The following is a 114295-nucleotide window of genomic DNA, read 5'->3' as shown; positions in this document are numbered from 1 at the left end:
AACGCTGCGGCCAGCCGCCATTCTCCAGCTGGCTCTCCAGAACAAAGTTGATCGCCTTGTCGAGACCGGGGCGGAACTTCGCGTCGCCCTTGGCCACGAAGATTCGGGTCAGGAAGCGGATCGCCTCGCCCGTGCCGCCATCATCGAAGGTGGCGTTGCCCCATGGGTGCTGAAATTCCTCCAGCCGCCACGCATTCTTGCCGATCGTGTCGTACCAGCGCTGAGTCGATTCAGCCCCGCCGAAATCGATGAAATAATGCCAGCCGCCCTTGGGCAACTGCCCGTCGATCAGCGCGCCCGCCGCCAGCGCCGCCGCCTCGTAATAGCTCTCGTCGCCGGTCGCATGCCATGCGTCGAGGTACAAATGCCCCATCGTCGCCGTCCCCGGCGGCTGCACCCACACCATCGACTTGTGCGCCTCAAGCTCGCCCCACACGCGCGAACGATCGGGGAGGTAGCTCCACAGATAGCCGCCGCGATAGGCGATTTTGTCGACCATGAACTTCGTCGCGCGCTTCATCGTGTCGAGGATCTGCGTGCGATCCGCAGTCTTCGCGCAGGCCTGAAGCGGGAGCGCGGCCATCGCGGCGGAGGCGGCGAGGAAGGTGCGGCGTGCAATCATTTTACAGGAACCTTTTCAAGCGGATAGCTGATGATGAGCACCAGCGGCGCACGGCCGGTCTGGCGAATGCCGACGCGCGCGCCGGTATAGAGATAGGCGGTCATGCCGGCCTTCAGCGGCGCGACGGCTCCATCGGATTCGACCACGCCCGTGCCGGACATGACCGAATAAACCTCGTCGTGATCGATCGGATGGACGCCGATCGCTGCCCCGCGATGCAGCGCGCGTTTGCGATACTCCATCATCCGTCCCGGCACCCCGTCGGTGATGCGCCACGCGGTGCTCATGCCGATCTTCCCGTGCGGCGGCGGCTCTTCGACGCGCTTGGTGGCCTCATCGACCACGACCATCGGGCGTGCGCCCTGCCCGATCGCCCAGTCGATCCCGCCCATCACATGCCCGACGATGCGCGGATCGGACCACGCTTCGACGGTGTGGCCCAGGCCGGTGTAGAAAACCCGCCCACCCTCGAACGCATGCGCCCAGGCCAGCGGTCGTGGGTTTGCGCCCTTCTCGCCGATCGAAGCCGGGTCGAGCATCACCAGCGGCCGCAGTCGCGGGTCGAGATCGTCGTACCAATACCATTCGTCGATCAACTCGAACGTCGCGGGCAGATCGCGGATCGACGGGTGATCGAGCGCCGCGCGCGTCACCCGCCCCTTCGGCGTTCCCGCCGGATGCCGCGCGAACCGCGCCCCGATCATCCGGCCATACCAGTCCCAGCCGTAATGCGAATCCGCTGCGCCATGCACGCCGACGATCCCGCCGCCGCCGCGCACAAAGGCTTGCAGCGACTCGCGGCGTTTTCCGATCAGCCATTCGCTCGCCGGCTCTTTCGGCTTCGTCGTCGTGCTGACCAGCACGATTGCCGCGAACCCGCGAAGCTGCGTGACATCGTCGAACAGCGCCGGATCCTCGCTGGCTCGAACCGCATACCCCTTCGCCTGTGCCGCCCGCGTGATCGCCGCGATCGCCGGTTCGATCGATTCGTGACGAAAGCCGGTGGTGTGGCTGAAGATCAAGAGGGTGGGCGGCGGTGGCGCGGCGGCCGCCAGCAACCACATCCCCAGCGCCAGCAGAATCAGCCGCATCCGTCTCCCTCCCTCGCCGTTTCGCTCTCGGTCGCATGCTACAATCGCGGTGCAATCCGGATGTTACCGCTACAGACGCCTTCTTGACACGGACGCGATAACCGAACAATGTCCTTATGACACCGGTTTCTCAAGAGCAAACTTGACGGTGGACGACCGCGATAACGCGGCGGAAACGGGAGGATGACGCTGATTTCGCTGCGAATCGCAGCTTCGGCACCCCTCCCAACGATAATTTCGTCGGTCGCCACAGGGCGGCGGGCGTCAAATAGCCACCGGTGTCATGGGCACCGATTGAGAGGGGAAGTTTCAATGCGAGTCAGTCTCCGCCGCGCCGGCGTCCGGTTCCTTGCAGCCACATCGGTGTTTGTTATCGCTACCGCTGCCCAGGCGCAGGAAGCGCCCGCCGAGCCGGCACCCGAAGAGGAAGCCGAGGAGATCGTCGTCTCCGGCTTCCGCGCCTCGCTCGACGCCGCGCTGAACGTCAAGCGCCAGTCGGTTGCCGCGGTCGACGCCATCGTCGCCGAGGACATCGCCAAATTCCCCGACCAGAACCTCGCCGAATCGCTTCAGCGCATCCCCGGCATCGCCATTCAGCGCGACGGCGGCGAGGGGCGCTCGATCACCGTGCGCGGTCTCAGCTCGCAATTCACCCGCGTCCGCGTCAACGGGCTGGAGACGATCACGACATCGCATGACGGTGCCGCATCGAACCGCGATCGCTCGTTCGATTTCAACGTGTTCGCGTCGGAGCTGTTCAATTCTATCGTCGTGCACAAGACCGCCTCGGCGGAGCTGGACGAAGGTTCGCTTGGCGCGGTCGTCGATCTGAACACCGGCAATCCGCTGTCGGGCAAGGAAGGCTTCACCTTCGTCGCCGCCGGACAGGCCAGCTATAACGACCTGTCGGAAACCTGGGGACCACGCGTCGCCGGGCTGATCGGATGGAAGTCGCCCGATGGCACGCTCGGCGTCTCGATCTCCGCCGCTTACCAGAAGAGCAAGACCAACGAGATCGGCAACAACACCGTTCGCTGGGCGCAGGCGCGCTTCGATTCGGTAAACGGCACGCCCTGCTTCACGACCACGGCGGTTAGCGGCATCGGCTCCCCCAATGCGGGCGGCGTCTACACCCCGGGCCGCGTCGCCGCATGCGACGCGGCGGCGCTGTCCTTTCATCCGCGCATCCCGCGCTATGGCGAAATCACGCATTCGCGCGAGCGCCTGGGCCTGACCGGCACGATCCAGTGGTCGCCAAGCGAGGCGACCAAGGTGTCGATCGACGGCCTCTATTCCAAGTTCAAGGCCGACCGGCGCGAGAAATGGGGCGAAGTCCTGCTGCGGTCGAACGAGCGTTCGATCGACGTGGTCAATCCGACCTATGACAGCAACGGCAACATGATTACCGCGACGCTCAACGACGCCTGGGTCCGCACCGAGCATTTCCTGAAAAAGACCGACACCGAATTCTATCAGATCGGCGGCAGCTGGGATCAGGATATCGGCGACAGCTTCCGCTTCACGCTGTTGGGCGGCTATTCCAAGTCCGACGCGCAGGTGCCGGTCGAGACGACCGTCGTGTTCGACGACCGCGATGCCCAGGGTTACAGCTACAATTATACCGACATGACTCGCCCGGTGCTGACCTTCGGCACCAGCGTAACCAACCCCGCCAATTTCCAGCTGGCCGAAATCCGCGACCGCCCATCGGCTGTCGTCAACCAGTTCAAAACCGCGCAACTGCGCACCGAATGGGATGTGGTCGAGGGGTTCACGGTCAAGGCCGGCGGTGTCTGGCGGAAGTATAATTTCGACGCGACCGCCTTCACCCGCGACACCGCGGTGTGCGGCAATGGCGGCGCCGATCTGGTGCTGGGGACGATCACCTGCTCGCCCACCTCGCTGTTCGGTCCGACTGCGGTCTATGGCTTCCCGGTGACGTCGGCGCTGTCGGAAGTGTTCACGCTACGCGGATCGAACGCGCCCGCTGGCACGACGACATCGTGGCTGATCCCGAACCTGGACGCGACGACTGCCTTTACCAACCTATATGGCCGCACCGCACGGATCGACGCCGGTAACAACCGTGGCGTGACCGAAGAAACCAAGGGCGGCTATCTGCAATTCGATGCCAAGGGCAATGCGCTGGGCATCGACTATGCGCTGAATGCGGGCATCCGCTATGTCCGCACCGACCAGACGTCCTATGGCATCAGCAGCGGCGTGGTCGCCACGGTGAAGCGCGATTATGAGGACTGGCTGCCATCGGTGAACCTGGCGCTCTATCCAACCGAGAGCATCATCGTTCGCGGCGCAGTTGCCAAGGTGATGACCCGACCTTCGCTGGGCAACCTTACCCCCGGCGGTTCGGCGGACGGCTTCAACTATCGCATCACCAGCGGTAACCCGTTCCTCGACCCGTTCCGCGCGACCAGCTTCGATCTGGCGGTGGAATGGTATTTCGCGCCGCAGTCGATCTTCTCGGTCGCGCTGTTCAAAAAGGACGTGTCGAGCTTCCCGGTCGGCATCACGCGGACGGGCACCTTCACGGAGACCGGCCTGCCGGTGTCGGTGCTGTCGCCGTCGTCGCCCGCTGCGCTGAACCCGGCGTCGCTGTCGCAGCCGATCTGGACGATCGCCACCACCGGCAATGGTGCGGGCGCATCGCTGAAGGGTGCGGAAATCGCGATCCAGGCGCCCTTCAAGTTCCTGCCCGGTTTCCTGTCCAACTTTGGCGGGATCGTGAACGCCACCTTCGTCGATTCGACCGCGAGCTACACGCAACAGGGTCCGGCGACGGTGCCCGGCGGCGCACTGCCCAGCGTGGTGCGCGAGAACACGCTTTATGGCCTGTCGAAGCGTCAGTACAACGCGACCCTCTATTACGAGGACAGCAAGTTCAGCGCCCGCGCTTCGGTCAGCTATCGCGGGCCGTTCACCGACGCCGGTTCGGCGACCGGCAATATTTTCGAGGGCTATTCGGCGATCACCAATGTCGATGCTTCGGTCCGTTACAAGCTGACCGACTATCTCGAAGTCTCGGTCGAAGGCACCAATTTGACCGACGCCTATCGTGAGCGCTGGAACGATATCGACGAGCTGCGCAACTACGAGAATAACCACTTTGGCCGCACCATCCTGGTGGGTGCGCGGATCAAGATGTGACCGAGAGGGGGGGCATGGCGGACCGGGGTGGGGCACCGCTCCACCCGGGCCGCCGTGCTTTTCTAACCGCTGCGGGCGGCGGGGCGATAATCGCCTCCGCCGCTTTTGGCCAGACTGCCGCGCCGATGACCGGAAAACCGGGGCCGGCGGGGCTTCCCGACCCCGTAGAGACGATCGACCTGTGGCCAAAGGGCGCACCGGGCATGCCCGCCAATCCGCCAATCGAGACCGTCAACGAACGCAGCACCGACCGCGACCTCACCGACCGTGCCGTGTTCGGCATTACCCGCCCGCGCCTCGTCGTGTTCCGCCCGCTGCGTCCCAATGGCGCGGCGGTGCTCATCGCGCCCGGCGGCGGCTATCGCTGGGTGGTGGTGGACAAGGAGGGGTATGAAATGGGCCGCTGGCTGGCGGCGCGCGGTTTCACCGTATTCGTGCTCTTCTACCGCCTGCCCGGCGAAGGCTGGGCCGCCGGTCCCAATGTGGCGCTCAGCGACGCGCAGCGCGCCATGCGCCTGATCCGCCACCGCGCCCGCGATTACGGCATCGATCCGCAGCGGGTTGCCGCAATGGGCTTTTCGGCAGGCGGCCATCTCTGCGCCGATCTGCTCACCCGCTTCGACACGCGCACCTATGACGCCGTCGATGCCGCAGATCGCCAGCCCGCGCGCCCCACCGCCGCCGCGCCGATCTATCCCGTCATCAGCATGACCGCGCCGCATGCTCATCCCGGCTCCCGCGAATTGCTGATCGGCAAAAATGCGGCCGCCGATCTCGAACGCGCGCATTCGCCGAATTTCAATGTGCCAACCAATGCCCCGCCAACCTTCATCGTCCATGCCGAGGACGACGAAACCGTGCCGGTCGAAAACGCCCTGCTGTTGCGCGCCGCGATGCGGGCAAAGGGCATCCCGGTTGAAACGCACCTGTTCACGCATGGCGGTCACGGCTTCGGTCTGCGCAAGACGCTCGGCAAGCCGGTCGCGGTCTGGCCGGATTTGTTCACAAGCTGGGCCACCGGCCTCCTCGTCTAGGAATTTTCGATGCAGTTGACCCGCCGCAACCTGATGGGAACTGCGCTCGCTGGCAGCGGCACCCTGCTGATTCCCGGCGTAGAGGCCTCGCCCGCCGCCGCCCCTGCCCCCGACTGGAAACGCGGCTTCGACAATCAGCGCATTCCCGATCTGGGCGACGGGCGCTTTCTCAACCCGTTGATGGCCGGTGACCATCCCGATCCGACGATCCTGAAGGACGGGGCCGACTATTACATGACCTTCTCGACCTTCGATTCCTATCCGGGTCTGGTCATCTGGCACTCGCGCGACCTGATCAACTGGCGTCCCGTCGGCGCGGCGCTGACGAAGAATATCGGGTCGGTGTGGGCGCCCGAATTGTGCAAGCACAAGGGGCGCTTCTATCTCTACATCCCGACCAAGGGGCCGAACACCAGCTGGGTGATCTGGGCCGACAAGATCGAGGGACCGTGGAGCGAGCCGGTCGACCTCAACCTGCCAAACCATATCGACCCCGGCCATGCGGTGGGTGAGGACGGTTCACGCTGGCTGTTCCTGTCGGGCGGCGACCGCGTGCGCCTGTCCGACGACGGCCTCAGCTGCGTTTCGGAGCCGGAGCATGTCTACGATCCGTGGCGCTATCCCGCCGACTGGGTTGTCGAGGGCTTTGCGCCTGAAGGCCCCAAAATCACCCGCCACAATGGCTGGTTCTACATGGTTACCGCCGTTGGCGGCACGGCGGGTCCGCCGACCGGCCACATGGTCATCGCCGCGCGCTCGAAATCCATCAACGGTCCGTGGGAGAATTGCCCGAACAACCCGCTGGTCCGCACCACCTCACTAAGCGAGAAATGGTGGTCGCGCGGGCATGCGACATTGGTCGAGGGACCGGGCGGCGACTGGTGGAGCGTCTATCACGGGTTCGAGAACGGATACTGGACGCTGGGCCGTCAGGCACTGCTCGATCCCGTAGAGTGGACCGACGATGGCTGGTTCCGCATGAAGGGCGGCGACCTGTCGCAACCCATCGCCAAGCCCAAGGGCGGCGTGGCGACAGGCCCGCACGGCATGGCGCTGTCGGACGACTTCAAGACGCTGGCGATCGGCACCAAATGGAATTTCTTCAAGCCTGCCCCCGACGAACGCGGCCGCGCGCGCATCGACAAGGGCTCGCTGGTGCTGAAGGCACGCGGTGCCGCCCCCTCGACCTCTTCCCCGTTGCTGCTGATCGCCGGTGACCCGGCCTATAGATTCGAATGCGACATCCAAATCGCGCCCGGCGGGGTCGCAGGCCTAATCCTGTTCTACGACGAGAAACTCTATTGCGGCCTCGGCTTCGACGGCGAGCGTTTCGTCACCCACCAATATGGCATCGAGCGTGCCCGCCCGGCCAACCCGCACGGCCGAAAAATGCGGATGCGCGTCACCAACAACCGCCACATCGTGACGTATGACACCAGCGGCGACGGCGGAAAAACGTGGAAGCGTTTCGACCGCGGCATGGAGGTCTCGGGCTATCACCATAATGTCCGTGGCGGCTTCCTGATGCTCCGCCCCGGCCTCTATTCGGCGGGCCTGGGCGAGGCGCGATTCAGCAACTTCACGTTCGCGGCGCTCCCCTAAGCACGATAGCGCAGCGCATCCACGACCAAGGCGAATGCCGCCGAAGGCTGACGACGGCTGGGATAATAAAGATGATAGCCGTCAAACGGCGGCAACCAGTCCGCCATTACCCGCACCAGCCGCCCGTCCGCCAGCTGCGCCGCGACCCGATCCTCCATCACACACGCCAGCCCCAGCCCGGCAGTGGCGGCGCGCACGATCAGCGACATGCTGTTGAACGCCAGCTGCCCCATCACCCGCACCCGCTGCTCGCGCCCGTCTTTTTCCAGCTCCCATGCATAAAAGGCACCGCTGGAAAAGCGCAGGTTGATGCAGTTGTGACCGGTCAGATCGCGCGGCTCATGCGGCATGGGATAGCGCTCGAAATAATCGGGCGATCCCACCATCGCCATGCGCAGATCCGGCCCGATCCGCACCGCGATCATGTCCTGCTCCAATGCCTCGCCCAGCCGCACGCCCGCATCGTAGCGGTCGGCAACGATGTCGCGGAAACCGGAATCGAGCGACAGTTCGACATGGATGTCGGAGCGCGCCGAGGGTCAGAATGTCACTTGGCTCGAACCGGTCCCCGCCGAGCAGTATCGCACGACACAAGCGGTAAAATAATGCAAGACGGCACGGAATCGCTCGACAGGGGTTACATGAATAACAGCCGCGCGCGAACGCAGGCTTCAAGGGGATCGTACGCATGAAAATCGACGAGGAATTCAGCGTGAGCCGACGTGGCATCCTGATGGGCGGCGGTGCATCGGTCGCCATCGCCAGCGTGCCCGCAGTCGAAGCGCGCACCCCGCCAGCGCAGCCCGCGCCCTCCACGACGAGCGTCACGATGACTGTCAACGGTCGCAAACAGGCGGTGGAGGTCGATACCCGCACTACCCTGCTCGACCTGCTGCGCGAAAACCTGAAGCTCACCGGCACCAAAAAGGGTTGCGATCACGGCCAGTGCGGTGCCTGCACGGTTATCGTCAATGGCCGCCGGATCAATAGCTGCCTCAGCCTCGCGGTGATGCACGACGGCGACAAGGTCACCACGATCGAGGGTCTCGGCACCCCCGACAAGCTCCACCCGATGCAGGCCGCGTTCGTCAAACATGACGGATACCAGTGCGGATACTGCACCCCCGGCCAGATCTGCTCCGCCGTGGCAGTGCTCGACGAGATCAAGGCCGGCATCCCCAGCCACGCCAGCGCCGACATCAACGCCCGCCCACGCGCGACGAACGACGAACTGCGCGAGCGGATGAGCGGCAATATCTGCCGTTGCGGTGCCTATCCCAACATCATCGACGCGATGACCGAAATTGCGGGGAAACGCGCATGAAACCCTTCACCTACGAACGCGCGACTTCGCCTGCCGAGGCAGCCGCTGCCGCATCGCGGACTCAGGGCGCGAAGTTCATCGCGGGCGGGACCAATCTGCTCGACCTGATGAAGCTTCAGATCGAAGCCCCGACGCATTTGATCGACGTCAACGGCATCGGCCTCGACACGATCGAGAAAACGGAAGCCGGCGGCTTGCGCATTGGCGCGTTCGTGCGCAACACCGACCTCGCCGCCGACAAGCGCGTGCGCAAGGATTACGGAGTGCTCTCTCGCGCAATCCTCGCGGGCGCATCGGGCCAGTTGCGCAACAAGGCGACGACGGCGGGCAATCTGCTTCAGCGCACCCGCTGCCCCTATTTTTACGATACCAACCAGTCATGCAACAAGCGCAAGCCCGGCAGCGGTTGCGCAGCGGTCGGCGGTTACAGCCGTCAGCTCGGCGTGATCGGCACCAGCGACGCGTGTATCGCCACCTATCCCGGCGACATGGCGGTAGCGATGCGCGCGCTGGATGCGACGGTCGAAACGGTCAAGCCCGATGGGACCGCCCGCGCCATTCCGCTCGCCAGCTTCCATGTGCTGCCCGGCGACACCCCGCACATCGAGACCGCGCTGGAACCCGGCGAACTCATCACCGCCGTCACCTTGCCCGCCCCGCTCGGCGGCTCGCAATTCTACCACAAGGTCCGCGACCGCGCGTCCTACGCCTTCGCGCTCGTCTCGGTCGCTGCGATCATCCAGCGCGACGGCACCGGTCGTGTCGCGGTCGGCGGCATCGCTCCCAAACCGTGGCGCGTGGAGGCCGCAGAGGCATCGCTCCCGAACGGATCGAAAGCCACCGCATCCGTCCTCCTCGCAGGCGCGAAACCCACCGCCGACAATGCATTCAAGCTGACACTGGTCGAGCGCACGCTCGGTGCCGTGCTCGCGCAAGCGAAAGGCTGAGGCCCATGAAATTCGACACCCCCGCCGGCACCAACCCGATCGACCAGCTCAAAGTCGTCGGCAAGCCCACCGACCGCATCGACGGCCCTGCCAAGACCAGCGGCACCGCCACATACGCCTATGAGCAGCAAGCCGCCCCCAACGCCGCCTATGGCCATGTCATCGGGTCAGCGATCGCCAAGGGTCGGATCACGTCGATCAATCTCAACGAAGCCAAAGCCGCACCCGGCGTCCTTGCCATCGTCACCGCCGCCAATGCGGGCACGCTGGGCAAGGGCAATTTCAACACCGCCAAATTGCTCGGCGGCCCGGAAATCGAGCATTATCATCAGGCGATCGCCCTCATCGTCGCCGAAACGTTCGAGCAGGCCCGCGCCGCCGCCGCGCTCGTCCGCATTGAATATGCCCGCGAAAAGGGCCGCTTCGACCTCCACGCCGAGAAGGATAACGCCCAGCCGACCAAGGAACAGGCCGACATCAAACTCGGCAATTTCACGGGCGCATTCGATGCCGCCCCGGTCAAGCTCGACGCCACCTATCACACCCCCGATCATGCGCATGCGATGATGGAACCGCATGCCAGCATCGCGGCGTGGGACGGGGGCAAGCTGACGCTGTGGACCTCGAACCAGATGATCGCCTGGAGCAAGGGCGACATGGCGAAAACGCTCGGCATTCCGAAGGAAAACATACGCCTGATCTCGCCCTATATCGGTGGCGGTTTCGGCGGAAAGCTGTGGATCCGCGCCGACGCCGTTCTCGCCGCGCTCGGTGCCAAGGCCGCCGGTCGCCCGGTCAAGGTCGCGCTCACACGCCCGCTGATGTTCAACAACACGCCGCACCGCCCAGCGACGCTTCAGCGCATTCGCATCGGCGCGAACACCGATGGCAAGATCACCGCGATGGGCCATGAAAACTGGTCCGGCGATCTGCCCGCCGGCGGAATCGAGAATGGGACGGCGCAGTCGCGCTTCCTCTACGCCGGTGAGAACCGCATGATCCAGGCGCGCCTCGCCGTGCTCGACCTGCCCGAAGGCAACGCCATGCGCGCACCCGGCGAAGCGCCCGGCATGATGGCACTCGAAATCGCGATGGACGAAATGGCGGAGAAACTGGGCATGGACCCGGTCGAATTCCGCATCGTCAACGACACCCAAGTCGTCCCCGGCGAAAAACCGATCCCCTTTTCGCAACGTCAGCTGATCGAATGCATGCGACAGGGCGCGGCGAGATTCGGCTGGAGCAAACGCTCCGCCACTCCCGCCAGCGTCCGCGACGGCCAGTGGCTTATCGGCCTCGGCATGGCGGCGGGCTATCGCGATGCCCCGACGCTGAAGTCCGCCGCCCGCGTCCGTCTGGCCGCCAATGGCCGGGTCACGGTCGAAACTGACATGACCGATATCGGCACCGGCAGCTACACGATCATCGCGCAGACCGCGGCCGAAACGATGGGCGTGCCGCTGGCGCAGGTGGACGTGAGACTGGGCGATTCCGACTTTCCGGTGTCCGCCGGTTCGGGCGGTCAGTTCGGCGCGGCCAGTTCCACCTCCGGCGTCTATGCCGCCTGCATGAAGCTACGCGAAACGGTGGCGCAGAAGCTCGGCCTCGATCCCGCCACCGCGACCTTCACCGGGGGTCGCGTCCGTGCCGGTCGCAAGACCATCCCGCTGGGCAATGCCGCCAAGGACGGCGAGATCGTCGCGGAGGACGCGATCGAGTTCGGCGACCTCGGCAAGAAGTATAAGCAAGCGACTTTCGCCGGGCATTTCGTCGAGGCGGCGGTCCACAGCTACACCGGCGAAATCCGCATCCGCCGCATGCTCGCGGTGTGTGCTGCTGGCCGCATCATCAACCCGAAAGCGGCACGCAGCCAGGTGATCGGCGCGATGACGATGGCGGCGGGCGCGGCGCTGATGGAGGAACTGGCGATTGACAAGCGCTTCGGCTTCTTCGTCAACCACGACCTCGCCGGCTACGAAGTCCCGGTCCATGCCGACATCCCGTATCAGGAATGCATTTTTCTTGACGAAACCGACCCGCTGGCGTCCCCGATGAAGGCCAAGGGCGTCGGCGAGCTCGGGATTTGCGGCGTCTCAGCGGCGGTCGCCAACGCGGTGTACAACGCCACCGGTGTGCGCGTCCGAAACTATCCGATCACGCTCGACAAGTTCATCGATCGCTTGCCCGCAGTGGCTTAAAGAATGATGGCATCACATTGAAATTCTCGTCACCCCGGGCTTGACCCGGGGTCCCGCTTCTTCGAGCGGTCGCCATCAGCGGGACCCCGGGTCAGGCCAGGGGTGATGGTATCTGATTCAAGCTGGAGTCATCACGCTATCAAATCCCGAAAGGAAGGCGGCGACGTTGCGCCCCAGATCGCCAACGGCATAGCCGCCTTCCATCACGATTAGCACCGGCAGGTCGCGCGCCGCGATCACCCGCCCCATTTCCGCAAAATCCGGCGTGTCGAGTGTGAAGCCGGAGATCGGATCGTCCACGAACGTATCCGCGCCGAACGACACCACCAGCAGCTTCGCGCCCCATGCCGCGACGGCATCCAGTGCAGTACCCAGCGCCGGACGATACTCGCCCCATCCGGTCCCGCGCGGCAGCGGCAGGTTCAGCGTCGCACCCTCCCCCGTACCCTCGCCGTACTCGTCTGCATGACCCCAGTAAAAGGGATAATCGGTTCGCGGATCGGCATGGATCGACGCGAAAAACACATCCGAACGCTCGTAGAAAATGTCCTGCGTGCCGTTCCCATGATGGTAATCGACATCCAGAATGGCGACCGGCCCCAGCCCGCTTTCCGTCGCCCGCCGCGCAGCAATCGCCGCGTTATTGAGGTAGCAATAACCCCCCATATAATCGCGTCCGGCATGATGCCCCGGCGGGCGACATAGTGCAAAGGCGTGGCGGGCACCCCCCGCCACCGCCTCTAGCGCCGTCAGCGCACCCTGCGCGCCCCAATAGGCCGCATCCCATGTCCCCGCCGCAATCGGCGTCGCCGCATCCATGCTATAGGCCCCGATCCGCGCGTCGATCCGGCTCAGGTCAAGCGGTCGCCGCCGCACGACCGGAAAGGTGTAACCGAGCGCATCCCCAGCCCGCCCCGCCGCCTGCCACTCGCCCCACGCGCTTTGCAGGAACGCCAGATACCCGGCATCATGCACCGCCGCGATCGGCCCCATCCCGAAATCGCGCGCCGCCTCGCCCCCACCCAGCGCATCGACGATCTGGCGCGCACGATCCGGCGTCTCGGCATAGGGTGCCCACTCGCCATTATGCAGTTCACGCACCGGCGCGTGGAGCAACTGACGGGGATCGAAAAATCGCTTCATCGGCGTGGCGCTCATCTGCGGGAGGGACAGAGGTGTCGGATCATCAGGAGACTGGTGGAGCTGAGGGGAATCGAACTCCTGACCTCTGCAGTGCGATTGCAGCGCTCTCCCATCTGAGCTACAGCCCCGCTCCACGCCCGGCCCCATTTCTGGCGGTGCCGAACCGCGTGTTTTTAGCTTCACGCCTGGGCCGATGCAACGCCGATCGGCGCACAGGCAAAATCCGTAACTAGCCCGAATGAAAGACGCGACCGCCGCCTTATGACTTCGACCGATGCGACCTTGGAGGAACTCGGCTGGACTTCGTTCTTCAGCGAGCAGGTCTCGGATGAAGAATTGCAGCGATGCCATCCCGTCCGCGTGATGGCCGTCCATCGCGGCCAGATCGCGGTCACCGGCGCGGGCGTCCAGCATTCGATCACACCCTATATTCAGGGTGCTTCGCCCTCCGACGATCACCCGACGGTCGGCGACTGGCTGCTGGTCGATACCGCCACGCTGCTGCCGATGCGTGTGCTTCAGCGGATGAACCTGTTCAAACGGCGTGCGCCGGGCGATCCGCGCAAGGAACAGATGATCGCCGCCAATATCGACACGCTGTTCATCGTCGCATCGTGCAATCAGGATTTCAGCGTCGCGCGACTGGAGCGCTATCTGGTGCTGGCGCGCGAAGTGGGCGTGAACCCGGTCGTTGTTCTGACCAAGACCGACCTGACCGATAATCCGGCGGAATTCGCGGATGCGGCACGCGCGATCGAGCCCGGATTGCAGGTCGAAACCATCAACGGCCGCGACCCCACCAGTGCAGCGCACCTTTCCGTCTATTGCGGCATCGGCAAAACCGTTGCGCTGCTGGGTTCGTCCGGCGTCGGCAAATCGACGCTGGTCAACACGTTGCGCGGGTCGGACAGCATCCTCACACAAGCAATCCGCGCAAACGACGATACCGGGCGCCACACGACCACCGCGCGCGAAATGCACCGGCTCGCGCAGGGCGGCTGGCTGCTCGACACCCCCGGCATGCGCGAGCTGCAATTGTCAGACGCGGCGGCGGGCATATCGGAAGTGTTCGACGACTTCATTCTGGCAGCGGCGGATTGCCGTTTCTCGAATTGTGCGCATGGCAGCGAGCCGGGTTGCGCGGTTCAGGCTGCGATCACCGATGGCACGCTGACGCAGGAGCGGTTCGATCGCTGGAGCAAATTGGCGGCGGCGGACGTCGTGGCCCCGGTCTATCCGAAGCGCCGCCGGTAAATCAGCGCTGCTTCTTGGCCGTCGTCGCGGTGAAATCCGGATCCTTCTTGGCCACCCAATCCACGAATTTACGCACATTGGGGTTCGCCAACAGGCCCTTCACATCCATCCCGTAACGCTCCAGTTCGGAATTGGTAAAGTTGGCGATCAACGTCTGCTGGCAAATCGGGTGCATCGGCACGACGTCCCGCCCGCCCCGGCTCTTGGGAACGGGATGGTGCCACACCGTCGTCTTGCCCACGGGTCGGCCGCAAAGCCAACAGAACACCTCCGGTGGCGCAGCCTCCTCCTGCTGCAAATGCCCATAGGGATCGTTTCTCGAAGATTTGCGAGCCATGCTTCGCCGGATAACCGAACTTGCGATGCCCGCCTATAGCGATGCAGTCGTCGCCAACACCTCAATCGCCTCGGCCTTGCCGCCAAAGTCCACCATCTCCCCCGGCTCCGCGCCGATCAGCGCTGCCGCCAGCGGGGCCTGAAACGCGATGCGATCTGCTGCCGGGTCGGCTTCGTCATTGCCGACGATATCGATCTGCCGCTCGCGCCCGTTGAAGCGGAAGCGCACGCGCGATCCGATTGCGACGGTCTCGTCGTCCGGCGGAGAAATGATCTCGGCGGTCGTCTGGCGCGTGTGCCAATAGCGCAGGTCGCGTGCAACGACCTCGCGCGCATCCCCCTCCGCACCCGCCAGCGCCGCCTCCAGCTCGACCACGCGCGCGTCGATCAGCGCCTTGCCGCGCGCGGTGACGAGGTTCGGCCCCGGCACCATCGGGATCTCGAACTTCGGCTCCTTATGCTCCTCGTCGCTCTCGCGGCGGAATGCGACGCTCATGGCCTCACAGCGCCCCGCTGAACGTGTCGCACGACGTCGGATCGCCAGACTCCAGCCCGCGCCGGAGCCACTGTTGCCGCTGGGCTGAAGTGCCGTGCGTAAAGCTTTCCGGCACCACCGTCCCCTGCGCCTGCTTCTGCAGGGTATCGTCGCCGATCGCGTTCGCGGCGCGCATTCCTTCCTCGATATCGCCAGCCTCCAGCCGGTCCTTGTTCCGCGCCGCCCACACGCCGGCGTAGCAATCGGCCTGCAACTCGACCCGCACCGACATCGCGTTGCCCTCGGCCTGACTCATCCGCGACTGCGCCGCGCGGACCTTTTCCATCGTGCCGCTGATATTCTGGATATGATGGCCGACTTCATGCGCGATCACGTAATTCTGCGCGAAATCGCCTGCGGCACCGAACCGGCTGCTCAATTCCTGAAAGAAGCCGGTGTCGAGATAGATGCCGCGATCCGACGGGCAATAAAACGGCCCCGCCGCCGACGATGCGGACCCGCAGCCCGATTGCACGCCGCCCTGATAGAAACTCAGCACCGGTGGCGGATAGTTGGGGATCAACGCGGTCCAGGTCTTCTCGGTGCTGGTCATCACGCGGCATGCCTGCAATTCCTCGGGCGTGTCGCACGCCTTGCTTTGCGTCACCGCCGACCCCCCACTCGTCGGCGCACTGCCGCCGGTCAGCAATCCGCCACCACCGCCCACGGTCATAAACAGCGCCACGCCGATCCCGATCAGCGCGATCGTGCCACAGCCCATCTTGCTGCCCAACAGCATCGGCAACAGCCCCAGCAGGATGTTACCGCCCCCGCCCAAGCCACCGCCCCCGCCGCCCGAGCCAAGGTCGCGGACATTATCGCTGGGATCCAGATCGTCGAGCCGCATGGCGGGCACCCCTTTTCATTGTCTTGTCGTGACAATGCCCCAACCGTCAAAGCGTTGCACCCAAGAATCCGCATTGCCCTTGGCGCTGCGCTGCACCACATGGTTGGCATGGCCGAAGCAGACCCGCACCCGCGCCAACGCCCGCTCCCGCTCCCCGGCTGTGTCGCGCTGGTCCTTCAGGGCGGCGGTGCGCTCGGCAGCTATCAGGCGGGCGTGATCGAGGCGCTGGCGGAGGCGGATATCGCCCCCGACTGGGTCGCCGGCATCTCGATCGGCGCGATCAACGCCGCGATCGTCGCCGGCAACCCGCCCGAACAACGCGTCGAGAAACTCAACAGCTTCTGGGAAACCCTCACCAGCGGCCTGCCCAGCTTCCCCATCTTCCCGCAGGACCAGATCCGCGAGGCAGTCCACGAATGGTCCGCCGCGATGGTGCTGGCCCAGGGCGTCCCCGGTTTCTTCAGACCGCGCATGTTCCCGCCCTATATGGCGACCCCCGGCACGCCCGAGGCGCTGAGCTTCTACGACAGCAGCCAGCTTGCCGAGACACTGGACTCGGTGATCGACTGGGATCTGCTCAACACCGGCCCGGTTCGCCTGTCGGTCGGCGCAGTCGAGATCGAGAGCGGCAATTTCCGCTATTTCGATACGAAGCAGGAGCGCATCGACGCGCGTCACATCATGGCCTCGGGCGCGCTGCCGCCCGGCCTGCCCCCGGTCGAGATCGACGGCAAATTCTACTGGGACGGCGGCCTCGTCTCGAACACGCCACTCACGCATGTGCTAGACCACCAGACGCATGCGATGCTGGTGTTTCAGGTCGACCTTTTCTCCTCCACCGCCGCCTTGCCGCGCACGATCACCGATGTGCTGGCGCGCGAAAAGGAAATCCGCTTCTCCAGCCGCACCCGCCAGGTTTCGACCGAACGGATGAAGTTGCGGCAGGAGCGTGAGGCGATCCGCAAATTGCTCGCCAAGCTGCCCCCCGAATTCGCCGACGATCCCGATGTCGCCGCGCTCAAGCAAGCAGCGGACGAACAGCCGGTCAGCCTCGTCCACCTGATCTATCGCGCCAATGCGTGGGAAGGCGGCAGCCGCGACTTTGAATTTTCCGCGCGCACCATGCACGAACATTGGGACGCGGGCCGCACGGCGGTGCAGGAGACGATGGCCAACGCGCGTCTCGTCGCCAATAACGTCATTGACGGGCGGACACGCGCATTCGATCTGACAAAATCGCAAACTTCGGCGCGAACTTAGGAGTCGACATGTTCCTCACCGGCAAATCCGTCATCGTCACCGGATCCACCTCCGGCATCGGCCTCGCCATCGCCAAGGCTTTTGCCGCCGAGGGCTCAAGCGTGATGATAAACGGCTTTGGCGAGGCGCAAGCGATCGAGCAGGAACGCGCCGCGCTCGAAGTAACCAGCGGTGCCAGGGCGCTCTACGACGGTGCCGACATGTCGAAGCCCGAAGCCATCACCGCAATGGTCGAACGCTGCCACGCCGAACTCGGCGGTCCCGACATCATCGTCAACAATGCCGGCATCCAGCATGTCGCCCCGATCGAGGATTTCCCGCCGGAAAAATGGGACGCGATCATCGCCATCAACCTGTCCAGCGCCTGGCACATGATGCGCGCCGCCGTGCCCCATATGAAGGCGGCGAAATGGGGACGCATCATCAACACCGCCTCCGCCCACAGCCTCGTCGCCAGCCCCGGCAAATCGGCCTATGTCGCCGCTAAGCACGGCATTGCCGGCCTGACCAAGACGATCGCGCTGGAAACCGCGACCGATGGCGTCACCGTCAATTGCATTTCCCCCGGCTATGTCTGGACGCCTTTGGTCGAGAACCAGATTCCCGATACGATGAAGGCGCGGAACATGACCCGCGAGCAGGTGATGAACGACGTCCTGCTCGCCGCGCAGCCCACCAAGAAATTCGTTCAGCCGGAACAGGTTGCCGCGCTGGCCGTATTCCTGTGCAGGGAGGAAGCAAGTGCGATCACCGGCGCGAACTATGCCATGGATGGCGGCTGGACGGCGGCCTGATATGCGCATCCCGGCAATTCTCACGCTCGCTTTGGTGCTCGCCGCTTGCTCGAAGGACGGTGAGCTCGAACTCGTGCCGACCGCGCCCGAAACCCGGTGGCGCATGATTACCACCGAACAGGACCGCGATCGCCTGCGCAACTGGCGCAAGGTGTGGACCGCGGCCTTGCCGGAAGCACGCGCTGCCGATGGCGCTGCGATCACTGCAGGTGGGGCATTGTTCGAGCCGGATCAGGCGATGACCCGCGCCATGCCACCGGCGGGCGACTATAAATGCCGCATATTCAAACTGGGCGGTCAGCGCCCCGAGCAACGCGATTTTTCCGTCCTTCCAACCGTCGCCTGCCGCATCGGCCGCGTGGATGAGATGCCGACCTTCGCCGTTTTCGAGGGGGCACAACGACCGTCGGGCAAACTCTACGCCGAATCCGATGCCCGCGTGATCTTCCTCGGCGCGCTGGAATTGGGGGATGAGACCACCCCGCTCGGCTATGGCAAGGACGCGAAGCGCGACATGGCGGGTTATGTCGAGCGGGTCGGCGTCAACCGCTGGCGGCTGGTGCTGCCGACACCCGCATTCGAATCGCAGCTCGACGTGATCGAGCTGGTCCCCGGCTGAGGCGACAATTGGTCATTGCACGGTGGCAGCGGCTGGTTAGGCTGGCCACCATGAAGCATCTCCTCATCGCCGCCGCGAGCACGCTCGCTTTTGCCCTTCCTGCGCATGCCGAACCGGTCCGCGATGCGACCGCGAAGGAAATGCCGTCGCTGATGGCGCTCTACCGCGACCTGCACGCCAGTCCCGAAGTCAGCCTGATGGAGGTCAGGACCGCTGCCAAGCTCGCGGCCGAGGCGCGCAAGGCGGGCTTTACCGTGACCGAGAAGGTCGGCGGCACCGGCGTCGTCGCAGTGTTGAAGAATGGCGAAGGCCCCACGATCCTGATCCGCGCCGACATGGACGGCCTGCCGGTCACCGAGGAAACCGGCCTGCCCTTCGCGTCGAAGGTTCGCGGCAAGACGCCCGAGGGGGTCGAAACCGGCATCATGCACGCCTGCGCGCACGACACGCACATGACCGCCTGGGTCGGCACGCTGCGCAATCTCGCCGCGATGAAGAGCCAGTGGAAGGGCACCGTCGTGATGATCGCACAGCCCGCCGAGGAAAGCAGCGCGGGCGCGCTAGCGATGCTGAAGGACGGACTCTATGAGCGTTTCGGCAAGCCTTCGCACGCGATCGCCTTCCACAACAGCGCCGCCTTGCCCGCCGGCATGATCGGCATCCGCTCCGGCCCGACCTTCGCCAGCGTCGATTCGGTCGACATCGTGGTCAAGGGCATCGGCGGCCACGGTGCTTATCCCGCGACCACGAAAGACCCGATCGTGCTCGGCAGCCGCATCGTCTCCGCGCTGCAAACCCTTGTCAGTCGTGAAGTCGATCCGCTCGACTCCGCCGTCGTCACCGTCGGCAGTTTTCAGGGCGGCACGCGCCACAACATCATCCCCGAACAGGCGCTGCTGCTGCTCACCGTGCGCAGCTACACGCCCGAAGTGCGCAAGCTGCTGCTCGACGGCATCGCACGCATTGCGAGGGGTGAGGCGATTGCGGCGGGCGTGCCGGAAGACCGGATGCCGCTGGTGACCGTGCGCGAACCCTTCACCCCCGCCGCGATCAGCACCGATGCCTTTGCCGGACAGCTGAAGACCCTGTTCACCGCACGTTTCGGGGCGGACCGCGTACAGGACATCGCACCGACCATGGCGGGTGAAGATTTCGGCCGCTACCACATCGCCGATCCGTCAATCCAAAGCGTGATCTACTGGGTCGGCGGCGTACCGAAGGACAAATGGGACGCGGCGCAAGCGGCAGGCGGCAAGGGCCTGCCTTCGCTTCACAGCTCGAAATGGGCACCCGATGCCGAAGCGGTGATCGCCACTGCGGCAGAGGCAATGACGGCTGCCGCGCTGGACGTGCTCAAACGCTAAGGTCTACCGCCCGATACCCGTCAACATCGGCGTCGCGGCCAGATATGCCGCCGCCGGTTTGTCGATCACCGCCACCTTGCCCGCGTTCAACGCGGCGATCGAACGGGTGAAGGATCGCGGCTTCTTGATAAGCTTCTTGTCCTCGACCACGCTCAGCCCCGATCGCCGCATCGCTTCCGCGACGAAATGCACGCAATTGCGGCGGTTCACATTATAGCTATTGTTGCCCTTCGTGCCCCATTCGTGCGCCAGCCGCAGCACGGCGTCATATTGCGCATCGCTGATCGGGGTTGCGAAATGCGCCAGGCTGCGCGCGACATAGGTCTTGCTGGTGTAATCGATCCTGCCGCCGACACTGCCCAGCAGCATCGCTGGCGTGATCGTCTTGGCGGTGAAGCCATAGCTGACAAGTACCGGCTTGCCGCCGCGATCGGGGGTACCGTGGATCGTGAAGAAGGCATGCGGGAAATCGCCGCCATTCTCATAGGACCAGAAGGTGATGGTGACTCGCGCCTGCGCCGGAACGGCGGCAAGCGCGATGAACAGGAATGCGGCGAAGCGGGCGATCCGGGAAAGCATGAGGCCTCCTACCGGACCGCCCGCCGCCTCGGCAAGCGTCAGTCTGTATTGGCGTCCTGCTGCGCCTTCTCCGCCAGTTTGCGCTCTTCCGCTTCGTCATAGCCCGAAGATGGCGGCGCCTCGTGCGAATGCACCGGCTGAGTCGTCGCGGGCGGATCGGACGCATCCATTGATTCGTCCAGCGCGCGGTCGAGCCGCGCCTGCTTGCTCTCCGGATTTTTCTCCAGCCGCTCCTCGATCGAGCTGTCGGTGCCGGCGTCGCCGCGCTTATGGTTATTGTCACTCATCGTATAAACTCCCGGTGTCTCGCGGGTTCAACGCGTGGCCCGAACACGCGTTCCTTACGAATCCGCAACGAAAAAGGCCCGACCATCGCTGGCCGGGCCTTCCCGTGTCCGAAGACCCTGAACGGGTCGGCAACCGCGCGTCAGTCGCGCGACGTGCCCATGATGCTCAGGATGAACTGGAACATGTTGATGAAGTCCAGATACAGCGTCAGCGCGCTCATGATGACGGCCTTGCCCATCATGTCGGTGCCAGCGACATACTGGTACATGCTCTTGATCCGCTGCGTGTCATACGCCGTCAGACCGGCGAAGATCAGCACGCCGGCAATGCTGATAATCAGCCCCAACGGCCCGGAATTCACGAACAGGTTGATGATGCTGGCGGCGATGATGCCGACCAGACCAACGATCAGAAAGCTGCCGAAACCCGACAGGTCCTTCTTGGTCGTGTAGCCATAGAGGCTGAGGCCGGCAAAACCCGACGCGGCAGCGAAGAACGCCGTTGCGACCGAAGTGCCGGTATAGCGCAGCAACAGCGTTGACAGCGACAGGCCCATCAACACGGTGAACGACCAGAACAGAATCTGGAGCGTGCCGGTCGACATTTTGTTCTGCCCGAAGCTCATCGCCAGCACGATCGCCAGCGGCGACAGAATGATCGCCCAGACCAGCGGGCCACCGTTCGAGAACACCGATGCCGCGACCGAGGTATCGCCACCCCAGCTGAACATCAGCGCGACGATGCCGCTGAGCAGAACGCCCGACGCCATATAATTATAGACCGAAAGCATGTAGGACCGCAGCCCCGCATCATACGCGGCGGCATCGCGCGTACCTGCGGCCGCCGCATACGGTGCGCCGGTCGTGTGGGGATCAGACCAATTAGCCATCTCAAACTCCTTTGCCCGGCAAATCCTGCCGGATGAGACCGAATATCATCGTTCGGGACGCGATTTTCAAGGAAAACCGGCATCGCACCGTCTGACATAAACAGTTAAGGAGCATATTCGGGACGCGCCGTGCGGCGCTTGTCACCGCTCCGGCCCGCTCCCCCACCCGGCCTCCCACAGCGTATTATCGAATGGGTGGCCGGGTGGGGGAGCGGGCCGGAGCAGTTTTATCACAAAATCGAGGGGGTTTGCATGCACCGCCTGTTCGTTGCCCTGCGCCCGCCGCAGGCGATTCGCCAGACGCTTCTCGGCCTGATGCAGGGCGTGTCCGGCGCGCGCTGGCAGGACGACGATCAGTTCCACGTCACGCTGCGCTTCATCGGCGAGGTCGATACGCCGGTGGCCGAGGATGTGGCGGTAATGCTGGGCTCGATCCGCCATCCCCCGCTCGACCTGCATCTCGACGGGTGCGGCATGTTCGACACGCGCGGGCGGCCCAATGCGATCTGGGCGGGCGTCGCCCCGCGCGACTCGCTCGCCGCGTTGCATCGCAAGGTCGATCAGGCGATCGTCCGCTGCGGCCTCGCGCCCGAAAGCCGTGCCTTCTTGCCGCACATCACGCTTGCGCGTCTTCCGGGTTCGAGCGGTTCGTTGGACGGCTTTCTGTCCGCCCATGCCGGATTGTCGAGCGACAATTTTCGCGTCGAGCATATGACGCTCTACGAAAGCCGCCTCGCACATGGCGGGGCGCAGTACGAGCCGATCGCGCGTTATCCGCTGACCGGCTCGTAACGCAGGATCAGCCTTCGGCGAAGACACCGCACGCGACGCGGTCGCCGCTGTCGCCCGACGGATCTGTTTTCTGGTCGTCCGCCTTGGCGTGAACGACGAATGCCGAGCCGTCGGTGTCGAGCAATTGCGCCATTGTGCCCGACTTCAGTGCAAAGGTCAGCGTACCGGTGCCGTCGTCGGCGACGGTCAAATTGGGCATGTCACCGGCATGCGCGCCATCGGGGCTCTCCAGACCATGCTTGGTTGAGCCGGGATTCCAGTGGCCGCCGGCGCTGGTGAAGGCCGGGGCCTCGCACTTGCCGGTCATATGCACATGCACACCATGCTGGCCGGGGGTCATGCCGGTCACCGACACCGCGACGCTCAGGCCGGTCGCCGTCACCGTCGCAATCGCGCTGCCTGCTGCCGTGCCGTCGGCCGTCTGCAACGATGCGGTCGCAGCTTCGGCTGCCATCGCGCCATTCTCCATCGGCATGGCTTCATTCTCGATCGGCATCGCCTCGTTCGCCGGGTCCGCCACATTGGCGATCGGCGTGGTCGTGCCGCCACATGCGGTGGTCGCCAGCGCCAGCGCAACAATTGCGCCATAACGGAATCGGGTCATGCCAGGTCTCCTGTGTGATCTCGACACGCCAATGAGCGAGGCGTGCAACGGTTCCCTATCGCGTGGCGGACGACACGTCACGCACGCGGATGGGCATTGCGATAGACGTCGAGCAGGTGCGACGCATCGACCGCCGTATAAATTTGCGTCGAACTCAGGCTGGCATGCCCCAGCAATTCCTGAAGCGCGCGCAAATCCGCGCCCCGCCCCAGCAGATGCGTCGCAAAACTGTGGCGCAAAGCATGCGGCGTCGTCCGCTCCGGCAGCCCCAGTCGCACCCGCGCCACCCGCACCGATCGCCGGATGATGGCGGGCGACAGCGGCCCGCCGCGTGCACCCCGGAACAGCGCCTCGCCCGTTGCCGTGCCATAGGGGCATAGCCGCACATAATCCTCAACCGCCGCCCGCACTTGCGGCAGCAACGGCACGATCCGAACCTTGTCGCGCTTCCCCGTCACCCGGATCGTCTCGCCCAGCGGCAGTACCGCGCCGGTCAGCGCCATCGCCTCCCCGATGCGCAGCCCCGCACCATAAAGCAGCAACAGCACCGCCAGGTCGCGCGCGCCGATCCACGGCTCGCTCGCATCCTCCGCCACCTCCTCGGCCAGCGCGACTGCCTCGTCCGGCGCAATCGGGCGTGGCACCCCCCGCTTTACGCGCGGCCCGCGCAACCGGGGAATGTCGGCCTCATCCCCGCCCGCGAATTTCAGGAACGCCCGCACCGCCGACAGTTCGCGTGCTGCCGAGATATTCTGCAACCCGTCGCCGCGACGATGCGCCAGAAACGCCCGCAGATCCGCTGCGCTTACCCGGCCCAGCGCCGCACGGGTGACGCTCTCACCCCAATGCCCACCCAGAAACGCCACCAGCCGAACCGCCGCACCCTGATACGCCCGAATTGTATGCGCCGACCGCCGCCGGTCCCGCGCCAGATGCTCGGCAAACAACAAAGGTAACGGGCGTTCATCCATCACCCGACCCTATCGCCAGGTTCAATCGCACGCAAAATCCATCTAAAGGCACAAAATGAGCGACACCGAATCCGCCGGCATCCGCATCGCCTTTCACCACAGCCAGGGCACCGGCCCCACCATCCTGTTCCTCCCCGGCTATGCCAGCGACATGAGCGGGAGCAAGGCGCTGGCGATCGAGGATTGGGCGCGCGCGAACGGTCGCGCCTTTCTGCGCTTCGACTATGCGGGCTGCGGCCAGAGCGAAGGCGCGTTCGAGGATCAGACGCTGACCAGCTGGCGCGACGACGCCCTGTTGCTGATCGATGAGCTGATTCAGGGGCCGGTGATACTGGTCGGATCGTCGATGGGCGGCTGGATCATGCTGCTGGTCGCCAAGGCCCGACCCGACCGCATCGCCGGACTCGTCGGCATCGCCGCCGCGCCCGACTTCACCGATTGGGGCTTCACTCAGCCGCAAAAGATGACGCTGTTGACCGAGGGGCGGCTTGAGCAGCCCTCGGCCTATGCCCCCGAACCCACCGTCACCACCCGCGCCTTCTGGACCTCGGGCGAGGCTAACCGGTTGATGCATGGGTCCATCGATCTGGACATGCCGACCCGCCTGATCCACGGCCAGCGCGACCCCGACGTGCCGTGGGCGCGCAGCATGACGCTCGCCGGGCTGCTTCGTTCAGATGATGTGCAGACGATCCTCGTCAAGGACGGCGACCACCGCCTGTCGCGCCCGCAGGACATCGCCCTGATTTTGCGCACCCTTGAGGACCTCGTCGCCCGCTCATGATCCTGTTCCTGCTTGCCCAGACCGCCGCCCCGGTTGCCGGACCGCCCTCCCCTGACCTGCAACGCTGGGAAGATTGCGTAGAGCTTGGCATCGGCGATCCGGTGCGCGGCATCGCCGAGGCCGAACGCTGGAAGCTGGCGGGCGGACGCTTCCTCGCCCAGCAATGTCTCGGCATGGCCTATGCCAGCCAGCGCCGCTGGATCAGCGCTGCCACCGCGTTCGAGACGGCGGCGCGGGAGGCGGAGGTCGCCCGCGACGTGCGCGGCTCGAAATACTGGGCGCAGGCGGGCAATGCCTGGCTCGCCGCCGCCGATCCGGTCAAGGCGCGCGCCGCGCTCGACGCCGCGCTGGCCACCGGCGCGCTGACCGGGCTTGAGTTGGGCGAAGCACATCTCGACCGCGCCCGCGCGCTGGTCGCCGCGGGCGATCTGGGCGGTGCGCGCGCCGATCTCGATCAGGCGGTGCTGAAGGCCGCGACCGATCCGATGACCTGGCTGCTCTCCGCCACGCTGGCGCGCAAGACCGGCGACTTGCCGCTCGCGCAGCGCCATATCCGCGAGGCGCTGACCCGCGCCGCCGACGACGCCTCGGTCCAGCTGGAAGCGGGCAACATCTTCGCCCTCGCCCGCGACGAACCGGCCGCAAAAACCGCATGGGAAAAGGCTGCCCAACTCGCCCCCGCCACCGAACAGGGCATTGCCGCGCGCGCCGCGCTCAAACAGTTCGCCGCGCCGGAATAACGCCCCGGGGGAATAGACTCTCACGCTTCGCCCCCTATCTTTGAGGGCATGAAATATCTCCACACCATGATCCGCGTCGCCGACCCCGACGCCACCGTCCGCTTCTTCGAGCTTTTGGGGCTAAAAGAGATGCGGCGAATGGAGAGCGAGAAAGGCCGCTTCACGCTGATCTTCCTCGCCGCGCCCGAGGATGTCGCGCAGGGCGACCGCGCCAGCGCGGAAGTCGAACTGACCTATAACTGGCCCGCCGAGGACGGCAGCGCACCGGAAGACTATACCGGCGGCCGCAATTTCGGCCACCTCGCCTATCGCGTCGACAATATCTACGACACCTGCCAGCGGCTGATGGACGCGGGCATCACGATCAACCGCCCCCCGCGCGACGGCCATATGGCATTCGTGCGCAGCCCGGACGGCATCTCGGTCGAACTGTTGCAGGACGGCCATCTCGACCCCGCCGAACCCTGGGCATCGATGCCGAACACGGGCATCTGGTAAGATCATGGGTGCGATCCGGTCGGAGTGGGAAATCCAGGATTTCCTGCGCATGACCGGCGCGCGGCTCCCGATCATTCAGGCGCCGATGGCGGGTGCTGGCGGCGTCGCATTGGCGGCGGCGGTAATCCGGGCGGGCGGGATCGGCTCATTGCCCTGTGCGATGCTGACACCCGACGAGGTCCGGGCACAAATCGCCGAAGTTCGTGCGCAGGCCACGGGGCCGATCAACCTCAACTTCTTTTGCCACCAACCCGCCCCACCCCCCGACGAGCGCGCCTGGCATGCGCTTCTCCGCCCCTTTTACGAAGCCGAAGGTGTTGGTCCGCCGACCGTGCCACCGCCGCTGCGCATGCCGTTCGACGCCGCGATGTGTGCGGTTGTGGAAGAGGTCCGCCCGGAGATCGTCAGCTTCCATTTCGGCATGCCCGAACCCGCGCTGCTGGCGCGCGTGCGCAAGGCGGGCGCGGTGATCTTCGGCAACGCCACCACGGTCGCTGAGGCCAAATGGCTATTTTACGAGAGCGATGTCGACGCGATCATTGCGCAGGGATTCGAGGCCGGCGGTCATGCCGGCTATTTCCTCAACGGCTACCGGCCTGTCGGCACGATGGCGCTGCTCAGCCGGATCGTGCAGGAAATCGGCAATCCCTGCCTGTTTTCGGTCATCGCGGCGGGCGGGATCGGCGATCCGGACGCGATCGCAGGCGCCTTCGCCATGCGCGCATCGGCGGTGCAGCTCGGCAGCTTCTATTTGCGCACCGATGAAGCGACCATTTCCGCCGCACATCGCGCTGCGCTGGACGGCGAAACCGTCGTCACCAACCTCTTCTCCGGCGGTCTCGCGCGCGGCGTCCGCAATCGCCTGATTGACGCCATCGGACCCGTCCATCCCGACGCGCCGCCCTTTCCCTATGCGTCCGCCGCCCTCGCTGAACTCAGGCGAATTGCGGAAGCGGACGGTCGCGGCGATTATTCGCCTCTATGGGCGGGGCAAGGTGCGTCCGTTAGCGGCCACATGCCCTATCACTTGCCCACGGGTGCCGAAGCGCTGACCGAATGGCTGGCGCGCGAGGCCTTCATGCGGCTAGAGTTGGGCGGATGATCGAAGTTCTCCGCATCCCCGCGCTCAGCGACAATTACATCTGGCTCGCGCATGACGACGTCTCGGGCGAGACAATCGTGGTCGATCCCGCCGAGGCCGCGCCGGTGCTGGCGGCGGCGGAGGCGCGTGGCTGGCGGATTTCGGCGATCTGGAACACCCACTGGCACCCCGATCACACCGGCGGCAACGCGGCGATCAAGCAAGCCACCGGCTGCACCGTGATCGCGCCCGCCGCCGAAGCTGCAAAGATCCCGACCGCCGACCGGCTGGTGGCGGAGGGCGACCATGTTATGCTCGGCGTGCACGAAGCAATTGTGATCGAGGTGCCCGCCCACACCGCCGGACATATCGCCTATTACATCGCCGATTCCGACATCGCCTTCGTCGGCGACACGCTGTTCGCAATGGGCTGCGGGCGGCTGTTCGAGGGGACGGCAGCGCAGATGTTTGCCAATATGCAACGGCTGGCCGCGCTTCCGGGCGACACGGCCGTCTATTGCGCGCACGAATATACCCAGTCGAACGGCCGCTATGCGCTGGTCGCGGAGCCGGACAACGAAGCGCTCGCCGAACGCATGGCTGAGGTCGACCGGATGCGCGCGCAGGGCCTGCCCACCGTCCCCACAACCATCGCGCTCGAACGCGCCACCAACCCGTTCATGCGTGCCGAGAGCATCGAGCAACTCGCCGAGCGCCGCACGGCCAAGGACAATTTTCGCGGTTAGCGCTGCTTCCAGGTCACGACGCGCCATAGATACGCGACCACGATCACCACCGTGCCCGCAATCGCGACCGGCCCGACATAATCCTGCAACTGCTCGAACCGCGACCCCAGCAGCAGTCCGGCATAGGCCAGCACCGCGTTCCAGATCGCGCTCCCGGCAAAGGTCGCCAACAGGAAACGCGGCAACCCCATCTTCGCCATGCCCGCCGGCAGCGAGATCATCGTGCGAAACGTCGGCAGAAAGCGGAACACGAACACCACCCAGCCGCCATGCCGATTGAAGAAACGCTGAAGCTTCTCGACATCCTCCCAGCACAAGGTCAGCCAGCGCCCATGCCGGTCGACGAACGGCTTCAGCCGCTCGGTACCAATCCAGCGCCCGACCCCGTACCAGAACAGATTACCCACCGTCGTTCCGGCGGTCCCGACAATCAGCAATGGCACCATCGCCATATCGCCCCGCGCGACCGCCATGCCGCCGAAACCCATGATGACTTCCGACGGGATCGGCGGAAACACATTCTCGATCACCATCAGCAAAAATATGCCGATGTAACCGCCCCATGCGATGAGATTCAGGATGAATTCGGTCACGTGAAGCTCGCAAACGCACGGCGATGCCGATAGGATGCCCGGCTATGGAGTTGTTTTATCAGCCCGAAGTGCAGCGTGTCCAACGCATCCCCTCCGTCGAGGCGCTGCTCGAAGAGGTGTGCAGCGTTACCGGCATGGGCTTCGCCGCAATCGCGCATGTCACAAGCGAACGCTGGGTGGCATGCCAGGTACTCGACCGAGTCGAGTTCGGCCTCAATCCCGGCGACGAACTCGATATCAAGACCACGATCTGCGACGGTATCCGGGAGAGCGGACGCAGCGTGTTCATCGATCAGGTGTCGCTCGACACGGAATGGCGCCGACATCCTATTCCTGCTCTCTACGGCTTTGAGAGCTATGTCTCGGTTCCCATCGTTCTCCCCGACGGGAATTTCTTTGGCACCCTCTGCGCGATCGACCCGGTCGCAACCACAGTCCGGCTGGCCGACGTGATGGTGCAGGTCGAGGCGATGGCACAAACCATTGCGCACGAACTCGGCCGCCAATCCGGGCGCAGTGTCGAAGGTCAAGATCAGGCCTAGCGCGCCGCGACGCGTGCTTCGATCGCGTCCCAGATCATCGCGCTCGTATCCGTCCCGTTGAACCGGTCGATCGCAACGATGCCGGTCGGCGACGTCACATTGATCTCGGTCAGCCACTCACCGCCGATCACGTCGATCCCGACGAAGATCAGCCCGCGACGTTTAAGCTCCGGCCCCAGCGCCTCACAGATTTCCTGCTCCTTCGCCGTCAGTTCGGTCTTCGCCGCCGTGCCGCCAACCGCCAGGTTCGACCGGATTTCGCCCTCCCCCGGCACGCGGTTGACCGCGCCCGCGACCACGCCGTCGACCAGCACGATACGCTTGTCGCCCTTCGCCACGTCGGGCAGGAACGCCTGCACCATATGCGGTTCGCGGTAAGCCGTGTTGAACACCTCGATCAGCGACGACAGATTGGCGCCGTCGCTGTCGATCTTGAAGATCGCCTTGCCGCCATTGCCGTGCAGCGGCTTGACCACGATCGCGCCATGCTTGGCCAGAAACGCCCGCGCTTCATCGACGCTGCGGGTAATCAGCGTCGGCGGCATGAACCGGGCGAAGTCGAGCACCCACACCTTCTCGGGCGCATTGCGCACGCTTGCGGGATCGTTGACCACCAATGTCCTGTCCGCGATCCGCTCGAGCAGATGCGTGGCGGTGATATAGCCCAGGTCGAACGGCGGGTCCTGCCGCATCAGCACGACGTCCGCTTCGTCGCCCAGATCGAGGCTGACCGGGTCGCCAAAGCTGAAATGATCCTTCTCGATCCGCCGCACCGTCACCGGATAAGCCTTCGCCCACACCCGGCCATCGGCATAATTCAAATCTTCGGCGGCATAATGGAACAGCCGATGCCCGCGCGCCTGCGCCGACAGCATCAGCGCAAAGGTCGAATCGCCCGCGATATTGATCGAATCGAGCGGGTCCATCTGGACGGCGATATTAAGGGGCAAGCGATCCTCCTGTGATGGGCGGCAGGTAGGGACGCCGGCACCGAATGTCACCCGATCCAGGCGTTCTCAATGTGCCGGGGCCGCACGCCAGGGGCGAGCAACAGCACGTCCACCCGGATATCCTCCCCATTCGTCGCATATTTAGGCATTAACAATTCCGCCGCCGCTGCTACCCGCGCCAGCCGCCGCTCATCGATCGCAAAGTCCAATTCGGCCTCGGTCCGCCGCGCCTTCACCTCGACGAACGCAATCAGCTTGCCGCGCTTCGCCACCAGATCGACCTCGCCCGCCGCCGTGCGCACCCGCCGGTCAAGGATGCGCCACCCGCGTAACCGGAGATACCAGGCAGCCCGAGTCTCGCCATCGCGGCCCGATTGCTCGGCAGCGCGGCGGTCAGAGGAATTTCGGCCGCGATTCAAGGACTGGCCTGTCCGAGAAGGCCGATCGCGAAAAAGACGCCAGCATAGATAAATCCGGCTACTCGCAGCGATACGCCGTATCCCTTGCGCAGAAGAAGCCAGCAGAAAACGGGAGGAAAGGTCAGCATTCCTAGAAGCAGCAACGGACTGAGCCGGCGAGGCTTGCCCCCTATTTCACTCATCCTTCATCGCCATCGCCCGCGCGTATAGTTCTCGACGATCCAGCCCCAGCTTCTTGGCCACCTCCCCCGCCGCCTTTGACGCAGGGAGCCGGGTCAGCGCCTCGGCCAGCGCGGCGTCGCCATCCTCCGCCGTCGCAGCCGGTGCCTCCCCCGGCGGGGCGACGACGATAACGATTTCCCCGCGCGGCGGCGCGTCGGCATAGCGCGCGGCGAGTTCGCTCAGCGACCCCGTCACGCATTCCTCGAATTTCTTGGTGATCTCCCGCGCCACTGCCGCCTCGCGGTCCCCCAGCCCCTCGGCCAGCGCCGTCAACGCCGCCGACAGACGCGGCCCGCTCTCATAGAACAGCAACGTCGCCCGAATCGCGGCAACTTCGGCAATCGTCTCTGCCCGCGCCTGCTGCTTCGACGGCAAAAAACCCATGAACAAAAACCGGTCGGTCGGCAGCCCTGCCAGCGTCAGCGCGGCAATCCCCGCGCACGGCCCCGGAATCGTCACCACCAGATGCCCCGCCGCCCGCGCATCGCGCACCAGCTTGAACCCCGGATCGGAGATCAGCGGCGTTCCGGCGTCTGACACCAACGCCACCGCCTCCCGCCCCATCCGCGCCACCAGACCGGGCCGAACACCCTCCGCATTGTGATCGTGATACGGCGTCATCGGGCGTTTCGCCCCCAGATGGCGAAACAGTCCGGCTGTCACACGGCTGTCCTCAACCGCAACCACATCGGCGTTCAGGAGTATTTCAGCGGCGCGCGGAGACAGATCGCCAAGATTGCCGATTGGGGTGGCGACGATATAGAGGCCGGGCGCGAGAATAGAATCCATTGGGGACACGTCATGGCAGAGGCAGCACTGAAACCGCAACGACGCATTGGCGTCCTGCTTCGCGGGATGGTGATCGCGGGCGCACTGGCGATCTCCGCCTGCGTGCGTCCGTCCGGCCCGCCGCCGGAGCCGGTTCGTCCCGGCCCCGCCGCCCCGACTCGCCCCGGACCCGCCATCCCGGTTCGCCCCGGCCTGCCCGAAGAAGATACTGCACGGCACCGCGTCGCGCTGCTCGTCCCACTGTCGGGCAGCAATGCCGGGGTGGGCCGCAGCCTAGCCAACGCCACGCAGCTGGCGATCCTGGATACCAAGGCGGAGGGTGTCCGCATCACCACTTATGACACCGCCACCGGTGCCGCCGCCGCTGCCCAGCGCGCCGTGGCCGATGGCAACAAGCTGATTCTCGGGCCGTTGCTGGCCGAAGATGCGCGCGCCGTCGCCCCGATCGCGCGCCGTGCGGGCGTGCCGGTGCTCAGCTTCTCCAACGACACCGGGGTGGCCGGCAACGGCACCTATATCATGGGCTATTCCCCGGCCCAGTCGATCGAGCGCGTCGTCGATTATGCCCGGCGAAGCGGAATTACCGAATTTGCCGGCCTGATGCCCAGCGGCCTTTACGGCGAGCGTGCGTCGACTGCATTCCTCCGCGCGGTCGAGGGGGCCGGGGGCCGGGTCATCTCACTCGAGAATTACAGCCGCGCTCCGGGCGCGCTCAATCAGGCGATTGCGAAAATCGGGCGCTCGCCATTTCAGGCGGTGCTGATCGCCGACAGCGCCAGTGGCGCGGTGACCGCGATTCCCGGCATCCGTCGGGTCAATCCCACGGCGCGGGTGCTTGGGCCGGAGCTGTGGAACAGCGATTCGGGCGTGGGCGGGCTGACCGCGCTCAACGGCGCATGGTTCGCCAGCGTGTCCGACACCCGTTACCGCACCTATGCCGGCAAATATCGCGCACGCTTCAGCGCAGCGCCTTATCGACTGTCGGCACTCGGCTATGATGCCGTTCTGCTGACTGTGCGCATCGCGCGCGACTGGCGGCCCGGCGATGCGTTCCCGACCGCGCGGCTGACCGATCGTATCGGGTTCGGTGGCCTTGACGGCTTGTTCCGTTTCGACCGTGACGGCGTCGCGGAACGTGCGCTGGAGGTGCAGGAGATTCGCGGCGGCACGACCGTGACGGTCTCGCCCGCGCCTGCCGGGTTTGGCGGACGCTAGGTCCGCACGACCTCGCGCAAAATTGCCTCCAGCACCGGCATGCCTGCCGCAGTAACGCGCAGGCGATCGGGGGTGCGCGCAATCAGTCCGTGCGACTCCAGCCGCGCGATGGCCGCATCGTCCAGATTACGTGCGTCGATCCCGGCAAGGCCGATCCCCTCCGCCAGCCGCAGGCCCATCACCAGTCGTTCGGTCACGCGTTCGGACGCCGTCAGCGCGTTCTCCTCCTGCGTGCCGTGACCGTTGCGGTCCACCGCCCCGATCCAGTTCTCCGGCTTCTTATGGCGAACCGTGGCAAAGCCGCCCCGTCGCCCGTGCGCGCCGGGACCGATCCCGGCATAATCGGTATAGCGCCAGTAAGTGAGGTTATGGCGACTCTCCGCGCCGGCACGCGCATGATTCGACACCTCGTATAGCGGCAACCCTGCCGCCCCGGTCAGCGCCTGCGTCACATCCCAAAGATCTGCGGCGCTATCGTCGTCGGGAATCGTCAGCGCCCCCTTCGCCGCCAGCGTGGCAAAGCGCGTGCCCGGCTCGATCGTCAGTTGATAGAGCGAAAGATGCTCGGTCCCGAACGTCAACGCGCGCGCCAGTTCCGCCTGCCACGCCGCGACGCTCTGGCCGGGCCGGGCATAAATCAGGTCGAAGCTCACCCGCCCAAAATGCCGCTGCGCCGTGGCCAGCGCTGCCAGCCCCTCATCCACCCCGTGCGCACGACCGAGAAACACCAGCGCATCGTCATGCAACGCCTGTAGCCCCAGCGACACCCGGTTGACGCCCGCTGCCGCCAGATCCGCAAATCGCGCCGCCTCGACCGAGGACGGGTTCGCCTCCAGCGTAATCTCCAGCCCGTCCACCGGCGTCCACGCCGCCGTCGCCGCGTCGATCACCGCCGCCACCGTCTCCGGCGGCATCAGCGATGGCGTGCCGCCACCAAAAAAGATCGACCCCAGCCGCCGCCCCGGCAGCAACGCCACCTCATGCGCCAGATCGGCGAGCAGCGCCTTGCGCCACGCCGCCTGATCCACCACCTCGCGGACATGGCTGTTGAAATCGCAATAGGGGCATTTGGACACGCAGAACGGCCAGTGGACGTAGAGCGCGAGCGGATCGGAACGGTTCATCTTGTCCGCGCTATGGGCGTGTTCGGGACATTTCGGAAGATGGACCGAAAAATGCTGTTGCTACCCCTCCTCCTGCTCGCCGCCTGCTCCCCGCAGCAGGAAGCGCCCCCACCGGAACGATTTGTCGAGCAACGCCCGTTCGAGGGTGACGCGGCGCGCGGGGCCGAGCGTATGCAAACCGCGATGATGACGATGCACAACACTGCGCGAGCGTCCGCACGCGTCCCCGAACTCATCTGGGACGACGCCCTGGCCCGCGATGCCGAGGGTTATGCGAAGGAGCTGGCCCGACGGGGCAAGTTCGAGCATTCAAAACAACCGCGCGGCAATCCGCCCCAAGGCGAGAATCTGTGGACCGGCACGCGCGGCGCCTATCGCTATGACGAGATGGCGCAACACTGGATCGACGAGCGGCGGCATTTCGTGAACGCCGCGATCCCGAACGTCAGCCGGACGGGAAAATTCGCCGATGTCGGCCACTATACCCAGATCGTGTGGCGGGGCACGACGCGCGTCGGCTGTGGCTTTGCCAGCAACAAACGCGACGATTATCTGGTGTGCCGCTATCTGGCGGCCGGGAATGTGTGGGGGCAGAAGGCACTTTAACGCATCAGACCCGCAGCCCGCAGCGCATCCTCGATCACTTTGCCGACCCCGGCCGCATTGCTATTGGCGGGTTCCGGCTCGATCCTTTTCAGCGGGACGGCCTTCGCGCGCGGCGGCGTTGGCGGCGCGGCATCGATGATTTGCGAAGAGGCATTGTCGAGCAAACCCCAGAACGCCGCGATATGCCGCGTCGATGAGATCCCCGTCTCCAGCATATGCGGCCCGCTTTGCCCGCAGGCCTGCTCGCCCGTGGCGGCCAGCGGCGTGCCATGACCCATGCCGGTCACCCGATAATCCTCGATCACGGGTCGTCCGTCGGCATCGTTCCACACGCGATGCGGAAAGCCGTCCACCTTATCTGTCCGGTCAGGATCGGGTGCGATGCCATGCGTCGCCAGCCATTGTTGCAGGATGGCGTCCGCATTCGATTGCGCGACGACGTGATCGGCGGTGCCATGCCAGATCGAGACTGTCGGCCATGGCCCACGATGCGAAGATGCCGCCGTGATCGCGGTAGCCAGCGATGCCGAACTGGGCTCGCCACGACCCCGCATCCGCTCCAGCGCCTGTGGCACGCCGGCGGCCGATCCGAATGGCAGACCGGCAATGATCGCCCCACCGCTAAACAGGTCCGGATAGGTTGCCAGCATCGTCGATGCCATCGCTCCGCCCGCCGACAGGCCGGTGACATAGATGCGCGACCGATCGACGCCGTGACGCTTGGCGACCTCGTCGATCATCTGAACGATCGAAAGCGGTTCGCCCATGTCGCGGCGGCTGTCCCCCGGCTCAAACCAGTTGAAGCACAGGTTGGAATTGTTCGCGCGGCGCTGTTCGGGAAACAGCACGATAAAACCATGTCGGTCGGCCAGCTGCGACCAGCCCGACCCCAGGTCGTAGCCCGCCGCATTCTGCGTGCAGCCATGCAGTACGACGACCAGCGGCGCGGACGCCGCCGCCCCCTCCGGCACATGGTAATATGCCCCCAGTGCGCCCGGGTTGGAGCCGAAATCGACCAGTTCGGTTAGCCGGGTAGCGGTGGAACCCGACGCATGCATCGGCTGCGCGCGCAGCTTTGCCAAACGTGCGATGGTTTCGGAAAGGGGTTGCATAAGGCGCTCCTGCAGCCGGTGAGCCGAGATGGCCGAACAGCTTTAGAACGCATCATATCATCACGAGTTGCTGCGGTGCAGCATTAATTCTCGCAGTGGTGAATGAAATTGCCCGTTTGCCTCATATAAACTCGGCGGGCCATCGCCATGCTGTAACGTCAGAACACCGCCGCAACCAATTGTCCGAACGCGTCCGCGCGGTGACTCATCGCATGCTTGGCCTCGGGGTCCATTTCGCCGAAGGTCTGTTCATGCCCGTTCGGCAGGAACATCGCATCATAGCCAAAACCGTTGCTCCCACGCGGCGGCCAAACGAGCGTCCCGTCGACGCGCCCCTCGAACCACTCGACATGCCCGTCCGGCCACGCCAGCGCGAGCGCGCACACGAAATGCGCATCGCGCGACGCATCCGGCCCGGTATCGGCGATCGCCTTCTCGACCAGCTCCATCGCCACGCCGAAGTCCTTCGACGGCCCGGCCCAGCGTGCGGAGAAAATGCCGGGATCGCCCTTCAGCGCCTCGACGCACAGCCCGCTGTCGTCGGCGAGCGCGGGCAGGCCGGACAGGTCCGCCGCTTGCAATGCCTTCAATTCGGCATTGGCGACGAAGGTGGTGCCGGTTTCCTCCGGCTCCGGCAGGTCGAGCGACGCCGCGCTGACCGGCTCAATCCCGAACGGCGCGAGCAGCGCCTTGATCTCGCGGACCTTGCCCTCATTATGGCTGGCAATAACCAACTTGCCCGGTTGCAGCTTGCGGATCGCCTGCGGATCGCGGCCCTCCCCGCTCACCGCCCGGTCGCCTTCAACTGCGCTGCGAAAATGTCGTTGCAACCGATGCGGGCGAGGCGGAGCAGACGGAGCAGCCCTTCCTCGTCATAGGTCGCACCCTCGGCGGTCGCCTGAACCTCGGCAATCTTGCCATCGCCGAGCAGCACAAAATTGGCGTCGGCATCGGCGTCGCTATCCTCGGGATAATCGAGGTCGAGCACCGGAATGCCCTTGTAGATGCCGCAGCTGATGCCCGCGACCTGCTGCTGGATCGGGTCGGCGGTCAGCTGGCCCGACGCCATCAGCTTGTCCACGGCGAGGCGCAACGCCACCCACGCCCCGCTGATCGACGCGGTGCGGGTGCCGCCATCCGCCTGGAGCACGTCGCAATCGAGCGTGATCTGGCGCTCGCCCAGCAGTTTCAAATCGGTCACCGCGCGCAGCGACCGTCCGATCAGCCGTTGAATTTCCTGCGTGCGGCCGGACTGCTTGCCCTTCGCCGCCTCACGCGAGCCGCGCGTATGCGTCGCGCGGGGAAGCATGCCGTACTCGGCAGTGACCCAGCCCTCGCCCTTGCCGCGCATCCACGGCGGAATACGGTCCTCGATGCTCGCGGTCACCAGCACCTTGGTATCGCCAAAGCCGATCAGGACGGAGCCTTCGGCATGAACGGTGAAATTAGGCTGGATCGTGATTTCACGCATCTGGTCGGGGGCGCGGCCGCTTGGGCGCATAGGGAATCTCCTTGGGTCTGGCGGCAGCACCTAGACGGCACGAGCGGAACGCGCCAGTCTCTGCGGCGGTCTGTGTCAAATGGCCGGTGGAGCGTGACGATGAAGCGGTTGGGATTGGTCGTATTGCTAGGACTGGCGCTGTCGGCATGCGCACGCACCCCGCGACCCGCCGACCCAACGCCACCACTCGCACCGCAGCCCGAGAAAATCTTCTACGCCGCCTTTGCCTGCAAGGGCCCCTGCCCGGTGTTCAAGGTCGAGCTGCGCGGCGATCAATCCGGCCTGTTCACCGGCACCGCGCATACCCGCTTCACCGGCACCGCGAACTTCCCGGTCACGCCCGCACAACTGGCGGCGTTCAAGGCGGCACTCGCGCCCTATCGGCCAAAGGGTGAGCGGCGGATCGAACCCGGCACAGCCGAATGCGCCCGCGCCGCAACCGACATGCCCGGTGTCGAAGTGCGCTGGGGCGAGGGCAGCAAGGCCGACCGCCTCTATCTCTATTTCGGCTGCGACCGCGAAACGCACCGCGCGATGGCCGATGCGCTCGGCAACGCCCCCGACCTGTTGCCGCTGAGCATGCTGCTGGGCGAGCGCCCTTGAGGCGCGCGTGCGGCACGCTACATGGGTCGGTGTGACCACACCCCCCATCCATGAGCTGACGGACCGCGCGCGCGACATTTTCCGCATCGTCGTCGATTCGTATCTGGAGGCGGGTCAGCCCGTGGGGTCACGCACCATTTCGCGCGTCTCCCCGCTCAACCTCTCCCCCGCGTCGATTCGCAACGTGATGCAGGATCTGGAGGAGTTCGGACTGCTCGCCTCCCCGCACACCAGCGCGGGGCGCGTGCCGACCGAGCAAGGCTTGCGCCTGTTCGTCGACGGGATGATGCAGGCGGCTGCCCCCTCCGCCGAGGAACGCGCCGCGATCACCGCACGCGCCGATGCCGGGGGACCGGTCGAGGATGCACTGGCCAACACCACCGCCGCGCTCTCCGGCCTGTCCGCCTGCGCAGGCCTGGTGCTGGTTCCAAAGGCGGAGCGCGTGCTGCGGCAATTCGGCTTCGTGCCGCTCGGCGACAATCGCGCGCTGGCGGTGCTGGTCGGTGCCGACGGGTCGGTCGAGAATCGTGTCGTCACCCTGCCCGCAGCCATGCCCCCCGCCGCACTGGAGCAGGCGGCGAACTATCTGACCGCAACGCTGGGCGGCCTTACGCTGAGCGAAGCCCGCGCCAAGATCGAACGCGAATTGCGCAGCGAACGCGCCGCGCTCGACACCGCGGCGCGCGCGCTGGTCGAGCAGGGGCTGGCGATCTGGTCGCAGGATGGCGACGACCGCCCCGTGCTGATCGTGCGCGGCCAGGCGCGATTGCTCGACAGCGCCGCCGCCGACGATCTCGACCGCGTCAGCCAGCTGCTCGACGAGCTGGAGGGCAAGGAGGAAATCGCCCGCCTCCTCGACAGCGCGCGCGAGGGGGAGGCGACGCGCATTTTCATCGGCAGCGAGAACAAGCTGTTCGCCCTGTCCGGATCGTCGGTGATCGCAAAGCCGGTTCGTGCCTTGGACGGTCGCGTGGTCGGCGTGGTCGGCGTGATCGGGCCGACAAGGTTGAACTATGCGCGCGTCGTGCCCATGGTGGATTTCACGGCGGCAACGCTCGCCAGACTCCTCACCTGAAGTGTAGAAAACAGGACTTATGACCGAAGACGAAAAGACCGTAGCGCCCGAGGATCTCCGTCAGGAAACCGCGGACGAAGCCCCCGAAGTCGCCGAGCATGACCGCGTCGCCGAGCTTGAGGCCGAACTGGCCGAATCGCGCTCCGCCACGCTCTATGCCCGGGCCGAGGCGCAAAACCTGCTGCGCCGCGCGCAGAAAGAGGCCGAGGATGCGCGCACCTATGCCGCCACCGGTTTTGCCCGCGACATCCTCTCGGTCGCCGACAACCTCGCGCGCGCGCTCGCTGCGATCCCCGAGGATTTGCGCGAGGACGAAAAGTGGAAGGGGCTGGTCGTCGGTCTCGAAGCCACCGGCCGCGAACTGGACAGCGTGTTCGGCCGTCACGGCATCTCGAAGATCGTGGCACTTGGCGAAACCCTCGACCCCAACCGCCATCAGGCGATGATGGAAATGCCATCCGCCGAAGCCGAGCCGGGCACGATCGTGCAGGAAATCCAGTCGGGTTACATGATCAAGGATCGGCTGCTGCGTCCCGCACTGGTCGGCGTGGCGAAGAAGGCGGATTGATCATCAAATCCTCCCCCCGCAAGGGGGGGTGGCAGCCGTAGGCTGACGGAGGGGGCGGATGCCAGACCATCGGCGGCTGGGGTTCCCCCCCTCCGTCGCTTCGCGCCACCTCCCTCTGGCGGGGAAGGATTGAACTATGGCGCACCGCCCCCGCTTCCCCTATCTGCGCTCCCATGTCCGCGCGCTTTGACTCCGTCCCTCACCGTCGCGCGATCGTCGATCGGCGGGCGCTGGCCGATGAGCTTGCTGCGCTCGACGCGCCGGACACGATGCGGCTGCGACAGGCGGCGGCACTGCGGCTCAAAGCGGCGCTCGAAGTGGGTCGCGCGGAAATTGCCCGGCGGCTGATCGAACACCCTGCCAAGGGCCATGAAAGCGCGGCGAGCGGTGCGTTCCTGATGGACCAACTGCTGCGCGTGCTGTGGGATTTCACGCTGGCGCGGCTCTATCCCAACAGCAACCCCAGCACGTCGGAGCGCATGGTGCTGCTCGCGGTCGGCGGCTACGGGCGCGGCGAAATGGCGCCGTACAGCGATGTCGATATTGGCTTCATCACCCCGTGGAAGCAGACCAGCTGGAGCGAGCAGGTCATCGAATCGATGCTCTATTCGCTATGGGACATGGGGCTGAAGGTCGGCCACTCATCGCGCTCGCTCGACGAAATGGTGCGGGAGGCGAAAGCGGATGTGACCAGCCGCACCGCGCTGCTCGAAGCGCGCTATGTATGGGGCGACACCGCTTTGTATGACGAGGCGGCGGCGCGTTTCCGCAACGAAGTGCAGAAGGACAGCGCCCGCACCTTCATCGCACAGAAGCTGGACGAACGGAACGAGCGGCACCGCAAAATGGGCGACAGCCGTTATGTCGTCGAACCCAATATCAAGGAGGGCAAGGGCGGGCTGCGCGACCTCCACACGCTCTTCTGGATCGGCAAGTACACCTACAATGTGACTGAGCCGGGCGAACTGGTCGGCGCGGGATTGCTGACGAAACTGGAGTATCGCCAGTTCCGGCGGGCGGAGAATTTCCTGTGGGCGGTGCGCTGTCACCTGCACAATCTCGCGGGACGCGGTGAGGACCGGCTGACCTTCGACTTCCAGCGCGAAATCGCCGAGCGCATGCGCTATGCCGACCGGCCCGGCAAGTCGAAGGTAGAGCGCTTCATGCACTTCTACTTTCTGCAGGCGAAGATGGTCGGCGATTTGACCGGCGTGTTCCTGGCGCATCTGGACGAGAAATTCGCGGCACGCGGCAGCCGCTTCGGCCTGCCCCGCATCCGCCGCTCGCCCGCCAAGCTGAAGGGCTTCGTGCTCGATCGCGGACGCCTTGCGCTGCCACGCGACGACTTTTTCGCCGAGGAGCCGGTGCGGCTGGTCGAGTTGTTCGCGCTGGCCGATTTGCACGGGCTAGAGGTGCATCCACTGGCGATGCGCACCGCCGCGCGCGATGCGAAACTGATCGCCGACAAGCGTAACGATCCCCGCGCCAACGCCCTGTTCATGGACGTGCTGACCTCGCCGCGCGATCCCGAAACCGTGCTGCGCTGGATGAACGAGGCGGGCGTATTCGGCCAGTTCGTGCCCGATTTCGGCCGCGTCGTCGCGCAGATGCAGTTCGATATGTACCACCACTTCACCGTCGATGAGCACACCATTCGCGCGGTCGGTCTGCTGGCCAGCATCGAGAAGGGCGACAAGCGCGACGATCATCCGCTGGCGACTGGCATCCTCGACCAGATCGCATCGCGCCGCGCGCTGTACGTCTCGGTACTGCTGCACGACATCGCCAAGGGGCGCGGCGGCGATCACTCGGTATTGGGCGCGGAGATTGCGATCAAACTGTGTCCCCGGCTCGGGCTGAGCGCGGCGGAGACAGAGACCGTCGCGTGGCTGGTGCGCTGGCACCTGCTCATGTCGGCCACCGCGTTCAAGCGCGACCTGTCCGACTTCAAAACGATCCTGGATTTTGCTGATGTCGTGCAATCGCCGCAACGGCTGATGATGCTGCTCGTCTTGACCATCGTCGATATCCGCGCGGTCGGCCCCGGCGTGTGGAATGGGTGGAAGCGGCAGTTGCTCACCAATTTGTACGACAGTGCGGAAGAAGTGCTGCGGCTCGGCCACAAGCAAAAGGGCCGCAACGAACGCATCGCAATCAAGCAGGAAGTACTGACGGCAGCGGTCGGTGCCGGGAATGCCGGTGCGGTCGCAGATTTCATGCGCCGCATGCCCGATGCCTATTGGGTGGCCGAGCCCGAGGATGTGATCGAACGCAATGCACGGCTGATCGCTCGAGTCGGCGATGCCAATCTGTCGGTCGAAGCGACGGTCTATCCCGATCGCGGCGCGACCCTGGTCACCGTCTATGCTTCGGATCACGCCGGACTGTTCTATCGCATCGCAGGCGCGATCCACGCGGCGGGCGGCAACATCATCGACGCGCGCATCCACACCACGCGTGACGGCATGGCGATCGACAATTTCCTCGTTCAGGACCCGCTGGGCCGCCCGTTCGACGATTCAGGCCAGCTTGCGCGGATCGAGGTCGGAATCGCCGACGCGTTGGCCAATCGCGCCAAGCTGACCGAGCGGTTGGCGGCTAAGCCGCTGCCCCGACTGCGCGCCGATGCCTTCAACATCGAACCGGCGGTGCTGATCGACAACAAGGCGTCGAACCGCTTCACCGTGATCGAAGTCAACGCGCGCGACCGCCCGGCGCTGCTTCACCACCTCGCCTATGCGCTGTTCCAGTCGAAGGTGACGATCCATTCAGCGCACGTCGCCACCTATGGCGAGCGTGCGGTCGATACATTCTATGTGACCGATCTGACCGGCGACAAGATCAACGCCGTGCTGCGGCTGAAATCGCTGGAACGGCGCATGCTGGATGCGGCGATCGGACATGGCGAGTTCTCGAACGCGGCGTGACCTGATAAACCCGGCCTGACCGGTGGGAGAGAATCACATGGGCGTGCTGGGCATGGGCGGGCTGTTTTTCCGGGCGAAGGACCCGGATGCGCTGAACAGCTGGTATCGCGAGCATCTGGGCATAGGCGGTGGTTGCGCCGCCGAGGATTCGCCCGAACCACCCAATGAATGGGTGTGGCAAACGCTGGGCGGACCGATGGTGTTCGCGCCGTTCAAGGCCGACACCGACTATTTCGCCGCCGACAAGCAGTTCATGCTCAACTTCCGCGTGCGCGATCTCGACGGGTTGCTGGAACAGCTCAACGCGGCGGGCATCGCCATCATCACCAAGGATGAATGGGATTCGCCCGAAGTCGGCAAATTCGCCCGTATCCACGATCCCGAAGGCAACGCCATCGAGTTATGGGAGCCGCCGACGGGGTGAACTCCAACGCCGTCACCCCAGCGAAAGCTGGGGTTTCAAGCCGCACACCGAACGCTTGTGGCACGAGACCCCAGCTTTCGCTGGGGTGACGGCAACAACTTACTTCGGCGACAGCACCATCAGCATCTGACGGCCCTCCATCCGGGGATAGCTCTCCACCTTCGCATCCTCCAGGCAATCGTCCTGCACACGCTTCAACAGCGCCATGCCCAACTGCCCGTGGCTCAACTCACGACCGCGAAAACGCAAAGTAATCTTTACCTTGTCACCCTCACCGATGAACTTGTGGACCGCCTTCATCTTGGTCTCATAGTCATGGTCGTCGATGTTCGGACGCATCTTGATCTCCTTGATCTCCTGCGTCTTCTGCGACTTGCGGGCGAGGTTCGCCTTTTTCTGCGCCTCGTATTTGAACTTGCCGACATCGAGATATTTGGCGACCGGCGGATCGGCGTTGGGCGACACTTCGACCAAGTCGAGGCCCAGCCCCTGTGCCTGCTCGATCGCCTCTCGCGTCAGCATCACGCCCAGATTCTCACCCTCGTGATCGATCACGCGGACTTTGGGCGAGACAATGAATTCGTTGAAGCGCGGACCCGAAAGGGTCGGTGGCGCGAAGCCGCGCCGGGACATGGGAGGACGGATGGATGCTTCTCCTGTGGCAGTTATAACGATTTACGATAGCGCAAGAACGCACGGCGGGACACCCCTGCCGCGCGCACTAGACGAAATAGCCACACGCTGTGGCGCGCGGGTTACGACACCATATCGGGTGCAAGTGCCTCGGACGCAAGCCAGACGATCGCTTCATCGAGACTCATCACCTTCTGACCCTCGCCGCCAAGCGAGCGAACCGCGACCGTCCCCTCCTCCGCCTCACGCTTGCCGACCACCAGCAGATGCGGAACCTTGGCCAGCGAATGCTCACGCACCTTGTAGTTGATCTTCTCGTTGCGCAGATCGCTCTCGACGCGGATTCCCGCCGCTTTTAACCGCGCCACTGCATCCTTCGCATAATCGTCGGCATCCGACACGATCGTCGCCACCACCGCCTGAACCGGGGCAAGCCACACCGGCAGCTTGCCCGCGAAATGCTCGATCAGGATGCCGATGAATCGCTCATACGACCCGAAGATCGCACGATGCAGCATCACCGGCCGATGCCGCTCGCCATCCTCGCCGACATAGCTCGCGTCGAGTCGGTCCGGCAGCACCCGGTCGGACTGGATCGTCCCGACCTGCCACGTCCGCCCGATCGCATCGGTCAGGTGCCATTCCAGCTTCGGCGCATAAAACGCCCCCTCGCCCGGCAATTCTTCCCAGCCATAGTCGGGCGTATTCAGCCCCGCCGCCGCCACCGCATTGCGCAGCTCGGTCTCGGCCATGTCCCACATTTCCTCGGTCCCGAAGCGCTTCTCGGGCCGCAACGCCAGCTTGATCGAGTAGGTAAACCCGAAATCCTTATAGACCCGGTCGGCAAGCGCACAAAATGCCTTCACCTCCTCGACGATCTGGTCCTCGCGGCAGAAGATATGCGCATCGTCCTGCGTGAACTGCCGCACGCGCATCAAGCCATGCAGCGCGCCATGCGGCTCGTTGCGGTGGCAACAGCCATTCTCATAAAACCGCAGCGGCAGGTCACGATATGACTTGATCCCCTGACGAAAGATCAACACGTGCGCCGGGCAGTTCATCGGCTTCAGCGCCATCCACTCGGCATCGTCCGACACGATCGGGCCTTCGTCGGCGACGTTCGGCACTTCGTCGGGGATCACGAACATATTCTCGCGATATTTGCCCCAATGGCCTGACTGTTCCCACTGGCGCGCGTCCATCACCTGCGGCGTCTTGACCTCGCGATAGCCGGCTTCGTCGATCGCGCGACGCATATACGCCTCCAGCTCGCGCCAGATCAGATAGCCCTTGGGGTGCCAGAACACCGACCCGTGCGCCTCGGCCTGCAAATGGAACAAGTCCATCTCAGCGCCCAGCTTGCGATGGTCGCGCTTGCCCGCTTCCTCCAGCTTGAGCAGATGCGCGTCGAGCTGCTTCTTGTTCAGCCAGCCGGTGCCGTACACGCGGCTCAGCATCGCGTTATTCTGGTCGCCGCGCCAATAGGCCCCCGACACCCTCGTAAGCTTGAACGCAGCCGGATCGAGCTTGCCGGTCGACGCCATGTGCGGCCCCCGGCACATGTCCAGCCACGCGTCCGAGCCACTGCCCGCGCGATAGACCGTCAGTTCCTCACCCTCGGGCAGTTCCGCCGCCCATTCCGCCTTGAACGTCTCACCCTGTTGCTGCCAGCGCGCGATCAGATCGGCGCGGCTCCACACTTCGCGGATCAGCGGCTGGTCCGCCGCGATGATCCGGCGCATCTCCGCCTCGATCGCGGGCAGGTCATCCTCGGTGAACGCCCGGTCCCTGGGGGCGAAGTCGTAATAAAAGCCATCATCGGTCGACGGCCCGAACGTGATCTGCGTCCCCGGAAACAGATGCTGCACCGCCTCGGCCAGGATATGCGCAAAGTCATGCCGCGCCAGCTCCAGCGCATCCGCCTCGTCCCGCGACGTCACCAGCGCCAGCTGCGCGTCACCCTCGAACGGGCGGTTGATATCGCGCAATTCACCATCCACCCGCGCGGCAATCGCCGCCTTGGCGAGACCCGGCCCGATCGCCGCGGCGATATCGGCGGGCGTGGTCCCCGGCGCGACCTCACGGACGGAGCCATCGGGGAGCGTGATTGAAAGTAGATCGGCCATCATCTGTCCTGCGTATTTGGCGTGCCTATGCACGGGCGCGCGGCGCTAGAAAAGGGGCAGGATCGGGAGAGCAGCGCCATCTCACCCGATCCCGGGCAAGAGGCGGTGGCACCGGCGTCAGCCGAACGCGACCAAACCTCCCGCCGAAGCGGGGCTGGTGGCAGTGGTCGAGGCGAACCGCTGAGCCATGCGGCGGAGATAAGCGATCCCGGTTAACAAAGCCAGAGGGCCAACAATCCTCCCCCGCCAGGGGGAGGTGGCGCCGAAGGCGACGGAGGGGGAGGACACCCCAACGATCGTTCTGGCATCCGCCCCCTCCGTCAGCCTCGTGGCTGACACCTCCCCCTGGCGGGGGAGGATTTTTACGGGGCGTCCGCTTCTTCTTAGCCCTCTCCCGCTTTCGCGGGCGCATCGGGTCGGTCATGCCCCCGGCATGACCTGAACAGCGCGGGGCGCTGTTCACCCGATGCGGGTTGGGTGAGGGCCTTCTTCCACCTTCTTCTCCCCCGCTTGACCCGCTATCCTCACCCAATGTCCCAACACCACATCACCCCCATCCTCCCCTGCCGCGACCTGACCGCCAGCACCGAATTCTACACCCGCCTCGGCCTCACCCTCGAAAGCGATTACGGCGACTATCGCATCCTCGCCGACGGCAAGGGCTGGCACCTCCACCTCCGCGCCGAACCCAACACCCCCGGCCCGCCGCACAACCCGTTCGGCCTGTATCTCTATGTAGATGACGTCGACGCTGTCGCCGACCGCGTCCGCGACGCGATCATCGAAAAGGGCGCCCCACACCTGAAACCATGGGGCACCTATGAATTCGCGGTCAGCGATCCGGACGGCGTCCTGGTGCGGATCGGGCGCGTGGCTTGATGAACCTTCTCCAGAGGGAGAAGGATGCCGAGCAGCTTGGCGCTTCAGCGCCTGGCGAAGGTTGGATGAGGGGAGGTCCCGCTATCGAGCGGGCGATCCCCTCACCCAGCTCCGACTAGACCCGCGCTGAAGAAGCGGGAACAACTCTGCGCAACCCTCGTCCAAGGGCAGAGGAGGGGTGTCTGGAAATGGGTGAAAAGCCGACCAGCAGCCGTGGCTCGGCTGTGTGGAGACATGCATCGGCACTGGACCATAGTCTTTCGCCATCGGCGAGACGGCTCACCGCGCCAGAAGATAGAGCTTTTTCTGACGAAAGTCCCAAACGGTCTTATATTGTTTGAGGAAGGCGTAACCGAGTTCGATTTCCGTATCTTCGGTTATCCCAATCGATTTTGCTGCCGGCGATGGCCCCTCCTCAACCTCAATTGAGTGGAGATCGATGTCTATCGTATCTGCAAGCGTTACCCTTGCAAGGTCGAAGGCGTCCGACTTCGCCGTCGCTCTCAAGTGACCATTGGCAAGCAAGCGGGCCTTCCCCGCGTCGGAGATTATCAACGCTCCATTCATGCCAGTGTCGAGACTGACGATTGCGTTCAACTCTCCGATCCGCGCGGGCAACAGCGGATGGTTGGGCAGCTTTCGCGTCTCAAATGGCAAGACCGCAATCACTTTTTCGCCACGAAGATACTGTCGCGGCCCGTCCTTGTAGAAGGTCGCTTTGGATCGGCGATAATCCATTTTCAAAGCATGGTCCCGGAAGAAATTATAACCGACCCAGCCCAAAAAATCCGGGGTGATCGTTTCCAGCATCCGCGCATCCTGGCTCCTCACGCTGGTCACTCGCGAAAGGTGGATGTTGCCTATGCGAATGTCCTTAACTACTGCGTGCAGGCGGACGTCGAAGGTCTGCCCACTCCCGAAAAAGCCGGTACCCATAACTGTTCCGCCGACCAACGGCACGCGGTGATCGTTGATCACCAAAGCGTCCTGCATGCCCGTATCGAGCATGAACTTGCCCCTGATACCGGCGACCTCGCCCTCTACAAACGGGAACTCTCGCACCATGACGATTGGCAGCGTGACAATGTTCTTGGTGAGGCGTGCTTCCAGCGCACGGTCCGATGCTTTCGGTGTGGTCTGGCCGATGGCTGCGGGAATTGGGAAACTCGGCATGGCCGAACCTGGGGCGACCACGAACGCAGCTGTAGCGCACACCAATTTGGCAAACATGGCCGCGCCGCGCGCATATGGTTTATCGGTCATCACACCACGCTGAACCAACGCCCTTTGTCCGGCAAGCGCCTTGCGCCGACACGCATCTGCAATTGGGTCGAAAGCAACGATCGTAAAAACTGGCACGCCCACTGGAAATGTTGGATTTCATCTGATCTATCCTGATCGATACAACGCCAGTCCGTCACCAGCAGCCACCCCCTGCCGCGTCATCGCCGCGTCGCTGCAGCCTCAGTGTCGCGTCGCTGGCGCGTGGGTGTCGCGTATCTGTCGCGTTGCAGCCGCGAACCCGCCGCGTCCGCCTCAAAACCCTGTAAAATCGTCAAGACTGTCAATCGCACCGCCGCGTCAACTCACCCCGAACGGCACCACCCGGTTCAGTGCGATATGCCCGATCCCCGATCGCCCCAGATACGGCACGCCCATTTCGCGGCACCAGCGGATCATCATCTGTTCGTTATTCTCGCCGAACGGCACGTCATTCTCGACCACGTCGGTCACCGCGCCCAGCCGCACGCCGGCAATCCCCTGAAGCTGGGTCGCATGCGCCATCTGGAACAACATCCGGTCGAACCGATAGCTTGGCTCACCCACTTCCTCGATATGCAGGACGTGGTCGGTCAAATCGGGCAGCCACGGCGTGCCGATCATCGCGGTCAGGATCGACAGGTTGAACGCCGCCGCAGGACGGCCATCCAGCGTCGGCTCCAGCCCACGCTTGTCTCCGTCGATCAGCCAACCGAGCACCCAGCCTGCGTCGATACCCTTGTCGTTCTTGCCCATCGCGCTGGCCATCGACCCGTGCGCCTGCCGCCCGATCCGCCGCGCATAAAGCGCGCCGAGCATGAACCCCATGTCGGAATAACCCACATAGGTCTTGTGCTTCGCCGCCGGACCGATCTTGGGCATCACCATCTCAAGGATGCGGTTCGACCCGTACCCGCCCCGCGCGAACCACACCGCGTCGAACGCGGGATCGTTGGCGATCTCCAGGAATGCGGCGGCGCGCACCTCGTCCGGCCCGGCGAAATGCCCCTCGGTCAGGAAGCATTGCGGGTGAAACACGATCTCGTGCCGCGGATAGGTCAGCGCCATGAACGCACGCATCCGCGCCGCCGATTCCTCGCTGACTGTCCGTGCCGGTGCGACGACGCCGATCCGCATGCTTGCCCCTTTTCAATGAACCGGCGATAGCGCGGGGCGATGCAACACGGCAAACCTTACTTTTTCGTCGGGATCGGGGGCAGCGGCATGATGCCGCTGGCGATGATCCTGGCCGGGCACGGCGCGAAAGTCGCCGGCTCCGACCGCAGCCTCGATTCCGGACGGCTTCCCGCCAAGTTCGATGCCCTCCGCGCGCTCGGCGTCGAATTGTTCGCTCAGGACGGCAGCGGCATCGCCTCGGCGGAGCAGATGGTGGTGGCCTCGGCAGCGGTCGAGGCAACCGTGCCCGACATGGTCCGCGCCGCCGAACTCGGCTGTCCCCAGATGACGCGCGCGCAACTCCTGTCGCAACTGTTCAACGCCGCACCGCTCCCGATCGGCATCGCCGGGACCAGCGGCAAGTCGACCGTCACCGGCATGATCGGCTGGATCATGCACGCCACTGGCCGCGATCCGACGGTGATGAACGGCGCGGTGATGAAGAATTTCGCCACCCCCGACGCGCCTTTCGCCACCGCTTTGGTAGGCAATGGCGATGCGTTCGTTAGCGAAGTGGATGAGAGCGACGGTTCGATCGCGAACTATTGGCCAAAGATCGCAGTGCTCAACAATGTCAGTCTCGACCATAAATCGCTTGAGGAACTGCGCCAATTGTTCGGCGATTTCGCGGCCAAGGCAACGACCACCGTCGTCAATGTCGGCGATGCCGAAAGCGCGGCGCTGGCGATGACGCTCGACCGCGCCCGCACCGTGACGTTCGCGGTCGAAGGCGACGCCGATATTTCGGCACGCAACCTGTCCCCCGAACCCTTCGCCATCGGCTTCGACTTGGTGACAGCGAGCGAAACCCGCCATGTCCGCCTCTCCGTCCCCGGCGAACACAATGTCGCCAACGCCCTCGCCGCAATCGGCGCAGTCACGGCGGCGGGGATTCCGCTGGCCGACGCCGCAAGCGCCATCGAAGGCTTCACCGGCCTGCGCCGCCGTTTCGAACTGGTCGGCGAAGCGAACGGCGTCGCCGTGATCGACGATTTCGGCCACAACCCCGACAAGATCGGCGCGACGCTTGATACACTCCACGCCTTCCCCGGCCGTATCCTTGCCCTGTTCCAGCCGCACGGTTTCGGCCCGCTGAAAGTCATGCGCCGCGAACTGGTCGAAACCTTCGTCACCCGCCTTGCCTCCGACGACCTGCTGATCCTGCCCGATCCCGTCTATCACGGCGGCACCGTCACCCGTGAAGTCACCAGCGCCGACATCGTCGCCGACATTGCCGCATCGGGCCGCAACGCCCGCCACATCCCCGACCGCCCCGCCGCCGCCGCCCACCTCGTCGCCACCGCCCGCCCCGGCGACCGCATCGTCATCATGGGGGCAAGGGACGACACGCTCAGCCTGCTGGCTGCTGACATGCTCGAACAATTGCGAGGAAAGCACGCTTGACATGTAAAGCGTCATTGACGTAAAGCGACCTTGTCTGATTAGAAAGGATGCTTGACATGAAAATTTCTCCCGCTTCCCTCCGTTTCATATGGCGCTTTATTGGTGCGACGATCGCCTATGGCGTGCTGCTGACTGCCGCGACCTGGGTGGTAAAGAATCTCAGTCCCGCACCCCTAGCGGTGATCGGCCTGTCGATCCTTCCCGCCATCGCAATTGCCGCCTCGTTGATCGTTACCGGCTTGTATCTGATCGAGGAAACCGACGAGTATGTGCGCCGGCGTCAGGTTGTCGCGATGCTGGTCAGCATCGGCATATTGTTGACCCTGTCGACCGCACTCGGATTTCTTCAGCAGCGTGGTGCGCTAGGCAGCGTCGATTTGCTTTGGGCTTTCCCTGCCTGGTGCATTCTGTGGAGCATCACCCAATGCCTGATGGCGATCCGCGACTATCGCCGGACGGAGAATGCGGCATGAACAACCGCCTTCGCATCCTGCGTGCCGAACGCAGCTGGAGCCAGCAGGATCTGGCCGAACGGCTCGAAGTCTCGCGCCAGAGCGTGAACGCGATCGAGACGGGCCGCTACGACCCGTCCCTGCCGCTGGCGTTCAGGATCGCCGATCTGTTCGAGCTGACAATCGAACAGATTTTCGAAAAACCCTCAAAGGAGGCGTGAAATCTCAGCCGATCGTCTGTCCGGTCTTGGCCCAGTCGGCGAGGAAGCCCTCGATGCCCTTGTCCGTCAGCGGGTGCTTGACCAGCTGGCGGATCACGGCAGGGGGCGCGGTCATCACGTCCGCACCCAGTTTGGCCGCCTCAAGGATATGGATCGGATGGCGCACGCTGGCGACCAGGATTTCGGTGTCGAAGGCGTAATTGTCATAGATCAGACGGATGTCACCGATCAGGTCCATGCCGTCGAAGCCGATATCGTCATGCCGCCCGACGAATGGCGACACGAACGTCGCCCCCGCCTTCGCCGCCAGCAGCGCCTGATTGGCGGAGAAACACAAGGTGACATTGACCATCGTCCCGTCGTCGGTCAGCGCCTTGCAGGTCTTCAGCCCGTCGATCGTCAGCGGCACCTTGACCGCGACATTGTCGGCGATTTTCCGCACGATTTCGGCTTCGCGCATCATGCCTTCATGGTCGAGCGCAACGACTTCGGCGGACACCGGCTTGCCGGGGACGATCGCACAGATTTCGGCGACGACTTCCAGGAAGTTGCGCCCCGCCTTGTGGATCAGCGACGGATTGGTGGTGACGCCGTCGAGCAACCCGGCATCGGCCAGCTCGCGGATATCGTTGGTGTCGGCGGTGTCGGCGAAGAACTTCATGGGGGCACCTCGGGCAAATGTGACAATCGGATGACGGCACGCTAAAGGCGCGCGACTCTCGGGCGGCCTCTAACACCGGAATCCAATGCGCTCCATCCTTCTTGCCTTGCCGCTAGCCCTCATCGCCGCGCCCGCACTGGCGCAGGAAGAGGATCAGGAATTGTGGCTGACCGGCGCGGCAAGCGTCGGGCTGGGCGAGGATACCGCGTTCGAGTTCGACACCGTGGCGCGCTGGGGTAACGATCCGGGCGGGTTGTACGAGGTCGAGATCAACACGCTGATCGCGCACAAGCTGACCGACAGCATCACCATCGGCGGCGGCTATGTCCGCAACATCAATTATTCGCGTGGCGTCGTGACGCGGACCGAGGATCGGTTGCGCGTGCAGATCGGCCTGTCGGGCGCAGCGGGACCGGTGAAGCTGTCGGGTCGCGTGCGGCTGGAACATCGCAACCGCTCCGACGGCGACGAAATCGGCTATCGCCTGCGCCCTCAAATCAAGGCAACGCTGCCGCTCGACGAAACGTTCAGCCTGATCGCGCACCATGAAAGCTTCATCCCGCTCGACGACACCGATTGGGGTCAGCGCGCGGGTCTTGAGCGGATGCGCAACTTCGCCGGAGTGGCGTGGCAAGCCAACGACCTGCTATCGTTCGAGGTCGGCTATATGAGCCAATATGGCTTCGGCCGCGATGGCGACCGCGACGTAATGGACCATGCGCTATCGGCGGGGTTCGGCCTCGATTTCTAGTCTGCGACCAGCATCACCCTGGCCTCAGGTTTCTCCAGACCCGTCACATAAAGCCGATACACGCCCGGCTTCAGGTCGAAGCGCACGATCTTTCGTATCGTCGAGCATTTCGGGCCGTGGCCGTGCGCGGTGGATTTCAGCGCTTCACCACCCGCCACGCCCGGCACCACGTCGATCCAGACGCGCTGGTCCGGCGCGATGCCATAGCGACCCGCCGCCTCGATCCTGAACCCGATCATCACCGCACCGCCGGGCTTCGTGCCTGCCGGAACGCCGGTCAGTTTCGACACATCGCGCGCTTCCAGCGTCACTGCCTTGTTCACCCCAAACGCGGTGGCAGGCGTAGTCCAGCCGGATAGATTGGCGGCCAGCCCGACATCGGTCGCCGTACATTCGGCGACGGCAGGCGCAGCCTGAAGCAACAGCAGTGCGGCGAAAAGCATCATCGGGAACTCCCTTGCCGCATCGTTAGCGCTTTCCAGCCCGCACCGGAATGCCGATATGACATCCATGTCCCGCGCCCGCGTCATCGTCCTCAATTCTGCGCTCGGCCCGCTCGACTATCGCATTCCTCGCGGCATGCACGTCGAGCCGGGGTCGATCGTCGTCGCGCCGCTTGGCCCGCGCCAGCTGATCGGCGTGGCGTGGGAAGCCGAACGGCTGCCCACTGAGGAGGTCGGCGACAACCGTCTGCGCAACCTGATGGGCGTGGCCGATGCGCCACCGATCCCCGCCCCCTTGCGCCGCCTGATCGAATGGACCGCCAACTATTATCTCGCGCCGCTGGCATCGGTGTTGCGCATGTCGCTGGCGTCCATCTCCGCGCTGGAGGGCGGCAAGACCGTCATCGAATATCGCGCCACCGGCGAAATCCCCGAACGCATGACCGCGCAGCGCGAACAAGCGCTGGCGCGAATCGGCGACAGGCAGGGGCTGATCCGCGAACTCGCGACGATCGCGGATGTGTCGGACGGCGTAATCCGGGGACTGGTCAAGGCCGGCGCGATCGAGGGCGTGACGGTCGATCTCGACACGCCCTATCCGATGCCGGACCCGGCATTCGGCCAGCCCGAACTGTCGGGCGAACAGGCGGGCGTCGCGGCCACCCTGCGCGACGCCGTTACGGACGCGGCGTTCCAGCCCTTCCTGCTCGACGGCGTCACCGGATCGGGCAAGACAGAAGTCTATTTTGAAGCCGTCGCGGCGGCAATCGCGGCGGGCAGGCAGACCCTCGTCCTCCTACCCGAAATCGCCCTGACCGAACCCTTCCTCAAACGCTTCCACGCCCGCTTCGGCGTCGAGCCGGTGGCGTGGCATTCGGGCCTTCGCCAGTCGCAGCGCCGCCGCGCATGGCGCGCCATCGCCAGCGGCGAGGCAATGGTCACGGTCGGCGCGCGCTCATCCCTCTTCCTCCCGTACAAGAATCTCGGCCTGATCGTGGTCGATGAGGCGCACGAGACCAGCTTCAAACAGGAAGAGGGCGTCCACTACCACGCCCGCGACGTCGCGGTGATGCGCGGCCATTTCGAGCAATGCCCGGTCATCCTCGCCAGTGCCACCCCGGCGATCGAGACGCGGCAACAGGTCGCCCTTGGCCGCTATACCGAGCTGAAACTGCCCGGTCGCTATGGCGTGGCGGAGATGCCGGAGATCACCGCGATCGACCTGATCGCCGATCCGCCGATGCGCGGGCGCTGGCTTGCGCCAAAACTGGTCAACGCGATCGAAGCGACGCTGGAGCGTAAGGAACAGGCTTTGCTGTTTCTCAACCGGCGCGGCTACGCCCCGCTGACGCTATGCCGCACCTGTGGCCATCGCTTCCAATGTCCCAATTGCACCGCGTGGATGGTCGAGCACCGCCTGATCAACCGCCTCGCCTGCCACCATTGCGGCCACACCTTCCCCACCCCGCGCGCCTGCCCGGAGTGCAAGGATGAGGACAGCCTGGTCGCCTGTGGCCCCGGCGTGGAACGCATCGCGGATGAAGTAGCGGCGCTGTTCCCCGACGCCAAAACCGCCATCGTCACCAGCGACACGATCTGGTCCCCGGCCAAGGCGGCGGAGTTCGTCAACCGGATGGAGGTCGGCGACATCGACATCGTCGTCGGCACGCAGCTGGTGACCAAGGGCTATCACTTCCCCAACCTCACCCTGGTCGGCGTGGTCGATGCCGATCTGGGGCTGGAGGGCGGCGATCTGCGCGCCGCCGAACGGAGTTTTCAGCAAATCATGCAGGTGTCCGGTCGCGCCGGTCGCGGTGAGAAGCCCGGCACCGTCCTGATCCAGACGCACAGCCCCGGCGCCCCGGTCATGCGCGCGCTCGTCAGCGGCGATGCCGAAAGCTTCTATGCCGCCGAGACCGAGGCCCGGCGCGAGGCGGGCGCGCCGCCCTTTGGCCGTTTCGCTGCGATCATCGTGTCGAGCGAGGACAAGGCCGCCGCGCTGGAAACCGCGCGCGCCATCGGTCGTGCCGCCCCACGCGTCGACGAAATGCAAGTCTATGGCCCCGCCCCTGCCCCGCTGGCGATGCTGCGCGGCCGCCACCGTTTCCGCCTCCTCGTCCACGCCCGCCGCGCTCTGGACGTTCAGGACGTCATCCGCGACTGGCTAGGCGGCGTCGAATGGTCGGCGAAGGTGCGCGTGGTGGTAGATGTAGACCCGTATAACTTCCTTTAAATCGGTCGTTTTTCTGCTTTCCGCACTCCCGGTCGTGAAATAGCATCGCCCGATAGGGGGAATTTTTCATGATTCGCACGTTGCTGGTGCTCGCGTTCCTGATCGCCCCGACTGTCGCACAGGCCGAATGGCATGAGGCGAGCACCGACCATTTCGTCGTTTATTCGGATGAGAGTCCGGCCAAACTCGAACTGTTCGCCATCCAGCTGGAGCGGTTCGACAAGGCGCTGCGAGCGCTGCGCGGGCTTAAGGACGAGCGGGTCGGCGACGCCAATCGAGTCACCGTTTATGTCGTGCCCCGCTCGAGCACCGTCGGCAAGCTTGTCGGCGATACCGGCATTGCCGGCTTCTATCGCCCGCGCGCAGGCGGATCGATGGCGGTCATCCCGCGACGTGCCGGACAGGACGCAACCGATCTCACTTCTCAGGCGATCCTGTTGCACGAATATACCCACCACTTGATGCTCAGCCTGTGGCCGCACGCCGCGCTGCCCAGTTGGTTCATCGAAGGCTATGCCGAATTCCACGCCACCGCGCGTTTCGAGAAGAGCGGCGGGGTCTCGTTCGGGCTGCCGCCGCAATATCGCGGCTATGGTCTGCTCGCCGGAAATGCGCTGCCCGCGGACAAGCTGCTGACTGCCGAAGGGTTCGAGCTGGCTGCGGAACAGCGCGATGGCCTTTATGGGCGCGGCTGGCTGCTCACCCATTATCTGACCTTCGGAGAGCGGCGTCCCAAGCAGCTCTCGACCTATCTGCTCGCAATCAACGATGGCAAACCGGCGATGCAGGCCGCGACCGAGGCATTCGGCGATCTCAAGCTGCTCGACCGCGAGCTTGAGCGCTACAAGACCGGTAAATTCGTCGGAAAGACCGTTCTTCCCGCTGCCTTCACCGTTGGTCCGGTCAAGATCCGCAAGCTTACGCCAGGTGAGGCGGCGACGATGGACGTGCGCATCGTCTCCAAAAATGGCGTGAATGAAAAGACCGCACCCGGCGTCTATGTTCAGGCGAAGAAGGCCGCCGCCCCGTTCCCGGATGATCCCGGCGCTCAGATCGTGCTCGCCGAAACCGCCTATGACGCCGGTGATTATGGCGGGGCGGAAGGCGCCGCCGACCGTGCGATCGCGGTCGATGCCAAGGCGATCGACGCCCATGTGTACAAAGCGATGGCGCGAATGGCGCTGGCGGAAAAGGCGAGCGATCAGAGCAAGGAAACATGGTCGGCAATCCGCAAGATCATCAGCACTGCCAACCGGCTCGATCCCGACGATCCCGAGCCCCTGATCCTGTTCTTCCGCAGCTTCGTGGAGGCCGGGCAGATACCGACCAAGAATGCCCGCATTGGCCTGTACCGTGCGTTCGAGCTCGGCCCGCAGGATCGCGGTCTGCGGATGAATGCGGCGACCACTTATCTGCAGGACGGCAACCCGGCGATGGCGCGCGAGTTGCTCAAGCCGCTAGCCTATGATCCGCATGGCGGGGGCCTCGCAAAAGCTGCTGCAACCCTGATCGCGGCGATCGACGCCGGCAAGGGTACAGAGGGGCTCAGGACGCTACGCGAGAAGCCCGCAGATGGCGAAGACGCTGGCGCAGATGCCAAGCCCTGACGCGTCAGGGTTGATCCTGCCTATTTCGTTGAGGTCGTTACGCATGAGACGTCTCGACGCGCGGATTATCCCTCGCTAGCATCCGAGTCGGCTGACCATAGGGGGTTCGTCATGCTTGCCCAACGCGCGCGGCGTCAGCCGTGGCGGAGCGACCGGCTGTCCCCTTGCGTCACCGTAACGCCAGAGGGAAGACTGTCCTGTGATCCGCAAGCTCCTGTTCGCCGCATGCCTGACCCTGCCCGCCGCCGCACAGGCCGAATGGGTCCGCGCGGAATCCACCAATTATATCGCTTACAGTGAAGGAACGGCGGAGGATCTGAAGAAGCGCGTCGCCGATCTGGAGAAGTTCAGCCATGTGCTGCAGGCGATGACCGGGGCACGACGACCCAAGGAGGTCCCGGTCAGGATCACGGTCTATTTCGTGCGGACGGTGGACGATGTGTCGGAATCGCTGCCTTACCCGGCCCCCGGCGTCGCGGGTTATTACAACACCACGATGCGCGGGCCGTTCACGGTGATGCCGCGGATCAGCACCAAACCGCCGGCGGGCGCACGCTACAAGATGCCGGGGCTGGAGGCGAAGACGGTGCTTCAGCATGAGCTGACGCATCATTTCATGTTCCAGTATTTCGCCGCCGCCTATCCGGCCTGGTATACGGAAGGCTTTGCCGATTATGCCGGCGCGATCGAGATCGACGACAATAATGTCGTGAAGGTCGGCCTGTTCCTCGACAACCGCGCACAGGCGCTGCGTTCGATGGACTGGGTCCATCTGAAGGAATTGATGAACCCGATTCCAGGCAAGTCGAATTTCGAGCGATTTGCGATCTATTCCCAGGGCTGGATCACGGTCCATTATCTCAACAGCACGCCCGAGGGTCGCAAGATGCTCGGCGACTATCTGAAGCGCATCAATGCGGGTCAGAATTTCGGGGAGGCGCTCAAGGCGTTCGGCGACATCGAAAAGTTCAACGCTGCCGTGCGCGCTTATGCCCGCCGCTCGAAGATCGATGCCAGTGCCACCCAGTATCTGAGCCTGGACCCCGGCAAGATCGAAGTCGCAAAACTGGGCGCTGCGGAGGACGCCTTGCTGACCGCGCAGATGTCGCTCAGTTCGGGCGTCGCAACCGGCAAGGCGCAGGGCTTTGCGCGCCGTGTTCGGGAAATTGCCCGCGCCCATCCCGACAATCTCTACGCACTGCGTATGTTGATCGAGGCCGAACGCCTCGCCGGCAACTTTGCCGAAGCGACCGCCGCGACCAACCGGTGGCTGGCCCGGCAGCCCGCCGATCCATGGGCGAATTACTTCAAGGGCGACATGGAAACGGTCGCGCTCGCCAAGGCCAAATCGACGGACAATGCGGCGTGGGACGCAGCCCGGGCGCGGATTCGGGTCGCGTTGAAGGCGCTGCCCAACGAACCCCGTTTTGCGCGCGCTTTCTATGAAAGCTATTCGCGGCGCGGCGTGTTGCCCCCGGCCGCCGCGCAAAATGCGCTATCGCATGCACTCGATCTGATCCCGCGGGAGAGCACATTGCGCTATATGGTGGCGTCGGATTACGAGACTCGCGGCATGATCGACGACGCGATCAGCACGATCGCCCCCGACGCCTATGGGATCGCCGACGAGACCGAAAAGGACAAGCGCCGCCGCGAGCGCGTGATGGACCAGTATAAGACTGCCGAGGACGAGGACGACAAGGAGACGCCGCGCGAGATGCTGGTGCGGCTGCTTGCGAAGAAGTCCGGCAAGACGGTCGAAGCGAAGGAAACTGCCGCCACCCAATAAGCGCGCTTGAACCCCGCCCGCGCTTCCGCGACACAAAGCGGGGTTTTTGTGCCGGAGGGCGTCTTGTTGAAACGATTGCTGCTGGCGTTCGCGCTGATGCTGGGCCTGGCGGGCCCGGCGCACGCTGACGACATCTCCGCATCGGGGCGCGGCGTTGTGCGGATCGTCACCATCGCCACGGTCGAGGGCGAAGTGGTCGGATTCGGCCATGGCAGCGGCTTTGCCGTCGCCCCCAATCGCGTCATCACCAACGCCCATGTCGTCGAGGCGGCTGAACGCTATCCCGGCAATGTCCTGATCGGCGTCGTCCCGTCCGAAGGCGACAAAAGCTATCAGGGAAGGCTGATCGCTGTGGACTCGGATCGCGATCTGGCGCTGATCGAGTTCACCGGCATCCGCCTGCCCCCGCTCACCTTTTACAATGGTCCGATCGGAGAGGGCGATGTGATGATCGCGCTGGGCTATCCCGGCAATGTCGATCTCGCCACCGCCCGCTCTTCCGCCGATTTCATCACGCCGTTGTCGCCGATCCGCTCGCAGGGGGTGTTTTCGGGGCGCCGCGATTTGCAGGGCGTGCGCGTGCTGCTCCACACTGCGGGCATTGCGCGCGGCAATTCAGGGGGGCCGTTGCTCGATCCGTGCGGGCGCGTGCTGGGCGTCAATGCCGCGCTGACCCGCGCCGACGATGGCGACGCGTCGTTCGGCTTTGCGATCGGCAATGAAGAGGTCGCCGCGTTCATGCGCGAAGCGAAACAGCCCATGCCCGCCAATGGCGTCGCCTGTACCAGCATCGCCGACCGGCTGGCGGCCGACCGCAGCGAAGCGGAGAAAGCCCGCTCGGTCGAGGAGGTGCGCCAGCGCGAAGCCGCCGCCCGTGCCGCCGCCGACCGCGAGGGCGCGCTGGATCAGGCGCGGATCGACAATTTCGTGACGCGCGAGAACTACATCGCCGGGGCGACACTGCTGCTGGTGCTGGGCGCGCTGAGCATCGGCGGCGCAGGGCTGTTTTATACGCGCGGGCAACAGCGCGAGGCGATCTGGTGTGCGGCGGGTGGCGGCGTGCTCGTCGTCGCGGCGTTCGTCACCTTCTTCACCCGCCCCGCCTTCGATCCCGCCGCGATCGACGCTGCGGCCGGGGTCAGCGTTCCGCCCGCCGCCGCCGAACCCGGAGGTCTTGGCAAGATGGTCTGCGCGATCGATCCGGCCCGCTCGCGCGTCACCGTCTCCACCACCGAAGACGTGAAGATCGACATCAATCCCGATGGCTGCGTCAATGCGCGTACCCAATATGCCGAGAGTGGCCAGAACTGGCAGCGCATCCTGGTGCCCGACGACGAGCAAACCGTGTCGGTGCTGGAATATGCGCCGACGACGCGAACCTACTCCACCACCCGCTATCTGCTGACCGCCCCGCAAATGTCGGCGGCGCGCAAGCGGCGGGCGGAGGTGAAGGTCAAATCCTGCTCCACTGACCCCGCCGCCCGCGCCAATCTGGCGGCGCAACAACAGGCAATCCGTACCGCGCTGCCGCAGGTGTTCAACGAACGGCTGGTCTATCGCTGCAAGGCCGGCTGATGGCCGGGTGGCGCGCGATGAGCAAAGGTGATCTCGCGGCGGTGACGGCGATCTCGGCCGCAGTGCATGGCCGTTATGCCGAGCCATTGGCGGTCTATGCCGAGCGACTGGTGCTGTATCCGGCGGGGTGTTTCGTGTGGGACGACGTGGGTGAGGTACACGGGTTGCTCGTCAGCCACCCATGGCACCGCGATACGCCGCCTGCGCTCGGCGCGTTGCTGGGTGCGATCCCGGCGAATGCGGACACCTTCTATCTTCACGACATCGCGCTGCTACCCGAAACGCGCGGTCAGGGTGCCGGAAGTGCGGCGACCGCGCTGGTCACCGAACTGGCGGTCGGTGCGGGCCTTGCCGAGATTACGCTGGTCGCGGTCAACTGCGCCGACCGGTTCTGGACGACGCAAGGGTTTGAGCACGACACCGACGCAGCATCAGTTGGCTATGGTCCGGGCACCTTCCTGATGCACCGCGACATCGATCAGCTTACTCGCCGAGCGCCATCAGCGAAGCCGCCGCATAAGTGAGCAGGCCCAACGTCGCTGCCGCTTCGATATAACACAGGATGCGCTTGAACGCCGGGTCGGTATCGACCGTTGCCATCAGATTACGGGACAATCCCGCTCGTGCGGACTCTATCATCTTGCCCATGTTTCACTCCCCCGAGTCAGGGGATGCTGGACCTGTCCATGGCAATTGTCGAGTCTGCTAATTATCGCCTATTCTTCCACCCCCTCGCGCCGCCGAAGCACGACTTTTCGGTCCACGCCATAGGCATATCCACCCATCGTTCCGTCGCTGCGCTGGGCGCGGTGGCAGGGGATGACGATGGCAACCTGATTGGCACCGCATGCCGTCCCCGCCGCGCGCACCGCACGCGGATTGCCCGCCGCGATTGCCAACTGGGTATAGGTCGCGGTCTCGCCCGACGGGATCGACCGCAGCGCCTGCCACACCGCTTCCTGAAATGCCGTGCCACGGATATCGAGCGGCAGGTCGGTATGGCGACCGGGCTGCTCCACCTCCGCCACCACCTGCGCCGCCAGCGTGGCCAGCGCCGCGCCGCCGGGCACGATCTCCGCCGCCGGAAAGCGGGTGGCGAGCATAAGGCTGTCCTCGTCGAACGCCACGCGGCACAGCCCCTTGTCGGTCGCCGCGATCAGCAACGGGCCGAGGCTGGTGTCGGCCACGGTCCAGCGGATCGTCACGCCCGCGCCACCCTTTCGCCACGCACTGGGCGTCATGCCGAGCCGGGCGTTGCTGGTTTCGTAAAAGCGGCTGGGCGCGGAATAGCCCGCCTCATAGATCGCGTCGGTCACATTATTCTCCTCGGTGAGGGCAGCGGCGGCGCGGCGGGCGCGCAAGCCACGGGCATAGGCAGCGGGGGTGACGCCGGTGGCTCGCTTGAACAGCCGCTGAAAATGATGCGGCGCATAACCGACCTGCGCCGCGAGGTCGTCGAGCGTCATCGCCGCCTCCGCCGCCTCGATCAGCGCGACCGCTTCGGCCACCGCAATCCGCTCCCGCCCGATCTCGTCGGGCTTGCAGCGCAGGCAGGCGCGGAACCCGGCCGCGCGAGCGCTATCTGCGTCGGGATAGAACACAACATTCGCGCGCTTCGGATGGCGCGCGGGGCAGCTTGGCTTGCAATAGATGCCGGTGCTGGTGACCCCCGCGATCATGCGCCCGTCATAGGCACGGTCGCGGCGTTCGAATGCGGTCCAGGCTTCGTGGTCGGAAAGGATGTTGCTCATGACCCCGATATAGTCCGAACTTTCATCCCCCGCTTCCCGGCTTTTGCTGCCAAAGCTTGATGCGCGTCGCTGCGCTCTCTAGGGGGACGCTTTCCCGCAATTCAGGGACGGAAAATGGGTCAGGCACCTTCGGTCGGCATCATCATGGGCAGCACCTCCGATTGGGAGACGATGCGCCATGCTGCGGAAACGCTCGCCGAACTGGGCGTGACGCATGAGACCAAAGTCGTGTCGGCGCACCGCACGCCGCAACGGCTCTATGATTACGCCACCGGTGCCGACGGACGCGGCCTGAAAGTCATCATCGCGGGCGCGGGCGGTGCAGCGCATCTGCCGGGCATGGCGGCGTCGATGACTCACCTCCCCGTGTTGGGCGTGCCGGTCGAGTCGAAAGCGCTGAAGGGCATGGATAGCCTGCTCTCGATCGTCCAGATGCCCGGCGGCATTCCGGTCGGCACGCTGGCGATCGGCAAGCCCGGGGCGATCAATGCCGGTCTGCTCGCCGCCGCGATCCTGGCGACGAGCGACCCCGCGCTGGCCGAACGGCTAAAGGCATGGCGCGCACGCCAGACCGACAATGTGGCGTCCGACCCCGAATGAGCGTCATCCCACCCGGCAGCACGATCGGCATTCTCGGCAGCGGCCAGCTCGGCCGGATGATCGCCGTCGCCGCCGGACAGCTGGGCTATCGCACGCATATCTATGCGCCGGAAAGCGGCCCGGCCTGCGACGTCGCCTCGGCCTTTACCGGTGGCTCCTATCACCAGTCCGACGTGCTCGCCGAGTTCGCGCGACAGTGCGACGTGGTGACCTATGAGTTTGAGAATGTACCGGTCGCGCCGCTGTTATTGCTGGCCGATCGCGTGCCGGTGCGTCCCGGCCTGAAAGCGCTGGAAGTCGCGCAGGACCGGATCGCCGAAAAACGATATGCCCGCGCCAATGGCGGGCGCACGGCCCCGTTTGCGGTGTGCGAGCACCGCGGCGAGCTGGAAGCCGCACTGGCCGAGGCGGGCATCCCCGCGATCATCAAGACAACGCGCTTCGGCTATGACGGCAAGGGTCAGGCGCGCGTCCACCCCGGCGACGATCTGGATCAGGCATGGGCCGCAGTCGGTCGCCAGCCCTCGATCGTCGAGGGATTCGTGGACTTCGAGCATGAATTCTCGATCATGCTGGTGCGCGGACTGGACGGCGCGACGGTGCACTACCCCGCCCCGCTCAACACGCACCGCGACGGCATTCTCGACACCTCCACCCTTCCCGCCCCCGTCCTGATCGAGGCGCAGGTCGCGGAAGCCGCAGCGCTTGCAGGCAAGCTCGCCCACGCGTTGGATTATGTCGGCGTGCTGACCTGCGAGTTCTTCGCCACCGCCACCGGCCCGGTGTTCAACGAAATGGCCCCGCGCGTTCACAATAGCGGCCACTGGACGATCGAGGGTGCGGTCACTTCACAGTTCGCGAATCACGTCCGCGCCATCTGTGGCTTGCCGCTGGGTTCGACCGCGCTGACCGGGAGGGCGATCGAGATGCAAAACCTGATCGGCGACGACGTCGATGCCTGGCCCGAATTGCTGGCGGAGGATGGCGCGCATCTGCACCTCTACGGCAAACACGACGCCCGCCCCGGCCGCAAAATGGGGCATGTCACGCGGGTTCGGCGTTAGGGTCGGCTGGCGACTGGTCTCGCTCAAAGAGCGTAGCGCAGGCTCGTTCGCAAGTCGCCGCTCTCATCCGCTTCGGATGACGGCGTCGCTGGCGCCTCCGTCAAGCCAGCTGCGGCGGTGGTTGCCGGCAGTCCGGTCAGGCTGATGATGTAGCCCAGGATAGCACTGCCGCCATAGCCCACCAGCGGGGTTGGATAATTGCCCAGCGCCGCCGCGACGATCACCGCCAGCCAGAAAACGCCGAACACGGCATAGATCTCGCGCCGCGCGGTACCCAATAACGCCCCGGCGATTGCTGGGACAATCATCAGCACCGCCCCGGTCACCACGGCCAGCCCGGCCAGTGCCGACACGTCGAACGACGAATAAAAGATCTGATCGACATAAAGAGCGGCGGGGGCATTGTCCGGGCGCAACAAGGTAACGATCATCCCGATCAGTGCCGCGACGAGCGCAACATGGACGTTTCGTTCCCGATGAACCCATGCCAGCGTCACCAGGCCGGCGAAAAGCGCGCCAGCCATCGCGCGATCGGGCTGAAGCGCGAGCGCGAGCGACGCGATGGCGATGGCGATGGTGGAGAGCCGGTCACGGCATCGCGCAAACGACAATATCAGCGCCGGAAGCAGGACGAGGCTGGGCTGCAGCGCGATCCCGCTCACACTGACCCAGCGGGTCACGCCGTCGGATGACAAGCCGAACACGCTGGTCAGGAACAAGGCGGCGGCCAGCGCGATAGCGACCACCCCGTTTGCGGTCAGGCCCGCGCGGTTGGCCATCGATAAGATCCCCAGCACGACAAAGCCGAGCAAGAGCGCAGCGCCATTCATCGCCAGATAGCGCGCGGGGGCGCCCGCCGTGGTCAGATAGATCATGCCAAGGCCGACCGCACTGACCGCACACAGTGCGGCGAGCGTCCGTGGGCGGTGGAGCAAGGTGCTACGAACTCGCATCGAAAATTCCTCCCGTTCAGCCAGCGCGCCCGCCGCCATCGCAAACGGCATCGCGATCGGGTGCAGGATATGATGAAAAACCACCTGACGGATCGCGCAGCCAAGGCATCCGAGGGCAAAGACAAGAGCCGCCAATGCGCCATGGATCAGACCGATCTCCGCCTGCATCGCCCGTCCCCAATGGCGCAGCGGCGCGGGCAACAGGATCCCGGCCAATCGACCGATCAGGATGGCGAGCGAGCGGATCATGTGAAACGCTCTGACAAGTCGGCTACATCCTGTTTCGACGCGGCCGGAGGGTTGTCGTGCGCCAGTTGCTGACCCGGCACTGTCAACCGATAGGCATGGCGCGGCGGTCGCCCGGGCTCCGGCGGCGCTTGCCACTCCGCCTCGAGATAGCCCTGCGCTTCCAGACGCATCAAAAGTGGGTAGAGCGTGCCCGATTTTATACCCGCGCGATGCGCGAGATCATAGCCATGGCACCAGCGGTTTCCCGACTGTAGCATGACAACAAGCACAGCCCGTGCCTGCGGGGACAGCGATCGATTTCGGACCATGGACATTTAATCTACCTAAGTAGATTTAATGTCAAACGGCATTTTCAGCTATCTGCTCGAGCGGCTTCGGCCACGAAAAAACCCGCCTCCCTCACAGGAAGCGGGCCTCTTCAACTTCAGCCCACGTCGCCCAAATCTCAGGCGCGCGTGCCCTCCATCGGGAAGCTGCCAAACGCGCCGGCGGTAACGTTGCCCTTGATCGTGTCGCCATCGACGGTCGCTTCGCAGGTCAGCGTCATCGGCATCGGCACGGTGATGCTGAGCGACCAGCTGAGCTTGTCGCCATCGACCTTGCCGTCGCTGATCTCGGTCGTGCCCATCGCGCCGGCATAATTGCCGGTAAAGCTGTCGCCGCTGCTGTTCACGGTCAGCGTCGCCTTCTGGTCGCCCATCGGGCTGTGGGTCACGGTATCCCAGCTGCCATCCACATTCGCCATGTCGGTCTCTCCTGTCTGATTATTTCGCGGCCTTGGGTGCGCCCGCCACGGGGGTTGCGGCGATAACCTCGACAGGCAGACCCAGCGTGTCAAGCTGCGGCTTCACCTGCGCCGCCTCGCCAACCACGATCCACACAAAGCGTGCGGGATCGAATGCCGCGCGTGCCGCAGCGTCAACCTGTGCCGCCGTCAGCGCGCGATATTTTTTTGCGACCTGCTCCTGATAGTCGTCCGGGCGGCGCATGAAGTCATTCGACTGCATCGCGCCAAGCACCGACGCCGCCGTCTCATACTGACCCGCCATCTTGCGGATGTTGCTGATGACCGAACGATCGAACTCCACTGGCGTCACGCCCTTGGTGCTCAGGAAATCGCGCACTTCTTCCTGGATCGAGGCGATCGACGGCCCGGTCTTGTCGGCCTGGACCGAGGTCGAGATGATGAGCGGGACGGCATGTTCCATCCGGCTAACACTGCCACGTGCGCCATAGGACCACGCTTTCTCCTCGCGCAGATCCATGTTGATACGCGACAGGAAATCGCCGCCCAGCACTTCACTGGCGGTGCCAATCGCAATCGGATCGCCGAACGGATCGAGCGATGTCATCTGCGCACCGATCAGGGTCGATTGCGGCGAATCGGGCCGATCGATCAGGATGATGCGCGGGCTCGCCTGCTGCATCTTGCCAAAGGTTTTGACGCCGGCCGCGCCCTCGCCCTTCCAGTCGCCGAAGCGCGTCTCGAACGCCGTCTTGATCTCGGCCAGCGGGCGGTCGGAAACGACGAAGATCTTCGCCTTTTCCGGACGGATCCACGCCTTGTAATAAGCGATCAGGTCGGCACGGGTCATCTTGGCCACCGCATCGGCATCGCCCGCGACCGCGGCGGTTTTCGCATAGGGCGAATCCTTGCCGTAAAGCAGCGGCGGGAGCGCCATCGCGGCGAGTCCATTGGGGTTAGCCTTGACCTGCGCGATCTGCGCCAGCGTCTGGCCGCGCACGCGCTCCAGCTCGGCGGCGGGGAAGGACGGGTTGCGTGTGATGTCCGCCATCAGTTCCAGCGAACCCGCCAGATTGGGGCTGGGAGTGAACAAAGATATCGATGCCCGGTCGGATGAACTGCCCGCGCCGATCGCCGCGCCCAGCCGCTCCTGCGCCTCGGCAATCGCGATCGAATCGCGGGTGGCGGTACCTTCCTCCAGCAGGTCGAGGGTCATGCCCTCTGTTCCCAGCGCGCCGGTCACATCGGACGCGACGCCGGCATCGAAGCTGATGACCGCCTGAGTCACCGGCACCGCGCTGCGCTGGGCATAGACCAGCTCGATCCCGTTGGAGAGTTTGGTGCGCGTGACCGTGGGGAAATCGATGTCGCTGACATCGGCAACTGCTGGCAACGCGCCGCGCGTGCCCTTGAACGGAACCTCCGCCACCGGCGGCTTCTTCGCAACCGGCGCCGCCTCGGCATAGGCCTCGCGTGCGCCCGGCTCGATCGTCAGCGCATAGACCGGACGCGACAGCCATTTCGCGGTCACCGCACGCGCCTGTGCCGGAGTTACCGCCGCCAGCTGCGCGAGTTCTTTCTTATAGGCCCCCGGATCGTTCTTGTAGAGCGCGCCCGACGCCAGCGTCACCGCCTTGCCCCCGAACCCGCCGACCGATTCCAACCCGGCGATGCGCGACGATGCGCTGCGCGTCTTGTACCGCGCCAGTTCGTCCGCCGTAGGACCGGTTTTCAGATATTCGGCGATCAGCTCGTCGAGCCGCTTGCCAACCACCGCCGGATCGACACCCGGGCGGACATCGGCGGAGATCAGCACCATCCCCGCCTGCGACAACGACTGATTGTACGCGCCGACGCTGACCGCCAGCTTCTCCTTCTTGACCAGCGCATTGTCGAGCCGCGAGCTGGCGAGGCCGCCAAGCACGCCGGTCGATGCATCGAGCACGATCGATTCCGGATCACGCGCGCCGGGGACGGCCCACATGCGATAGATACGGGTGACCGCGACGCGATCCTTCATCACCTCGATTTTCGGCGCGGCGAGCGTGGGGATCGCGATCGTGGGATCGACCGTCTTTTGACTTTTGGCGATGGCCCCGAAATATTTCTCGACCAGCGGTTTCGCGGTCCTGGCGTCGATGTCACCGGCCAGCACCAGCACGGCATTGTTCGGACCGTAATATTGACGGAACCAGTTCTTCACATCGTCAAGGCTGGCGGCATCGAGATCGGCCATCGAACCGATCGTCGAGTGGCGATAGGGATGCCCCTCCGGAAACAGCCCTTCGCTGATCTTGTAGCGCAACAGGCCATAAGGTTGGGTGTCGCCACGGCGCTTCTCGTTCTGGACGACGCCGCGCTGCTCATCCAGCTTCCCCTGCGTCATCGCGCCGAGCAGATAGCCCATGCGGTCGCTTTCCAGGAACAGCGCGCGTTCCAGCGCGACGCGCGGCACCGTCTGGAAATAATTCGTCCGGTCGGCATTGGTCGTGCCGTTATAGTCGGTCGCGCCGACTTCCTTCAGCGGCTCGAAAAACTCGCCCGGCGAATTCTCACTGCCGTTGAACATCAGATGCTCGAACAGATGCGCAAAGCCCGTCTTGCCCTTGGGCTCATGCTTCGACCCGACATCATACCACACCGCAACGCCGACCACCGGGGCCTTGCGGTCGGTATGAATGACCACGCGCAGGCCATTGGCCAGCCGAAATTCCTCATAGGGGATATCCACACGCTTCACGAGATCGGCGACCGGTGCGGGTGCCGGGGCCTGCTGAGCGATGGCAGGGGCGGCGAGCACGACTGCAAGCGCAGTCAGGCTGGCGAAAATGGGTTTCATGGGGCGGGGGTTCCGATGACACTGGTTACGATCGTTACAGCATAGGGCGCGCACCCATGGTCACGCAACCGACTTGTACGCCGCCCGTCTTTGGTTAGGCTGGTGAAATCATAGGGGAAGTCATGCGTCTGAGACTCGTTACCGCCGCCTTGCTCGCGGCTGCCTCGCCCGTTGCTGCCCAACAGGCACCCGAACCGACATTCTCGGCGGAGCAAGTCCGCGCCCATGTCGAATTCCTCGCCGACGATTTGCTGGAGGGGCGCGACGCGGGAACGCGCGGATACGATATCGCCGCGCGCTATGTCGCCACACGCTTCGACGCGCTGGGCCTGAAGCCCGGCGGCACGAAGGACTGGTATCAACCGATTGAGTTTGCCCGCGCGAAACTGAGCAAGGACAAGGCCACGACCCTCACGATCGGCGGCAAAACCTTTGAGAATGGCGTCGATGTGATGATGACTGCGCTCGCCCGCCACCCGGATCAGGTGGTTTCGGCGGATGCCGTGTTCGTCGGTTACGGCCTCGATTCCCCGGCCAACGGCTTTGACGATTATTCCGGGCTGGACGTGCGCGGCAAGGTCGTCGTGCTGCTGGCGGGCGTGCCCCAAGGGCGCGTGCCAAGCGAGATCGCCGCGCATCTGTCCGCCGAAAAGGCGCGGATGGCGCAGGAACGCGGTGCGATCGGTGTGATTACCGTGCCGACCCGCAGCTCGCTCAAAACGACGCCGTGGAAACGGCTGGCGAGCTATACCAGCCTGTCGCGCTATGTGTGGGTGGGCAAGGACGGCAAACCATGGTCGCCGACGCCCGGCATCCTGATCGGCGCCTATGCCAATGGCCCTGCCGCCGAAGCGCTGTTCGCGGGCGCACCGACTACTCTGAAGCGTGTGCTCGACACCGCCGACAGCAAGAGCCGCCGCAAGGGGGCGATGCCGCGTGGCTTTGCGCTCAAGGCACCCGTGCGCCTGGAGCGCCACAGCGACGTCGAGCGGATGACCAGCCCCAATGTGGTCGCGGTGCTACCGGGCAGCGACCCCAAGCTGCGCCACGAGGTGGTGCTCCTGACCGCACACCTTGACCATGATGGGGTCGATCCAAAGCTGGTGGGCGACAGGATCTATAACGGCGCGATGGACAATGCTGCGGGCATCGCCACGATGCTGGAGGTCGCGCGCGCCTTTTCGGAAAGCGCGCAGCGCCCCAAACGCACAATCGTTTTCGCTGCGGTGACGGCGGAAGAGGACGGCCTGCTCGGCTCGCAATATCTCGCCAAGCATCTGCCAATGCCGAAGGGCGACAAGCTGGTCGGCGTCGTCAATCTCGACATGCCGGTGCTCACTTACGACTTCACCGACGTCATCGCGTTCGGCGGCGAACATTCGACGCTCGGCCCGATTGCCGCGCGCGCAACGGCGAAAGCGGGGATCACGGTTTCGCCCGATCCGATGCCGGAACAGGGCGTCTTCACCCGCTCCGATCACTACAGCTTCGTGGTCGAGGGCGTGCCGTCGATCATGCTCGCCACTGGTTTCGCCGGGGAAGGCGGCGCAAAATTCGGTGCGTTTCTGAGCGGTCGTTATCACAAGCCAAGCGATGATCTGTCACAGGATTTCAATTGGGCGGCGGGGGCGAAGTTCGCCCGCATCAACTACCTGATTGCCCGCGAGATCGCCGACGCGGCGGAGGCACCGCGCTGGTATGCCGGCAATTTCTTCGGCGATACCTTTGCCAAGGGTGCGGACAAGGCACCCGCACCGGTCGTCGCCAAACCGAAGCGCAAATAAGCCGGACGACAACCCGGCACTTGCAGGCGGCATCATCGTAAGACAGGTTCGGTCGCGCGCGGATTTCTGCGCGCGACCTCTTGTGTTGCATAAATACAACATTACCTCGCGTCACAAGAGACGACAGGGACACACATGAACCTCGAAAAATTCACTGACCGCGCCAAGGGTTTCCTCCAGTCGGCGCAGACCGTTGCGATCCGGCTGAACCACCAGCGGATTTCGCCCGAGCATTTGCTGAAGGCGCTATTGGAGGACGAACAGGGCATGGCATCCGGCCTGATCGCGGCGGCGGGCGGCGATGCCAAGCGCGCACTGGTCGAAACCGACGCGGCGCTGGCGAAGATTCCGGCGGTGTCGGGCAGCGGCGCGCAACAATCGCCGGGGCTCGACAATGATAGCGTCCGACTGCTCGATTCCGCCGAACAGATCGCGCAAAAGGCGAGCGACAGCTTCGTCACGGTCGAACGGTTGCTGCTCGCGCTCACGCTCGCCACCACCACCAATGCCGGCCGCGCGCTGGCCGCTGCGGGGGTGAAGGCCGATGCACTCAACGCCGCGATCAACCAGTTGCGGCAGGGCCGCACCGCCGACACCGCAGGGGCCGAGGACCGTTACGACGCGCTCAAGAAATTCGCGCGCGACCTCACCCAAGCGGCGAAGGACGGCAAGCTCGACCCCGTGATCGGGCGCGACGAGGAAATCCGCCGCACCATCCAGATCCTCGCGCGCCGGACCAAAAACAACCCCGTCCTGATCGGCGACCCCGGCGTCGGCAAGACCGCGATTGCCGAAGGCCTGGCGCTGCGCATCGCCAATGGCGACGTGCCCGACACGCTGAAGGACCGCGCGCTGATGTCGCTCGACATGGGTTCCCTCATCGCGGGCGCGAAATATCGCGGCGAGTTTGAGGAGCGGCTGAAGGGTGTGCTCGACGAGGTCAAAGCCGCCGACGGCCATATCGTCCTGTTCATCGATGAAATGCACACACTGATCGGCGCGGGCAAAGGCGAGGGGGCAATGGATGCCGGGAACCTGCTGAAACCCGCGCTCGCACGCGGCGAACTCCATTGCATCGGCGCGACCACGCTCGACGAGTATCGCAAGCATGTCGAAAAAGACCCCGCGCTCCAGCGGCGCTTCCAGCCCGTGTTCGTCGGTGAGCCGACGGTGGAGGACACGATCAGCATCCTGCGCGGCTTGAAGGACCGCTACGAACTGCACCACGGCGTGCGCATTACCGACAGCGCTTTGGTGTCCGCCGCGACGCTATCCAACCGCTACATCACCGACCGCTTCCTGCCCGACAAGGCGATCGACCTGATGGACGAGGCCGCGTCGCGCATCCGCATGGAGGTGGAGTCGAAGCCCGAAGAAATCGAAAATCTCGACCGCCGCATCATCCAGCTGAAAATCGAGCGCGAGGCGCTGAAGAAGGAAACCGATGCCGCATCGAAGGACCGGCTGGTCAATCTCGAGGCCGAACTTGCCAATCTGGAGCAGCAATCCGCCGAACTGACCACGCGCTGGCAGGGTGAAAAGGACAAGATTGCGGGCGAGGCGAAGCTGAAGGAACAGCTCGACCATGCCCGGCTTGAGCTGGAACAGGCCCAGCGCGCGGGCGATCTGGGGAAGATGGCCGAGCTGAACTATGGCACCATCCCCGACCTCACCAAAAAACTGGAGGCGGCGCAGGTTTCCTCCGGCCCCGCCATGCTGCGCGAGGAAGTGACCGCCGACGATATCGCCGGCGTCGTCAGCCGCTGGACCGGCATCCCGGTCGATCGCATGCTGGCGGGCGAGCGCGAGAAATTGCTCAACATGGAGGCTGCGATCGGCAAGCGCGTGATCGGACAGGCGGCGGCAGTAAAGGCCGTCGCCACCGCCGTGCGCCGTTCGCGCGCCGGCTTGCAGGACCCCAACCGGCCGATGGGATCGTTCCTGTTCCTCGGCCCGACCGGCGTCGGCAAGACCGAGCTGACCAAGGCGCTCGCCGAATTCCTGTTCGACGACCCCACCGCGATGGTCCGCATCGACATGAGCGAATTCATGGAGAAGCACTCCGTCGCCCGCCTGATCGGCGCCCCCCCGGGCTATGTCGGTTACGAAGAAGGCGGCGTGCTGACCGAAGCCGTTCGCCGCCGCCCCTATCAGGTGATCCTGTTCGACGAGGTGGAGAAGGCGCACAGCGACGTCTTCAACATCCTGTTGCAGGTGCTCGACGACGGTCGCCTGACCGACGGTCAAGGCCGCACGGTCGATTTCACCAACACGATCATCGTGCTGACCTCGAACCTCGGCAGCCAGTATCTGACGCAGGTCGAGGACGGGCAGGACGTCTCCACGGTCGAACCGCAGGTGATGGAACTCGTCCGCGCGCATTTCCGCCCGGAATTCCTCAACCGGCTCGACGAGATCGTGCTGTTCCACCGTCTTGGCCGCGGCGAGATGGCACCGATCGTCGATATTCAGGTCGAACGGCTGGGCAAACTGCTGGCGGACCGCAAGATTCGGCTGGAACTGACGCCGGAAGCACGCGACTGGCTCGGCCGCGTCGGCTACGACCCCGTTTACGGCGCACGGCCGCTGAAACGCGCGGTTCAGCGCTATCTGCAAGACCCGCTCGCCGACGCGATTCTGCGCGGTGACGTGAAAGACGGCTGTACCGTCCGGGTCAGCGAAGGTGATGGCGGGCTGGTGCTCGCCCCGGCATGAACGCGGGGTTCGCGCTCCACCCCTCGATCGATCCCGCGCGGCTGGCAACAGCCTTTGCGCGGGACGGTCGGGTGCAGATCGCGCCGTTTCTGACCGACGCCCATGCCGAACGGCTGGCCGCGCACTTGGCCGCGCGGGCCGACTGGCGGCGGGTGCTGAACTCGAGCGACAAGGTTTTCGAGTTCGCCGCCGCAGAGTTGGCCGCCCTCACGCCGGACCAGCGCACGCGGCTCGACGATGCCGTCCACAGTGCCGCGCGCGCCGGGTTCCAATATCGCTATGATTCGATCCGCGTGCCCGACGCTGCGGCGGCACGTGCGGCGCAGGGCGATCCACTGGCCGCGCTCGCCGCATTTCTCTCAAGCCCGCCGGTCCTCGCCATGCTGGCATCGATCACCGGCGACACCGGCCCGACCTTCGCCGATGCCCAGGCGACGCGATACCTGTCCGGCGATTTCCTGACCGCGCATGACGATGCGGTGCCTGGCAAGAACCGCCACGCCGCTTATGTGCTGGGACTGACGCCGCAGTGGCGCGCCGAATGGGGTGGACTGCTGCTGTTCCATGGCGGCGCCGGCGGAATAGCCGAGGGCTATGTCCCCGGCTTCAACACGCTGAGCCTGTTTGCGGTGCCGCAAGCGCACAGCGTCAGCCTCGTCGCGCCCTATGCCGCGCACCCGCGTTTGTCAGTTACCGGCTGGCTGCGCAGCGGACAGCCCTGACCGCTCGCATCTGATTCACCCACAAAAAAGGGGCGGCACCTTGCGGCACCGCCCCCGAATTTGTCCCGTCGGGACGTGCGATCAATATTTGATGCGCGCGCTGACGAAGAACGAACGACCCATCACGTCGTAATAGGTCGGGAAGGTGTTGGTCTGCTCGCCCGAACCACCCGACTGTGCCGACGCCAGCAGCGGAGGCTGCTTGTCGAACAGGTTGGTGACGCCGATCGACAGGTCGAAATTGTCGGTTGGCGACGCGGCGAGCGTCAGGTCGAAATAGTCGGCCGAAGGCAGCTTCTCGACGAAGTAAACCGGCGCCGCGGTGATCCGCGCAGCGTCGTCCTCGGTCGCTCCCAGGTGACGCCACTGACCCGAAACGCGGATCAGGTCGGTGCCTGCCGTCAGGCGGGCAGTGTGACGCCATTTCGGCTTTGGCGGCGTGGTGGTCGCACCGACCGCGCACAGGCGACCGAAGGTACCCGCGCACTCACGGACGATCGGCAGGCCCTGCACCGGGGTAACGTCATAGTTCAACAGACGCGAACCCAGGAAGCTGAAGCCCAGACGGAAGTCCTCCGCACCGAACATCTGCTCGAACCGGTGGTTGTAGTTGACACCGACGTCGATGCCGTCGGTCTTGAGACCGCCGGTGTTCGCGTTGCGATCGTCGATCCGCTCGATCTGGCCCGCCGAGTTGCGGGTGATGAGCGAACAGAAGGCTGCCACGCGCTGCTCGAAACAAGCCGCACCGATATTGGCGGTACCAACGGTCGAGATATAGTCCTCGATCTCGATATTGTAGTAATCCACCGTCGCGCTGAAGCCCGGCAGGAAGGTAGGCGAGAGCACCGCGCCCACGGTCCACGTCGTGGCCGTTTCTTCCTTCAGGTTCGGGTTACCGCCCAGGAACGTCGGCGGGTTGACGATGGTCGCGCTGGCGAGCGCTGCACGCTGCAACGGATCGGCCAGCACCGCGGCCGGAATGCCCAGGCTCTGACAGAACGCATTGCGATCGCCACCCGGCGCCGCATTGGCGCCGCCGCAACCCTCGATGTTACCCGAGAAGCTGACGGTGTTGCCCAGGAACAGTTCGTTCACGCTCGGCCCGCGGATTGCCCGCGAATACTGGGCGCGGAACGACAGATCCCTGACCGGCGCCAGGATACCGCCAAACGCATAGGTATAAACGGTACCCGGTGCGTTCGAATAATCCGAAACGCGGCCTGCGGCATTCAGCTCCAGCTTGTGGATGAAGCCGTCGGTGATCAGCGGTACGTTGACTTCGGCGAAGGCCTCACGGACCGAATAGCTGCCGGCGGTCGGACGCCCCGGGTTGAAGCCCGCGACGTTGCCCGATGCCAGGAACTGATCCGGCGTGTTCGCACCCGCTTCACGACGCCACTCGACACCGACTGCGAGGCCGACCGGGCCACCGCCAATGTCGAACAGTTCGGAATTGGTGATCGCTGCAGTCGCCACCTCAGTGGTGTATTCCTGCAGGTTGGTCGCGCCGATGGCGAGATAGTTGATCGCCGCCTGCGAGATGTTGCCGGTGCCGAAGATGTTGGCCGGTACGCAGCCTGCTGCCCGTGCAGCCGCATCGGCACAAACCAGCTCGCCGCCGCCCGCGACGCCCACGAACGGGAACGGCGAGATCGCGCCGCCGGTCGGGTTGCGGAAAGCCGTCGTGGTTGCAGCGATGAAGTTGCTGATCGCAATATTGCCAGCCTGGCGCTGCGAGTTCTTGGTCCGCGCGTACATGTAGTTCGCGTCGTAGTTCCAGCCACCACCGATATCGCCGCGCACACCGGCAACGATGCGGTATGCATTGCGGTCATCGGTATTCTGGCGCGGCCCAAGCGGAACGGTACGATAGCCGAAGCTGGTCAGGCGGACGTAACCGTCACCCTGAACATCGAGGCCCGCCGTGGTCTCGCTTGCGTCGATCGCGTTCAGGCCATTGCGGACCGACTGCGAAAAGAAGGTCGAGTTGGTCTGCACGCGCAGCGCGCCAAGCGAGCCGGTGCCGAACGGTGTCGAGTTGCCGACCGGGGTCGCTGCCAATTCGGTCGTGACGCGGTTGTTGATGAACTGCGCTTCGATATACGGGATCACGGCCGGCGTGATCTCGTAATGACCGGAGGTCGAGATCAGGAAACGCTCCTGCGGGACAGTCAGATAGTTGACCGGTGCAAAGTTGTACGAATCGGTCGTATCGACGAACGGTCCGATGCTGCCATCGGGGTTGAAGTCGAGGTTCGTTGCCGCGCCGGTGCCGAAGAAGCCGCCAGCTGCCGTCGCCTGAGCGCCCGACAACAGGATGCGAGTCTGCGGGCCGCTTGGCGAGCCGGCATTGATGATCTCGCGCTGGCCCGTGGTCGTGCCCGGGACAAGGCGGTCGGTCAACGCCAGACGGCCGAATGGACGCGCACCGGCATAGGTGCCCTTGCGGTTCAGGTAGCTGACATGCGCAACCACATTGCCGCGGCCATCGTCGAGGTTCGCACCGATGGTGCCGCCGATGTTCCAGACCTGGCCGTCACCGCGCTCGGTTACGTCGTAGCTCGAGTTCAATTCGACGCCCGAGAAATCCTTCTTGGTGACGAAGTTGACGACGCCGGCGATCGCGTCCGAACCGTAAATGGCCGAACGGCCACCGGTCACGACGTCGATACGCTCGACCAGCGCGCCGGGGATGGTGTTGAGATCGACGACCTGGCTGACGTCGAAGGACACGTAGCGGCGGCCATCGACCAGCACGAGCGTGCGCGCCGTGCCGAGCAGACGCAGGTTGACGGTGGCAACGCCGCCGCCGGGGTTGTTCGACGAAGCGGTGGTCGTCGCGTTAACCTGCGGAAGGTCGTTCAGGACGTTCTCGATATTGCCCGAACCGGCCTGAAGCGCGATTTCCTCTGCGCCGATCGAAGCGATCGGAGCTGCCGTCTCGATGTCGGGACGCGCGATACGCGAACCGGTGACGATGACGGTCTGACCTTCTTCTTCAGCGACGCTTTCGACCGGGCCGACGTCCTGCGCGTGAGCAGGCGCGATGAACAATGCGCCGCTGAGCAGCAGCGTCGACGTCATCAGTCGCGTGCGAGTGATTGATACCATGAGTAGAGCACCCCTTCAAAATGGCGGTTTTCCGCCTGAGTTTGTCGATGCGCCGGAGGGACCGGGCGCAACATTTCGAGTGCATAGGTCGCGCCGCCGCTTGCCGACAATGGTGTTGTGCATGTGCAAAACAGGTTTGCCGGCAGTCGTGACAAAATCGTCACAGTTGCAACGGGTCCGTTCCGGCCCCGATCAACGCTTGCTTTCAGGGCGGTCGCGGGTGGGTTAGGGATGCGAAAATACCGGTTTCGGGAGGGTTGGATGATGAAGGTCTCGGGGTTTGTACTGGCACTTGCGGTGACCGCCGCTGCTGCGCCCCCCGCTGCGGCGCAGGAGCGCACGACCGGCGAGGGACAGGGCGGCGTCATCGTCGATGCGATCGCCGCGTGCCGCACCGTCACCGATTCCACAGCACGCCTGGCCTGTTTCGACAAGGCGGCGGGCGACCTGGCCGCCGCGCGCGAGCGCAAGGATCTGGTCGTACTCGACCGCGCCGAGGTGCAGAAGACGCGCCGCTCGCTGTTCGGTTTCACCCTTCCACGCATCAAACTGTTCGGCGGCGGCGACGACGAAGACAACAAGGAAGACATCCCGGAGATCAACGGCCGCGTCGCCGGCGTACTTCAGATCGCAGCCGATCGCTGGCAGGTGACGCTCGACGACGACACCCGCTGGATCACCACGGAATCGGCGCGCGGCTTTCCGCCGCGTTCGGGGGAAGCGGTGCGGATCCAGCGCGGCGCGCTGGGCAGCTACAACGCCTCGTTCAACAAGCGACGGTCGCTCAAGGTGCGGCGTATCGGGTGAAGGTTTGTCAGTCGGCCGTAACGGGCATCGATCCCGCGATCAGCAGCGGGTCGATCTTGGCATTGCGCCAGCGCATCCCCCAGTGAAGGTGCGGACCGGTCGAACGGCCCGTGGTGCCGACCGCGCCGATCGTCTGGCCGCGCCGCACGACATCGCCGACGCGCACGTCGATCCGCGACAGATGCAGGAATGCGCTGTTGAGGCCCATCCCGTGATCGACCATCAGCAGCTTGCCCTCCAGCGTAAAGGGGGCGCTGGCGGCGAGGATGACGACGCCGTCTGCGGGTGCCAGCACCGGGCTGCCGCTGGGCCGCGCGACATCCACGCCCGAATGATACGACCCCGGCTCGCCCTTATAGATGCGCTGCGAGCCGAACAGGCCGGAGATACGGCCGGTGATCGGCCACATGAAATTCTGTCGCCAGCCATGCGAATCCGATTTCAGCGCACGCGCGGCATTGATCTGCGCGACTTCGCCGGGGCGGCGGCGGGCATATTCCTCGCTCGGCTGCGAAATGCGCGGCAGCGTGTTCAGCCGCTCGATCCGCCACGCGCGCGGCTGGACCGATAGCGTGCGGCGCACTTCGCTGCCATCGACGCGGGTGGCGACGATCGCGGCACTCGGCCCGGCGTCGCGGTCGAAGGCGATCAGGAAGCGGCCATCGGCGGCGACGGGCACGTCCTGCCCCTGAAACACCAGCCGACTGGTCAGCGCGGGCGCGGTGCCCAGCACGGCACCGCCCTGAATCAACGGACCGTTGAAAATGAAACCGTTGCGCGATGCGGCGGGGCGGGCTTGCGGGACGGCGACGGCAACCGGCGGCGGCGCGGATGCGGGTGACGCCGCAACCGCCGCCATCTGTTCGGGTGCCATGCTGCACGTCCCCATGACGACCAGCGTGGCACTCGCGGTAATCAAGCCCCCCAGCTTCCTCATGCCGGCATCATCGCCTTTGTCGCCAGTTCGGCGCTGGCATAGGGTTCCTGCCGCGCGACGCTCCAGTAGCGCAGCGCCTCCAGCGAAATGCTATCGCCGCTGACCGCGCACACCACATGGTCGCCCGCCGACAGCACGCGAAAGCCATTGGCCATATAATGAAGCCGCGCGGCGCGGGCGTTGTTGGCGGACATCAGCATGGTATGGCTCACTTTAAACGGACACGATCAGAGCAAACTCGGCTGCTCTGGCTTGTCGCCAGCATAGGCTTTGCCGCCGCTGCGCTCAACCCGCGCATCGACCTCGCCATCCCCGAAATGGAGCTTTAGCGCGCCTTCGCCCCGTGCCGCCGCCGCCGATCCGATGACCTTGCCGCTCACCCGGCTTTCGACCCAGGCATAGCCGCGCGCCAGCGGGCGGTTGGGATGGACCGCGTCGAGCAGCTTGCCCGCGCCGTCCAATCGATGGCGCAGCGTCTCCAGCTTGCGTTCAAGCACCGCCGGGCGCAGCGCGCCGCCTGCCCGATCCAGCACCCCCCGCGCCACCGTTACCCGCCGTTCGAGCGCACGATCCAGCCGCGCACCCATATCATCGGCCTTTTGCCGCTGCGGCCCCAGCAGCGCATCGCGCTTCGGCAGCACGCGCACCAAAGCCGCCAGCCGCTCGCCGCCGCGCTCATGGTAACGCCGCGCACAACGCTCGGTGCGCAGGCCGAGCGAGGCGATCGCGTTGGCCAGTTCCGCGCGTACTGGCACCGCCATCTCTGCCGCAGCCGTCGGCGTCGGCGCACGCACGTCCGCCGCGAAATCGCACAGACTCGTGTCGGTTTCATGCCCCACCGCCGAGATCACCGGGATACTGCACCCCGCGACGGCGCGCACCACGACCTCCTCGTTGAACGCCCACAGATCCTCGATCGAGCCACCACCGCGCGCCACGATGATAAGGTCAGGACGCGGCACCGGCCCGTCATGTGGCATGGCATCGAATCCGCGAACCGCCGCCGCAACCTCCGCCGCCGCGCCGTCGCCCTGCACCTTGACCGGCCACACCAGCACATGGCTGGGAAAGCGATCCGCCAGCCGGTGGAGAATGTCACGGATCACCGCCCCGGTCGGCGATGTCACCACGCCAATGGTGCGTGGCACGAACGGCAGCGGCTTTGCGGGCCGGTCGAACAGCCCCTCCCCCTTCAGCTTGGCCTTCAGTTTCTCGAACAGCGCCATCAGCGCGCCTTCGCCCGCCAGCTCCATCCGCTCGATCACGATCTGGTATTTGGATCTGCCGGGATAGGTGGTCAGCTTGCCGGTGGCGATCACCTCGATCCCGTCCTGCGGGCTGAACGGGATCGCGGCGGCGGCCCCCCGCCACATCACCGCGTCGATCACCGCATCGGCATCCTTCAGCGCCAGATAGACATGCCCCGACGCCGCACGCTTATACCCCGAAATCTCACCGCGAAGGCGGACATGGCCGAACTCGCCCTCCACCATCCGTTTCAGCTTCATCGACAATTCGCCGACGGACAGCGGTGCGGCGTTGTCCCCTTCGCGCGCCTCCGCTACCAGCCGCGCCGAAGATGGATCGTCGAAGGGATCGGGCATGAATGTCCTGCTATTGGGTTCGGGTGGCCGCGAACATGCGCTCGCCTGGAAGCTCGCGCAATCGCCCCGGCTGGATAGCCTCCACGCGATTCCCGGCAACCCCGGAATCGCCGATCATGCGCAGTGCCACGACGTGCCGCTCACCGATCACGCCGCCGTCATCGATTTCTGCCGCGCCCATGACATTGGATTCATCGTGGTCGGCCCCGAGGCACCGTTGGTCGATGGACTGAGCAACGCCCTGCGCGCCGCCGGTCTCCCCGTGTTCGGCCCGTCCCAAGCCGCCGCACAGCTGGAGGGCTCAAAGGGCTTCACCAAGGATTTGTGCGCTCGCGAAAACATCCCGACCGCCGGTTACGTCCGCGTCACCGACCTCACCACCGCCCGCGCCGCGCTTGCCCGCGATTTTCCCCGCCCAGTCGTCATCAAGGCCGACGGCCTCGCGGCGGGCAAGGGCGTCACCATCGCCTTCACCGACGAAGAAGCCGAAACCGCCATCGCCGCGATCTTCGAGAAACCCGGCGGCGAAGCGGTGATCGAGGAATTCCTCGAAGGCGAAGAGGCCAGCCTGTTCGTCCTCACCGACGGCACCAACCTGATGCCGTTTGGCTCCGCACAGGACCACAAGCGCGTCGGCGATGGCGATACCGGCCCCAACACCGGCGGCATGGGCGCCTACAGCCCCGCCCGCGTGCTGACGCCTGCGCTGGAGGCGGAGGCGATCGACACCATCATCCGCCCGACGGTCGAGACGATGGCGGCGGACGGCATCCCCTATTCCGGCGTCCTCTATGCGGGCCTGATGCTCACCAGCGCCGGGCCGAAGCTGATCGAATATAACGCCCGCTTCGGCGACCCCGAATGCCAGGTGCTGATGATGCGGCTGGCGGACGACCTGCTGGAGATCATGCTGGCGGTCGAAGCGGGAGCGCTGGCTGACCACCCCGCCCCGAATTTCGCCGACGAGCCCGCGCTGACCGTCGTGATGGCGGCGAACAACTATCCCGGCACCCCCGAGACCGGCGGCGCGATCGGCGGCATCGCAGCGGCGGAAACGACCGGTGCAAAGGTGTTCCAGGCGGGCACGAAAATGGACGGCGACCAGCTGGTCGCAGCCGGAGGCCGCGTCCTCACCGTAACCGCGACCGGTGCGACGGTCACCGACGCGCAGACGGCAGCCTATCGCGCGGTCGACGCCATCGACTTCCCCACCGGCTTCTGCCGCCGCGACATCGGTTGGCGTGAGGTAGAGCGCGAGGGGTAACCACCGCTCGTGACTTCCGTCACCCTGAACTTGTTTCAGGGTCTACCGTGCCACGGGCGACGTCTTCGCGTGCTGTGGAGTGGATGCTGAAACAAGTTCAGCATGACGGGTTGAGAAAGAAGGTGGATCCACTAGCCCCAACCTACTTCTGACACTTTCAGACAAGTAATGTAACATTATCACCTGTTCATCCGCCGCTCATCTGCCCCGGCGCACCTCTGGTCGCATCGACGCGACTGTAAGGGCTCCACACCATGAAGCGCATCACCGCCCTCGTTTCCGCTTCCCTCCTGCTCGGGGCCGCAGCGCCGCCGCCTGCGCCGCAGCTGCGCGAACGGCCCCCCGCCCCGCGCGCCGACAATGATTCGCCGGTGCGCTGTCAGTATAATCCCGGCCGCTATCGGCCGCGCAGCACCGTGCCGGTGCGCCAGTTCGGCGGCGGGCGCAGCGTGTCCCCGCCACCCGCAATGATGGCCCCGCCCCCGCCTCCACCGCCTTCGCCGCCGCCAGCCTATGCACCCCCGCCCGTCCCCGGCTCCGCCGCCGACGCCACACGCGGCAAACAGGCCGAACAGCGCGCGCAGATGGTGCGCCCCGCCCCCGGCTATGCCCCGCCCGCTCCCCCTTACGGCGCACCCGGCAACCGCGAGCGTTACGAGGGCAAGGACGTCGCCGCGATCCAGTCGGTCGCCACCGCGCCCGTCTCCACCTTCTCGGTCGATGTCGATACCGGCGCCTATTCCAACGTTCGCCGCTTCCTTCAAAAGGGCGCCGCCGTGGCCGCCGAGGCGGTGCGGACCGAGGAGATGATCAACTATTTCCGCTACGATTACCCGTTGCCCGCCAGCCGCGCGGCCCCGTTCAGCGTCACCACCGATGTCGCAACCACGCCGTGGAACCCCGACACCCGGCTCGTCCGCATCGGCCTGCGCGGCTATGACGTGACCGCACAGGGCCGTCCCGCCGCCAATCTCGTCTTTCTGGTCGATGTGTCCGGATCGATGAGCAGCCCCGACAAGCTGCCTTTGGTCAAGACCGCGCTGACGATGCTCGCCGACAAGCTGTCCAAAAAGGACAAGGTTTCCATCGTCGTTTATGCGGGCGCGGCGGGCGTGGTGCTCGAACCCACTTCCAGCGCGAAGCATATCAAGGCGGCGCTCGATTGTCTGGAGGCCGGCGGATCGACCGCCGGCGCACAGGGCATCCAGATGGCCTACAACATCGCCGCCGCGAACTTCGTGCGGGGCGGGATCAACCGCATCTTCGTCGCCACCGACGGCGATTTCAACGTCGGCGTCAGCGACAACAAGCAGCTGGAGGCGCTGGTCAAGAAGAACCGCGACAGCGGCATCACCCTCACCACGCTCGGCTTTGGCGAGGGCAATTACAACGAGGCATTGATGGAGCGCATCGCCGACCTCGGCAATGGCAACTACGCCTATATCGACAGCGCGATGGAGGCACAGAAGGTGCTGGACGACGAACTGTCCGCCTCGCTCTTCACCATCGCCAAGGACGTGAAGGTGCAGGTCGAGTTCAACCCGGCACAGGTCAGCCAGTACCGCCTGATCGGTTACGAAAACCGCGCGCTGGCCGAGGAAGATTTCGACAATGATGCGGTCGATGCCGGCGATATCGGCGCGGGGCATCAGGTGACGGCGATCTACGAAGTCGTCCCCACCGGCGCAAAAGGCTGGCTGCCCGACCGCCGCTATGACGGCAATCGCCCGGCGGCTGCTCCGGGCAAGGGCAGCGAACTTGCCTATGTCCGCCTGCGCTACAAACTTCCGGGCGAGGACAGCTCGAAGCTGATCGAACGCGCGATCCCGGCGTCACTGATCCGCTCAGCCGCAGCGCCCACCGGCGACATGGCCTTCGCCACCGCCGTCGCCGCCTTCGGCCAGAAACTGCGCGGCGACAAATATATCGGCCGCTACGGCTTCGCCGATATCCGCGGACTGGCGGGCAATCCGCAGGGCTATTGGCGCAACGAATTCCTGAAACTGGCGCAGCTGGCGGCGGTGCAGGAGGTGCGGACGGCGTCGAAGGATTGAGCGAACCGTCGCCCCAGCGAAAGCTGGGGCCTCGTGCCACAAGCGTTGCGCTCTTGGCGGGAGACCCCAGCTTTCGCTGGGGTGACGGTTCAGCCGACCTCACTCACCAACAGCTTGTCGATCTTGTGCCCGTCCATATCGACCACCTCGAACCGCCAGCCCTGCTCGACGAAACTTTCGCCCTCGTTCGGCAACCGCTTCAGCACCGCCAGCGCCAGCCCCGCGACGGTGGCGAAATCCCGGTCCTCGGGCAAATCGATCCCGATCCGCTCCGCCAATGAATCGGCTGCCAGTTGCCCCGATACCAGCAGCGACCCGTCGTCTCGCACCACGATCGACGGGTTATCGCCGGCATCGGCATCCGACGCGAACTCGCCCGCAATCGCCGCCAGCAGATCGGCAGGGGTCACGATCCCCTCGAAATGGCCATATTCGTCATGCACGAAACCCATCGGCACGGCCGCGCGGCGCAGCGCGCTCAGCGCGTCCATCGCATCGACCTGATCGGGCAGCACCGGCGCGGTATGCATCAAACGACGCAGATCCAGCGTTTCGCCCCGGATCAGCGCCGTCACCACGTCGCGCGCCTGCACCACGCCGATCACATCGTCGACCGATCCGTCCGTCACCGGCAGGCGCGTGTGCGGCGTTTCCGCCAGCGCCTTGCGGATGCCCGCCTCGTCCAGATTGACGTCGATCCAGTCGACCTCGGTACGCGGCGTCATCACCTCGCGCACCGGGCGATCGGCCAGCCGCACGACGCCCGATATGATCGACCGCTCATGCTCCTCGATCACGCCCGAATGCGTCGCCTGCGCCACCAGCATGTGCAGCTCCTCGGCGGTGACGTGATTCTCCGATTCGCGCTTCATACCCAGCAAGCGAAAGATCAGCGCACTGCTCTGGTCGAGCACCCACACGATCGGCGCGGTGATACGCGACAGCCACAACATCGGCGTGGCGACGAGCACCGCGATCGGCTCGGGCGAGCGCAATGCGAACTGCTTCGGCACCAGTTCGCCGACGATCAACGACGCATAGGTAGTAAACGCGATCACGATCGCAAAGCCCAGCGTTTCCGCCAGCTCCTTCTCAATCCCCAGCATCTCGATTCGCGCCGCCATCGGCATGCCCAGGCTGGCACCGGAATAAGCGCCATTGATGACGCCGATCAGGGTGATGCCGATCTGCACCGTGGACAGGAATTTGCCGGGATTCTCGGCCAGATCCATCGCCGTTCGCGCGCCGCGCTTGCCCGCGCGTGCCAGCCCCTCAAGCCGCGCCTTGCGTGCCGAGACGATGGCGAGTTCGGACATCGCGAACACACCGTTCAGCGCGACCAGCGCCAGGATGATCGCCACGTCGATCCACGGAAATGAAGGGAGAGGGTCCATTGGCCTGTCCGCCCCTTAGTCGGAATCGCCGCACCTGCACAATGATCGAATGAGTCCCGGTCGATCCGCAGGCGGAACAAGAAGCGGGGCAGGCGGTTATCGGGCCACAGGTTCAAAGGAGAATATCATGCGTAACTGGCCCCTCATCCCCGCCATCGCCGCGATGGCGCTGGTCGGCGCGTGCGTCACCGATCCGGTGACCGGCGAACAGCGCATGTCGAAGGCGGGCATTGGCGCGATCGGCGGCGCGCTCGGCGGCTATCTGCTCGGCGACATCGTCGGCGGACGGCGTGACCGCACCGAAAAGATCGTCGGCGCGGGCATCGGTGCGGTCGCCGGCGCCGCGATCGGCAGCTATATGGACAAGCAGGAGCGCGAGATTCGTGAACGCACTGCCGGGACGGACGTCGAGGTCATCCGCCGTGGCGACGACCTGATCCTGTCGATGCCATCGGGTATCACCTTCGCCACCGACAGCTCGACCGTGCAGTCGCAGTTCCGCCCGACGCTGGACAAGGTTGCGGACGTGCTCGACCGCTACAACCAGACCTATGTCGATGTGTACGGCCACACCGATTCGACCGGGGCCGACGCGTATAACCAGACCCTGTCCGAACGCCGCGCAGACGCGGTCGCCGATTATCTGGTCACGCGCGGCGTCGAGGAAGCTCGCCTCGAAACCCTCGGCTATGGCGAAACCCAGCCGATCGCCTCCAACGACACGGTCGAAGGCCGCGCCCAGAACCGCCGGGTCGAGATCAAGATCGTGCCGGTGCGTGAGGGCGATATGCGGTAACGAGAGTATTGCGGCGGGACGGTTTATCGTCGTTCCGCCGCCAAATCCCACGCGGCGCGGACCGCACCCGTGAAGATCGGGCGGTATTTTCGGACCTCCGCTTGAGATGCGGGCGTGAAGCCTACAAAAGAGCGGATACGTTCAAGAGCACCGCTCTCGGCCTTGCGATAGAATGATCGCACCTCTGCGGGTGCGCTACCCCGCCGGTGAAGATAAGTTGCAAACGACCACATTCCGGCAATCCTGTCGGGGTGGGAAAGCACCAGACTGGAGCGGCTGACAAGTGCCTTGCGGTAAAGCGGCTCGGCCTCCGCGTACCGGCCCTGCTCATCAAGATAAATAGCGAGATTGTTATAGGCGGTGCCGATATAGGGATCGTCGATAGCCAAGGATTGCTCGTAGATTGCCAGCGCCCTGCGATACAGGGACTCGACCTCGGCGCGACGATTCTGGGCTTTCAGATTGACCGCCAAATTGATCATAGTGGTCGCGCGATCGGGATGGGTTGTCGGCAACTGGCGTTCGTGCATCGACAACGCCTTGCGATGCAGCGGTTCGGCCTCGGCATACCGACCTTGCGCATCCAGGCTGGACGCGAGACCGCCAATTGTCGTGGCAATAAAATGGGATACGGCTGGCGGGTTGCGCTCATACAATGTCAGCGCCCTCCGAAAAAACGGTTCGGCATCGGCATGACGGTCTTGGTAAAGCAGATTGAATGCCAGGTTGACTGTGCTGGCCGTCACTTCGGAATCTCCCGGCGGAAGCGTCCGTTCACGTATGGCGAGTTCTTTTCGCTGGAGAGGTTCCGCATCCGCGTAACGACCCTGCTCATTCAGCTTGAATAACAGGCTCGAAATGCTGGCCGCAGTGCGACGATCTCCAAGCGGCAGCGCCTTTTCATAGATCGCCAAAGCCGTGAAATTCAGCCGCTCCGCCTCGGAACGACGGCCCAGCACGTTTAGGTTGGCCGCACGCGTATCCATGCTTTCGGCGATATCGGGATGACCGGCCGGCAAGGTGCGTTCGGCCAGCGCTTGCGCGCGACGCCCATATATTTCACCGGAACGCGAATCGTCTCTCATTCGCGCGACGTTGGACAACCATATCATCACATCCAGGCATTTGTCCGTTTCTGGCCGCACCGCCTCGCATTTCGCCAGTTCCACTTCGGCGGCGGCGAACGCACGAGCATAATCGCCCTGCCTGTACGCCGCCTCACTTGCGCTACCATAATGCCATCGCTTCCCCGCCATTGCAGGCTGCGCGCTTGTGGCGGCAAGCACGGCTGAAACGCCGGCTAGCAGGCGGAAAATTCGCATTGTCGCCAGCCTATCACACTGCGCTCGCAACGATACTGACAAAGCCGGTGGAAAACCCTCAACGCCGCGCCGCGAAGAAATCCCGCAACAACGCCCCCGCCTCGCCCTCACCGATCCCCGAATAAACCTCCGGCCGGTGATGGCAGGTCGGCTGCCCGAAAAACCGTGGCCCATGCTCCACCGCGCCGCCCTTGGGATCGCTCGCGCCATAATAGACCCGCGTGATCCTGGCGTGCGCAATCGCTCCCGCGCACATCGCGCATGGCTCCAGCGTCACCCACAGATCGCAATCCGCCAGCCGATCGCGGCCCAGCGTCGCCGCCGCCGCACGAATCGCCAGTATCTCGGCATGCGCAGTCGGATCGTTCAGCGTGCGGGGCGCGTTCGCTGCCACCGCGACGACGGCCTCGCCGCACATCACGACCGCTCCCACCGGCACCTCGCCCGCCTCGGTAGCGGCACGCGCGGCATCCAGTGCAATACGCATCGGTTCGGGAAGCGGAAACATGGGGCCGCTATGCCGCACGCCGCCGGTAATGGCTATGCAGTGGCGGGCTTCGGCTCGGGCTTAAGCAGCGTGATGAGCGCGAATCCCACCCCCGGCAGATAGCCGAGCAAGGTGAGCAGGCAGGCGAGCCAGAACTCCCGGCCCGCCCCCTTTACCCAGAACACCGCGAGCGGTGGTACCAGCAACGCTGCCAGATACTCGGCAAAACGCGTTTCGGTCATCGGGTCGTCCTTATTGCGCCGGTGCAGGCGTCGGCTGCGCCTTCTCGACTTCGACGGTCGGCACCTGGATCACCTTGTTCTCCATCGTGATCGTCGGCACCTGAATCGTCTTGTTGGTCGTTCCCATGCCGACTTCGCCGACATCGGCCTCGACCGCCGGCGCCTTGCCGCCCTCCAGCTTGATTTCCGGCAGCGAGCCGGGTTTCATGTTCACGCTCATCATGCCAAGCGACATGAGAACGACGATCACCACCGCCGCGAGGCCCAATATGGCCAGAATTGCACGCATCGTTCGTCTCCCTATCGAATCGTTTGCGTAATAACGCGTCGTTGACCATAGGGGTTGCATCCGAGACAGGGAACAAGGTTGACGAAAAGCCGCTGTCCCGTTATCGGCCCCCTCTTTCCGGACCTACCGGAACAGGCAGAAACACTAGGAATATAGCGATGTCGCGCATTTGCGAGCTGACCGGCAAGGGCCGGCAGGTGGGACACAATGTTTCCCACGCCAACAACAAGACCAAGCGGACCTTTCTGCCCAATCTGCAGAATGTGACGCTGATGTCGGAGGCGCTGGAGCGCTCGATTCGCCTGCGCGTGTCGACCCACGGCCTGCGTTCGGTCGAGCATAATGGCGGCCTCGACAACTGGCTGCTCAAGACCGGCGACGACAAGCTGTCACTGCGCGCCCGCCGCCTGAAGCGCGAGATCGCCAAAAAGGCAGTCCCCGCCGCCGCCTGAACCCGATCGGGTTTGACGGTACGAATCGGCCCGCTCCCGCAAGGGACGCGGGCCGTTCGGCGTTTTTGCTGGGTTAGTCGGCCCCAGCCCGCGCCCCCACCCGGCCACCCATAGGATGCTGGCGCTGATTGGCCGGGTGGGGGCGCGGGCTGGGGCCGACTCTCAAACGTCCAACCGAAACTTCAGCAGCAACGAGCGTTGCAGCCGCAACTGGTTATCGTCGGACGCAATCCACAGGATCGTCGCGTCGCCCTCCTGTACCACCGCCACCGCCTCGAAATTGTCGTGCAGCACGGGTGCGGCGAATCGGGCGATCTCACGCCCCGCCGCGACCCGTCCCGGCCGCACCGCGCCGCGATCGACGATCGTTACCACCGCCGTAAACGCCGCGGCCAGCGATGCGCGCCGGTTCAGCACGACCAGCCGCCCGTCGGGTAATTCCGCCATATCGGTCGGCTTGTAGCCCTCCGGCGGGCGATAGCTGAAACGAAAGCCGCGCCGTGGCTGCAACACCGGGTCGCCCGCGAACCATAATCCGCGCTTTGTCCCCGCGCGGCTGCCGCGCACATCCTCGGCCAGCACGATGAAGCTGCCATCGCGCAGCCGTACCAGCGATTCCGCCCCGCCATTGACCGGCCATTTCGCCATCGCCGGCGGCGCGGCGTGCGCCTCTGCGCGCGCGAGACCGGGGGCGTAACGCCAGATCTGGTTGGCGCGCTCGAACCCGACCCACAGCCGCCCGGCCGGATCGCGCGTCAGCGATTCGCTGTCCCGCTCCTCCTTGTTCCAGCCGCGCCCCGGGCCGTCGGGCAATTCGGCAAAGCTCGGCTCGCTCAGCCGCCACTGCGAATCGAGCCGAAACCGCACGATCCCCCCGCCATCGCTCAACAGCGTAAACCGCTCCCCCTCCACCAGCATCGCCGAGAAGCCGCCAAACGCCCGCGCCGGACTGGTCAGATAAACACCGCCCAGAAAGGTCAGCCCGCCCAGTTTCACCTGCGCCGGATCGCGCCAGTCCAGTGCCACCGGATGCGCTTCGATCACCGCCTCGCGCGGCAACAGCGCCAGCCGCTCGTCGCCCGACCAGCTGGGCAACAGGAACAGGCACATCAGGACGGACAGAAACACGCGCATCGCGCCTGTCATAGCGTGCGCGGCGACAACCCCAAGCTGAACCTAAGATAACAGCCCTGTTCACCTGCGGCTCAACCCCGTTCATCTAAACGACAGGCAACGGGTGACCGCTTCGGCGTCAGCCCGCTCGATATGCCGGTGCGCGTGTCGGACGCCCTGCCCATCTTCCCCGGTTGCGTATCGGGAGCTGGGCATCCCCCTATAGGGCCTCCGCAGCGCACCGGTACTTCCCTCCCCGACAATCAGATTTCGCTGAACGGCGGATAACGAGTGCATTCAGGCAACGCTCAATGCGGCGGGTCTAAAACCTTGTTCAACGGTGGCGACGAATGGTCGGCATCGCACTGAAACGGCAAGAACAAGGAGACTGTCATGTTCAAGAAGCTTTCCCTGATCGGCGCCGCACTGGCGATGACCGGTACCGCGCTGATCCCCGCAGCCCCCGCCGCGGCGCAGGGCCGCTACGAATATCGTGACAATCGCGGCTATGACAATCGCGGCTATGACCGCGGCTATCGTCAGGACCGCCGCTATCGCGGCCAGGACCGTCGCTACAGCAACCGCGGCAACCAGCGCTGTGACTCGACCGCCGGTACCGTTGTCGGCGCGATCGCCGGTGGCCTGCTCGGCAACACCGTCGCAGGACGCGGTGACCGGGGCATCGGCACCATATTGGGCGGTGTCGCAGGCGCGTTCGCGGGTCGTGAAATCGATCGTTCGGGGCAGCCCGGCTATTGCAACCGTCGCCGCTAATCCGCTGACGGATTGAAACAGGAAAGGCCGGTCTCCGACAAGGAGGCCGGCCTTTTTCGTTACGGCTATAACGTCAGGTTCCGTCAGTGGTTTGCACGGCACCGTCGCGGCAGATCAGGGGCACCGCAGCACGACGCTGCGCATGTTTCAGTATCTGCAAGGATTGACGATGAAGAAGCTCGCTCTGGCCGCCCTGACTGCCCTCACCTTGTCCGCCACCCCCGTGCTGGCGCAGGAAACCGCCGATTTCAGCGGCCCTTCGGCCACCGTCATCACCGGTTATGACGTGGTCGATCTCAACACCCCCGGCGTCAAGAACCCGGACGGCGTGATCTATGGCATTGGCCTTGGCTATGACATCCAAAAGGGCAGAACCGTGTTCGGCATCGAAGCCGAAGTCGCCGACTCCTTGGCCAAGCTCAAGGCCGGTGCCGCCACCGTCGCCGAAACAGGACGCGACCTCTATATCGGCGGACGCATCGGCGTCGTTACCGGTCAGACGCTGCTCTACGCCAAGGCCGGCTACACCAACGCCCGCATCCGCAGCCCGTTCGGCACCGCCGACGCCGACGGCATCCGCGCCGGCGTCGGCGCCGAGGTCAAGCTGACGGACAGCATCTTTGGCAAGGCGGAGTACCGCTATTCGAACTACGAAGCAGGAGTCGAGCGCCACCAGGGCGTGCTCGGGCTGGGCGTGCGGTTCTGATCTGCTGCTAGACCTTAACCAGAAAGGGCCAGCTTCCGCAAGGAAATCGGCCCTTCATGAATCCCCTCCCCGTCACCCCGGCCTCGTGCCGGGGGCCACCGCGCGGCACGCGATGGACCAGAGGCTCGATCACATCGCGCGGGCAATGTGGGCCCCGGCACAAGGCCGGGGTGACGGGTATGGCAGTCAGCTACTCTCTATTGGCTGATCGGCCTCAATTTCAGACCTCGCTCCGGCAGGGACATCTACCCAGATGGTATTGCTCATGAGCTGAAGTTGCACACCATACTCACTCGCCACCGCTGCGACGATCTGCCGAAACCAATCAGCAGACGTCCAATCTCGCGGAGCATGCGGGTGAAAGAGGCGCTTCGAAGACCGGTCCCAATAAACCTCCATCGCGGCTCGATAGATGTGCTCGAAGTCACCGCTAGCCGGACGAACGAACAAACGGCCTTCACCGTCCATCTCAACTGCGGCGATAGCAAGCTGGCTCACAAGTAAGCCCCCACCCCTCAATACATATGCTGCCCGCCATTCAGGCTCAGCGTCGATCCCGTCACGAACCCACCTTCTTCGGACACCAGGAACGCCACGCCGCGCGCGATCTCGCTCGCCTGGCCCAGTCGCCCGACCGGAATCTTCGCCACGATCTTTTCCAGCACGTCCGCCGGGACCGCTGCGACCATATCCGTGTCGATATAGCCCGGTGCGATCGCATTCACCGTCACGCCCGCACGCGCACCTTCCTGTGCCAGCGCCTTGGTAAAGCCGTGGATACCGCTCTTCGCCGCCGCATAGTTCACCTGACCGTACTGGCCCGCCTGTCCGTTGATCGACCCGATATTGACGATCCGGCCCCATTTACGCTCACGCATGCCGGGGAACACCGCTTTGGCCATGTTGAAGCAACCGCCCAGATTGGTGTCCATCACCTCTTTCCACATCTGATAGGTCATTTTCAGGATCGTGCCGTCGCGCGTGATGCCGGCATTGTTGACCACCACGTCGATCGGCCCGAGTTCTTCGGCGACCGCCGCCACGCCGGCCTGCACCGCGTCATAATCCGACACGTCCCATTTATACGCCTTGATGCCAGTGCGCTCGGTAAACTCGGCGGCGCGCTGGTCGTTGCCCGCATAGTTTGCGGCGACAGTCATGCCCATGTCCTTCAGCGCCACGCTGATCGCTTCGCCAATGCCGCGCGTGCCGCCCGTTACGATCGCTACCCGTGCCATAAACCTCTCCTGTGCCGATTTTCGACAAGGCTAGGGAAGCGCGACCCAACCCGCAAGTTCGGTTGCGAGAATGTTGCGCAACATTTTCACGCCCGCCGCGCTATCGTTCAGGCAGGGGAGATAGGCAAAGCGCTCGCCCCCCGCCGCCATGAACGTCTCCCGCCCCCGGATCGCCAGTTCCTCCAGCGTCTCCAGACAATCGGCGGAGAAGCCCGGTGCGATCAACGCCACCTTCTTCACGCCCCGCCCCGGCAGCGCGGCCAGCGTGGTATCGGTCGCCGGTTCCAGCCATTTCGCCCGGCCAAAGCGGGACTGGAATGCGACGATCAGCTCTTTCCCAAGTGCCTCCGACAACAACCGCGCCGTCTTGCGGCAATGGCAATGATAGGGATCGCCCAGCTCCAGCGTCCGCTGCGGCATCCCGTGAAAGCTGGCGACAATCGCGTCAGGCTCGAAATCCAGCGTGGCCAGTTCGGCCTCCACCGACTCCTTCAACGCCGCGATATAGGCCGGGTCGTCATGATATGGCGGCAGCGTCCGCACTGCTGGTTGCCAGCGCATCTTTGCCAGCGCCGCAAACGCCGCATCGTTCGCCGTCGCAGTCGTCGCTGCGCAATATTGCGGATAGAGCGGCGCGATCAGGATGCGTTCGCACCCGGCATCCTTCATCGCCTGCAGCCTGTCGCCGATCGCCGGATTGCCATAACGCATCGCCCAATCGACCAGCACGTCCGGTCCGAAAGCATCGCGCAATGCTGCGGACTGTCGTTTGGTAATCGCGGCCAGCGGCGATCCGTCATCGGTCCACACCAGCCCATAGGCATGCGCCGACTTTTTCGGCCGCGTGCGCAGAATGATGCCGCGCAAAATCGGCTGCCATATGATCTGCGGAATCTCGACCACCCGCCGGTCGGACAGAAACTCGCCCAGATAGCGCCGTACCGCCGGGGCATCGGGTGCATCCGGCGTGCCGAGGTTGGTCAGCAACACGCCGATGCGCGGCGCCGGAATTGGAGGATGCCCCGCTGGTCGCACGTTCATTCGCCTCCGGGAATCAGGGGGAGCTGGCGCAGGCGGACGCCTGTCGCTGCATGTAACGCATTGGCGATTGCGGGGGCGACAGGCGGCACCGCAATTTCGCTCACCCCGCCGGGCTCGGAATCGCTGGCGATCAGCTCGACCATGATCTGCGGACAATCGGCCAATGTCGGCAGGTCGAGATCGGCGAACCCGCGCGCCTCCGCCATGTTGCCGGTAAAGCCCGTCGTCGCGCCCAACGCCGCCGCCATGCCGAAAATCAGCCCGCCCTCGATCTGCTGCTCGACCACATCGGGATTCACGATCCGCCCGCAATCCACCGCCGCGATCAGCCGATCGACCTTCACACGCTGGTCGCCGCCGACCGATGCCTCCGCCATCACCGCGATATAGCTGCCCCGAAACGCATGGCACGCCAGCCCCTGCCCGCTCCCCGCCAGCCCGCCCTGCCAGCCGCCCAGCGACGCGACGGTTGACAGACAGCGCGCCAGTCGCGGCTCGCCGCTCAGCATCGCAATCCGGAAACTGAACGCCTCGATATCGGCGACATGCGCCAGTTCGTCGATAAAACTCTCGCTAAAAAACGCGGTATAGCTGTGCGCGCCCGACCGCCAGTAACCCGTCGGCACGCCGATGTCCGCCGCATGATGATCCACCGCCAGATTGGGAATGCGATAGATCGGTCGTGCGCCCGCCACCGCCGACGCATCGCCCGCCCCGGCCAGCTTCAATCCAGCACTCACCGCGCTATCTCCGCTCATCAACCGCCGCGCCAGTTCATGCCCGGTCGATGGTGCCGCGATCTTCGCCAGCCACCCCGAAATGCTGCCATTCGCGCCCAGCCGCGCCGTCATCCGCGCCGCCGCCGGGGGCCGAAACCGGTCGTGCAGACACGTCTCGCCGCGCGACCAGGTCAGTTGCACCGGCTTTTTGACCTCACGCGCGATCAGCGCGGCCTGCGCCGCCACCTGATGCTCCAGATTCTGCCCGAACGATCCCCCGGCGAAGACCGGATGCACCACGACATCGCCCGCGCTCAGGTCCAGCAGCGCCGCCACCGCATCGCGCGCCAGCCCCGGTGCTTGGGTCGGCACCCACAGCCGCAGCCGCCCGTCCTCCCACGCCGCCGTCGCCGTCATCGGCTCGATCGCGGCATGCAGCGCCACGCCCGCGCGATATTCCGCCGTCACCACCCGCGCGCCCTTGAACACCGGCGACAACGCACCGACCGACTCGATCCGCACGCCCTCGCCGTCCAGCGCCGCATCGAGCGCCAGCTGGATCGTCTCGCTCTCGACTTTCGTCGCCACCTCGAACTTCGGCTTCAACGCGTCCAGCGCCTGCGATGCCGCCCACCAGTTGCTCGCCACCGCCGCGACCCACAGCTCGTTCTTCACGATATGCAGCATGCCCGGCACCTGCTCGGTCGCCTTCGCATCGATCGACACCAGTTTCACCGTGCCGATCGGTCCCTGCCGCAATGCCGCGAACACCATGCCCGGCAGCCGGATGTCGCCAGCAAAATTGGCGCTGCCATCGACCTTGCCCGGTGAATCCAGCCGGGGCAGATTCTCGCCCGTCAGCCGTCCGGCGTCACCCTCACGCAGCGCGAGGTCATCCGGCACATCCTCGTCCGCCGCTGCCACCGCCAGCTCGCCGAAGCGCAGCCGCTGCTGCCCGTGCACGACAAAGCCGCCCGCCGTCTCGCACGCCGTCCAGTCGACACCCCAGCGCCGCGCCGCCGCCTTGCACAACATCGCGCGTGCCGCCGCACCCGCCTGTCGCAACGGTCCCTCGAAACTGCGCATCGATGTCGATCCGCCAGTCAGCACCAGCGCGCTGCGCGTCGCGTGCGTCGCCCGCAGCCGTTCCGGCAAGACGCCCGGAAACAGCTCCGCCGACGCCAGCGCATTGACGTAAAGCGGGTTGAGTGGTGCCTGCTCCACCCCCACCATCCGCCAATCCGCGCCCAATTCGTCGGCCAGCACCTGCGGCAGCGTGGTGAACACGCCCTGCCCCGTCTCACATTGCGGAATCGCCACCGTCACCTGCCCGTTGGCGGCGATCTTCAGCCACCCGCCAAACGCGGTTTCATTCTCGCGCACGCTCAGGTTCGGCAGATACGTCCGCGGCCACACCGCCCAGGCGACGACCAGTCCGATCCCCGCCCCGCCGCCGATTAGCAGCGTCCGCCGATCAATCCCCTTGCGCTTGCCCGTACTCGCCATCGCGCCCGCTCTACCCGGCTGCGTGCGCTCGCGCAAAGCCCCCTTCAGTTTGCCATGATATGCGGATAGGACAGCGCCGAACGCCAGGGAGGCCAAACTTGATCCTGTCCACCGTCGCTGCGGTCGCCGCCGACAATTTCATCAGCTTCAAGAGTCTCGGACTCGACCCGGTCGTGTTCAAGATCGGCTTTTTCGAGCTCAAATGGTATTCGCTCGCCTATATCGCGGGCATCCTGCTCGGCTGGTGGTATCTGCTCAAGCTGCTGGGTCAGCCCGGCGCGCCGATGGCCCGCCGCCACGCCGACGACATGGTATTCTATGCCACGATCGGCATCATCCTTGGCGGACGGCTGGGCTATGCGATTTTCTATCAGCCCGCCCTCTTCCTCGATCCGCTGTCACTGCTCAAACTGTGGGAGGGCGGCATGTCGTTCCATGGCGGCGTGCTCGGCGTCACGCTCGCCATCCTGTGGCTGTCGCGCAAGGAAAAGCTCAACTGGCTGCGCGTGCATGACTATGTTGCGTGCAGCGTCCCCTTCGGGCTGTTCTTCGGCCGCATCGCCAATTTTGTGAATGGCGAATTGTGGGGTCACCCGACCACCGTCCCCTGGGCAGTAATCTTCGACCGCACCGGCCCGAATGTCCCGCGCCATCCCAGCCAGCTCTACGAAGCCGGTCTCGAAGGGCTGCTGCTCGGCGCAGTGCTCTGGTTCATGTTCTGGAAGACCGACGCGCGGTACCAACCGGGCAAGCTCGTCGGCACCTTCATCCTCGGCTATGGTGCGGCCCGCTATTTCGTCGAATTCTTCCGCGAAGCCGACGCGCAATATATCGATCACGCGATCTTCGGCACGCCGGGCCTGCACATGGGTCAGCTGCTGACGATCCCGATGATTCTCGGCGGTCTCTACCTCATCGCCACCGCCAAAAAGCGCCGCGAGCGGGTCGAGCCGTTCGCCGGCGGCCCCAGCGTCGCTTGATCTGCCGGTGAGTGAAGACGGCTCGCTGGCCGACCGGCTCGCCCGCGCGATCACGCTGGCGGGACCGATCCCGCTGTCGCAATATATGGGGGCGGCCAACACCCATTATTACGCGACCCGCGATCCGCTGGGCACGCGCGGCGACTTCACGACCGCGCCCGAAATCAGCCAGATGTTCGGCGAGTTGATCGGCCTCGCGCTCGCCGATCTGTGGGACCGCGCCGGACGCCCGACCGCGCATTATGTCGAACTCGGCCCCGGTCGCGGCACCCTCGCCGCCGACGCACTGCGCGCGATGGCCGGCACCGGCCTGACCCCGCCAGTCCATTTCGTCGAGAACAGCCCGGCTCTCCGCGCCGAACAGGCAAAGGCAGTGCCGCACGCCGAATGGGCGCTCGACATGGTCGGCCTGCCCGACGACGCGCCCTTGCTGGTCGTCGCCAATGAATTCTTCGACGCGCTGCCGATCCGCCAGCTCATCAAGACGAACGAGGGCTGGCGCGAGCGCCTCGTCGCCTGTCAGGACACATTGTTCCTCCCCGTCACCGGCAACACCGTGTTCGATCCGATCATCCCGCCCGAATTTCGGACAGCGCCCGACGGCTCGATCCTGGAGACCTCCCCCGCCACCGTCGCAATCCTGCGCGCGCTCGCCGCGAAACTGGTGGCGCAGGGCGGCGCCGCGATCATCATAGACTATGGCTATAGCGGCCCCGCAATCGGCGACACGCTGCAGGCCGTGCGCGGCCACGAATATGCCAACCCGTTCGAGCAACCCGGCGACGCCGACCTGACGGCCCATGTCGATTTCGGCACGCTGGCGGAGGCGGCGATGGTCGAGGGCCTGACCGTCCACGGCCCGGTGACACAAGGCGCGTTCCTCACCGCGCTCGGCATCGACGCCCGCGCCGCTTCGCTCGTCAAAGCCTCCCCCGACCGCGCCACCGACATCACCACCGCCCGCGACCGCCTCGTGCAGGACGAAGCGATGGGCGAGCTGTTCAAGGTCATCGCCCTCACCGCCCCCGGCTGGCCAACCCCGGCGGGGTTCGAATGATCAGCTACGACACCCCTATCCTCGCCGACGCCGAGGAACTCGATGCCATGGCACTCGCCAGCTGGCGCGACACCTTCGCGCATTTCTACCAGCCCGACGATCTCGCCGCGTTCCTCGCCCAATCGTTCGGTCCAGACGGCTGGCTTCGCCGCGACCTCGCCAACCCCGCCGTCCGCTGGCAGGTCGCCCGTGCCGACGGCGCAATCGTTGGCTTCCTCAAACTCGTCCCCCCCAATCTCGAACAGGCCACCCCCGCCGACGTTCAGGTCGGCCAGCTCTACGTCGCCACCGACTGGCACGGCAAAGGCATCGCACAAGCCCTGATGGACCACGCCATCGCCACCGCACGCGCCGAGCGTGCCCCCGCCATTCTCCTCACCGTGTTCGAGGAAAACGCGCGCGCCATCCGCTTCTATCAGCGCTACGGCTTCGTCCATGTCGGCGATTACGCTTTCCCCGTCGGCAAGCAGATCGACCGCGATCTCGTCATGCGGCTGGCACTTTAATGACCGACATGGCGACCCTCGACATCACCCGCGCCCGCGCCCTGACCGGCATCGCCCACGGCTTCCTCGGCCGCACCGGTGGCGTCTCGACCGGTGACACCGCCAGCCTCGACATGGGCCGCCGCGGCCAGCCGCCCACACCCGAACTCATCGAAAACCAGCGCCGCGCCATCGTCGCGATCGCACCGGGCACACAGCTGCTTACCGTCTATCAAATCCACTCGCCGGATGCCGTCACCGTCCACGAACCGTGGGACGACGAACTGCGCCCGCACGCCGACGCGCTCGTCACCAACCGTCCCGGCCTGACCCTTGGCATCCTCACTGCCGACTGCGCGCCCGTCCTGTTCGCCGACCGCAAGGCAGGCGTCATCGCTGCCGCCCATGCCGGCTGGAAAGGCGCGATCGGCGGTGTCACCGACTCCACCATCGCCGCGATGGAGACCCTCGGCGCAACCCGCGACAACATCGTCGCCGCCATCGGCCCGTGCATCGCCCGTGCCAGCTACGAAGTCGACCAGGCCTTCCTCACCCGCTTCACCGCCGCCGACCCGCTGAACGAACGCTTCTTCGTTCCCGGCAAGCCCGAGCACCACCAGTTCGACCTCGAAGCCTATGTCGCCCACCGCCTAGCCGCCGCCGGCCTGCGCACCGTCGAGATGCTCGGCGAAGACACCTACGCCCAGCCCGACCGCTTCTACAGCTTTCGCCGCGCCACCCATCGCGGCGAACCGGACTATGGCCGCCAAATCGCTTTGATCGGATTGACGGACTGAAGCGTTGGTGCAAGGCAGGATCAAAGCCGTTTCAATTGATACGATCCGCGAGAGGCACGCTCCATGACCGACAAGCCGCAGCAGCCTGACGAAGCCGACCTCACCGGCGCGGCCCGCCGCCACCCCAAGCCCGAAGTCGAAAAGCTCGGCGGCCGCAAGCTCAAGCCCTCCACGCTGATGATGGGCCACGGTTACGACCCGATGCTCTCGGAAGGGTCGCTGAAACCCCCGATCTTCGCCACCTCGACCTTCGTTTTCCCCAACGCCGCAGCGGGCAAACGCCATTTCGAAGGCGTCACCGGGAAGCGTCCCGGCGGTTCCGAAGGTCTCGTCTATTCCCGCTTCAACGGCCCCAATCAGGAAATTCTGGAAGATCGCCTCGGCGTGTGGGAGGAAGCGGAGGACGCGCTCGCCTTCTCCAGCGGCATGTCCGCCATCGCCACGCTGTTCTTGGCGATGGTCAAGCCCGGCGACACCATCGTCCATAGCGGCCCGCTCTATGCCGCGACCGAAACGCTGATTGCGCGAATCCTCGGCAAATTCGGCGTCCACTGGCTCGACTTCCCCGCCGGTGCCACGCGTGAGGAAATCGATACGGTTCTGCAAAAGGCGTCGTCCGGCAACGTCGCACTGATCTACCTCGAAAGCCCGGCCAACCCGACCAACGTCCTTGTCGATGTCGAAGCCGTTGCCGCCAGCCGCGACGCGATCTTCACCGGTGCGAACAAGCCGCCGATCGCGATCGACAACACCTTCCTCGGCCCCTTGTGGGCACAGCCGCTCAAGCAGGGCGCCGACCTCGTCGTCTACAGCCTGACCAAATATGCCGGCGGCCACTCCGATCTCGTCGCGGGCGGCGTGCTGGGGACCAAGGCGCACATCAACACCATCCGCCTGATGCGCAACACCATCGGCACGATCTGCGACCCCAACACCGCCTGGATGCTGTTGCGCTCCCTCGAAACCCTCGAACTGCGCATGAGCCGCGCGGGCGAAAACGCGGTGAAGGTCTGCGAATATCTGCGCACGCACCCCAAGGTCGAAAGCGTCGGCTATCTCGGCTTTCTGGAGGAAGGCAGCCGTCAGCGCGACATCTACAACCGCCACTGCACCGGTGCAGGCTCGACCTTCTCGCTTTACCTCAAGGGCGGCGAGAAAGAAGCCTTCGCCTTCCTCGACAGCCTCAAGATTGCGAAACTCGCCGTCAGCCTCGGCGGCACTGAAACCCTCGCCTCCGCCCCCGCCGCCATGACCCACCTCTCCGTCCCAGACGCCCGCAAAAAGGCACTCGGCATCACCGACAACCTCGTCCGCATCTCGGTCGGCGTCGAGGACGCCGACGACCTGATCGCAGACTTTGAGGAGGCGTTGAAGGCGGTGTAAGGATCACACCCTATTACCGCCGTGTGGGTCATTGACACATAGCCCGATCCAAGTTAGCCGGATTAGATGACCCGACTTCAAACCGTCGTTGAACTCCCCGAGTTCATTCGACGGGCGAAGGCGATCATGACGGATGACGAGCGCATCGCGATTGTGAATCATGTCGCGGGCAATCCGGAATCCGGCGTTTCGCTTGGCGGCGGGCTGAGAAAAATACGCATTCCTCGCATAGGCGGTGGGAAAAGCGGCGGCTATCGCACGATCTACGTGTTCGGCGATACGCATATGCCAATCTTCCTGGTCACCGTTTTTGCGAAGAACGAGAAGGATAATCTGAGCAAGACCGAACAAGCCACGGCAGTTGCGCTGGAGCAAGTCGCTGATTGCAGCTTATGGAGACCGGGAATGACTGCCTATGACAGCATCGCCAAGGGCCTGAACGAGGCGCTGGACTATGCACGCGGCAAAGAGACCGGCGCGCGCGTCCACGCTGTTGAAGTGCCCGAAGTCGATGTCGCCGCGATTCGTGCCAGCACCGGATTGTCCCAAAGTGCCTTCGCCAACAGTATCGGCGTGGCCAAGGGGACATTGCTGAACTGGGAGCATGGCCGCCGCAGACCGACCGGCCCTGCACAAGTGCTGCTCGCGATGATCGCAAAAAAACCTTCGCTGGTGAGTGAGCTTCTTCGCTAACCCTTTCGTATCGGCAAGCGCGACAATCATGCGTGTCGATCAACCTCTCTATCAATCTGGCCCCATGCCCGACGAATTCGCCTTCCTCACCGCGCTCCGCGCCATCGCCACGCATCCCGCCGCGGCGGGGCTGGCCGACGACACCGCGCAGCTCGATGTCACAGCGGGCCGCCTGATCCTCACCACCGATACGCTGGTCGCGGGCGTCCATTACCGTCCCCACGACCCGGCCGACTCGATCGGCTGGAAGCTGGCGGCGGTGAATCTGTCGGACCTCGCGGCAAAGGGTGCGACGCCGCTCGGCTGTCTGCTTAACTATGCCCTGTCCGGCGATGCCGACTGGGACGCAGCCTTTCTGTCCGGCCTTAACGACGCCCTCACCCGCTACGCCATGCCGCTGCTCGGCGGCGACACGGTGGCGATGCCGCCAGGATCAGCACGCAGTTTCACCCTCACCGCCATCGGCACCGCACAGGACCGCACGCCGCTTCGCACCGGCGCGAAACCCGGCGACACGCTGTGGGTCACTGGCAGCATCGGCGGCGCGGGCTTTGGCGCGGACGGTGAGCCACGCGACCTCGCCCGCTATCTCCGCCCCACCCCGCGCCTTGCCGATGGACAGGCCATCGCCCCCCTCGCCACCGCGATGATGGATGTGTCCGATGGCCTGCTGATCGACGCCGAACGCATCGCCAAAGCGAGCAACGTCGCCATCGACCTCGACCTCGACGCCATCCCGCTCGCCATTCCCCACATGGACCTTATCGAGGCTGCGACGGCAGGCGACGATTACGAACTCCTCTTCACCCTGCCCGCCGGGACCACGCCGCCAGTCGCCGCGACCTGCATCGGAACCGCCGCGAATGGCAGTGGGCTGACACTCCACAGAAACGGCACGCCCGTTCCGCTTCCCGACCGGCTGGGCTACCGTCACGGCACTTAGCTCCCCTCCCTGCAAGGGAGGGGTTGGGGGTGGGTGCGCGCGTCGCGCGCCAAGGTCACCCGCCACCAGCAACCCACTTCTAATGTTGGATTTCGTCTGATCTATTCTGGTCGATGGAACTCACGCGCCTCCTGCCGACCTGTCAGCGCCGCCTCTCCGCCGCATCAGTGGCACGCGAATGCCGCGTCGGTGCCGCCCAACTGCCGCGTCCCCGTCGCAAACCCGTCGCGTCGCGGTCGCTTCCGCCCCAAACACCCGCATTTGCGTCAAGTGTGTCAACCGTCCCGCCACCACGCTTGACAGCCCCCACCCCGTCGATACGTTCCGCCCCGATCCGACGACCGCACCCGGCAACAGAATGGGGCGCAAGGCGGAAGACACAGGGGAAGGATACCAGATGACGGTAGTTACCATTGCCATCGGATGCGGCCTGCTTGCCGTCATCTATGGCATTTTCACGAGCTATCAGGTGCTCGCCTACTCAGCCGGCAATGCCCGGATGCAGGAAATCGCCGCGGCCATTCAGGAGGGCGCACAGGCCTACCTCGCCAAGCAATATACCGCCATCGCCGTCGTCGGCGTGATCGTCGCGGCACTGGTCGCCTATTTCCTCGGCACGACCTCCGCGATCGGCTTCCTGCTCGGCGCAGTGCTGTCGGGCATCACCGGTTTCATCGGCATGAACATCTCGGTCCGCGCCAACGTCCGCACGGCAGAGGCGGCACGCACCTCGCTGCAATCGGGCCTCACCGTCGCATTCCGCGCCGGCGCGATCACCGGCATGCTGGTGGCGGGCCTTGCCTTGCTCGCGATCTCGATCTTCTTCTGGTATCTCACCGGTCCCGCCGGTTACGCGCCACAGGATCGCCATGTCATCGACGCGCTCGTCGCGCTGGCGTTTGGCGCATCTTTGATCTCGATCTTCGCGCGCCTCGGCGGTGGCATTTTCACCAAGGCGGCAGACGTCGGCGCGGACATGGTCGGCAAGAACGAGCTTGGCTTTGACGAGGATGACGACCGCAACCCCGGCGTCATCGCGGACAATGTCGGCGACAATGTCGGCGACTGCGCCGGCATGGCCGCCGATCTGTTCGAGACCTATGTCGTCACGATCGGCGCGACGATGGTGCTGACGGCATTGCTCGTTACCGGCATCGACAATGCGGCGTTGCTCGCACTGATGAGCCTGCCGCTCGCAGTCGGGGGCATCTGCATCATCACCTCGATCATCGGCACTTATTTCGTCCGGCTCGGCTCCGGCACCAACATCATGGGTGCGCTGTACAAGGGCTTCATCGCCACCGCCGTCCTTTCGATTCCGGCGATCTGGTATGTCACGTCGCAAACGCTCGGCGGCATGGATACGCAGGTTGGCGGCGGCCTCAACTTCACCGGCATGGACCTGTTCTGGTCGATGATGGTCGGCCTCGGCGTCACCGGACTGCTGGTGTGGATCACGGAGTATTATACCGGCACCAACTATCGCCCGGTCCAGTCGATCGCCAAGGCATCGGATTCCGGGCACGGCACCAACGTCATTCAGGGTCTGGCGATTTCGATGGAATCGACCGCACTGCCGACGCTGGTGATCGTCGTTGGCATCATCGCCAGCTTCCAGATTGCGGGCCTGATGGGCATCGCCTTTGCCGCCACGTCGATGCTGGCGCTGGCCGGCATGGTGGTGGCGCTCGACGCTTATGGCCCGGTTACCGACAATGCCGGTGGCATTGCGGAGATGGCAGGACTGGACAAGGAAGTGCGCGAACGCACCGACGCGCTGGATGCGGTCGGTAACACGACGAAGGCGGTGACCAAGGGGTATGCGATCGGTTCGGCGGGCCTTGCCGCACTGGTGCTGTTCGCCACCTTCACGGTCGATCTGGGCGAGTTCTTCGCCAACGTGCCGGTCGATTTCTCGCTGTCCAACCCTTACGTCATCGTCGGGCTGCTGCTCGGCGCGTTGCTGCCGTACATGTTCGGCGGCATGGCGATGACCGCCGTGGGCCGCACGGCACAGGCCGTGGCGCAGGACATTCGCGCTCAGTTCAAGGAAAATCCCGGCATCGCCGATCGCAGCGTGCGTCCGAACTACGCGCGCACCGTGGGTCTGGTGACGTCCGGCGCGATCCGCGAAATGATCGTCCCTTCGCTGCTTCCCGTGCTTGCCCCGATCGCGGTCTATTTCGCCATCACCGCAGTGGCGGGTCAGGCCAATGGCTTCGCAGCACTCGGCGCATTGCTGATCGGCGTGATCGTGTCCGGCCTGTTCGTCGCCATCTCGATGACCAGCGGCGGCGGTGCGTGGGACAATGCCAAGAAGGTGATCGAACTCGGCGCCTATGGCGGCAAGGGCAGTCCGGCGCACCAGGCGGCGGTGACAGGCGACACCGTTGGCGATCCGTACAAAGATACGGCGGGCCCGGCGGTCAATCCGATGATCAAGATCACCAATATCGTGGCGCTGTTGCTGCTCGCGGCGCTTGCGGCGGGCTGACCGGTCGCTTGACCACGATCCTCATGGCCCCGTCCGGCACGTCCGGGCGGGGCTTTTTCATCACCGCCGCGCTTTTCTGCACAGCGATGCTCGGTGCCTGCGACACCTATACGCCGCCGATCATCGCGACGATCGAATCCATCGGGGGCGACCGCTCGAACATTGCGATCGACAGGGTTCGCTATCGGGTAGGCGTAAGGATGGACCGAAAATACCGGGCGATACTGACCACCGACGGTACCCCGGTTTATCTGTCACTCAGCGACTGCCGCACCAAGACCCATATTGCGGGTCCGGTTCCGGCCGAAATCCCGAAAGACGATGCAGGGCCGATCATCGCGACATTTGATCTGCGCCCGCCGAATGGATGGCATCTCTGCGTTACACTGTCTGGTGGAAGTTGGCGCACGCGGATCAGGTCGCGCGCGACGCCACTTACCACGATAATGATCCCGCATAATCTGCGATAACTCACGGCCAGCGATAGTCTACCACCACCGGGAAATGATCGGACGGCCAGCGCCCGGCGCGCCCCGCATCCACCGTCTCTGCCCGCACCGCCGTCAGCCCGCGCGCCATCACCCAGTCGATCCGCTCCTTCGGCTGCCCCGAGAAACCGTGAAACGTCCCCGTTGGCCCTCGCCGAACCGGTGACGCCAGCCAGCCATCGGCCAGCCCCTTCGACAATAAGCCATGCGCCGCCGACCCCGGCCCGGTGTTGAAATCCCCGGTCAGCACCACCGGCGCGTCCCCTGCGATCCGTCCGGCCAGCATCCCCGCTGCCCGGACCCGCGCCGCTTCATCCTCGGCCCGATACGGAAAATGCGTGTTGTAGAACCAGAAGCGCTGTCCAGCCCGTGTCTCGAACAACCCCCATGTCACCATCCGGGGATAGAGATTGCCCCAGCTGATGCTGCCCGCCACGTCCGGCGTATCCGACAGCCAGAAATTGCCGTGTCTCACCACCCGCAACCGGTCCCGGCGATAGAACACACCCATATGCTCGTCGGCATGGCCGCCGCGTCGATCAATCCCGAACCAATTATACTGCGGCAGCTTCGCAACGATCCAGTCGCCCTGCACCTTCCACAATTCCTGCGTGCCGATGATATCGGGATCGGCGCGCCGGATCGTCCGAACCATCAGCGCCTGCCGCGCCTCCCATCGGTTCGCGCCGTCCGACGCCAGCGGCAGCCGCACGTTGAAGCTCATCACCCGCAACTCATCCGGCGTAGCAGCCACCGCAGGGGTCGCCAGCAGCGCAATTCCGATCACCGCCGCCCGCCGATCCATCACCTCGTCTCCATAACGCGACTTGCACAATGCCAACGCTGTCACCTATGCCTGTATCGCATAAGGGGAGGCAAATGGCGCGTCGGCCGACGATCAAGGAAGTCTCGAAGCTGGCGGGCGTGTCGTTCAAGACCGTCTCGCGCGTGCTGAACAACGAAAAGAACGTCAGCGACGAAACCCGCCGCCGTGTTGAGGTCGTCGTCGCCGAACTCAATTTCCGCCCCAGCCTCGCCGCGCGCACGCTGGCCGGCCGCAAGTCGTTTCAGGCCGCCCTGCTCTACGACAACCCCAGCCCCTATTATGTCTATCACCTGCTGGCGGGCGCGCAGGAACGCTGCGCCGAGCTCGGCTATCGCCTGCTGATCCAGCCGGTCGACAGCAACGCGCCCGGCCTAGTGCAGGACATCGCGGCGATGATCGACGAAACGCATCTCGACGGGCTGATCCTCTCGCCCCCCGTCACCGAATGCGCGGCGTTGCTCGACGAACTCGACCGGCGCGGCCTGCCCTATGTTCGCGTCGAACCCGGCATCCGGCGCGAAGACGGACATTCGGTGACGATCGACGACATCGCCGCCGCGCGCGAACTGACCGCGCACCTCACCGGCCACGGCCACCACGCCATCGCCTTCATCACCGGTCCGGAAAGCCACATCTCGTCGGTCGAGCGGTTGGCGGGCTATCGCGCCGCGCTGGAGGCGGCGGGAATCGCGTTCGACCCCGATCTTGTCGCAACCGGCGATTACAGCTTCGAGTCGGGGCGGGAGGCGGCACGCCGCATCCTCGCCCGCTCGCCGCGCCCGACCGCGATCTTTGCCGGTAACGACGACATGGCGGCGGGCGCACTCGCCGTCGCGCATGAACTCGACATCGCGGTGCCGGACGAACTGTCGATCGCGGGGTTCGACGATTCCACCCTCGCCGCCGCCGTCTGGCCCCCGCTCACCACGGTGCGGCAACCGGTGCGCGACCTCGCCCACACCGCCGCCGATTTGCTGCTCGCACCCGAACGCGGCGCGGGGCGGGTGACGCTGGACTATACGCTCGTGATCCGCGCCAGCACCGGGCCGGTGCCGCCTCCGCGCGAGCGGAGCAAACTAACGATCCAGCGCCCGCATCGCCGCATTCCAGCGCGCGACGTTGACGCGCGCTTCCTGCACGAACGGCGATCGCCGAATGATGTTCAGGAAAGCGTCCGCCACCCCTTTCCCCGGCTGACGAAGCGGCCTGCGCACCTGAATCAACAGCACCACGCGGGTGCCGTGGGTGTCGTTCCACACCTCATGGTCATAGGTGTCGTCGAACAACAACGTCTCGCCCTCCGCCCAGCGCACCACCCGGTCCCCCACCCGCATCCGCACATCACCGTCGCGCGGCACGATCAGGCCCAGGTGACACGTCAGCAACCCCTTCGTCACCCCGCGATGCGCCGGAATATGCGTGCCGGGGGCCAGAATCGAAAAGAACGCGCTGTTGAGATCGGGAATGCGCGCGACAACCGACGCCGTCACCGGACAGCGCGCCAGATTCTCGTCGATGCTATAGCCATAGCCCCACAGGAAAAACGACCGCCATTTGTTGAGCGGCGCGATCGAACGATGATCGGGCGATATGCTCGCCAGCGACGGCGCGGCGTTTTCGTGCGCCAGCGCGGTCGCGCGCGCCTCGTCGCGGATCGCCTGCCAATGCTCGCGCAACATCGCGGTCCAGGCAAAATCGCGCACGTCGAGCACAGGGGCATTCGATACCAGCGATGACGCACCGATGACCCGGTCGAACGATCCGCGCAGCCGCTTGCCCACCCGGATCAGCAACGGGCGTTTCGCCGCCGTCGCGCCGCCAGCGAGCAATTTCAGCGCGACCGGTGCAGGCACCGCCGCCTCCCGCTTGATCGCCCGTTCCGCCACGACACCCCTCTTGCACTGTCAACACCGCGCGACACTTCGCCGCTGTGGTGCGCGCATCGGGCTAGGCGCAATCTGGGTCCGGATCATGGCCGAACCCGCGCCAAATATATGCAATTGTGGCATAATTGCTCGCGCTGGCGGCGCAGCGCGAAGCGCGCTAGACTAAGGGCGATGGTATCGTTCCCCCGCGTAGCGCAGCTCGCCCTTCCCCTCCTCATCGCACTGGTCGCCCTGCCCGCGCTCGGTCAGGACACACCCGCAACGCCCGTCACCGCACCGGTCGCGGTCGACAAGACTCCATGGCTCTATAAGGGCAGCGACATTCCGCAGGATCCGGAATGGCGCTTCGGCACGCTCCCCAACGGCCTGCGCTATGCCGTGCGCAGGAACGGCGTCCCGCCGGGTCAGGTTGCGGTGCGGCTGCGCATGGACGTCGGCGCACTGCACGAACGCGATTCCGAAAAGGGTTTCGCGCATCTGCTCGAACATCTCAGCTTCCGTGGCTCGTCCAAAGTTCCGGACGGCGAGTCGAAGCGCGTGTGGCAACGACTCGGCGTCACCTTCGGCTCGGACAGCAACGCCAGCACCACCCCGGTATCGACCACCTACAAACTCGATTTGCCTGATGCGAACGCGGCCAGCCTCGACCAGTCGATGATGATCCTCGCCGACATGATGGCGGCCCCCAACATCAACACGGAAATGCTCACGCTCGAACGGCCTGTTGTATTGTCCGAACAGCGTGAGGCGCTGCGTCCGCAGGCGCGGGTCGAGGACCGTCGGCGCGAACTGCTCTTTGCCGGACAGCTGTTCGCCGAACGCCCCGTGATCGGCACGACAGAGACGCTGAACGGTGCCACCGCGGAAACGGTGAAGGCGTTCCATCAACGCTGGTATCGCCCCGAGCGCGCGACGATCATCATCGTCGGCGATATGGACCCTGCGCTGTTCGAGCAACAGATCGCCAAGCATTTCGCCGGGTGGAAGGGCGTCGGTCCCAATCCCGCCACGCCCGATTTCGGCAAACCGACCGATGACAAGCCGACCAGCGCAGCGATCGTCGAACCGACATTGCCGCCAACCGTGTCGATGTCCGTCCTGCGCCCGTGGACGGTGTTCGAGGACACGGTGATCTTCAATCAGGAGCGGATGGTCGATATCGTCGCGCTGCGCATCATCAACCGCCGGCTGGAGACGCGCGCGCGCGCCGGCTCCAGCTATATCGGCGCACAGGCCGACCTGTCCGATGCGATCCGCTCGGCCAACATCACCTCGATCCAGGTGCTGCCGATCGGCGAGGATTGGGAAACTGCGTTGAAGGAAGTTCGCGCCGTCGTTGCGGATGCGCTCACCACCATGCCGACCCAGGCCGAAATCGACCGCGAACTTGCCGAGATCCTATCGGATAGCAGCAACGCGGTCTCGACCGCGCCGGTGATGGCCGGATCGCGCCGCGCCGATATTCTGGTCGAGGCCATCGACATCAACGAAGTGACGACCAGCGAAGAGGCCAGCCACGCGATCCTGACCGGTGCGATCGAAAAGAAGATGTTCACGCCCGAACGCGTGCTCGCGTCGACCAAACGGATTTTGCAGGGCGTAACGACCCGAGCGATCATCAACACCCGCACGCCCGATACCAATATTCAGACCAAGCTCGCGGCCGCGCTGGAAGCGGATGTCTCAGGGCTTGCCAGCAGCCGCAGCGAGGGTCGCGCGGTAACCTTCGACTCGCTTCCCCCGCTCGGCATTCCCGGTGCCGTCATCGAACGCAAGACCGTCGTCGGCAACCCGCTGATCGAACAGGTTCGCTTCGCCAATGGCGTCAATCTGCTCGTCCATCTGAACCCCGGCGAAGTGGGCCGCGCTTATGTCAGCGTTCGGTTCGGGCGCGGGATGCAGGCGATTCCCTCGGGCCGACAAACGCCCGCCTGGGCGGCCGATCTGGCGCTGGTTGCCGGCGGGATCGGCACGCTCGGTCAGGAGGAAATCGACCGGCTGACCGGAAACCGTCAGATCGGGCTGAGCTTCGGGATCGGCGACGACGCCTTTCTCTTCGCCGGTCAGACGCGAAAGCAGGATCTTGAGGACCAGCTCAAACTGATCGTGGCGAAGCTCCAGTCGCCCGGCTGGGATCCCAAGCCGGTTACGCGCGCGCGCGCGATTGCGATCGCCGGTTATGCGGCGAACGCGTCATCCCCGGATGCCGTGCTGGGCCGCGACCTTGAAAAGCTGTTGCGCGGCGGCGACCAGCGCTGGGGCACGCCCGATCTCAAGGGGATCGAGGCGCTCAACCCAAAGAGCTTCCGCGCATTCTGGGAACCGTTGCTCGCCAGCGGCCCGATCGAAGTGCAGATTTTTGGCGATATCGATGTCGATGCCGCGATCGAAATGGCGCGCAAGACCTTTGGTTCGATGAAACCGCGTCCCGCCGCAAAAATCGTTTCGCCGACCGTGCGCTTCCCCCGGCATGTCGCCACGCCGGTGATGTTGCGCCACTCGGGTCAGCCGGATCAGGCAGCCGCCGTCCTCGCCTGGCAAGCAGGCGGCGGTTCGGCCGATATCGCGGAGAGCCGCAAGCTTGAGGTCCTGGCGGCGGTGATGCGCGACCGCCTTCTCGACCGCATCCGCTCGGGCGAGGGCGTCAGCTATTCGCCCACCGTCATCAGTCAGTGGCCGATCGGCCAGCCGGGCGGCGGCCGGGTCATGGCGATCACCATGTTGCCACCGGACAAGACCGACCTGTTCTTTCGTATCGCCAGGGAGATTGCGGCCGACCTGATCGCAAAGCCGATCGATATCGACGAACTTCGCCGCGCCTGGGTCCCGACGACGCAAACCGTTTCGCGCCGTGCGACCGGCAATCCGTTCTGGATGCAGCAGACCGAAGGCGGCACCGGCGATCCGCGCCGCTTTGCCGCCGCCGCATCGATCGCGCGCGATTATCAAGGCATCACGCCACAGGAGCTTCAGGCGCTCGCCGCGAAGTACCTGGCCCCGAAACTGGACTGGAGCATGGTCGTGGTGCCGGAGGGGAAGAAGTAGCGGAAGCGAAGGTTGCTTTCCGCACTGAACTTTATCGCCAACCCCGACGGCCGGTCAGCTGCGATCCCCTAGGGCGTATCGACATTCAGTCCAGGTGGAGGCGAAAAGGGTGATTTTCGAGCACCGGAGCGCAGCGTGCTTATGGCACGTGAGCACCGGAGCGCAGAAAATCGCGCTTTGCAGCTCCGCATGGGCTGAATGTCGATACGCCCTAGCCCTTGTACAACGCGTCTAGCCGCTCGCCGTACACCTGCTTCAGCACATGCCGGCGGATCTTCAGGCTCGGCGTCAGCTGCTCGTTCTCGATGCTGAACGGCTCGTCTGCCAGAATGAAGCGGCGGATGCGTTCGGTCACCGACAAATCCTTGTTCACCCGCTCGACCGCGACGCCCACGGCGGCGCGATAATCATGGTCCTGGCGCAGCTTGGCCAGATCGCATTTCTCGCCATTCTTCGCGCACCATTCCTGAGTCCATTCGGGGTCGGGCACGATGACTGCGGTCATATAGGGTTTGCGGTCGCCCGCGATCATCGCCTGCATGATCTCGGGTTGCAGCGTCAGCATCCCCTCCACCTTTTGCGGCGCGACATTGTCGCCCTTGTCGTTGACGATGATGTCCTTCTTGCGGTCGGTGATCTTGATCCGGCCCTTGTCGTCGATCATCCCGATATCGCCGGTGTGCAGCCATCCGTCTTTCAGCACGCGTGCGGTTTCCGCCTCATTGCGCCAATAGCCGTGCATCACCAGTTCGCCGCTCACCAGAATCTCGCCATCCTCGGCGATCCGTACCTCGACGCCGGGCAAAGGCGGGCCGACCGTATCATGCTTCAACCCGGCCTTGGGCCGGTTGCATGAAATGACAGGTGCAGCCTCGGTCTGCCCATAGCCCTGCAGGAAGGTGATACCCAGGCTCTCGAAAAAGATGCCGACTTCGGGGTTCAGCGGCGCGCCGCCCGACACCATCGCCTTGATCCGCCCGCCGAACTTCTTCGACAATTTCGGTCGGAGCGTGCGGCTGAGCAACAGGCTCATCGGCAGGTCCAGCACCGTCGACTTCCCCGCCGCCTTCTTGCCGCCGATCGAAACCGCGCGGTCGAGCAGGTAATTGGCGAACTTGCCCTGTTTCTCGACCTGTTTGGTGATCCGCGTGCGCAGCACCTCGAACAGGCGCGGCACCACGACCATCAGCGTCGGGCGCACTTCCTCGATATTCGACGCCAGCTTGTCGAGCCCTTCGGAATAGTAAATCTGCCCGCCCAGTGCGATCGGGAAATGCTGCCCGCCGCTATGTTCATAGGCATGGCTTAGCGGCAGGAACGACAGGAAGATTTCGTCCTCCCACCCGAAATCCTCGCTGATGATCTCGCAGCACCCTTCCACGTTCATCAGGATCGCGCCGTGATGCTGCATCACCCCGCGCGGGCTTCCACCGGTGCCGCTGGTGTAGATGATGCAGGCCAGCGCATCGCGCGAAACCTTGTCCGCCGCCGCCGTCGCAACGCTCACGTCCGCGACGTTCTCCGCGATCAGCGCGCGCCAGTCGTGGAAATCGATCGCGCCCGGCTGGCCGATCCGCATCTCCTCGATCCCGATCACCGAATGGCCATGGCTGCCCGCGGTGCGCAGGATCGCCGGGAGCAGCGTCTTCGCCAGTTTCGCGTTCGACACGATCGTCATCGTCGCGCCCGAATTGTCTATGATGTGCTGGTGATCGCGTTCGGTATTGGTGGTGTAGGTCGGCACGGTTACCCCGCCCGCCGCCATGATCGCCAAATCGCTGATGCACCATTCCGGCCGGTTCTCGCTCACCAGCATCACCCGGTCGCCCGGTTGCAGCCCCAGCTTTTTCAGCCCGGCCGCCAATCCCGCGACCTGTTTCGCCGCCTCCGCCCAGCTCGTCGGATGCCACGCCCCGCCCGATTTCGCCCACAGAAACGGCGCATCGCCCTTTTCCCGGGCGCGGATGAAAAACATCTGCACCAGATTGTCGAATCGTTCGAGCTTGCGCATTTCCGTCCCTACTCCTGCGGCGCGAGTTCACGCCCGCATCGTTATGAGGCAAGCCTAACGCCATGGCAGACAAGCGCAATGCCGCCACGTCACAGCTGTTTCAGAATGCGCCGGACGAGCCCCGGCCCTTCATAAACCAAAGCCGAGTAAAGCTGGACCATCGCCGCCCCGGCCTCCAGCCGCGCCAGCGCCTCCTCAGGCGAATCGATTCCACCCACCGCGATCACCGGCAACTGCCCGCCGCATGAAGCCAGCGCCTCGGCCAGCTTGGCGCGCGCCAGCACCGCCAGCGGCGCACCCGACAGCCCGCCAGCCTCGCCAGCATGAGCCGACCGCAACGGAGGCCGCGAAATCGTCGTGTTGCCGACGATCAGCGCGTCTACGCGATTGTCGATCGCCGCCCGCACCGCCCCGTCCAGCCCGGCGCTGTCCAGGTCCGGCGCGACCTTTAAAAACAACGGCACGCGCTTGCCATCCACCGCCCGCGCCGCATCGCTCGCCGCCAGCAACTCGTCCAGCGCAGGCCGCGATTGCAGGTCGCGCAGGCCCGGCGTGTTGGGCGAACTGACGTTGATCGTCACATAATCCGCATGCCGCGCCGCTTTGCTAACCCCGATCGCATAGTCCGCCACGCGATCGTCGCTGTCCTTGTTCGCCCCGACATTGATGCCAAGCACGCCCGGTCGCTTCGCCTTCGCCACTCGCAGCAGCGCCGCGTCGATGCCGCCATTGTTGAACCCCATCCGGTTCACCACCGCGCGATCCTCGACCAGCCGAAACAGCCGCGGCTTCGGATTACCGCCCTGCGGCAACGGCGTCAGCGACCCGATCTCGACGCTGCCGAACCCCAGCCCGAACAGCCCGTCAATCGCCTCGCCATCCTTGTCCAGCCCCGCCGCCAGCCCGACCGGGTTGGGAAAATCGATCCCGGCAATCGTGACAGGACGCACGCGCGGAATCGCTCGCAGCTGCGCCAGCGGCGCCGTGCCGCCAGCGCTCAGCGCCAGCGCATGGATCGTCAGTCGATGGGCACGCTCCGCATCGATCGAGAACAAGGCGGGCTTAAGAAGGTCGTAAAACATGCGAACTTCCATAGGATCAATCCCCCCCCTTCGTCACCCCGGGCTTGACCCGGGGTCCCGCTTCTTCGACTGGCCGAGGCAGTGGGACCCCGGCTCAAGCCCGGCGTGACGAGCAAGTTTGCTACGCTTGACTAGGCTCGACCCAACCTCCATCTGCCCAATCGGAACGAATCGTTCCGATTTGAGATCAATTCGCAACATGCGCCTTTCGGCTCAGACAGATTACGCCGTCGTCATGCTCGCCGCCGCTGCCCGCCATTGCGGGGTCAGCGGGCGGCTGAACGCGACGCTGCTGGCGGACAAGACCGGCCTGCCATTGCCGACCGTGCAGAAACTCGTCAGCCGCCTGTCATCCGCTGGCCTGATCGAGTCCGCCCGCGGCACCGGCGGCGGCTTCCGCCTCGCCCGCCCGCCCGCGACGATCACGCTGGCTGACATCGTCGAGGCGATCGAGGGGCCGATCGCGCTCACCGCCTGCGTCGATACCGCCAGCATCCCCGGCCGTCACGATTGCTGCATCGAACAAAGCTGCCGCGTGAAGCCGCACTGGAACACCGTCAACGCATCCGTTCGCGGTGCGCTCGCAGGCGTCACGCTCGCCACCCTCTCGACACAGCCGGAACCCGCCTGATGGCCACCAAAAATGCCGAGGCGCTCGCCGCCGCAAACAAGAAATACGAATGGGGTTTCAGCTCGGATATCGAGCAGGACTTCGCGCCAAAGGGCCTGTCCGAAGACACCGTCCGCTTCATCTCGGCCAAGAAGAACGAGCCTGAATGGATGCTCGAATCGCGGCTCAAGGCATATCGCCACTGGCTGACGATGACCCCGCCCGACTGGGCCAAGCTGAACATACC

Annotated in this window: 107 protein-coding genes, 1 tRNA gene and 3 pseudogenes (2 of these 111 running past the window's edge); 60 read left to right on the top strand and 51 right to left on the bottom strand. The window is 65.0% G+C overall.

Annotated features, from left to right (window positions below; genetic code table 11):
• The 3 genes and pseudogenes from U1702_RS16880 to U1702_RS16870 form a co-directional block, all read right to left on the bottom strand.
• A protein-coding gene (locus U1702_RS16880; protein WP_332726331.1) for a pectate lyase crosses the window boundary here: on the bottom strand, positions 1–622 show its beginning. It extends 959 nt beyond the left edge of the window; only the first 622 of its 1581 coding nucleotides appear in the window; the start codon lies at positions 620–622; its stop codon lies off the left edge, out of view.
• The gene (locus U1702_RS16875) at positions 619–1014 is read right to left on the bottom strand and encodes a cupin domain-containing protein (RefSeq protein ID WP_332726417.1); all 396 of its coding nucleotides are present in this window, start codon (positions 1012–1014) and stop codon (positions 619–621) included. Before U1702_RS16875 ends, U1702_RS16880 begins: the two co-directional genes overlap by 4 nt.
• Positions 1006–1686 (bottom strand): annotated as a pseudogene (locus U1702_RS16870) (ThuA domain-containing protein); the annotation flags it as partial. The pseudogene U1702_RS16870 and the gene U1702_RS16875, both read right to left, overlap by 9 nt.
• Positions 1687–2025: 339 nt before the next feature.
• On the opposite strand from U1702_RS16870, the gene U1702_RS16865 reads away from it, so the two are divergent.
• The 3 genes from U1702_RS16865 to U1702_RS16855 all read left to right on the top strand — a co-directional run bounded on the left by U1702_RS16865 (position 2026) and on the right by U1702_RS16855 (position 7514).
• Positions 2026–4878 (top strand): TonB-dependent receptor, encoded by a 2853-nt coding sequence (locus U1702_RS16865; protein ID WP_443026858.1) that lies wholly within the window; start codon positions 2026–2028, stop codon positions 4876–4878.
• A gap of 125 nt (positions 4879–5003) precedes the next feature.
• Positions 5004–5912 carry an alpha/beta hydrolase gene (locus U1702_RS16860; RefSeq protein WP_332726330.1) on the top strand — a complete coding sequence of 303 codons (909 nt, stop codon included), beginning with the start codon at positions 5004–5006 and terminating at the stop codon, positions 5910–5912.
• A 33-nt stretch (positions 5913–5945) separates the two neighbouring features.
• Positions 5946–7514: a family 43 glycosylhydrolase gene (locus tag U1702_RS16855; RefSeq protein WP_443026863.1), complete on the top strand. Its 1569-nt coding sequence runs from the start codon at positions 5946–5948 to the stop codon at positions 7512–7514.
• On the opposite strand, the pseudogene U1702_RS16850 reads toward U1702_RS16855, so the two are convergent.
• Positions 7511–8038 (bottom strand): annotated as a pseudogene (locus U1702_RS16850) (LysR substrate-binding domain-containing protein); the annotation flags it as partial. The gene U1702_RS16855 and the pseudogene U1702_RS16850 sit on opposite strands and share 4 nt — an antisense overlap.
• A gap of 164 nt (positions 8039–8202) precedes the next feature.
• Between U1702_RS16850 and paoA the strand changes: the two are divergent.
• From paoA to paoC, 3 genes are read left to right on the top strand one after another with little or no spacing between them, the layout of a single operon-like run.
• Positions 8203–8838, top strand: a complete 636-nt coding sequence (paoA, locus tag U1702_RS16845; RefSeq protein ID WP_332726328.1) for an aldehyde dehydrogenase iron-sulfur subunit PaoA — start codon at positions 8203–8205, stop codon at positions 8836–8838.
• Entirely contained in the window at positions 8835–9785 is a 951-nt protein-coding gene (locus tag U1702_RS16840) for an FAD binding domain-containing protein (RefSeq protein ID WP_332726327.1), read from the top strand. Before paoA ends, U1702_RS16840 begins: the two co-directional genes overlap by 4 nt.
• Positions 9786–9790: 5 nt before the next feature.
• Positions 9791–11983, top strand: a complete 2193-nt coding sequence (gene paoC, locus U1702_RS16835) for an aldehyde oxidoreductase molybdenum-binding subunit PaoC (RefSeq protein WP_332726326.1) — start codon at positions 9791–9793, stop codon at positions 11981–11983.
• A 117-nt stretch (positions 11984–12100) separates the two neighbouring features.
• Here the strand turns inward: paoC and U1702_RS16830 are convergent, their stop codons facing one another.
• Together U1702_RS16830 and U1702_RS16825 are read right to left on the bottom strand one after the other, a co-directional pair.
• Positions 12101–13126, bottom strand: a complete 1026-nt coding sequence (locus tag U1702_RS16830; RefSeq protein WP_332726415.1) for a histone deacetylase family protein — start codon at positions 13124–13126, stop codon at positions 12101–12103.
• Positions 13127–13178: 52 nt separating this feature from the next.
• A tRNA-Ala gene (locus U1702_RS16825) sits at positions 13179–13254 on the bottom strand.
• A 133-nt stretch (positions 13255–13387) separates the two neighbouring features.
• Here U1702_RS16825 and rsgA point away from each other — a divergent pair.
• On the top strand, positions 13388–14380 hold the full coding sequence (gene rsgA, locus U1702_RS16820) for a ribosome small subunit-dependent GTPase A (RefSeq protein ID WP_332726325.1): 993 nt from the start codon (positions 13388–13390) through the stop codon (positions 14378–14380).
• A gap of 1 nt (position 14381) precedes the next feature.
• Here the strand turns inward: rsgA and U1702_RS16815 are convergent, their stop codons facing one another.
• The 3 genes from U1702_RS16815 to ypfJ are packed head-to-tail and all read right to left on the bottom strand — an operon-like array spanning position 14382 to position 16098.
• Positions 14382–14717 (bottom strand): hypothetical protein, encoded by a 336-nt coding sequence (locus U1702_RS16815; protein WP_332726324.1) that lies wholly within the window; start codon positions 14715–14717, stop codon positions 14382–14384.
• Positions 14718–14750: 33 nt separating this feature from the next.
• Positions 14751–15212, bottom strand: coding sequence for a GreA/GreB family elongation factor (locus U1702_RS16810; RefSeq protein WP_332726323.1), 462 nt, complete (start codon positions 15210–15212; stop codon positions 14751–14753).
• Between the two features lie 4 nt (positions 15213–15216).
• Complete coding sequence (gene ypfJ / locus U1702_RS16805; protein ID WP_332726322.1) at positions 15217–16098, bottom strand: KPN_02809 family neutral zinc metallopeptidase; 882 nt, start codon at positions 16096–16098, stop codon at positions 15217–15219.
• A 108-nt stretch (positions 16099–16206) separates the two neighbouring features.
• Between ypfJ and U1702_RS16800 the strand changes: the two genes are divergently transcribed.
• The 4 genes from U1702_RS16800 to U1702_RS16785 are packed head-to-tail and all read left to right on the top strand — an operon-like array spanning position 16207 to position 20135.
• Entirely contained in the window at positions 16207–17358 is a 1152-nt protein-coding gene (locus U1702_RS16800) for a patatin-like phospholipase family protein (RefSeq protein WP_332726321.1), read from the top strand.
• 8 nt (positions 17359–17366) lie between these two features.
• Positions 17367–18152, top strand: coding sequence for a 3-hydroxybutyrate dehydrogenase (locus U1702_RS16795; protein WP_332726320.1), 786 nt, complete (start codon positions 17367–17369; stop codon positions 18150–18152).
• A 1-nt stretch (position 18153) separates the two neighbouring features.
• The gene (locus tag U1702_RS16790) at positions 18154–18771 is read left to right on the top strand and encodes a DUF4893 domain-containing protein (RefSeq protein ID WP_332726319.1); all 618 of its coding nucleotides are present in this window, start codon (positions 18154–18156) and stop codon (positions 18769–18771) included.
• A gap of 50 nt (positions 18772–18821) precedes the next feature.
• On the top strand, positions 18822–20135 hold the full coding sequence (locus tag U1702_RS16785) for an amidohydrolase (protein WP_332726318.1): 1314 nt from the start codon (positions 18822–18824) through the stop codon (positions 20133–20135).
• A 3-nt stretch (positions 20136–20138) separates the two neighbouring features.
• Here U1702_RS16785 and U1702_RS16780 read toward each other — a convergent pair whose 3' ends face one another.
• From U1702_RS16780 to U1702_RS16770, 3 genes are all read right to left on the bottom strand, one after another.
• A complete protein-coding gene (locus tag U1702_RS16780; protein WP_332726317.1) occupies positions 20139–20714 on the bottom strand; it encodes a hypothetical protein in 576 nt (191 codons plus the stop codon).
• Positions 20715–20752: 38 nt separating this feature from the next.
• Positions 20753–21001: a hypothetical protein gene (locus U1702_RS16775; RefSeq protein WP_332726316.1), complete on the bottom strand. Its 249-nt coding sequence runs from the start codon at positions 20999–21001 to the stop codon at positions 20753–20755.
• Positions 21002–21141: 140 nt separating this feature from the next.
• Positions 21142–21891: a Bax inhibitor-1/YccA family protein gene (locus tag U1702_RS16770; protein ID WP_332726315.1), complete on the bottom strand. Its 750-nt coding sequence runs from the start codon at positions 21889–21891 to the stop codon at positions 21142–21144.
• 252 nt (positions 21892–22143) lie between these two features.
• Between U1702_RS16770 and thpR the strand changes: the two genes are divergently transcribed.
• Positions 22144–22683, top strand: a complete 540-nt coding sequence (gene thpR, locus U1702_RS16765; RefSeq protein ID WP_332726314.1) for an RNA 2',3'-cyclic phosphodiesterase — start codon at positions 22144–22146, stop codon at positions 22681–22683.
• 7 nt (positions 22684–22690) lie between these two features.
• Here thpR and U1702_RS16760 read toward each other — a convergent pair whose 3' ends face one another.
• Positions 22691–23287: a superoxide dismutase family protein gene (locus tag U1702_RS16760; RefSeq protein ID WP_332726313.1), complete on the bottom strand. Its 597-nt coding sequence runs from the start codon at positions 23285–23287 to the stop codon at positions 22691–22693.
• A 77-nt stretch (positions 23288–23364) separates the two neighbouring features.
• Positions 23365–24258 carry a tyrosine recombinase XerC gene (locus U1702_RS16755; protein WP_332726312.1) on the bottom strand — a complete coding sequence of 298 codons (894 nt, stop codon included), beginning with the start codon at positions 24256–24258 and terminating at the stop codon, positions 23365–23367.
• 55 nt (positions 24259–24313) lie between these two features.
• On the opposite strand from U1702_RS16755, the gene U1702_RS16750 reads away from it, so the two are divergent.
• The 5 genes from U1702_RS16750 to gloB are packed head-to-tail and all read left to right on the top strand — an operon-like array spanning position 24314 to position 28107.
• Positions 24314–25042 (top strand): alpha/beta fold hydrolase, encoded by a 729-nt coding sequence (locus U1702_RS16750; RefSeq protein WP_332726311.1) that lies wholly within the window; start codon positions 24314–24316, stop codon positions 25040–25042.
• Positions 25039–25782, top strand: a complete 744-nt coding sequence (locus tag U1702_RS16745) for a tetratricopeptide repeat protein (protein ID WP_332726310.1) — start codon at positions 25039–25041, stop codon at positions 25780–25782. Before U1702_RS16750 ends, U1702_RS16745 begins: the two co-directional genes overlap by 4 nt.
• Positions 25783–25830: 48 nt before the next feature.
• Entirely contained in the window at positions 25831–26280 is a 450-nt protein-coding gene (locus tag U1702_RS16740; RefSeq protein WP_332726309.1) for a VOC family protein, read from the top strand.
• Between the two features lie 4 nt (positions 26281–26284).
• Entirely contained in the window at positions 26285–27382 is a 1098-nt protein-coding gene (locus U1702_RS16735) for an NAD(P)H-dependent flavin oxidoreductase (RefSeq protein WP_332726308.1), read from the top strand.
• The gene (gene gloB, locus U1702_RS16730) at positions 27379–28107 is read left to right on the top strand and encodes a hydroxyacylglutathione hydrolase (RefSeq protein WP_332726307.1); all 729 of its coding nucleotides are present in this window, start codon (positions 27379–27381) and stop codon (positions 28105–28107) included. Before U1702_RS16735 ends, gloB begins: the two co-directional genes overlap by 4 nt.
• Here the strand turns inward: gloB and U1702_RS16725 are convergent.
• On the bottom strand, positions 28104–28700 hold the full coding sequence (locus U1702_RS16725; RefSeq protein WP_332726306.1) for a DedA family protein: 597 nt from the start codon (positions 28698–28700) through the stop codon (positions 28104–28106). The genes gloB and U1702_RS16725 overlap by 4 nt on opposite strands.
• A 44-nt stretch (positions 28701–28744) precedes the next feature.
• On the opposite strand from U1702_RS16725, the gene U1702_RS16720 reads away from it, so the two are divergent.
• A complete protein-coding gene (locus tag U1702_RS16720) occupies positions 28745–29242 on the top strand; it encodes a GAF domain-containing protein (RefSeq protein WP_332726305.1) in 498 nt (165 codons plus the stop codon).
• Here U1702_RS16720 and gshB read toward each other — a convergent pair.
• The 3 genes from gshB to rsmI all read right to left on the bottom strand — a co-directional run bounded on the left by gshB (position 29239) and on the right by rsmI (position 31622).
• The gene (gene gshB, locus U1702_RS16715) at positions 29239–30192 is read right to left on the bottom strand and encodes a glutathione synthase (RefSeq protein ID WP_332726304.1); all 954 of its coding nucleotides are present in this window, start codon (positions 30190–30192) and stop codon (positions 29239–29241) included. The genes U1702_RS16720 and gshB overlap by 4 nt on opposite strands.
• Before the next feature lie 47 nt (positions 30193–30239).
• Positions 30240–30611: a YraN family protein gene (locus tag U1702_RS16710; RefSeq protein WP_332726303.1), complete on the bottom strand. Its 372-nt coding sequence runs from the start codon at positions 30609–30611 to the stop codon at positions 30240–30242.
• A gap of 174 nt (positions 30612–30785) precedes the next feature.
• Positions 30786–31622, bottom strand: coding sequence for a 16S rRNA (cytidine(1402)-2'-O)-methyltransferase (rsmI, locus tag U1702_RS16705; RefSeq protein ID WP_332726302.1), 837 nt, complete (start codon positions 31620–31622; stop codon positions 30786–30788).
• 12 nt (positions 31623–31634) lie between these two features.
• Here rsmI and U1702_RS16700 point away from each other — a divergent pair, with 12 nt between their 5' ends.
• Positions 31635–32837: a penicillin-binding protein activator gene (locus tag U1702_RS16700; RefSeq protein WP_332726301.1), complete on the top strand. Its 1203-nt coding sequence runs from the start codon at positions 31635–31637 to the stop codon at positions 32835–32837.
• On the opposite strand, the gene hemW is transcribed toward U1702_RS16700, so the two are convergent.
• Complete coding sequence (hemW, locus tag U1702_RS16695; RefSeq protein ID WP_332726300.1) at positions 32834–33961, bottom strand: radical SAM family heme chaperone HemW; 1128 nt, start codon at positions 33959–33961, stop codon at positions 32834–32836. The two genes, U1702_RS16700 and hemW, sit on opposite strands and share 4 nt — an antisense overlap.
• Positions 33962–34012: 51 nt before the next feature.
• On the opposite strand from hemW, the gene U1702_RS16690 reads away from it, so the two are divergent.
• A complete protein-coding gene (locus U1702_RS16690) occupies positions 34013–34567 on the top strand; it encodes a CAP domain-containing protein (RefSeq protein WP_332726299.1) in 555 nt (184 codons plus the stop codon).
• Here U1702_RS16690 and U1702_RS16685 read toward each other — a convergent pair.
• From U1702_RS16685 to rph, 3 genes are all read right to left on the bottom strand, one after another.
• Positions 34564–35679, bottom strand: a complete 1116-nt coding sequence (locus U1702_RS16685; protein WP_332726298.1) for an extracellular catalytic domain type 1 short-chain-length polyhydroxyalkanoate depolymerase — start codon at positions 35677–35679, stop codon at positions 34564–34566. The genes U1702_RS16690 and U1702_RS16685 overlap by 4 nt on opposite strands.
• Before the next feature lie 158 nt (positions 35680–35837).
• Positions 35838–36467, bottom strand: coding sequence for an RdgB/HAM1 family non-canonical purine NTP pyrophosphatase (rdgB, locus tag U1702_RS16680; RefSeq protein ID WP_332726297.1), 630 nt, complete (start codon positions 36465–36467; stop codon positions 35838–35840).
• A complete protein-coding gene (rph, locus tag U1702_RS16675) occupies positions 36464–37180 on the bottom strand; it encodes a ribonuclease PH (RefSeq protein WP_332726296.1) in 717 nt (238 codons plus the stop codon). The genes rdgB and rph overlap by 4 nt, the downstream gene beginning before the upstream one ends.
• Positions 37181–37279: 99 nt before the next feature.
• Between rph and U1702_RS16670 the strand changes: the two genes are divergently transcribed.
• The 5 genes from U1702_RS16670 to U1702_RS16650 all read left to right on the top strand — a co-directional run bounded on the left by U1702_RS16670 (position 37280) and on the right by U1702_RS16650 (position 42777).
• Positions 37280–37783, top strand: a complete 504-nt coding sequence (locus U1702_RS16670) for a DUF6438 domain-containing protein (RefSeq protein WP_332726295.1) — start codon at positions 37280–37282, stop codon at positions 37781–37783.
• Between the two features lie 31 nt (positions 37784–37814).
• The gene (gene hrcA, locus U1702_RS16665; RefSeq protein ID WP_332726294.1) at positions 37815–38858 is read left to right on the top strand and encodes a heat-inducible transcriptional repressor HrcA; all 1044 of its coding nucleotides are present in this window, start codon (positions 37815–37817) and stop codon (positions 38856–38858) included.
• A 19-nt stretch (positions 38859–38877) separates the two neighbouring features.
• Positions 38878–39426, top strand: a complete 549-nt coding sequence (gene grpE, locus U1702_RS16660) for a nucleotide exchange factor GrpE (protein WP_332726293.1) — start codon at positions 38878–38880, stop codon at positions 39424–39426.
• Between the two features lie 173 nt (positions 39427–39599).
• Positions 39600–42353 carry a [protein-PII] uridylyltransferase gene (locus U1702_RS16655; protein ID WP_332726292.1) on the top strand — a complete coding sequence of 918 codons (2754 nt, stop codon included), beginning with the start codon at positions 39600–39602 and terminating at the stop codon, positions 42351–42353.
• A gap of 37 nt (positions 42354–42390) precedes the next feature.
• Positions 42391–42777 carry a VOC family protein gene (locus U1702_RS16650; RefSeq protein ID WP_332726291.1) on the top strand — a complete coding sequence of 129 codons (387 nt, stop codon included), beginning with the start codon at positions 42391–42393 and terminating at the stop codon, positions 42775–42777.
• Positions 42778–42876: 99 nt separating this feature from the next.
• Here the strand turns inward: U1702_RS16650 and infC are convergent, their stop codons facing one another.
• Positions 42877–43410: a translation initiation factor IF-3 gene (infC, locus tag U1702_RS16645; RefSeq protein ID WP_332726290.1), complete on the bottom strand. Its 534-nt coding sequence runs from the start codon at positions 43408–43410 to the stop codon at positions 42877–42879.
• A gap of 122 nt (positions 43411–43532) precedes the next feature.
• Positions 43533–45536 (bottom strand): threonine--tRNA ligase, encoded by a 2004-nt coding sequence (gene thrS, locus U1702_RS16640; protein ID WP_332726289.1) that lies wholly within the window; start codon positions 45534–45536, stop codon positions 43533–43535.
• Between the two features lie 531 nt (positions 45537–46067).
• Here thrS and U1702_RS16635 point away from each other — a divergent pair.
• Positions 46068–46415 (top strand): VOC family protein, encoded by a 348-nt coding sequence (locus U1702_RS16635; RefSeq protein ID WP_332726288.1) that lies wholly within the window; start codon positions 46068–46070, stop codon positions 46413–46415.
• 279 nt (positions 46416–46694) lie between these two features.
• Here the strand turns inward: U1702_RS16635 and U1702_RS16630 are convergent, their stop codons facing one another.
• A complete protein-coding gene (locus U1702_RS16630) occupies positions 46695–47678 on the bottom strand; it encodes a pepsin/retropepsin-like aspartic protease family protein (RefSeq protein ID WP_332726287.1) in 984 nt (327 codons plus the stop codon).
• Positions 47679–47996: 318 nt separating this feature from the next.
• Positions 47997–48812 (bottom strand): LD-carboxypeptidase, encoded by an 816-nt coding sequence (locus U1702_RS16625; protein ID WP_332726286.1) that lies wholly within the window; start codon positions 48810–48812, stop codon positions 47997–47999.
• A gap of 39 nt (positions 48813–48851) precedes the next feature.
• Between U1702_RS16625 and U1702_RS16620 the strand changes: the two genes are divergently transcribed.
• Genes U1702_RS16620 through U1702_RS16610 form a run of 3 tightly spaced genes read left to right on the top strand, consistent with a single transcriptional unit; the run spans position 48852 to position 50928 of the window.
• On the top strand, positions 48852–50255 hold the full coding sequence (locus U1702_RS16620; protein ID WP_332726285.1) for a UDP-N-acetylmuramate--L-alanine ligase: 1404 nt from the start codon (positions 48852–48854) through the stop codon (positions 50253–50255).
• A 56-nt stretch (positions 50256–50311) separates the two neighbouring features.
• Entirely contained in the window at positions 50312–50728 is a 417-nt protein-coding gene (locus tag U1702_RS16615) for a hypothetical protein (RefSeq protein ID WP_332726284.1), read from the top strand.
• On the top strand, positions 50725–50928 hold the full coding sequence (locus tag U1702_RS16610) for a helix-turn-helix transcriptional regulator (protein ID WP_332726283.1): 204 nt from the start codon (positions 50725–50727) through the stop codon (positions 50926–50928). Before U1702_RS16615 ends, U1702_RS16610 begins: the two co-directional genes overlap by 4 nt.
• 4 nt (positions 50929–50932) lie before the next feature.
• Here the strand turns inward: U1702_RS16610 and fsa are convergent, their stop codons facing one another.
• Complete coding sequence (gene fsa, locus U1702_RS16605; RefSeq protein ID WP_332726282.1) at positions 50933–51589, bottom strand: fructose-6-phosphate aldolase; 657 nt, start codon at positions 51587–51589, stop codon at positions 50933–50935.
• A gap of 85 nt (positions 51590–51674) precedes the next feature.
• Here fsa and U1702_RS16600 point away from each other — a divergent pair, with 85 nt between their 5' ends.
• Complete coding sequence (locus U1702_RS16600; protein ID WP_332726281.1) at positions 51675–52340, top strand: DUF2490 domain-containing protein; 666 nt, start codon at positions 51675–51677, stop codon at positions 52338–52340.
• Here U1702_RS16600 and U1702_RS16595 read toward each other — a convergent pair.
• A complete protein-coding gene (locus tag U1702_RS16595; protein WP_332726280.1) occupies positions 52337–52786 on the bottom strand; it encodes a hypothetical protein in 450 nt (149 codons plus the stop codon). The genes U1702_RS16600 and U1702_RS16595 overlap by 4 nt on opposite strands.
• A 64-nt stretch (positions 52787–52850) precedes the next feature.
• Here U1702_RS16595 and U1702_RS16590 point away from each other — a divergent pair, with 64 nt between their 5' ends.
• The 5 genes from U1702_RS16590 (at position 52851) to U1702_RS16570 (ending at position 60511) form a co-directional block, all read left to right on the top strand.
• Positions 52851–55016, top strand: a complete 2166-nt coding sequence (locus tag U1702_RS16590) for a primosomal protein N' (protein ID WP_332726279.1) — start codon at positions 52851–52853, stop codon at positions 55014–55016.
• A 68-nt stretch (positions 55017–55084) separates the two neighbouring features.
• Positions 55085–56623, top strand: coding sequence for a tetratricopeptide repeat protein (locus U1702_RS16585; RefSeq protein ID WP_332726278.1), 1539 nt, complete (start codon positions 55085–55087; stop codon positions 56621–56623).
• Between the two features lie 199 nt (positions 56624–56822).
• Entirely contained in the window at positions 56823–58412 is a 1590-nt protein-coding gene (locus U1702_RS16580) for a tetratricopeptide repeat protein (RefSeq protein WP_332726277.1), read from the top strand.
• Between the two features lie 63 nt (positions 58413–58475).
• A complete protein-coding gene (locus tag U1702_RS16575; protein WP_332726276.1) occupies positions 58476–59987 on the top strand; it encodes a trypsin-like peptidase domain-containing protein in 1512 nt (503 codons plus the stop codon).
• Positions 59988–60004: 17 nt separating this feature from the next.
• Positions 60005–60511 carry a GNAT family N-acetyltransferase gene (locus U1702_RS16570; protein ID WP_332726275.1) on the top strand — a complete coding sequence of 169 codons (507 nt, stop codon included), beginning with the start codon at positions 60005–60007 and terminating at the stop codon, positions 60509–60511.
• Between the two features lie 192 nt (positions 60512–60703).
• On the opposite strand, the gene ada is transcribed toward U1702_RS16570, so the two are convergent.
• The gene (gene ada, locus U1702_RS16565; RefSeq protein WP_332726274.1) at positions 60704–61738 is read right to left on the bottom strand and encodes a bifunctional DNA-binding transcriptional regulator/O6-methylguanine-DNA methyltransferase Ada; all 1035 of its coding nucleotides are present in this window, start codon (positions 61736–61738) and stop codon (positions 60704–60706) included.
• A gap of 114 nt (positions 61739–61852) precedes the next feature.
• Between ada and purE the strand changes: the two genes are divergently transcribed.
• Complete coding sequence (gene purE / locus U1702_RS16560) at positions 61853–62338, top strand: 5-(carboxyamino)imidazole ribonucleotide mutase (RefSeq protein WP_332726273.1); 486 nt, start codon at positions 61853–61855, stop codon at positions 62336–62338.
• Positions 62335–63402: a 5-(carboxyamino)imidazole ribonucleotide synthase gene (locus U1702_RS16555; protein ID WP_332726272.1), complete on the top strand. Its 1068-nt coding sequence runs from the start codon at positions 62335–62337 to the stop codon at positions 63400–63402. The genes purE and U1702_RS16555 overlap by 4 nt, the downstream gene beginning before the upstream one ends.
• Before the next feature lie 23 nt (positions 63403–63425).
• On the opposite strand, the gene U1702_RS16550 is transcribed toward U1702_RS16555, so the two are convergent.
• From U1702_RS16550 to U1702_RS16535, 4 genes are all read right to left on the bottom strand, one after another.
• On the bottom strand, positions 63426–64604 hold the full coding sequence (locus U1702_RS16550) for a hypothetical protein (RefSeq protein ID WP_332726271.1): 1179 nt from the start codon (positions 64602–64604) through the stop codon (positions 63426–63428).
• Positions 64601–64861 carry a PadR family transcriptional regulator gene (locus tag U1702_RS16545; protein ID WP_332726414.1) on the bottom strand — a complete coding sequence of 87 codons (261 nt, stop codon included), beginning with the start codon at positions 64859–64861 and terminating at the stop codon, positions 64601–64603. Before U1702_RS16545 ends, U1702_RS16550 begins: the two co-directional genes overlap by 4 nt.
• A gap of 188 nt (positions 64862–65049) precedes the next feature.
• Entirely contained in the window at positions 65050–65349 is a 300-nt protein-coding gene (locus tag U1702_RS16540) for a hypothetical protein (protein ID WP_332726270.1), read from the bottom strand.
• Positions 65350–65368: 19 nt separating this feature from the next.
• Positions 65369–68188: a M16 family metallopeptidase gene (locus U1702_RS16535; protein ID WP_332726269.1), complete on the bottom strand. Its 2820-nt coding sequence runs from the start codon at positions 68186–68188 to the stop codon at positions 65369–65371.
• A gap of 122 nt (positions 68189–68310) precedes the next feature.
• Between U1702_RS16535 and U1702_RS16530 the strand changes: the two genes are divergently transcribed.
• The 3 genes from U1702_RS16530 to U1702_RS16520 all read left to right on the top strand — a co-directional run bounded on the left by U1702_RS16530 (position 68311) and on the right by U1702_RS16520 (position 73409).
• On the top strand, positions 68311–69972 hold the full coding sequence (locus U1702_RS16530; RefSeq protein WP_332726268.1) for a M28 family metallopeptidase: 1662 nt from the start codon (positions 68311–68313) through the stop codon (positions 69970–69972).
• A gap of 135 nt (positions 69973–70107) precedes the next feature.
• Entirely contained in the window at positions 70108–72687 is a 2580-nt protein-coding gene (clpB, locus tag U1702_RS16525) for an ATP-dependent chaperone ClpB (protein WP_332726267.1), read from the top strand.
• Complete coding sequence (locus tag U1702_RS16520) at positions 72684–73409, top strand: 2OG-Fe(II) oxygenase (protein ID WP_332726266.1); 726 nt, start codon at positions 72684–72686, stop codon at positions 73407–73409. Before clpB ends, U1702_RS16520 begins: the two co-directional genes overlap by 4 nt.
• Before the next feature lie 81 nt (positions 73410–73490).
• Here U1702_RS16520 and U1702_RS16515 read toward each other — a convergent pair whose 3' ends face one another.
• Positions 73491–76523, bottom strand: coding sequence for a TonB-dependent receptor domain-containing protein (locus U1702_RS16515; protein ID WP_332726265.1), 3033 nt, complete (start codon positions 76521–76523; stop codon positions 73491–73493).
• A gap of 261 nt (positions 76524–76784) precedes the next feature.
• Here U1702_RS16515 and U1702_RS16510 point away from each other — a divergent pair, with 261 nt between their 5' ends.
• A complete protein-coding gene (locus U1702_RS16510) occupies positions 76785–77330 on the top strand; it encodes a hypothetical protein (RefSeq protein WP_332726264.1) in 546 nt (181 codons plus the stop codon).
• 7 nt (positions 77331–77337) lie between these two features.
• On the opposite strand, the gene U1702_RS16505 is transcribed toward U1702_RS16510, so the two are convergent.
• From U1702_RS16505 to xseA, 3 genes are read right to left on the bottom strand one after another with little or no spacing between them, the layout of a single operon-like run.
• The gene (locus tag U1702_RS16505; RefSeq protein WP_332726263.1) at positions 77338–78267 is read right to left on the bottom strand and encodes a M23 family metallopeptidase; all 930 of its coding nucleotides are present in this window, start codon (positions 78265–78267) and stop codon (positions 77338–77340) included.
• Complete coding sequence (locus U1702_RS16500) at positions 78264–78467, bottom strand: DUF2093 domain-containing protein (protein ID WP_332726262.1); 204 nt, start codon at positions 78465–78467, stop codon at positions 78264–78266. The genes U1702_RS16505 and U1702_RS16500 overlap by 4 nt, the downstream gene beginning before the upstream one ends.
• A gap of 27 nt (positions 78468–78494) precedes the next feature.
• Positions 78495–79871, bottom strand: a complete 1377-nt coding sequence (gene xseA / locus U1702_RS16495; protein WP_332726261.1) for an exodeoxyribonuclease VII large subunit — start codon at positions 79869–79871, stop codon at positions 78495–78497.
• On the opposite strand from xseA, the gene purD reads away from it, so the two are divergent.
• Together purD and U1702_RS16485 are read left to right on the top strand one after the other, a co-directional pair.
• Complete coding sequence (purD, locus tag U1702_RS16490; RefSeq protein ID WP_332726260.1) at positions 79870–81135, top strand: phosphoribosylamine--glycine ligase; 1266 nt, start codon at positions 79870–79872, stop codon at positions 81133–81135. The genes xseA and purD overlap by 2 nt on opposite strands.
• Before the next feature lie 254 nt (positions 81136–81389).
• Complete coding sequence (locus U1702_RS16485; protein WP_332726259.1) at positions 81390–83189, top strand: vWA domain-containing protein; 1800 nt, start codon at positions 81390–81392, stop codon at positions 83187–83189.
• Between the two features lie 89 nt (positions 83190–83278).
• Here U1702_RS16485 and U1702_RS16480 read toward each other — a convergent pair whose 3' ends face one another.
• A complete protein-coding gene (locus tag U1702_RS16480; RefSeq protein ID WP_332726258.1) occupies positions 83279–84583 on the bottom strand; it encodes a hemolysin family protein in 1305 nt (434 codons plus the stop codon).
• 127 nt (positions 84584–84710) lie between these two features.
• On the opposite strand from U1702_RS16480, the gene U1702_RS16475 reads away from it, so the two are divergent.
• Positions 84711–85379, top strand: coding sequence for a YiaD family glycine zipper/OmpA-like lipoprotein (locus tag U1702_RS16475; RefSeq protein WP_332726257.1), 669 nt, complete (start codon positions 84711–84713; stop codon positions 85377–85379).
• A 23-nt stretch (positions 85380–85402) separates the two neighbouring features.
• Here U1702_RS16475 and U1702_RS16470 read toward each other — a convergent pair whose 3' ends face one another.
• Genes U1702_RS16470 through U1702_RS16455 form a run of 4 tightly spaced genes read right to left on the bottom strand, consistent with a single transcriptional unit; the run spans position 85403 to position 87719 of the window.
• Positions 85403–86701: a tetratricopeptide repeat protein gene (locus U1702_RS16470; RefSeq protein ID WP_332726256.1), complete on the bottom strand. Its 1299-nt coding sequence runs from the start codon at positions 86699–86701 to the stop codon at positions 85403–85405.
• Positions 86702–86759: 58 nt separating this feature from the next.
• Positions 86760–87209, bottom strand: coding sequence for a nucleoside deaminase (locus tag U1702_RS16465; protein ID WP_332726255.1), 450 nt, complete (start codon positions 87207–87209; stop codon positions 86760–86762).
• 32 nt (positions 87210–87241) lie between these two features.
• Positions 87242–87430, bottom strand: coding sequence for a YqaE/Pmp3 family membrane protein (locus U1702_RS16460; protein WP_332726254.1), 189 nt, complete (start codon positions 87428–87430; stop codon positions 87242–87244).
• A gap of 10 nt (positions 87431–87440) precedes the next feature.
• Positions 87441–87719 (bottom strand): hypothetical protein, encoded by a 279-nt coding sequence (locus U1702_RS16455; RefSeq protein ID WP_332726253.1) that lies wholly within the window; start codon positions 87717–87719, stop codon positions 87441–87443.
• Positions 87720–87877: 158 nt separating this feature from the next.
• On the opposite strand from U1702_RS16455, the gene rpmB reads away from it, so the two are divergent.
• Positions 87878–88171 carry a 50S ribosomal protein L28 gene (gene rpmB, locus U1702_RS16450; protein WP_254291336.1) on the top strand — a complete coding sequence of 98 codons (294 nt, stop codon included), beginning with the start codon at positions 87878–87880 and terminating at the stop codon, positions 88169–88171.
• Between the two features lie 162 nt (positions 88172–88333).
• Here the strand turns inward: rpmB and U1702_RS16445 are convergent, their stop codons facing one another.
• A complete protein-coding gene (locus U1702_RS16445) occupies positions 88334–89305 on the bottom strand; it encodes an esterase-like activity of phytase family protein (protein ID WP_332726413.1) in 972 nt (323 codons plus the stop codon).
• A 372-nt stretch (positions 89306–89677) separates the two neighbouring features.
• On the opposite strand from U1702_RS16445, the gene U1702_RS16440 reads away from it, so the two are divergent.
• The gene (locus U1702_RS16440; RefSeq protein ID WP_332726252.1) at positions 89678–90058 is read left to right on the top strand and encodes a glycine zipper 2TM domain-containing protein; all 381 of its coding nucleotides are present in this window, start codon (positions 89678–89680) and stop codon (positions 90056–90058) included.
• Between the two features lie 169 nt (positions 90059–90227).
• Positions 90228–90764 carry an outer membrane protein gene (locus U1702_RS16435; protein WP_332726251.1) on the top strand — a complete coding sequence of 179 codons (537 nt, stop codon included), beginning with the start codon at positions 90228–90230 and terminating at the stop codon, positions 90762–90764.
• A gap of 186 nt (positions 90765–90950) precedes the next feature.
• On the opposite strand, the gene U1702_RS16430 is transcribed toward U1702_RS16435, so the two are convergent.
• From U1702_RS16430 to U1702_RS16415, 4 genes are read right to left on the bottom strand one after another with little or no spacing between them, the layout of a single operon-like run.
• Positions 90951–91262: a hypothetical protein gene (locus U1702_RS16430; RefSeq protein WP_332726250.1), complete on the bottom strand. Its 312-nt coding sequence runs from the start codon at positions 91260–91262 to the stop codon at positions 90951–90953.
• Between the two features lie 17 nt (positions 91263–91279).
• On the bottom strand, positions 91280–92002 hold the full coding sequence (gene phbB, locus U1702_RS16425; RefSeq protein ID WP_332726249.1) for an acetoacetyl-CoA reductase: 723 nt from the start codon (positions 92000–92002) through the stop codon (positions 91280–91282).
• 30 nt (positions 92003–92032) lie between these two features.
• Positions 92033–93043 carry a ferrochelatase gene (gene hemH / locus U1702_RS16420; RefSeq protein WP_332726248.1) on the bottom strand — a complete coding sequence of 337 codons (1011 nt, stop codon included), beginning with the start codon at positions 93041–93043 and terminating at the stop codon, positions 92033–92035.
• Positions 93040–95268 (bottom strand): xanthine dehydrogenase family protein molybdopterin-binding subunit, encoded by a 2229-nt coding sequence (locus U1702_RS16415; protein WP_332726247.1) that lies wholly within the window; start codon positions 95266–95268, stop codon positions 93040–93042. The genes hemH and U1702_RS16415 overlap by 4 nt, the downstream gene beginning before the upstream one ends.
• 59 nt (positions 95269–95327) lie before the next feature.
• On the opposite strand from U1702_RS16415, the gene lgt reads away from it, so the two are divergent.
• From lgt to U1702_RS16370, 9 genes are all read left to right on the top strand, one after another.
• Positions 95328–96248: a prolipoprotein diacylglyceryl transferase gene (gene lgt / locus U1702_RS16410; protein ID WP_443026857.1), complete on the top strand. Its 921-nt coding sequence runs from the start codon at positions 95328–95330 to the stop codon at positions 96246–96248.
• Between the two features lie 7 nt (positions 96249–96255).
• Entirely contained in the window at positions 96256–97305 is a 1050-nt protein-coding gene (locus tag U1702_RS16405; protein WP_443026856.1) for a class I SAM-dependent methyltransferase, read from the top strand.
• Positions 97302–97811, top strand: coding sequence for a GNAT family N-acetyltransferase (locus U1702_RS16400; RefSeq protein WP_332726245.1), 510 nt, complete (start codon positions 97302–97304; stop codon positions 97809–97811). The genes U1702_RS16405 and U1702_RS16400 overlap by 4 nt, the downstream gene beginning before the upstream one ends.
• Positions 97811–98587: a peptidoglycan editing factor PgeF gene (pgeF, locus tag U1702_RS16395; protein ID WP_332726244.1), complete on the top strand. Its 777-nt coding sequence runs from the start codon at positions 97811–97813 to the stop codon at positions 98585–98587. Before U1702_RS16400 ends, pgeF begins: the two co-directional genes overlap by 1 nt.
• A 63-nt stretch (positions 98588–98650) precedes the next feature.
• Entirely contained in the window at positions 98651–99970 is a 1320-nt protein-coding gene (locus tag U1702_RS16390; RefSeq protein ID WP_332726243.1) for a cystathionine gamma-synthase family protein, read from the top strand.
• 66 nt (positions 99971–100036) lie between these two features.
• Positions 100037–100663 carry a type II toxin-antitoxin system RelE/ParE family toxin gene (locus U1702_RS16385; protein ID WP_332726242.1) on the top strand — a complete coding sequence of 209 codons (627 nt, stop codon included), beginning with the start codon at positions 100037–100039 and terminating at the stop codon, positions 100661–100663.
• Between the two features lie 64 nt (positions 100664–100727).
• On the top strand, positions 100728–101606 hold the full coding sequence (gene thiL / locus U1702_RS16380) for a thiamine-phosphate kinase (protein ID WP_332726241.1): 879 nt from the start codon (positions 100728–100730) through the stop codon (positions 101604–101606).
• Positions 101607–102003: 397 nt separating this feature from the next.
• Positions 102004–104100 (top strand): sodium-translocating pyrophosphatase, encoded by a 2097-nt coding sequence (locus tag U1702_RS16375; RefSeq protein ID WP_332726240.1) that lies wholly within the window; start codon positions 102004–102006, stop codon positions 104098–104100.
• Between the two features lie 8 nt (positions 104101–104108).
• Entirely contained in the window at positions 104109–104570 is a 462-nt protein-coding gene (locus U1702_RS16370) for a hypothetical protein (protein ID WP_332726239.1), read from the top strand.
• Between the two features lies 1 nt (position 104571).
• Here U1702_RS16370 and U1702_RS16365 read toward each other — a convergent pair whose 3' ends face one another.
• Positions 104572–105438 carry an endonuclease/exonuclease/phosphatase family protein gene (locus U1702_RS16365; RefSeq protein WP_332726238.1) on the bottom strand — a complete coding sequence of 289 codons (867 nt, stop codon included), beginning with the start codon at positions 105436–105438 and terminating at the stop codon, positions 104572–104574.
• On the opposite strand from U1702_RS16365, the pseudogene U1702_RS16360 reads away from it, so the two are divergent.
• A pseudogene (locus tag U1702_RS16360) lies at positions 105423–106445 on the top strand (LacI family DNA-binding transcriptional regulator); the annotation flags it as partial. The gene U1702_RS16365 and the pseudogene U1702_RS16360 sit on opposite strands and share 16 nt — an antisense overlap.
• A 45-nt stretch (positions 106446–106490) precedes the next feature.
• On the opposite strand, the gene U1702_RS16355 reads toward U1702_RS16360, so the two are convergent.
• Entirely contained in the window at positions 106491–107093 is a 603-nt protein-coding gene (locus U1702_RS16355; protein WP_332726411.1) for an aspartyl/asparaginyl beta-hydroxylase domain-containing protein, read from the bottom strand.
• Between the two features lie 378 nt (positions 107094–107471).
• Here U1702_RS16355 and U1702_RS16350 point away from each other — a divergent pair, with 378 nt between their 5' ends.
• Positions 107472–110345, top strand: a complete 2874-nt coding sequence (locus U1702_RS16350) for a M16 family metallopeptidase (protein WP_332726237.1) — start codon at positions 107472–107474, stop codon at positions 110343–110345.
• A 211-nt stretch (positions 110346–110556) separates the two neighbouring features.
• Here the strand turns inward: U1702_RS16350 and U1702_RS16345 are convergent, their stop codons facing one another.
• Both U1702_RS16345 and U1702_RS16340 read right to left on the bottom strand, forming a co-directional pair.
• The gene (locus U1702_RS16345) at positions 110557–112356 is read right to left on the bottom strand and encodes an AMP-dependent synthetase/ligase (protein WP_332726236.1); all 1800 of its coding nucleotides are present in this window, start codon (positions 112354–112356) and stop codon (positions 110557–110559) included.
• An 89-nt stretch (positions 112357–112445) separates the two neighbouring features.
• The gene (locus U1702_RS16340; RefSeq protein WP_332726235.1) at positions 112446–113438 is read right to left on the bottom strand and encodes a quinone-dependent dihydroorotate dehydrogenase; all 993 of its coding nucleotides are present in this window, start codon (positions 113436–113438) and stop codon (positions 112446–112448) included.
• A 199-nt stretch (positions 113439–113637) separates the two neighbouring features.
• On the opposite strand from U1702_RS16340, the gene U1702_RS16335 reads away from it, so the two are divergent.
• Positions 113638–114069: an SUF system Fe-S cluster assembly regulator gene (locus tag U1702_RS16335; protein ID WP_332726234.1), complete on the top strand. Its 432-nt coding sequence runs from the start codon at positions 113638–113640 to the stop codon at positions 114067–114069.
• Positions 114069–114295, top strand: the 5' end (the start) of a protein-coding gene (gene sufB / locus U1702_RS16330) for a Fe-S cluster assembly protein SufB (RefSeq protein WP_332726233.1). It continues 1237 nt past the right edge of the window; 227 of the gene's 1464 nt are visible here — the first part of the coding sequence; it begins with the start codon at positions 114069–114071; the stop codon falls past the right edge of the window. The genes U1702_RS16335 and sufB overlap by 1 nt, the downstream gene beginning before the upstream one ends.

The sequence above is a fragment of the Sphingomonas sp. LT1P40 genome, from assembly GCF_036663835.1.
GTDB lineage: Bacteria > Pseudomonadota > Alphaproteobacteria > Sphingomonadales > Sphingomonadaceae > Sphingomonas.
The sequence above is the reverse complement of the archived record's forward strand: the minus strand, read 5'-3'. Positions and strand labels throughout refer to the sequence as shown.

Bases quoted from the DNA above. Each gene is read 5' to 3' on its own strand.
- U1702_RS16610 (WP_332726283.1), top strand. From the start codon at position 50,725: ATGAACAACCGCCTTCGCATCCTGCGTGCCGAACGCAGCTGGAGCCAG.
- U1702_RS16510 (WP_332726264.1), top strand. From the start codon at position 76,785: ATGATGAAGGTCTCGGGGTTTGTACTGGCACTTGCGGTGACCGCCGCT.
- rsmI (WP_332726302.1), bottom strand. From the start codon at position 31,622: ATGGATTCTATTCTCGCGCCCGGCCTCTATATCGTCGCCACCCCAATC.
- U1702_RS16480 (WP_332726258.1), bottom strand. From the start codon at position 84,583: ATGGACCCTCTCCCTTCATTTCCGTGGATCGACGTGGCGATCATCCTG.
- U1702_RS16785 (WP_332726318.1), top strand. From the start codon at position 18,822: ATGAAGCATCTCCTCATCGCCGCCGCGAGCACGCTCGCTTTTGCCCTT.
- U1702_RS16475 (WP_332726257.1), top strand. From the start codon at position 84,711: ATGCGTAACTGGCCCCTCATCCCCGCCATCGCCGCGATGGCGCTGGTC.
- U1702_RS16600 (WP_332726281.1), top strand. From the start codon at position 51,675: ATGCGCTCCATCCTTCTTGCCTTGCCGCTAGCCCTCATCGCCGCGCCC.
- U1702_RS16745 (WP_332726310.1), top strand. From the start codon at position 25,039: ATGATCCTGTTCCTGCTTGCCCAGACCGCCGCCCCGGTTGCCGGACCG.
- U1702_RS16855 (WP_443026863.1), top strand. From the start codon at position 5,946: ATGGGAACTGCGCTCGCTGGCAGCGGCACCCTGCTGATTCCCGGCGTA.
- U1702_RS16375 (WP_332726240.1), top strand. From the start codon at position 102,004: ATGACGGTAGTTACCATTGCCATCGGATGCGGCCTGCTTGCCGTCATC.
- U1702_RS16810 (WP_332726323.1), bottom strand. From the start codon at position 15,212: ATGAGCGTCGCATTCCGCCGCGAGAGCGACGAGGAGCATAAGGAGCCG.
- U1702_RS16535 (WP_332726269.1), bottom strand. From the start codon at position 68,188: ATGAAACCCATTTTCGCCAGCCTGACTGCGCTTGCAGTCGTGCTCGCC.
- U1702_RS16815 (WP_332726324.1), bottom strand. From the start codon at position 14,717: ATGGCTCGCAAATCTTCGAGAAACGATCCCTATGGGCATTTGCAGCAG.
- U1702_RS16620 (WP_332726285.1), top strand. From the start codon at position 48,852: ATGCAACACGGCAAACCTTACTTTTTCGTCGGGATCGGGGGCAGCGGC.
- U1702_RS16540 (WP_332726270.1), bottom strand. From the start codon at position 65,349: ATGGCGAATGTGGATGGCAGCTGGGATACCGTGACCCACAGCCCGATG.
- U1702_RS16505 (WP_332726263.1), bottom strand. From the start codon at position 78,267: ATGAGGAAGCTGGGGGGCTTGATTACCGCGAGTGCCACGCTGGTCGTC.
- U1702_RS16655 (WP_332726292.1), top strand. From the start codon at position 39,600: ATGTCCGCGCGCTTTGACTCCGTCCCTCACCGTCGCGCGATCGTCGAT.
- U1702_RS16790 (WP_332726319.1), top strand. From the start codon at position 18,154: ATGCGCATCCCGGCAATTCTCACGCTCGCTTTGGTGCTCGCCGCTTGC.
- rsgA (WP_332726325.1), top strand. From the start codon at position 13,388: ATGACTTCGACCGATGCGACCTTGGAGGAACTCGGCTGGACTTCGTTC.
- U1702_RS16415 (WP_332726247.1), bottom strand. From the start codon at position 95,268: ATGGCGAGTACGGGCAAGCGCAAGGGGATTGATCGGCGGACGCTGCTA.
- U1702_RS16465 (WP_332726255.1), bottom strand. From the start codon at position 87,209: ATGTTTCCGCTTCCCGAACCGATGCGTATTGCACTGGATGCCGCGCGT.
- U1702_RS16595 (WP_332726280.1), bottom strand. From the start codon at position 52,786: ATGATGCTTTTCGCCGCACTGCTGTTGCTTCAGGCTGCGCCTGCCGTC.
- U1702_RS16470 (WP_332726256.1), bottom strand. From the start codon at position 86,701: ATGCGAATTTTCCGCCTGCTAGCCGGCGTTTCAGCCGTGCTTGCCGCC.
- U1702_RS16335 (WP_332726234.1), top strand. From the start codon at position 113,638: ATGCGCCTTTCGGCTCAGACAGATTACGCCGTCGTCATGCTCGCCGCC.
- U1702_RS16625 (WP_332726286.1), bottom strand. From the start codon at position 48,812: ATGCGGATCGGCGTCGTCGCACCGGCACGGACAGTCAGCGAGGAATCG.
- U1702_RS16755 (WP_332726312.1), bottom strand. From the start codon at position 24,258: ATGGATGAACGCCCGTTACCTTTGTTGTTTGCCGAGCATCTGGCGCGG.
- U1702_RS16720 (WP_332726305.1), top strand. From the start codon at position 28,745: ATGGAGTTGTTTTATCAGCCCGAAGTGCAGCGTGTCCAACGCATCCCC.
- U1702_RS16545 (WP_332726414.1), bottom strand. From the start codon at position 64,861: ATGCTACAGTCGGGAAACCGCTGGTGCCATGGCTATGATCTCGCGCAT.
- U1702_RS16345 (WP_332726236.1), bottom strand. From the start codon at position 112,356: ATGCGCAAGCTCGAACGATTCGACAATCTGGTGCAGATGTTTTTCATC.
- U1702_RS16590 (WP_332726279.1), top strand. From the start codon at position 52,851: ATGTCCCGCGCCCGCGTCATCGTCCTCAATTCTGCGCTCGGCCCGCTC.
- U1702_RS16385 (WP_332726242.1), top strand. From the start codon at position 100,037: ATGACCCGACTTCAAACCGTCGTTGAACTCCCCGAGTTCATTCGACGG.
- U1702_RS16400 (WP_332726245.1), top strand. From the start codon at position 97,302: ATGATCAGCTACGACACCCCTATCCTCGCCGACGCCGAGGAACTCGAT.
- U1702_RS16840 (WP_332726327.1), top strand. From the start codon at position 8,835: ATGAAACCCTTCACCTACGAACGCGCGACTTCGCCTGCCGAGGCAGCC.
- purE (WP_332726273.1), top strand. From the start codon at position 61,853: ATGGGTCAGGCACCTTCGGTCGGCATCATCATGGGCAGCACCTCCGAT.
- fsa (WP_332726282.1), bottom strand. From the start codon at position 51,589: ATGAAGTTCTTCGCCGACACCGCCGACACCAACGATATCCGCGAGCTG.
- thpR (WP_332726314.1), top strand. From the start codon at position 22,144: ATGCACCGCCTGTTCGTTGCCCTGCGCCCGCCGCAGGCGATTCGCCAG.
- U1702_RS16875 (WP_332726417.1), bottom strand. From the start codon at position 1,014: ATGGGCGGGATCGACTGGGCGATCGGGCAGGGCGCACGCCCGATGGTC.
- U1702_RS16520 (WP_332726266.1), top strand. From the start codon at position 72,684: ATGAACGCGGGGTTCGCGCTCCACCCCTCGATCGATCCCGCGCGGCTG.
- rpmB (WP_254291336.1), top strand. From the start codon at position 87,878: ATGTCGCGCATTTGCGAGCTGACCGGCAAGGGCCGGCAGGTGGGACAC.
- U1702_RS16390 (WP_332726243.1), top strand. From the start codon at position 98,651: ATGACCGACAAGCCGCAGCAGCCTGACGAAGCCGACCTCACCGGCGCG.
- U1702_RS16780 (WP_332726317.1), bottom strand. From the start codon at position 20,714: ATGCTTTCCCGGATCGCCCGCTTCGCCGCATTCCTGTTCATCGCGCTT.
- phbB (WP_332726249.1), bottom strand. From the start codon at position 92,002: ATGGCACGGGTAGCGATCGTAACGGGCGGCACGCGCGGCATTGGCGAA.
- U1702_RS16455 (WP_332726253.1), bottom strand. From the start codon at position 87,719: ATGCGTGCAATTCTGGCCATATTGGGCCTCGCGGCGGTGGTGATCGTC.
- U1702_RS16795 (WP_332726320.1), top strand. From the start codon at position 17,367: ATGTTCCTCACCGGCAAATCCGTCATCGTCACCGGATCCACCTCCGGC.
- clpB (WP_332726267.1), top strand. From the start codon at position 70,108: ATGAACCTCGAAAAATTCACTGACCGCGCCAAGGGTTTCCTCCAGTCG.
- U1702_RS16500 (WP_332726262.1), bottom strand. From the start codon at position 78,467: ATGCTGATGTCCGCCAACAACGCCCGCGCCGCGCGGCTTCATTATATG.
- xseA (WP_332726261.1), bottom strand. From the start codon at position 79,871: ATGCCCGATCCCTTCGACGATCCATCTTCGGCGCGGCTGGTAGCGGAG.
- U1702_RS16830 (WP_332726415.1), bottom strand. From the start codon at position 13,126: ATGAAGCGATTTTTCGATCCCCGTCAGTTGCTCCACGCGCCGGTGCGT.
- U1702_RS16445 (WP_332726413.1), bottom strand. From the start codon at position 89,305: ATGCGCGTGTTTCTGTCCGTCCTGATGTGCCTGTTCCTGTTGCCCAGC.
- U1702_RS16555 (WP_332726272.1), top strand. From the start codon at position 62,335: ATGAGCGTCATCCCACCCGGCAGCACGATCGGCATTCTCGGCAGCGGC.
- lgt (WP_443026857.1), top strand. From the start codon at position 95,328: ATGCGGATAGGACAGCGCCGAACGCCAGGGAGGCCAAACTTGATCCTG.
- U1702_RS16740 (WP_332726309.1), top strand. From the start codon at position 25,831: ATGAAATATCTCCACACCATGATCCGCGTCGCCGACCCCGACGCCACC.
- grpE (WP_332726293.1), top strand. From the start codon at position 38,878: ATGACCGAAGACGAAAAGACCGTAGCGCCCGAGGATCTCCGTCAGGAA.
- paoA (WP_332726328.1), top strand. From the start codon at position 8,203: ATGAAAATCGACGAGGAATTCAGCGTGAGCCGACGTGGCATCCTGATG.
- U1702_RS16630 (WP_332726287.1), bottom strand. From the start codon at position 47,678: ATGACCGATAAACCATATGCGCGCGGCGCGGCCATGTTTGCCAAATTG.
- infC (WP_332726290.1), bottom strand. From the start codon at position 43,410: ATGTCCCGGCGCGGCTTCGCGCCACCGACCCTTTCGGGTCCGCGCTTC.
- hemW (WP_332726300.1), bottom strand. From the start codon at position 33,961: ATGAACCGTTCCGATCCGCTCGCGCTCTACGTCCACTGGCCGTTCTGC.
- U1702_RS16865 (WP_443026858.1), top strand. From the start codon at position 2,026: ATGCGAGTCAGTCTCCGCCGCGCCGGCGTCCGGTTCCTTGCAGCCACA.
- U1702_RS16615 (WP_332726284.1), top strand. From the start codon at position 50,312: ATGAAAATTTCTCCCGCTTCCCTCCGTTTCATATGGCGCTTTATTGGT.
- U1702_RS16435 (WP_332726251.1), top strand. From the start codon at position 90,228: ATGAAGAAGCTCGCTCTGGCCGCCCTGACTGCCCTCACCTTGTCCGCC.
- U1702_RS16350 (WP_332726237.1), top strand. From the start codon at position 107,472: ATGGTATCGTTCCCCCGCGTAGCGCAGCTCGCCCTTCCCCTCCTCATC.
- U1702_RS16690 (WP_332726299.1), top strand. From the start codon at position 34,013: ATGCTGTTGCTACCCCTCCTCCTGCTCGCCGCCTGCTCCCCGCAGCAG.
- U1702_RS16775 (WP_332726316.1), bottom strand. From the start codon at position 21,001: ATGAGTGACAATAACCATAAGCGCGGCGACGCCGGCACCGACAGCTCG.
- U1702_RS16860 (WP_332726330.1), top strand. From the start codon at position 5,004: ATGACCGGAAAACCGGGGCCGGCGGGGCTTCCCGACCCCGTAGAGACG.
- U1702_RS16340 (WP_332726235.1), bottom strand. From the start codon at position 113,438: ATGTTTTACGACCTTCTTAAGCCCGCCTTGTTCTCGATCGATGCGGAG.
- U1702_RS16700 (WP_332726301.1), top strand. From the start codon at position 31,635: ATGGCAGAGGCAGCACTGAAACCGCAACGACGCATTGGCGTCCTGCTT.
- U1702_RS16515 (WP_332726265.1), bottom strand. From the start codon at position 76,523: ATGGTATCAATCACTCGCACGCGACTGATGACGTCGACGCTGCTGCTC.
- U1702_RS16460 (WP_332726254.1), bottom strand. From the start codon at position 87,430: ATGACCGAAACGCGTTTTGCCGAGTATCTGGCAGCGTTGCTGGTACCA.
- U1702_RS16355 (WP_332726411.1), bottom strand. From the start codon at position 107,093: ATGTTGCGCGAGCATTGGCAGGCGATCCGCGACGAGGCGCGCGCGACC.
- U1702_RS16585 (WP_332726278.1), top strand. From the start codon at position 55,085: ATGATTCGCACGTTGCTGGTGCTCGCGTTCCTGATCGCCCCGACTGTC.
- paoC (WP_332726326.1), top strand. From the start codon at position 9,791: ATGAAATTCGACACCCCCGCCGGCACCAACCCGATCGACCAGCTCAAA.
- U1702_RS16650 (WP_332726291.1), top strand. From the start codon at position 42,391: ATGGGCGTGCTGGGCATGGGCGGGCTGTTTTTCCGGGCGAAGGACCCG.
- pgeF (WP_332726244.1), top strand. From the start codon at position 97,811: ATGACCGACATGGCGACCCTCGACATCACCCGCGCCCGCGCCCTGACC.
- thiL (WP_332726241.1), top strand. From the start codon at position 100,728: ATGCCCGACGAATTCGCCTTCCTCACCGCGCTCCGCGCCATCGCCACG.
- U1702_RS16735 (WP_332726308.1), top strand. From the start codon at position 26,285: ATGGGTGCGATCCGGTCGGAGTGGGAAATCCAGGATTTCCTGCGCATG.
- rph (WP_332726296.1), bottom strand. From the start codon at position 37,180: ATGCGCCCAAGCGGCCGCGCCCCCGACCAGATGCGTGAAATCACGATC.
- U1702_RS16570 (WP_332726275.1), top strand. From the start codon at position 60,005: ATGAGCAAAGGTGATCTCGCGGCGGTGACGGCGATCTCGGCCGCAGTG.
- U1702_RS16635 (WP_332726288.1), top strand. From the start codon at position 46,068: ATGTCCCAACACCACATCACCCCCATCCTCCCCTGCCGCGACCTGACC.
- purD (WP_332726260.1), top strand. From the start codon at position 79,870: ATGAATGTCCTGCTATTGGGTTCGGGTGGCCGCGAACATGCGCTCGCC.
- U1702_RS16485 (WP_332726259.1), top strand. From the start codon at position 81,390: ATGAAGCGCATCACCGCCCTCGTTTCCGCTTCCCTCCTGCTCGGGGCC.
- gloB (WP_332726307.1), top strand. From the start codon at position 27,379: ATGATCGAAGTTCTCCGCATCCCCGCGCTCAGCGACAATTACATCTGG.
- U1702_RS16770 (WP_332726315.1), bottom strand. From the start codon at position 21,891: ATGGCTAATTGGTCTGATCCCCACACGACCGGCGCACCGTATGCGGCG.
- U1702_RS16685 (WP_332726298.1), bottom strand. From the start codon at position 35,679: ATGCAACCCCTTTCCGAAACCATCGCACGTTTGGCAAAGCTGCGCGCG.
- thrS (WP_332726289.1), bottom strand. From the start codon at position 45,536: ATGGCCGATCTACTTTCAATCACGCTCCCCGATGGCTCCGTCCGTGAG.
- U1702_RS16670 (WP_332726295.1), top strand. From the start codon at position 37,280: ATGAAGCGGTTGGGATTGGTCGTATTGCTAGGACTGGCGCTGTCGGCA.
- ada (WP_332726274.1), bottom strand. From the start codon at position 61,738: ATGAGCAACATCCTTTCCGACCACGAAGCCTGGACCGCATTCGAACGC.
- ypfJ (WP_332726322.1), bottom strand. From the start codon at position 16,098: ATGCGGCTCGACGATCTGGATCCCAGCGATAATGTCCGCGACCTTGGC.
- U1702_RS16760 (WP_332726313.1), bottom strand. From the start codon at position 23,287: ATGACCCGATTCCGTTATGGCGCAATTGTTGCGCTGGCGCTGGCGACC.
- U1702_RS16530 (WP_332726268.1), top strand. From the start codon at position 68,311: ATGCGTCTGAGACTCGTTACCGCCGCCTTGCTCGCGGCTGCCTCGCCC.
- U1702_RS16550 (WP_332726271.1), bottom strand. From the start codon at position 64,604: ATGATCCGCTCGCTCGCCATCCTGATCGGTCGATTGGCCGGGATCCTG.
- U1702_RS16800 (WP_332726321.1), top strand. From the start codon at position 16,207: ATGGCCGAAGCAGACCCGCACCCGCGCCAACGCCCGCTCCCGCTCCCC.
- hemH (WP_332726248.1), bottom strand. From the start codon at position 93,043: ATGAACGTGCGACCAGCGGGGCATCCTCCAATTCCGGCGCCGCGCATC.
- U1702_RS16750 (WP_332726311.1), top strand. From the start codon at position 24,314: ATGAGCGACACCGAATCCGCCGGCATCCGCATCGCCTTTCACCACAGC.
- U1702_RS16440 (WP_332726252.1), top strand. From the start codon at position 89,678: ATGTTCAAGAAGCTTTCCCTGATCGGCGCCGCACTGGCGATGACCGGT.